The organism is Streptomyces sp. NBC_01428, from assembly GCF_036231965.1.
Classification (GTDB): domain Bacteria; phylum Actinomycetota; class Actinomycetes; order Streptomycetales; family Streptomycetaceae; genus Streptomyces.
Window position 1 is genome coordinate 4,116,449 of sequence record NZ_CP109499.1, and the last position, 113,960, is coordinate 4,230,408.

General features: G+C 70.5%; 109 protein-coding genes and 1 pseudogene (1 of these 110 cut by a window edge). 44 read left to right on the forward strand and 66 right to left on the reverse strand.

Going from position 1 to position 113,960, the window contains the following annotated elements; all coding sequences use genetic code 11:
* The 3 genes in view from OG406_RS17770 to OG406_RS17780 are tightly spaced (at most 14 nt apart) and all read right to left on the reverse strand, a layout consistent with a single transcriptional unit that may run on beyond the window.
* Positions 1-211 carry the start of an NADH-quinone oxidoreductase subunit C gene (locus OG406_RS17770; RefSeq protein WP_164369608.1) on the reverse strand. It extends 530 nt beyond the left edge of the window, so the window shows 211 of its 741 coding nt (coding positions 1-211); it begins with the start codon at positions 209-211; its stop codon lies off the left edge, out of view.
* The gene (locus tag OG406_RS17775) at positions 208-762 is read right to left on the reverse strand and encodes a NuoB/complex I 20 kDa subunit family protein (protein ID WP_053743379.1); all 555 of its coding nucleotides are present in this window, start codon (positions 760-762) and stop codon (positions 208-210) included. Before OG406_RS17775 ends, OG406_RS17770 begins: the two co-directional genes overlap by 4 nt.
* A gap of 14 nt (positions 763-776) precedes the next feature.
* Positions 777-1,136, reverse strand: a complete 360-nt coding sequence (locus OG406_RS17780) for an NADH-quinone oxidoreductase subunit A (protein ID WP_007383963.1) — start codon at positions 1,134-1,136, stop codon at positions 777-779.
* Positions 1,137-1,846: 710 nt separating this feature from the next.
* Between OG406_RS17780 and OG406_RS17785 the strand changes: the two genes are divergently transcribed.
* Positions 1,847-2,686: a C40 family peptidase gene (locus OG406_RS17785; protein WP_081218785.1), complete on the forward strand. Its 840-nt coding sequence runs from the start codon at positions 1,847-1,849 to the stop codon at positions 2,684-2,686.
* 188 nt (positions 2,687-2,874) lie between these two features.
* On the forward strand, positions 2,875-3,510 hold the full coding sequence (def, locus tag OG406_RS17790; RefSeq protein ID WP_266615684.1) for a peptide deformylase: 636 nt from the start codon (positions 2,875-2,877) through the stop codon (positions 3,508-3,510).
* A gap of 96 nt (positions 3,511-3,606) precedes the next feature.
* Here def and OG406_RS17795 read toward each other — a convergent pair whose 3' ends face one another.
* A complete protein-coding gene (locus tag OG406_RS17795; RefSeq protein WP_164369606.1) occupies positions 3,607-4,908 on the reverse strand; it encodes a geranylgeranyl reductase family protein in 1,302 nt (433 codons plus the stop codon).
* 97 nt (positions 4,909-5,005) lie between these two features.
* Between OG406_RS17795 and OG406_RS17800 the strand changes: the two genes are divergently transcribed.
* Both OG406_RS17800 and OG406_RS17805 read left to right on the forward strand, forming a co-directional pair.
* The gene (locus OG406_RS17800) at positions 5,006-5,512 is read left to right on the forward strand and encodes a GNAT family N-acetyltransferase (RefSeq protein WP_266615681.1); all 507 of its coding nucleotides are present in this window, start codon (positions 5,006-5,008) and stop codon (positions 5,510-5,512) included.
* 107 nt (positions 5,513-5,619) lie between these two features.
* Complete coding sequence (locus tag OG406_RS17805; protein ID WP_329186611.1) at positions 5,620-5,952, forward strand: PASTA domain-containing protein; 333 nt, start codon at positions 5,620-5,622, stop codon at positions 5,950-5,952.
* Positions 5,953-6,000: 48 nt separating this feature from the next.
* Here OG406_RS17805 and OG406_RS17810 read toward each other — a convergent pair whose 3' ends face one another.
* From OG406_RS17810 to OG406_RS17825, 4 genes are all read right to left on the reverse strand, one after another.
* Positions 6,001-6,696: a demethylmenaquinone methyltransferase gene (locus tag OG406_RS17810; RefSeq protein WP_164369603.1), complete on the reverse strand. Its 696-nt coding sequence runs from the start codon at positions 6,694-6,696 to the stop codon at positions 6,001-6,003.
* A gap of 149 nt (positions 6,697-6,845) precedes the next feature.
* On the reverse strand, positions 6,846-7,973 hold the full coding sequence (locus OG406_RS17815; RefSeq protein ID WP_329186613.1) for an acyltransferase family protein: 1,128 nt from the start codon (positions 7,971-7,973) through the stop codon (positions 6,846-6,848).
* A complete protein-coding gene (locus OG406_RS17820; RefSeq protein ID WP_329186615.1) occupies positions 7,970-10,279 on the reverse strand; it encodes a bifunctional polysaccharide deacetylase/glycosyltransferase family 2 protein in 2,310 nt (769 codons plus the stop codon). The genes OG406_RS17815 and OG406_RS17820 overlap by 4 nt, the downstream gene beginning before the upstream one ends.
* 19 nt (positions 10,280-10,298) lie before the next feature.
* On the reverse strand, positions 10,299-10,781 hold the full coding sequence (locus OG406_RS17825; protein ID WP_329186617.1) for a hypothetical protein: 483 nt from the start codon (positions 10,779-10,781) through the stop codon (positions 10,299-10,301).
* A 350-nt stretch (positions 10,782-11,131) separates the two neighbouring features.
* Between OG406_RS17825 and OG406_RS17830 the strand changes: the two genes are divergently transcribed.
* Positions 11,132-12,160, forward strand: a complete 1,029-nt coding sequence (locus tag OG406_RS17830) for a chitinase (RefSeq protein ID WP_329186618.1) — start codon at positions 11,132-11,134, stop codon at positions 12,158-12,160.
* A gap of 21 nt (positions 12,161-12,181) precedes the next feature.
* Here the strand turns inward: OG406_RS17830 and OG406_RS17835 are convergent, their stop codons facing one another.
* The 4 genes from OG406_RS17835 to OG406_RS17850 form a co-directional block, all read right to left on the reverse strand.
* The gene (locus tag OG406_RS17835; RefSeq protein WP_267051552.1) at positions 12,182-12,781 is read right to left on the reverse strand and encodes an imidazolonepropionase-like domain-containing protein; all 600 of its coding nucleotides are present in this window, start codon (positions 12,779-12,781) and stop codon (positions 12,182-12,184) included.
* A 7-nt stretch (positions 12,782-12,788) separates the two neighbouring features.
* Positions 12,789-13,997, reverse strand: a complete 1,209-nt coding sequence (mqnC, locus tag OG406_RS17840) for a cyclic dehypoxanthinyl futalosine synthase (RefSeq protein ID WP_081218775.1) — start codon at positions 13,995-13,997, stop codon at positions 12,789-12,791.
* A gap of 72 nt (positions 13,998-14,069) precedes the next feature.
* Positions 14,070-14,804, reverse strand: a complete 735-nt coding sequence (locus OG406_RS17845) for an A24 family peptidase (RefSeq protein ID WP_329186623.1) — start codon at positions 14,802-14,804, stop codon at positions 14,070-14,072.
* A gap of 297 nt (positions 14,805-15,101) precedes the next feature.
* Positions 15,102-18,098, reverse strand: coding sequence for a BTAD domain-containing putative transcriptional regulator (locus OG406_RS17850; RefSeq protein WP_329186624.1), 2,997 nt, complete (start codon positions 18,096-18,098; stop codon positions 15,102-15,104).
* A gap of 378 nt (positions 18,099-18,476) precedes the next feature.
* Between OG406_RS17850 and OG406_RS17855 the strand changes: the two genes are divergently transcribed.
* The 7 genes from OG406_RS17855 to OG406_RS17885 all read left to right on the forward strand — a co-directional run bounded on the left by OG406_RS17855 (position 18,477) and on the right by OG406_RS17885 (position 23,152).
* Positions 18,477-19,328, forward strand: coding sequence for a helix-turn-helix domain-containing protein (locus tag OG406_RS17855; RefSeq protein WP_329186626.1), 852 nt, complete (start codon positions 18,477-18,479; stop codon positions 19,326-19,328).
* Between the two features lie 7 nt (positions 19,329-19,335).
* Positions 19,336-19,539: a DUF397 domain-containing protein gene (locus tag OG406_RS17860; protein WP_164369593.1), complete on the forward strand. Its 204-nt coding sequence runs from the start codon at positions 19,336-19,338 to the stop codon at positions 19,537-19,539.
* Between the two features lie 105 nt (positions 19,540-19,644).
* Positions 19,645-21,234, forward strand: a complete 1,590-nt coding sequence (locus OG406_RS17865; protein ID WP_443067085.1) for a putative adhesin — start codon at positions 19,645-19,647, stop codon at positions 21,232-21,234.
* 14 nt (positions 21,235-21,248) lie between these two features.
* Positions 21,249-21,665 (forward strand): DUF4279 domain-containing protein, encoded by a 417-nt coding sequence (locus tag OG406_RS17870; protein WP_164369592.1) that lies wholly within the window; start codon positions 21,249-21,251, stop codon positions 21,663-21,665.
* Between the two features lie 8 nt (positions 21,666-21,673).
* Complete coding sequence (locus tag OG406_RS17875; protein ID WP_267051550.1) at positions 21,674-22,135, forward strand: DUF4279 domain-containing protein; 462 nt, start codon at positions 21,674-21,676, stop codon at positions 22,133-22,135.
* 13 nt (positions 22,136-22,148) lie between these two features.
* Positions 22,149-22,778: a hypothetical protein gene (locus tag OG406_RS17880; protein ID WP_329186628.1), complete on the forward strand. Its 630-nt coding sequence runs from the start codon at positions 22,149-22,151 to the stop codon at positions 22,776-22,778.
* Positions 22,779-22,810: 32 nt separating this feature from the next.
* Complete coding sequence (locus tag OG406_RS17885; protein WP_081218768.1) at positions 22,811-23,152, forward strand: hypothetical protein; 342 nt, start codon at positions 22,811-22,813, stop codon at positions 23,150-23,152.
* 157 nt (positions 23,153-23,309) lie between these two features.
* On the opposite strand, the gene OG406_RS17890 is transcribed toward OG406_RS17885, so the two are convergent.
* From OG406_RS17890 to OG406_RS17950, 13 genes are all read right to left on the reverse strand, one after another.
* The gene (locus tag OG406_RS17890; protein WP_266849451.1) at positions 23,310-23,771 is read right to left on the reverse strand and encodes a TadE/TadG family type IV pilus assembly protein; all 462 of its coding nucleotides are present in this window, start codon (positions 23,769-23,771) and stop codon (positions 23,310-23,312) included.
* Positions 23,772-23,845: 74 nt separating this feature from the next.
* On the reverse strand, positions 23,846-24,292 hold the full coding sequence (locus tag OG406_RS17895; RefSeq protein ID WP_329186630.1) for a TadE/TadG family type IV pilus assembly protein: 447 nt from the start codon (positions 24,290-24,292) through the stop codon (positions 23,846-23,848).
* Complete coding sequence (locus OG406_RS17900; RefSeq protein ID WP_203658796.1) at positions 24,289-24,669, reverse strand: TadE family protein; 381 nt, start codon at positions 24,667-24,669, stop codon at positions 24,289-24,291. The genes OG406_RS17895 and OG406_RS17900 overlap by 4 nt, the downstream gene beginning before the upstream one ends.
* A gap of 98 nt (positions 24,670-24,767) precedes the next feature.
* Entirely contained in the window at positions 24,768-25,019 is a 252-nt protein-coding gene (locus OG406_RS17905) for a hypothetical protein (RefSeq protein ID WP_081218765.1), read from the reverse strand.
* Between the two features lie 90 nt (positions 25,020-25,109).
* Positions 25,110-26,033, reverse strand: a complete 924-nt coding sequence (locus tag OG406_RS17910) for a type II secretion system F family protein (protein ID WP_267051548.1) — start codon at positions 26,031-26,033, stop codon at positions 25,110-25,112.
* The gene (locus OG406_RS17915; RefSeq protein WP_164369655.1) at positions 26,030-26,959 is read right to left on the reverse strand and encodes a type II secretion system F family protein; all 930 of its coding nucleotides are present in this window, start codon (positions 26,957-26,959) and stop codon (positions 26,030-26,032) included. The genes OG406_RS17910 and OG406_RS17915 overlap by 4 nt, the downstream gene beginning before the upstream one ends.
* A gap of 107 nt (positions 26,960-27,066) precedes the next feature.
* On the reverse strand, positions 27,067-28,377 hold the full coding sequence (locus OG406_RS17920) for a CpaF family protein (protein WP_164369586.1): 1,311 nt from the start codon (positions 28,375-28,377) through the stop codon (positions 27,067-27,069).
* Entirely contained in the window at positions 28,374-29,261 is an 888-nt protein-coding gene (locus OG406_RS17925; RefSeq protein WP_164369585.1) for a hypothetical protein, read from the reverse strand. Before OG406_RS17925 ends, OG406_RS17920 begins: the two co-directional genes overlap by 4 nt.
* Positions 29,262-29,281: 20 nt before the next feature.
* Positions 29,282-30,004, reverse strand: a complete 723-nt coding sequence (locus OG406_RS17930) for a hypothetical protein (RefSeq protein ID WP_164369584.1) — start codon at positions 30,002-30,004, stop codon at positions 29,282-29,284.
* A 416-nt stretch (positions 30,005-30,420) separates the two neighbouring features.
* The gene (locus OG406_RS17935; protein ID WP_329186632.1) at positions 30,421-30,807 is read right to left on the reverse strand and encodes a hypothetical protein; all 387 of its coding nucleotides are present in this window, start codon (positions 30,805-30,807) and stop codon (positions 30,421-30,423) included.
* Positions 30,800-31,540: a hypothetical protein gene (locus OG406_RS17940; RefSeq protein ID WP_329186633.1), complete on the reverse strand. Its 741-nt coding sequence runs from the start codon at positions 31,538-31,540 to the stop codon at positions 30,800-30,802. Before OG406_RS17940 ends, OG406_RS17935 begins: the two co-directional genes overlap by 8 nt.
* Positions 31,541-31,551: 11 nt before the next feature.
* A complete protein-coding gene (locus tag OG406_RS17945) occupies positions 31,552-36,162 on the reverse strand; it encodes a DUF6531 domain-containing protein (protein WP_329186635.1) in 4,611 nt (1,536 codons plus the stop codon).
* A gap of 158 nt (positions 36,163-36,320) precedes the next feature.
* The gene (locus OG406_RS17950; protein ID WP_164369654.1) at positions 36,321-36,968 is read right to left on the reverse strand and encodes a hypothetical protein; all 648 of its coding nucleotides are present in this window, start codon (positions 36,966-36,968) and stop codon (positions 36,321-36,323) included.
* Between the two features lie 465 nt (positions 36,969-37,433).
* Between OG406_RS17950 and OG406_RS17955 the strand changes: the two genes are divergently transcribed.
* The 6 genes from OG406_RS17955 (at position 37,434) to OG406_RS17980 (ending at position 42,660) form a co-directional block, all read left to right on the forward strand.
* Positions 37,434-38,090 carry a hypothetical protein gene (locus OG406_RS17955; RefSeq protein ID WP_329186637.1) on the forward strand — a complete coding sequence of 219 codons (657 nt, stop codon included), beginning with the start codon at positions 37,434-37,436 and terminating at the stop codon, positions 38,088-38,090.
* Positions 38,078-39,121, forward strand: a complete 1,044-nt coding sequence (locus tag OG406_RS17960) for a hypothetical protein (protein ID WP_329186639.1) — start codon at positions 38,078-38,080, stop codon at positions 39,119-39,121. Before OG406_RS17955 ends, OG406_RS17960 begins: the two co-directional genes overlap by 13 nt.
* A 354-nt stretch (positions 39,122-39,475) precedes the next feature.
* Positions 39,476-39,778: a hypothetical protein gene (locus tag OG406_RS17965; protein WP_081218755.1), complete on the forward strand. Its 303-nt coding sequence runs from the start codon at positions 39,476-39,478 to the stop codon at positions 39,776-39,778.
* 7 nt (positions 39,779-39,785) lie between these two features.
* The gene (locus OG406_RS17970) at positions 39,786-41,066 is read left to right on the forward strand and encodes an enoyl-CoA hydratase/isomerase family protein (RefSeq protein ID WP_329186641.1); all 1,281 of its coding nucleotides are present in this window, start codon (positions 39,786-39,788) and stop codon (positions 41,064-41,066) included.
* 12 nt (positions 41,067-41,078) lie between these two features.
* Positions 41,079-41,975 carry a hypothetical protein gene (locus OG406_RS17975; RefSeq protein WP_329186642.1) on the forward strand — a complete coding sequence of 299 codons (897 nt, stop codon included), beginning with the start codon at positions 41,079-41,081 and terminating at the stop codon, positions 41,973-41,975.
* Between the two features lie 22 nt (positions 41,976-41,997).
* Positions 41,998-42,660 (forward strand): hypothetical protein, encoded by a 663-nt coding sequence (locus OG406_RS17980; RefSeq protein WP_329186643.1) that lies wholly within the window; start codon positions 41,998-42,000, stop codon positions 42,658-42,660.
* A gap of 186 nt (positions 42,661-42,846) precedes the next feature.
* On the opposite strand, the gene OG406_RS17985 is transcribed toward OG406_RS17980, so the two are convergent.
* The 11 genes from OG406_RS17985 to OG406_RS18035 all read right to left on the reverse strand — a co-directional run bounded on the left by OG406_RS17985 (position 42,847) and on the right by OG406_RS18035 (position 50,884).
* The gene (locus OG406_RS17985; protein WP_329186645.1) at positions 42,847-43,446 is read right to left on the reverse strand and encodes a hypothetical protein; all 600 of its coding nucleotides are present in this window, start codon (positions 43,444-43,446) and stop codon (positions 42,847-42,849) included.
* The gene (locus OG406_RS17990; RefSeq protein ID WP_267051538.1) at positions 43,446-44,138 is read right to left on the reverse strand and encodes a hypothetical protein; all 693 of its coding nucleotides are present in this window, start codon (positions 44,136-44,138) and stop codon (positions 43,446-43,448) included. The genes OG406_RS17985 and OG406_RS17990 overlap by 1 nt, the downstream gene beginning before the upstream one ends.
* Before the next feature lie 73 nt (positions 44,139-44,211).
* The gene (locus tag OG406_RS17995; RefSeq protein ID WP_267051537.1) at positions 44,212-45,039 is read right to left on the reverse strand and encodes a hypothetical protein; all 828 of its coding nucleotides are present in this window, start codon (positions 45,037-45,039) and stop codon (positions 44,212-44,214) included.
* A gap of 78 nt (positions 45,040-45,117) precedes the next feature.
* On the reverse strand, positions 45,118-46,521 hold the full coding sequence (locus OG406_RS18000; RefSeq protein WP_329186646.1) for a hypothetical protein: 1,404 nt from the start codon (positions 46,519-46,521) through the stop codon (positions 45,118-45,120).
* Positions 46,518-46,838, reverse strand: a complete 321-nt coding sequence (locus tag OG406_RS18005) for a WXG100 family type VII secretion target (RefSeq protein WP_164369573.1) — start codon at positions 46,836-46,838, stop codon at positions 46,518-46,520. The genes OG406_RS18000 and OG406_RS18005 overlap by 4 nt, the downstream gene beginning before the upstream one ends.
* Positions 46,839-47,045: 207 nt before the next feature.
* On the reverse strand, positions 47,046-47,609 hold the full coding sequence (locus tag OG406_RS18010; protein WP_329186648.1) for a hypothetical protein: 564 nt from the start codon (positions 47,607-47,609) through the stop codon (positions 47,046-47,048).
* Positions 47,606-48,274: a hypothetical protein gene (locus tag OG406_RS18015; RefSeq protein WP_329186651.1), complete on the reverse strand. Its 669-nt coding sequence runs from the start codon at positions 48,272-48,274 to the stop codon at positions 47,606-47,608. Before OG406_RS18015 ends, OG406_RS18010 begins: the two co-directional genes overlap by 4 nt.
* Positions 48,271-48,852 (reverse strand): hypothetical protein, encoded by a 582-nt coding sequence (locus tag OG406_RS18020; RefSeq protein ID WP_164369571.1) that lies wholly within the window; start codon positions 48,850-48,852, stop codon positions 48,271-48,273. The genes OG406_RS18015 and OG406_RS18020 overlap by 4 nt, the downstream gene beginning before the upstream one ends.
* A gap of 27 nt (positions 48,853-48,879) precedes the next feature.
* Positions 48,880-50,145, reverse strand: a complete 1,266-nt coding sequence (locus OG406_RS18025; RefSeq protein WP_329186653.1) for a putative T7SS-secreted protein — start codon at positions 50,143-50,145, stop codon at positions 48,880-48,882.
* Positions 50,145-50,447 (reverse strand): hypothetical protein, encoded by a 303-nt coding sequence (locus OG406_RS18030; protein ID WP_164369569.1) that lies wholly within the window; start codon positions 50,445-50,447, stop codon positions 50,145-50,147. Before OG406_RS18030 ends, OG406_RS18025 begins: the two co-directional genes overlap by 1 nt.
* Before the next feature lie 131 nt (positions 50,448-50,578).
* On the reverse strand, positions 50,579-50,884 hold the full coding sequence (locus tag OG406_RS18035; RefSeq protein WP_164369568.1) for a WXG100 family type VII secretion target: 306 nt from the start codon (positions 50,882-50,884) through the stop codon (positions 50,579-50,581).
* A 311-nt stretch (positions 50,885-51,195) separates the two neighbouring features.
* Here OG406_RS18035 and OG406_RS18040 point away from each other — a divergent pair, with 311 nt between their 5' ends.
* A complete protein-coding gene (locus tag OG406_RS18040; RefSeq protein ID WP_329186655.1) occupies positions 51,196-55,827 on the forward strand; it encodes an FtsK/SpoIIIE domain-containing protein in 4,632 nt (1,543 codons plus the stop codon).
* A gap of 40 nt (positions 55,828-55,867) precedes the next feature.
* Entirely contained in the window at positions 55,868-56,470 is a 603-nt protein-coding gene (locus OG406_RS18045) for a hypothetical protein (RefSeq protein WP_266847528.1), read from the forward strand.
* A 43-nt stretch (positions 56,471-56,513) separates the two neighbouring features.
* Here OG406_RS18045 and OG406_RS18050 read toward each other — a convergent pair whose 3' ends face one another.
* Together OG406_RS18050 and OG406_RS18055 are read right to left on the reverse strand one after the other, a co-directional pair.
* Positions 56,514-58,382 (reverse strand): serine/threonine-protein kinase, encoded by a 1,869-nt coding sequence (locus OG406_RS18050; RefSeq protein ID WP_329190858.1) that lies wholly within the window; start codon positions 58,380-58,382, stop codon positions 56,514-56,516.
* A gap of 85 nt (positions 58,383-58,467) precedes the next feature.
* Positions 58,468-59,316, reverse strand: coding sequence for a menaquinone biosynthetic enzyme MqnA/MqnD family protein (locus OG406_RS18055; protein ID WP_081218739.1), 849 nt, complete (start codon positions 59,314-59,316; stop codon positions 58,468-58,470).
* Positions 59,317-59,660: 344 nt separating this feature from the next.
* Between OG406_RS18055 and OG406_RS18060 the strand changes: the two genes are divergently transcribed.
* Positions 59,661-59,864, forward strand: coding sequence for a cold-shock protein (locus OG406_RS18060; protein WP_067282429.1), 204 nt, complete (start codon positions 59,661-59,663; stop codon positions 59,862-59,864).
* A 101-nt stretch (positions 59,865-59,965) separates the two neighbouring features.
* Here the strand turns inward: OG406_RS18060 and OG406_RS18065 are convergent, their stop codons facing one another.
* Complete coding sequence (locus OG406_RS18065) at positions 59,966-60,403, reverse strand: ATP-binding protein (protein WP_267051531.1); 438 nt, start codon at positions 60,401-60,403, stop codon at positions 59,966-59,968.
* Positions 60,404-60,527: 124 nt separating this feature from the next.
* Between OG406_RS18065 and OG406_RS18070 the strand changes: the two genes are divergently transcribed.
* Together OG406_RS18070 and OG406_RS18075 are read left to right on the forward strand one after the other, a co-directional pair.
* Positions 60,528-61,376, forward strand: coding sequence for a helix-turn-helix domain-containing protein (locus tag OG406_RS18070; RefSeq protein ID WP_329190860.1), 849 nt, complete (start codon positions 60,528-60,530; stop codon positions 61,374-61,376).
* Entirely contained in the window at positions 61,373-61,627 is a 255-nt protein-coding gene (locus tag OG406_RS18075; RefSeq protein WP_329186661.1) for a DUF397 domain-containing protein, read from the forward strand. Before OG406_RS18070 ends, OG406_RS18075 begins: the two co-directional genes overlap by 4 nt.
* Positions 61,628-61,630: 3 nt before the next feature.
* On the opposite strand, the gene OG406_RS18080 is transcribed toward OG406_RS18075, so the two are convergent.
* Together OG406_RS18080 and OG406_RS18085 are read right to left on the reverse strand one after the other, a co-directional pair.
* Entirely contained in the window at positions 61,631-63,622 is a 1,992-nt protein-coding gene (locus OG406_RS18080) for an AMP-dependent synthetase/ligase (RefSeq protein WP_385390704.1), read from the reverse strand.
* Between the two features lie 279 nt (positions 63,623-63,901).
* Entirely contained in the window at positions 63,902-65,290 is a 1,389-nt protein-coding gene (locus OG406_RS18085; protein ID WP_329186663.1) for an acetyl-CoA C-acetyltransferase, read from the reverse strand.
* Between the two features lie 121 nt (positions 65,291-65,411).
* On the opposite strand from OG406_RS18085, the gene OG406_RS18090 reads away from it, so the two are divergent.
* The 3 genes from OG406_RS18090 to OG406_RS18100 all read left to right on the forward strand — a co-directional run bounded on the left by OG406_RS18090 (position 65,412) and on the right by OG406_RS18100 (position 68,303).
* Positions 65,412-66,737, forward strand: a complete 1,326-nt coding sequence (locus tag OG406_RS18090; protein ID WP_329190862.1) for a 3-oxoacyl-ACP reductase — start codon at positions 65,412-65,414, stop codon at positions 66,735-66,737.
* A gap of 149 nt (positions 66,738-66,886) precedes the next feature.
* The gene (locus OG406_RS18095) at positions 66,887-67,867 is read left to right on the forward strand and encodes a MaoC family dehydratase (RefSeq protein WP_267051527.1); all 981 of its coding nucleotides are present in this window, start codon (positions 66,887-66,889) and stop codon (positions 67,865-67,867) included.
* 94 nt (positions 67,868-67,961) lie between these two features.
* Positions 67,962-68,303, forward strand: coding sequence for a hypothetical protein (locus OG406_RS18100; RefSeq protein WP_329186665.1), 342 nt, complete (start codon positions 67,962-67,964; stop codon positions 68,301-68,303).
* Between the two features lie 37 nt (positions 68,304-68,340).
* Here OG406_RS18100 and OG406_RS18105 read toward each other — a convergent pair whose 3' ends face one another.
* The 8 genes from OG406_RS18105 to OG406_RS18140 all read right to left on the reverse strand — a co-directional run bounded on the left by OG406_RS18105 (position 68,341) and on the right by OG406_RS18140 (position 74,870).
* Positions 68,341-68,997: a TetR/AcrR family transcriptional regulator gene (locus tag OG406_RS18105; RefSeq protein ID WP_081218731.1), complete on the reverse strand. Its 657-nt coding sequence runs from the start codon at positions 68,995-68,997 to the stop codon at positions 68,341-68,343.
* A gap of 60 nt (positions 68,998-69,057) precedes the next feature.
* A complete protein-coding gene (locus OG406_RS18110; RefSeq protein ID WP_081218730.1) occupies positions 69,058-69,363 on the reverse strand; it encodes a DUF4229 domain-containing protein in 306 nt (101 codons plus the stop codon).
* A gap of 93 nt (positions 69,364-69,456) precedes the next feature.
* The gene (locus tag OG406_RS18115) at positions 69,457-69,990 is read right to left on the reverse strand and encodes a GNAT family N-acetyltransferase (RefSeq protein ID WP_329186667.1); all 534 of its coding nucleotides are present in this window, start codon (positions 69,988-69,990) and stop codon (positions 69,457-69,459) included.
* A gap of 1 nt (position 69,991) precedes the next feature.
* Positions 69,992-71,155 (reverse strand): aminofutalosine synthase MqnE, encoded by a 1,164-nt coding sequence (gene mqnE / locus OG406_RS18120; RefSeq protein WP_081218728.1) that lies wholly within the window; start codon positions 71,153-71,155, stop codon positions 69,992-69,994.
* Between the two features lie 94 nt (positions 71,156-71,249).
* A complete protein-coding gene (locus OG406_RS18125) occupies positions 71,250-71,705 on the reverse strand; it encodes an Lrp/AsnC family transcriptional regulator (RefSeq protein ID WP_081218727.1) in 456 nt (151 codons plus the stop codon).
* A gap of 93 nt (positions 71,706-71,798) precedes the next feature.
* Positions 71,799-72,488 carry a UbiX family flavin prenyltransferase gene (locus OG406_RS18130; RefSeq protein ID WP_081218726.1) on the reverse strand — a complete coding sequence of 230 codons (690 nt, stop codon included), beginning with the start codon at positions 72,486-72,488 and terminating at the stop codon, positions 71,799-71,801.
* 31 nt (positions 72,489-72,519) lie between these two features.
* Positions 72,520-73,422: a menaquinone biosynthesis prenyltransferase MqnP gene (gene mqnP / locus OG406_RS18135; RefSeq protein WP_081218725.1), complete on the reverse strand. Its 903-nt coding sequence runs from the start codon at positions 73,420-73,422 to the stop codon at positions 72,520-72,522.
* Positions 73,419-74,870, reverse strand: coding sequence for a menaquinone biosynthesis decarboxylase (locus OG406_RS18140; RefSeq protein WP_329186671.1), 1,452 nt, complete (start codon positions 74,868-74,870; stop codon positions 73,419-73,421). Before OG406_RS18140 ends, mqnP begins: the two co-directional genes overlap by 4 nt.
* Before the next feature lie 88 nt (positions 74,871-74,958).
* On the opposite strand from OG406_RS18140, the gene OG406_RS18145 reads away from it, so the two are divergent.
* Both OG406_RS18145 and OG406_RS18150 read left to right on the forward strand, forming a co-directional pair.
* On the forward strand, positions 74,959-75,402 hold the full coding sequence (locus tag OG406_RS18145) for a PLD nuclease N-terminal domain-containing protein (RefSeq protein WP_329186674.1): 444 nt from the start codon (positions 74,959-74,961) through the stop codon (positions 75,400-75,402).
* 10 nt (positions 75,403-75,412) lie between these two features.
* Positions 75,413-76,306 (forward strand): annotated as a pseudogene (locus OG406_RS18150) (LysR family transcriptional regulator); the annotation flags it as partial.
* Here OG406_RS18150 and OG406_RS18155 read toward each other — a convergent pair.
* Together OG406_RS18155 and OG406_RS18160 are read right to left on the reverse strand one after the other, a co-directional pair.
* A complete protein-coding gene (locus OG406_RS18155; protein ID WP_239154674.1) occupies positions 76,203-77,189 on the reverse strand; it encodes a DMT family transporter in 987 nt (328 codons plus the stop codon). The pseudogene OG406_RS18150 and the gene OG406_RS18155 overlap by 104 nt on opposite strands.
* A 94-nt stretch (positions 77,190-77,283) precedes the next feature.
* Entirely contained in the window at positions 77,284-77,628 is a 345-nt protein-coding gene (locus tag OG406_RS18160) for an ArsR/SmtB family transcription factor (RefSeq protein WP_266615591.1), read from the reverse strand.
* Between the two features lie 154 nt (positions 77,629-77,782).
* Between OG406_RS18160 and OG406_RS18165 the strand changes: the two genes are divergently transcribed.
* The 7 genes from OG406_RS18165 (at position 77,783) to OG406_RS18195 (ending at position 86,186) form a co-directional block, all read left to right on the forward strand.
* Positions 77,783-78,757, forward strand: coding sequence for a quinone oxidoreductase family protein (locus OG406_RS18165; protein ID WP_329186677.1), 975 nt, complete (start codon positions 77,783-77,785; stop codon positions 78,755-78,757).
* Between the two features lie 100 nt (positions 78,758-78,857).
* The gene (locus OG406_RS18170; protein ID WP_329186679.1) at positions 78,858-79,514 is read left to right on the forward strand and encodes a class I SAM-dependent methyltransferase; all 657 of its coding nucleotides are present in this window, start codon (positions 78,858-78,860) and stop codon (positions 79,512-79,514) included.
* Between the two features lie 212 nt (positions 79,515-79,726).
* Complete coding sequence (locus tag OG406_RS18175; protein ID WP_443067086.1) at positions 79,727-80,899, forward strand: abortive phage infection protein; 1,173 nt, start codon at positions 79,727-79,729, stop codon at positions 80,897-80,899.
* A gap of 57 nt (positions 80,900-80,956) precedes the next feature.
* Positions 80,957-81,415: a nucleoside deaminase gene (locus tag OG406_RS18180; RefSeq protein WP_266615585.1), complete on the forward strand. Its 459-nt coding sequence runs from the start codon at positions 80,957-80,959 to the stop codon at positions 81,413-81,415.
* A complete protein-coding gene (locus tag OG406_RS18185; protein WP_329186683.1) occupies positions 81,408-82,391 on the forward strand; it encodes an isopenicillin N synthase family dioxygenase in 984 nt (327 codons plus the stop codon). Before OG406_RS18180 ends, OG406_RS18185 begins: the two co-directional genes overlap by 8 nt.
* Before the next feature lie 130 nt (positions 82,392-82,521).
* On the forward strand, positions 82,522-84,642 hold the full coding sequence (locus tag OG406_RS18190) for a hypothetical protein (protein WP_329186684.1): 2,121 nt from the start codon (positions 82,522-82,524) through the stop codon (positions 84,640-84,642).
* On the forward strand, positions 84,642-86,186 hold the full coding sequence (locus tag OG406_RS18195; protein ID WP_164369549.1) for an ABC transporter substrate-binding protein: 1,545 nt from the start codon (positions 84,642-84,644) through the stop codon (positions 86,184-86,186). The genes OG406_RS18190 and OG406_RS18195 overlap by 1 nt, the downstream gene beginning before the upstream one ends.
* A 79-nt stretch (positions 86,187-86,265) precedes the next feature.
* On the opposite strand, the gene ccsB is transcribed toward OG406_RS18195, so the two are convergent.
* The 7 genes from ccsB to hemL form a co-directional block, all read right to left on the reverse strand.
* A complete protein-coding gene (ccsB, locus tag OG406_RS18200; RefSeq protein WP_267051516.1) occupies positions 86,266-87,384 on the reverse strand; it encodes a c-type cytochrome biogenesis protein CcsB in 1,119 nt (372 codons plus the stop codon).
* On the reverse strand, positions 87,381-89,213 hold the full coding sequence (gene resB, locus OG406_RS18205; protein ID WP_266847541.1) for a cytochrome c biogenesis protein ResB: 1,833 nt from the start codon (positions 89,211-89,213) through the stop codon (positions 87,381-87,383). The genes ccsB and resB overlap by 4 nt, the downstream gene beginning before the upstream one ends.
* A gap of 3 nt (positions 89,214-89,216) precedes the next feature.
* Positions 89,217-89,996 carry a cytochrome c biogenesis CcdA family protein gene (locus OG406_RS18210; RefSeq protein ID WP_385390698.1) on the reverse strand — a complete coding sequence of 260 codons (780 nt, stop codon included), beginning with the start codon at positions 89,994-89,996 and terminating at the stop codon, positions 89,217-89,219.
* 5 nt (positions 89,997-90,001) lie between these two features.
* Positions 90,002-90,625 carry a TlpA family protein disulfide reductase gene (locus OG406_RS18215; RefSeq protein WP_164369547.1) on the reverse strand — a complete coding sequence of 208 codons (624 nt, stop codon included), beginning with the start codon at positions 90,623-90,625 and terminating at the stop codon, positions 90,002-90,004.
* A gap of 66 nt (positions 90,626-90,691) precedes the next feature.
* On the reverse strand, positions 90,692-91,948 hold the full coding sequence (locus tag OG406_RS18220) for a hypothetical protein (protein ID WP_203658730.1): 1,257 nt from the start codon (positions 91,946-91,948) through the stop codon (positions 90,692-90,694).
* Between the two features lie 132 nt (positions 91,949-92,080).
* Positions 92,081-92,800 carry a histidine phosphatase family protein gene (locus tag OG406_RS18225; RefSeq protein ID WP_164369546.1) on the reverse strand — a complete coding sequence of 240 codons (720 nt, stop codon included), beginning with the start codon at positions 92,798-92,800 and terminating at the stop codon, positions 92,081-92,083.
* Positions 92,797-94,113 carry a glutamate-1-semialdehyde 2,1-aminomutase gene (gene hemL / locus OG406_RS18230; protein WP_267051514.1) on the reverse strand — a complete coding sequence of 439 codons (1,317 nt, stop codon included), beginning with the start codon at positions 94,111-94,113 and terminating at the stop codon, positions 92,797-92,799. Before hemL ends, OG406_RS18225 begins: the two co-directional genes overlap by 4 nt.
* Positions 94,114-94,497: 384 nt before the next feature.
* On the opposite strand from hemL, the gene OG406_RS18235 reads away from it, so the two are divergent.
* On the forward strand, positions 94,498-95,130 hold the full coding sequence (locus tag OG406_RS18235; protein WP_107482611.1) for a hypothetical protein: 633 nt from the start codon (positions 94,498-94,500) through the stop codon (positions 95,128-95,130).
* A gap of 89 nt (positions 95,131-95,219) precedes the next feature.
* Here the strand turns inward: OG406_RS18235 and OG406_RS18240 are convergent, their stop codons facing one another.
* A complete protein-coding gene (locus OG406_RS18240; RefSeq protein WP_326842626.1) occupies positions 95,220-95,966 on the reverse strand; it encodes an SDR family NAD(P)-dependent oxidoreductase in 747 nt (248 codons plus the stop codon).
* A gap of 267 nt (positions 95,967-96,233) precedes the next feature.
* Here OG406_RS18240 and OG406_RS18245 point away from each other — a divergent pair, with 267 nt between their 5' ends.
* The 3 genes from OG406_RS18245 (at position 96,234) to OG406_RS18255 (ending at position 98,999) form a co-directional block, all read left to right on the forward strand.
* Positions 96,234-96,803 carry a universal stress protein gene (locus tag OG406_RS18245; RefSeq protein WP_329190864.1) on the forward strand — a complete coding sequence of 190 codons (570 nt, stop codon included), beginning with the start codon at positions 96,234-96,236 and terminating at the stop codon, positions 96,801-96,803.
* A gap of 550 nt (positions 96,804-97,353) precedes the next feature.
* Positions 97,354-98,073 (forward strand): hypothetical protein, encoded by a 720-nt coding sequence (locus tag OG406_RS18250; protein ID WP_266615563.1) that lies wholly within the window; start codon positions 97,354-97,356, stop codon positions 98,071-98,073.
* Positions 98,074-98,333: 260 nt separating this feature from the next.
* On the forward strand, positions 98,334-98,999 hold the full coding sequence (locus OG406_RS18255; protein WP_329186692.1) for a class F sortase: 666 nt from the start codon (positions 98,334-98,336) through the stop codon (positions 98,997-98,999).
* Positions 99,000-99,041: 42 nt separating this feature from the next.
* On the opposite strand, the gene OG406_RS18260 is transcribed toward OG406_RS18255, so the two are convergent.
* The 5 genes from OG406_RS18260 to kdpF all read right to left on the reverse strand — a co-directional run bounded on the left by OG406_RS18260 (position 99,042) and on the right by kdpF (position 104,339).
* Positions 99,042-99,548 carry a GNAT family N-acetyltransferase gene (locus tag OG406_RS18260; protein WP_164369540.1) on the reverse strand — a complete coding sequence of 169 codons (507 nt, stop codon included), beginning with the start codon at positions 99,546-99,548 and terminating at the stop codon, positions 99,042-99,044.
* 204 nt (positions 99,549-99,752) lie between these two features.
* Positions 99,753-100,421, reverse strand: a complete 669-nt coding sequence (locus tag OG406_RS18265; protein ID WP_266847544.1) for a potassium-transporting ATPase subunit C — start codon at positions 100,419-100,421, stop codon at positions 99,753-99,755.
* 23 nt (positions 100,422-100,444) lie between these two features.
* Positions 100,445-102,580 (reverse strand): potassium-transporting ATPase subunit KdpB, encoded by a 2,136-nt coding sequence (gene kdpB / locus OG406_RS18270; RefSeq protein ID WP_327409221.1) that lies wholly within the window; start codon positions 102,578-102,580, stop codon positions 100,445-100,447.
* Positions 102,577-104,241, reverse strand: a complete 1,665-nt coding sequence (gene kdpA / locus OG406_RS18275) for a potassium-transporting ATPase subunit KdpA (protein WP_329186695.1) — start codon at positions 104,239-104,241, stop codon at positions 102,577-102,579. The genes kdpB and kdpA overlap by 4 nt, the downstream gene beginning before the upstream one ends.
* Before the next feature lie 8 nt (positions 104,242-104,249).
* Positions 104,250-104,339 carry a K(+)-transporting ATPase subunit F gene (gene kdpF / locus OG406_RS18280; RefSeq protein ID WP_055544543.1) on the reverse strand — a complete coding sequence of 30 codons (90 nt, stop codon included), beginning with the start codon at positions 104,337-104,339 and terminating at the stop codon, positions 104,250-104,252.
* Positions 104,340-104,686: 347 nt separating this feature from the next.
* Here kdpF and OG406_RS18285 point away from each other — a divergent pair, with 347 nt between their 5' ends.
* The 5 genes from OG406_RS18285 (at position 104,687) to OG406_RS18305 (ending at position 111,875) form a co-directional block, all read left to right on the forward strand.
* Positions 104,687-105,295, forward strand: a complete 609-nt coding sequence (locus OG406_RS18285; protein WP_267051508.1) for a hypothetical protein — start codon at positions 104,687-104,689, stop codon at positions 105,293-105,295.
* Between the two features lie 64 nt (positions 105,296-105,359).
* On the forward strand, positions 105,360-107,369 hold the full coding sequence (locus OG406_RS18290) for an APC family permease (protein WP_203658773.1): 2,010 nt from the start codon (positions 105,360-105,362) through the stop codon (positions 107,367-107,369).
* A 168-nt stretch (positions 107,370-107,537) separates the two neighbouring features.
* Positions 107,538-109,496 carry an amino acid transporter gene (locus OG406_RS18295; RefSeq protein WP_326842631.1) on the forward strand — a complete coding sequence of 653 codons (1,959 nt, stop codon included), beginning with the start codon at positions 107,538-107,540 and terminating at the stop codon, positions 109,494-109,496.
* Between the two features lie 102 nt (positions 109,497-109,598).
* A complete protein-coding gene (locus OG406_RS18300; RefSeq protein WP_329186697.1) occupies positions 109,599-110,321 on the forward strand; it encodes a response regulator transcription factor in 723 nt (240 codons plus the stop codon).
* 147 nt (positions 110,322-110,468) lie between these two features.
* Positions 110,469-111,875 carry a HAMP domain-containing sensor histidine kinase gene (locus OG406_RS18305; RefSeq protein WP_329190867.1) on the forward strand — a complete coding sequence of 469 codons (1,407 nt, stop codon included), beginning with the start codon at positions 110,469-110,471 and terminating at the stop codon, positions 111,873-111,875.
* Between the two features lie 306 nt (positions 111,876-112,181).
* On the opposite strand, the gene OG406_RS18310 is transcribed toward OG406_RS18305, so the two are convergent.
* Complete coding sequence (locus tag OG406_RS18310) at positions 112,182-112,847, reverse strand: CE1759 family FMN reductase (RefSeq protein ID WP_329186698.1); 666 nt, start codon at positions 112,845-112,847, stop codon at positions 112,182-112,184.
* Positions 112,844-113,935, reverse strand: a complete 1,092-nt coding sequence (locus OG406_RS18315) for an LLM class flavin-dependent oxidoreductase (RefSeq protein WP_081218696.1) — start codon at positions 113,933-113,935, stop codon at positions 112,844-112,846. The genes OG406_RS18310 and OG406_RS18315 overlap by 4 nt, the downstream gene beginning before the upstream one ends.
* Positions 113,936-113,960 lie beyond the last annotated feature (25 nt).

Genomic DNA, 113,960 nt, shown 5'->3' on the forward strand with positions numbered 1-113,960 from the left:
CGAACCAGCCGCCGTAGGGGCGGTTGGCCGAGCCGGGGAGCCGGATCGAGCGGACCAGGCCGCCGTAACCGGAGGTGTCGCCGCCGTTGTTGGCGCCGAACATGCCGCGCTGGACGCGGATCTCCTCGCCCTGGTCGCCTCGCTGGCCGGGAAGGTTGGAGGCGCTGAGGTCCTTTTCGGGGTTGACCCCGTTGCCGTTCGCGTCGCTCACCGCAGCAGGCCCTTCATCTCGATGGTGGGGAGCGCCTTGAGCGCCGCTTCCTCCGCCTCGCGGGCCGCCTCCTCGGCGTTGACGCCGAGCTTGGAGGTCTGGATCTTCTGGTGCAGCTTGAGAATCGCGTCGATCAGCATCTCGGGCCGCGGCGGGCATCCGGGCAAATAGATATCGACCGGGACGATGTGGTCGACGCCTTGCACAATGGCGTAGTTGTTGAACATTCCGCCCGACGAAGCACAAACCCCCATGGAAATGACCCACTTGGGGTTGGGCATCTGGTCATAGACCTGTCGCAGCACCGGCGCCATCTTCTGGCTGACCCGGCCGGCCACGATCATCAGGTCGGCCTGGCGGGGCGACCCGCGGAAGACCTCCATACCGAAGCGCGCCAGGTCGTATCGCCCGGCGCCGGTCGTCATCATCTCGATGGCACAGCAGGCGAGTCCGAACGTCGCGGGGAAGACGGACGCCTTGCGTACCCAGCCCGCGGCCTGCTCGACCGTGGTCAGCAGGAATCCGCTCGGCAGCTTTTCTTCGAGTCCCATGTCTTAAAGGCCCCTCAGTCCCATTCCAGGCCGCCGCGCCGCCATACGTACGCGTACGCCACGAAGACGGTGAGCACGAAGAGCAGCATCTCCACGAGCCCGAAAACACCCAGGGCGTCGAAGGTGACGGCCCAGGGGTAGAGGAAGACGATCTCGATGTCGAAGACGATGAAGAGCATCGCCGTCAGGTAGTACTTGATGGGAAAGCGCCCGCCGCCGGCCGGCGTGGGGGTCGGCTCGATGCCGCATTCGTAGGCCTCGAGCTTCGCGCGGTTGTACCGCTTCGGACCGATCAGCGTGGCCATGACCACGGAGAAGATCGCAAAGCCTGCCCCGAGGGCTCCCAGTACGAGGATCGGCGCATACGCGTTCACGCTCCTCGCTCCTCTCAGTCGGCACTGACTGGTGGCGGTTCCAGGGCTTGAGCCCCTGCCTCGTCAGTGCCGCGAACTCCACCCGTCCCGGCGAAGATCGCGGACATGTGAAGCAGGTCACAAGCCCAACTGCCTCGCATCTTATGCCCGGCGGTCTGTGATCTGCGACACGGGGTATTGCACAAGCTTTGTGATCTCCACCACCTGACGAACGATCATGAAGTCGGATGAGCGGTGATCTTCACACCCGAAGCGTCCGGTCGATCACCAGAGGTGACATTTCCGCTCGTCACCGCAGGTCCGGGGCGGCGTCTCCATATCAAGAGACTTCCTCTGCATGCAAATTGGTGCTGGACGGAGGGCCTTGATAGAGGACAGCGTTCACATTCGGGGGAGCCGGGGGGACGGGTGTGGACGCGTGCACGCGTTCACGAGCGGAGGGAAGCCCGCCGCACGCGCGGGACGCGACCGGCCCGGAGACCGTTCCGTGACCTGCGCCACATCTACCTGTGAGTCAGATAAACCGGGCTTGGCCATCGGCCTCAACCGGTGGTAGGCCGCGGGCAATTCGGACGTATTACTGAAAGGCCATGATCACGGGCTCGGTGGACGGTGTCCGCAATGCCCGTTACGGCGTCAATAAAGAGTGACGCGCGTTGAATTCGGCCGTCGATTGAACAACTGTGGCGCACCACACGTTTCTTGAAGGTATGGAGGAGCCCCTGGTACCGCTTGTACCCATGTCCCACACCGCTCACATACGAAGCCACCGGAAGCCCCGTCGCAACGCGTCGTCGCTCGCGATGCGCGCCGGAGTTGCCGGTGGCGTTCTCAGCACCCTGGCCGTGGCCGGGGCGGCTGGTTCGGCGAACGCTGCCGAGCCCGTCACGCAGACGCTCGAACTGCCGACCCTGACGGCCGACCTGGCCACGCAGGTCGCGCAGTCCGCGGACGCCACCCAGCAGACCGCGGCCAACTACGAGCTCCAGGCGGAGCGCGACGCGGCCGCCGCCAAGGCCGCCAAGCAGGCCAAGGCCGACCTGGCCGACGCCAAGAAGAAGGCGGAGGCCAAGAAGAAGGCCGAGGCCGCACGGAAGGCAGCGGCGGCCGAGGCCGTCTCGCGTTCCTCGGAGCGCACCGTTCTGTCCGCTTCCGCCGGTTCGTCCACCTCGACGAACGTCTCCGCCCCGGCCAGCGGCAGTGTCGCGACCGTCGTCGCTTTCCTGAAGGCTCAGGTCGGTGACGCGTACGTCATGGGCGGCACCGGACCCAACGCGTGGGACTGCTCGGGTCTGGTGCAGGCGGCGTTCAAGCAGGTCGGCGTCGACCTGCCGCGCGTCTCGGAATCCCAGTCGACGTCCGGTACGCCGGTTTCGCTGTCCGACGTCCAGGTCGGCGACATCCTGTACTGGGGCTCGGCCGGCTCGGCGTACCACGTCGGTGTGTACATCGGTGGCGGGCAGTACCTCGACGCGGCCAACCCCTCCAAGGGCGTCGTGATCCAGGACCTCTCGGGCTACCCGGCGACGGGCGCGGTGCGCGTGCTCTGACCCACGGGTGACCTTCGGCGGACCGCTTCCCTCACGGGAGGCGGTCCTTCGGGTTGTCCGGGGGCACTTCGGGCTCTTCACCCCGTTCGGGCACGGCGTCCTCCGTCGCTGCGGGAGAGTGGCTCCGGCGCCGGGGGGTCGGCGGACCGCCGTCGGCCGCGGTGTCCGCGCACCCGAAGGAGACAGCGATGCCCCGTGTGTTCGTCCAGGGAAGTCCCGTCGGCTCGTATCCCCCGCTCACGCCGGAGGCCCGCCGGGGCGCGGTCCGGCGGATCACCGAGGTCGGTGAGGAGGTCCTGCACCGGCCGTGCCGGGACGTGACCGAGTTCGGTCCCGATCTCGCCGCACTCATCGACGACATGTTCCTGACCATGTACGTCGCCGACGGCGCCGGTCTGGCCGCGAACCAGGTCGGTGTCGACCTGCGCCTCTTCGTCTACGACTGCCCGGACGACGCCGGGAACCGGCATGTCGGCCACATCGCCAACCCCGTCCTGGAGCGCCTCGCGCCCTCCGGCCGGCGGCTGCTGGACGAGGGTGAGGGGTGCCTGTCCGTCCCCGGGGCCGTCGTGGACGTGCCACGGCCCGACCGTGCCGTCGTACGCGGCGTCGACAAGGACGGGAACGCTCTGGTCATCGAGGGGACCGGGTACTTCGCGCGGTGCCTCGCACACGAGAGCGACCATGTCGACGGCCGCGTCTACCTGGACCGTCTCGCCCGGCGCGAGCGGAAGGACGCCCTGCGGCAGGTGGCCGAGCGGCGCGACGAGGTACTGGCACGCCGGGCCGCCAAGGAGTCCGAACTGACGGGCAGCCGGGGATGACCGGCGGTCGGGGCTGACGCGGCGAGCGGCGGCCCGTTCGATCGGGCCGCCGCTCGCGGTGTCCGTCCTGTGTGTCAGGTCGGTCGGGACGTCGGGTCAGGCCTTCGGGGCCACCTTCGAGAGGCCGTTGATGATGCGGTCCGCGGCGTCGCCGCCGGTGGGGTCGGTGAGGTTGGCGAGCATCTTCAGCGTGAACTTCATCAGCATCGGGTGGGTCAGGCCGCGCTGGGTGGCGATCTTCATGACCTTCGGGTTGCCGATGAGCTTCACGAAGGCGCGGCCGAGCGTGTAGTAGCCGCCGTAGGTGTCCTTGAGGACGCGCGGGTAGCGCTGGAGGGCGAGTTCGCGCTGGCCCGGGGTGGCGCGCGCGTGGGCCTGCACGATCACGTCCGCGGCGATCTGGCCGGACTCCATGGCGTAGGCGATGCCCTCGCCGTTGAAGGGGTTCACCAGGCCGCCGGCGTCGCCGACCAGCAACAGGCCCTTGGTGTAGTGCGGCTGGCGGTTGAAGGCCATCGGCAGGGCCGCGCCGCGGATCGGGCCGGTCATGTTCTCCGGGGTGTAGCCCCAGTCCTCCGGCATCGAGGCGCACCAGGCCTTCAGGACCTCGCGCCAGTCCAGCTCCTTGAAGGAGTCGGAGGTGTTGAGGACACCGAGACCCACGTTCGACGTGCCGTCGCCCATGCCGAAGATCCAGCCGTAGCCGGGCAGCAGCCGGTCCTCGGCACCCCGGCGGTCCCACAGCTCCAGCCAGGACTCCAGGTAGTCGTCCTCGTGACGCGGCGAGGTGAAGTACGTACGCACCGCGACGCCCATCGGGCGGTCCTCCCGGCGGTGCAGGCCCATCGCGAGGGACAGGCGGGTGGAGTTGCCGTCGGCGGCCACCACCAGCGGGGCGTGGAAGGTCACCTCCCGCTTCTCCTTGGAGTCCGCGTCGCCGAGCTTCGCGTGCACGCCGGTGATGCGGCCGGTGCGGTCGTCGACGATCGGAGCACCGACGTTGCAGCGCTCGTGGAGCCGGGCGCCCGCCTTCTGCGCCTGCCGTGCCAGCTGCTCGTCGAAGTCGTCCCGCTTCCGGACGAGTCCGTAGTCGGGGAAGGAGGCGAGATCCGGCCAGTCCAGCTGGAGCCGGACGCCGCCGCCGATGATGCGCAGCCCCTTGTTGCGGAGCCAGCCGGCCTCCTCGGAGATGTCGATGCCCATCGACACGAGCTGCTTGGTGGCGCGCGGGGTCAGTCCGTCGCCGCAGACCTTCTCGCGCGGGAAGGCGGTCTTCTCCAGGAGCAGGACGTCGAGCCCCGCCTTCGCCAGGTAGTAGGCGGTGGTGGAACCGGCTGGCCCGGCCCCGACGACGATGACGTCGGCGGTGTTTTCGGAGAGGGGTTGGGGCTCGGTCACGGCGGGGTCTCCCCAAGGCTCGAAATCAACGTGCCGACGGGCACTGGACATGGGCAGTCTATGCAGCGGTACCGATCACCACCCGAAGGGCTGCCCCGTGAACCGAGCTCTCCCCGACGTACGACTGCGGGTCCCCACCGACGAGGACGCCCACGCGTGGCACCAGGTCTTCTCCGACCCGGACGTCATGGAGTTCCACGGAGGCCGCCCGGCCGAGCTGTCCGTGTACGAGGAACTCACGGCCCGGCAGCGCCGGCACGACGCTGAGCACGGGTTCTGTCTGTGGACGATGGTCGACGCGGAGGGCGAGGTGCTGGGCTTCACCGGCGCCCAGCCGTGGCCGCACGCGTGGGGGCCGGCCGGGCAGATCGAGATCGGCTGGCGGCTCGGACGGGAGCACTGGGGCAAGGGGTACGTCACGGCGGCGGCGTTGACCACCCTGGAGCGGGTCCGCTCGGCGGGCGTCAAGGACGTGGTCGCGATGGTCAACGCGCGCAACGCCCGTTCCATCGCGGTGACGAGACGGCTCGGCATGGAGCTGGCGGAGCGGTTCACCGTCCCGGCCTCCAAGGCGGAGGGACACCGCTACCGGCTGGCGCTCTGAGGACGGCCCTTCCGGACGGCCGTCGAGAGGCCTTCCCGCGCTCTCCCGCTCCTTCCGGAACGGCACGGGCGGGGCATACCCTGCCGGTACCGCTGGGGGTGACGTCCGTGCACAGGACACCCGGAACACCCGAAGTGCGCGTGCCGCGGCTGGTGGGCCTGATGGCCGTGGACGCGCGGGAGACCGCCGAGGCGCGCGGTGTGCTGCTCGCCGCACCCGACCGGCCCGACTTCCCGTCGACCGTCGTCGACTACGTCGTACGGCAGTTTCCGCAGCCCGGCGCGGAGGTTCCGCGCGGGGCGGTCGTCACCGTGTGGTTCGACCTCGGGGACGCGGAGGGCGGCGCGGGGGTGCGCGAGCCGAGGCCTCCGAGGCCGCCGTCGGGCGGGACGCGGCGCGAACTCGACCGCCCCGGGGAGCCGTTCGAGGTCCTCGGCTAGCGGCACTGCGCCGACCGGGCCGCCCCCGGGAGGCGCCGCCCGGGTCGCTCAGGCCTGCTTGAAGCCGCGGTGGAGGGCCACGATGCCGCCGGAGAGGTTGCGCCACGCCGTCTTCGACCAGCCCGCCTTGCGCAGCCGCTCGGCCAGCTCCGGCTGGGTCGGCCAGGCGCGGATGGACTCGGCGAGATAGACGTACGCCTCGGGGTTCGAGGAGACGGCGCGGGCGACCGGGGGCAGCGCGCGCATGAGGTACTCGGTGTAGACCGTGCGGAACGGCGCCCAGGTGGGGTGCGAGAACTCGCAGATCACGACGCGTCCGCCCGGCTTGGTCACGCGGTACAGCTCGCTGAGGGCGGTGTCGGTGTCCTGGACGTTGCGCAGTCCGAAGGAGATCGTGACGGCGTCGAAGGTGTCGTCCTTGAACGGCAGCTTCGTGGCGTCACCGGCGGTCAGCGGCAGCCAGGGGTGGTTGCGCTTGCCCACCCGCAGCATGCCGAGCGAGAAGTCGCAGGGGACGACGTACGCGCCACTGCGGGCGAAGGGCAGGGACGAGGTCGCCGTGCCCGCCGCCAGGTCCAGGATCTTCTGCGCGGGGCGCGCGTCGACCGCCTTGGCGACCTCCTTGCGCCACACCCGGTCCTGGCCGAGCGACAGCAGGTCGTTCGTCAGGTCGTACCGTTCCGCCACGTCGTCGAACATCGAGGCGACTTCGTGCGGCTGCTTGTCCAGGGATGCGCGGGTCACCGTCCCATTGTGGCAGTACGGGCCGGACGACTCGGCGGCGCCCGGCCGTACGTCCCTCACCCGCACCCCTTCGGGAACGGCGCCCGCGCCACCGGGCCCCCGGCACGAGCGCCCTCGCCGCCGGCCCCGGAGCCCCGGGACGGACCCCGTCACGGCAGCAGCCGCGGCCTCTTCCTCGCCGCCACGTCCTCGACCCAGCCGAACAGGACGATCGCGAGCCAGATCAGGACCCAGCCGACGGCGAACAGGAACCACTGGCTCTCCAGCGGCAGCCACGCCTCGAAGGCGGGTACCTTCCAGAACTGGTCGATCAGGGGGACGGCCAGGATCAGGGCGATCTCGTGCCAGAGATAGATCGTCACCGCGCGCCCGTTGAAGATCGTCACCGCGCGGTCGAGCCGCCGGAACCGTGCCAGCCAAGCGAAGTCGACGCCGCGGGCGGCCTTGACGTACAGGAGCAGGGTCACGAAACCCGCCGACCAGAAGGCCTGGGCGAGGGGGATCTCGTCGAGGTCGTAGGTGCCGTACTCCGCCCGGTGCGCGAAGGCGAACCAGCCGCCGTACGCGAGGGCCGCCAGCGAGGCCACGACCACCGCGGCCGGCCGCAGCCGCCGGAGCACCCCGTCGCGGTGCGCGAAGCCGAGGAGCCAGCAGCAGAGGTACGTCGCCAGGTCCCACAGGGCGCTGCCGAACCGGTTGTCCGGCGCGTCCCGGAGGAAGTTCAGGACCAGGACCGGGGCGAGGGACAGGACGAGCACGGGGACCGGGGCGAGCCGGAAGATCCGCAGCAGCAGCGGGGAGAGCAGGACGAACCACAGGTATGTCCGCAGGTACCAGAGGATCTCCCAGGCCTGCTCGCCCCACGCGTTGCCCGGCGGATCACCGAACGGCACGATCCAGTAGACGATCTCCCAGCCCGGCATCCAGCCGTGGACCAGCATCGCCAGGACCACGAAGACGCCCCAGAACCAGAACGGGGGCAGCAGTCTGCGCAGCCGGCTCCTCACGACCTGGGGCGCGGGCCGCTCCAGCGACTTCGCCATGAGGGTGCCGGCCAGACCGAACATGACCCCCATGGAGGGGAAGACCAGACCCGCCCAGGCCCACCCGAACGTGTGGTAGGCCACGACGCGTACCAGGGCGACCGCGCGCAGGAAGTCGAAGTAGCGGTCCCGTGCGGCCGGCAGGCCCCGCTTCCGGCCGGCGCGATGTCCGCCTCTCGGCCGGGCCTCGGGGGCGGGTTCCGCGGTGGTCACCGCCTGCCGCCGCCGGCTCATCGGCCCGCTCCCGCCGGGGTGCCGACCTCGCCGGTGCGCTTGAGCTTCTGCCAGCGCAGCCGTCCGCCGGTCAGGGCGGTGACGCAGGAGTGGATCAGGACCAGGTACATCATCTGGCGGTAGGCGAGTTGCTGGAGCGGGAGCATCGCGAGGTAGCGGTACTTCTCCCGGTCGAGGCGGAACGCGTAGGCGGCGCAGACGAGTTGGACGGCGAGGACGGCCAGCCAGGCGAGGAGCGCGGCCCGGAAGTCCACGAAAATCATCGAGTAGCCGGTGAACACGTCGATGAGCGGCGCGAAGACCGGCGTGACGATCTGGAAGAGGACGACCAGAGGCATGCCGACGCGGCCGAAGCGCCCCGAAGGCCCCTTGTCCGTCAGGGACTTGCGGTGCTTCCACAGCGCCTGCATGGTGCCGTAGCTCCAGCGGTAGCGCTGCGACCACAGCTGCCTGAGCGAACCGGGCGCCTCCGTCCAGGCCCTGGCGTGCTCCTGGTAGACGACCCGCCAGCCCGCGCGGTGCAGGGCGATCGTGATGTCGGTGTCCTCGGCGAGGGTGTCCTCGCTCATCCCGCCGACGCCGAGGACCGCGTCGCGGCGGAACGCGCCGATCGCACCCGGGATGGTGGGCATGCACCGCAGCAGGTCGTACATCCTGCGGTCGAGGTTGAAGCCCATCACGTACTCGATGTGCTGCCAGGCGCCGATCAGGGTGGTGCGGTTGCCGACCTTGGCGTTGCCCGCGACGGCCCCGATCTCCGGGTCGGCGAAGGGCTGCACGAGCTGGTGCACGGCGTCGGGTTCGAAGACGGTGTCCCCGTCCATCATGACGACGATGTCGTGACGGGCGTTGCGGACGCCGTTGTTGAGCGCGGCCGGCTTGCCCGCGTTCTCCTGCCGGACGACCCGGACGTTGGGCATGCCGAGCGACTCGGCGATCTCGGACGTGTTGTCGTCGGAGCCGTCGTCGACCACGACGATCTCGATCGGATGGGTGCTCTTCGCCAGTGATCTCAGGGTGTTGGCGATGCACTCCTTCTCGTTGTACGCGGGCACGATCACGCTCACCGGCCGGGTGACCGCGGGCCCCCAGCTGAACCTGCCGCCGCCTCTGCCGCCCTTGCCGCGTCCGCGGTTGCGCTGCCGGTGGTGACGGCGGGCGAGGACCAGCATCATCCCGAAACGGCCCATGCCGGCGATGCCGACGACGAGGAGGAACCAGGACAGCGCGGGCACCACCCACTCGGCGACCGCGACGGCGTAGACCAGCGCCCTGCCCTCGTAGAGGGTCGCTCCGGCGGCCTGGTGCTGGGCGGCCTGTGCCGCGCCGGTGCCTCCGATCCCGGCACCGGCACTCGCACCCGCACCCGCACCCGCACCCGCACCCGCCGAGCCGGACTGCCGACCCACGCCGGACCGGTTCCCGTTCAGCATCGCCTGGGCTCCGCTGACGGTGGTGAAGGTGTAGCCCTTCGCCTTCATCTTCTTGATGTACGTGCCGAGCGCGCTGATCGTCTGCGACCGGTCGCCGCCCGCGTCGTGCATCAGGACGATGGCGCCCTTGTTCTTCTTCGGCGTCGCCCATCGGACGATCTTCGAGACGCCCGGCTTCTTCCAGTCGTCGCTGTCGGTGTCCACGAAGACGCTGGTGTAGCCGAGGTCGCCGATCTCCTGGTAGACGGGCCAGCTGTAGTTGTCGACGGCGTCGATCTCCGAGGAGTACGGGGCCCGGAACAGCGTGGTGGTGACACCGGCCGCGCCCGCGAGGGCCAACTGCGTCTGTTTCAGCTCCCGTTGCAGGCGGGCGGCGCTCTGATAGGAGAGGTCGACGTGGGTGAAGGTGTGGATGCCGACCTCGTTGCCCTGCTTCACCAGCGACTTCACCACGCCGGGGTAGCGGGAGATCATCGAGCCGACCATGAAGAAGGTGGCGTCGACGTCGTTCTCCTCCAGCACCTTCAGGACCTGGGGTGTCCAGGTCGCGGTCGGTCCGTCGTCGAAGGTGAGCGCGATCGTCCTGTCCGGCACGGACTGGGTCGTGGCGGTGCCGTGGTCGAAGGTGAGGAGGGGTCCGCCGTCGAGGATCCTGCTGGGGACCTTGTCGTAGGCGGCGCCGTCGCGGACCCGGGCGTCGTTGCCGATCTCGGAGCGCAGGTAGCCGTCGAGCAGCATCACGCTGGTGAGTGCCAGCAGGAGCAGCAGGGCGAGGATGACTCGTGGTTTCTGGAACGCCGCGGCCCGTCCGGCGGCCCGCTCCATCCTGGAGGGGGCGCGCCGACGGCCGCGGGCGGGCGTCGTCGTGGTCATGGAAGTGGGTGCGTGCCCGTCAGTTGGCGCCGGCGGCGGCGGACGCCCCGGCGGTCGAGGTGGGGGCGGACAGGGACGCGGACGCGGCGGAGGCGGTCGCGGAGGCGGCCGGGGGCGCGGCGTCGGTGACGGCTCCGGTCGGGGCCCCGCCGGGAAGGCCGGTCGGCGCGCCGCTGGGGAGCCCGGTCGGGGTGCCGGTGGGAGCCGCGCCGCCCCGGCCCGCTCCGGGTCCCCCGCCGCCCGGGGCGGAGCCGGCCCGGCCGGCGTCGAAGGGGAGCAGGGAGGACGGCGTCAGTGAGGTGCCCCAGCCCATGAAGGCCATGCCGAGCACGGCGGCGTAGCCGAGACACCCGGCGCCGATGACGAGGCCGACTCTGCGCAGCAGGCGGGCACGGCGTCCGGAGGTGTCGACGAACACGGGGCCGTCCACGGCCCCATTGCCGCGTGCGCGGCGCCGGCCGCGCCCCTGGGCACGGTTTTCGATGGCGGACTCGGATTGCATTTCCCCGACGTTAGGACGGCTCCTTGTGGCGGAAACTCTGCTTTCCGTGTGAACGGCCCATGAGAGACAGCCCAAGCTGTATTTTCTCTATGAGACCGAGGCGACATGACGGGAATCCCCCGTCATCAACGCAGCTCAGGAACGCCCGATGCAGGAGAAATGAACCTTTCGTACGCCCGATATAAACCCTTACGCCCTTTCCTCGATCGCCCTCGCCCACCCTCCCCCACGGCAATACCGATGAATGACGTTCATTCGGCAATACGGTCCGGGTGTGACACATTCCCTATCAGGAAACGACCATTTGTTTCCGTCTTGAGCCAGACATCACGAGAGCGGGTGCGTGCGCAATGAGGAATTTCCTGAGGCCGGCCGCGGGGCTCGTCTGCGCGGTCGCCCTGGCCTGCGCGGGGTGCTCCTCGGGTGACTCCGGCACCACGGACGCGGCACCCGCGCGGACTCCCGGGACCGGCTCGTCCGCCTCCGCGGCCTCTCCGGGGGCGAGCACGTCGTACGCGCCCTATGTGAGCGCCACGACGCCCGGGGCGACGGACGCGGCGGGCTCCCCGACGACGTACAACCTGGCCTTCGTGATCGCGGACGGCAGCGCCTGCACGCCGAAGTGGAACGGCACGTACGCCATCGGCGACGCGGCCGTGACCTCCCGGATCGCCGCGCTCAAGAAGTCCGGTGCGCGGGTGCGGGTCTCCTTCGGCGGCGCGTCCGGCAAGGAGCTGGCGTCGACGTGCGACAGCGCGCGCGAACTGGCGGACGCCTACGGCCAGGCGCTCGACCGGGCCGGGTCGTCCCAGGCCGACTTCGACGTGGAGGGCGCCCAACTGGCCGACTCCGCCTCGGTCGCCCTGCGCTCCGAGGCCATCGCGCTCCTCCAGAAGGAACGCGCCGGCCTGAAGGTCTCGTTCACCCTGCCCGTGATGCCCTCCGGCCTCGACGACGACGGCCTCGCGCTCCTGGAGTCCGCCAACGACCACGCCGTGAAGGTCTCCACCGTCAACATCATGACCATGAACTACGGGAGTTCGTACGCGGACGACATGGGCGACTACGCGATCACGTCGGCCGGGGCCGCGCACCGGCAGCTGGAGAAGGTCTTCGGGCTGTCGGCGGCGAGCGCCTGGCAGGGGCTCGCCCTCACGTCGATGATCGGCGTCAACGACGTCGACAACGAGACCTTCGGCCTCGAAGACGCCGCGCAGGTACGGGAGTTCGCCGAGAAGAAGAAGATCGCCTGGGTGTCGATGTGGTCGACGTTCCGCGACCAGCAGTGCGGGGACAGTGCCCACGCCGACGACGCGGCCACCGACTGCAGTGGCGTGCGGCAGAGTTCGGGGGCCTTCGCCGAGGCGTTCGCGGGCTGAGCCGGCGCCACACTGCCGTGATCAGCGGCTGCGGTACACCAGCCGTCCGCCGATCACGGTCGCCACGCAGGTCCCCGCACCACGGCTCACCAGGTCGGCACGGTCCGCGACATCGAACACGGCGAACCGGGCGGGACCGCCCGGCGTCGGTCCGGGCAGCAGGATCAGCGGGGTCGGGGACAGCGCCGCCGGGCCGGCGAGCCGGTCCGGGCGCCGACCGACCGCGAGGCCGGCCCGGCGCACCGCGTCGATGACAGGTCGCGACGTGAGCTCGCCGGCCACCGCCACCGTGCCGTGCGCCAGCAGCCGCTGGACCGCGCGCCGCGCGCTCGCGCCGACGCGCGAGGGATCGGCGCGGAAGATCCGCCGGGCCCGCTCCCCGCCGATGGGCTCGGTGCCGAAGCCCTCGGCCTCGCGCGGGTCCGGGTGGTACATCGCTTGCAGGATCTCCGGGCCGTACGGGTTCAGCAGTCCCGGCGTCAGGATGCCGGGCCAGCGCCGCACCCGGGCGCTCGGGTGGGCGGCGGCCAGTTCCTCGTACGGGCCGACCGCGGCGAGGGTCGCCCCGTCGACCAGGACGGCTGCCTCGGGCGACCGCTCGGCAGCGTGAAGGGTCAGCATCGGGGCGTCAGTTGGAGGCCAGCAGCTTCAACTCGGGGTGGGCCGTGCCACCGTCGATCGCCGTCGAGGAGATGTGGGACATCACGCGCTCGTCGACCGGGTCGTTCGCCGGGTCGTCGTGGACGACGATGTGCTCGTACGTCGTGGTCCGCTGCGCGGGGACGCGGCCCGCCTTGCGGATGAGGTCGATGATCTCCATGCGGTTGGAGCGGTGCTTGGCACCGGCGGAGGAGACGACGTTCTCCTCCAGCATGATCGAGCCGAGGTCGTCGGCGCCGTAGTGCAGGGAGAGCTGGCCGACCTCCTTGCCGGTGGTCAGCCAGGAACCCTGGATGTGCGCCACGTTGTCGAGGAACAGGCGGGCGATCGCGATCATCCGCAGGTACTCGAAGAGCGTCGCCTGCGTGCGGCCCTTCAGGTGGTTGTTCTCGGGCTGGTAGGTGTACGGGATGAAGGCGCGGAAGCCGCCCGTCCGGTCCTGTACGTCACGGATCATCCGCAGGTGCTCGATGCGCTCGGCGTTGGTCTCGCCGGTGCCCATCAGCATGGTGGACGTCGACTCGACGCCCAGCCCGTGCGAGATCTCCATGATCTCCAGCCAGCGCTCGCCGGACTCCTTGAGCGGGGCGATCGCCTTGCGCGGGCGGGCCGGGAGCAGCTCGGCGCCGGCGCCGGCGAACGAGTCGAGGCCGGCCGCGTGGATCCGCTGGATGGCCTCCTCGACGCTCACCTTGGAGATGCGGGCCATGTGCTCGACCTCGGACGCGCCGAGGGAGTGGATGACCAGCTCGGGGTACGCGGCCTTGATCGCGGCGAAGTGCTTCTCGTAGTACTCGACGCCGTAGTCCGGGTGGTGTCCGCCCTGGAACATGATCTGGGTGCCGCCCAGCTCGACGGTCTCCGCGCAGCGGCGCAGGATGTCGTCGAGGTCGCGCGTCCAGCCCTTGGCGGTGTCCTTGGGGGCCGCGTAGAACGCGCAGAACTTGCACGCCGTGACGCACACGTTCGTGTAGTTGATGTTGCGCTCGATGATGTACGTCGCGATGTGCTCCGTACCCGCGTACCTGCGGCGGCGCACGGCGTCCGCGGCCGCGCCGAGGGCGTGCAGCGGGGCGTCGCGGTAGAGGACGAGCGCCTCTTCCGGAGTGATCCGTCCACCCGCGGCGGCACGGTCGAGGACGGCTGTGACAGACGTGAGGTCGGCCTTCTCGGTCACCGGGAGCGTCCCTTTCGTAAGGGTTGTGGACAGACCAAGCCAGCCTACGCCAGCACACCCGGCCGCCCGACGTCAGGCCGCGTACGCCCCGATCAGGAGCCCCACGTAGGCGCCCGCGATCAGGAACGGGCCGAACGGGATCGACGTCTTGCGGCCGGCCCGCCGCGCGATCACCAGGCCCAGCCCGTACAGCCCGCCGAACAGGAACCCGGCGAAGGTCCCGAGGAACACCGTGCTCCAGCCGTACCAGCCGAGGACGGCGCCGAGGCCCAGGGCCAGTTTCACGTCGCCGAAGCCCATGCCGTTCGGGTTGACGAGGAAGAGGACGAAGTAGCCGCCGCCGAGCGCGAGCGCCCCGAACAGCGCCGTCGGCCACTCCCCCGCGTGCTCGGGCAGCGCCGCGGCCACCCCGAGCAGGGCGAGCGCCGCCGCCGCGAACGGCAGGGTCAGCGGGTCGGGCAGCCGCTGCACCCGGAAGTCGACCACGGCGAGCAGCACGCCGAGCGGCGCGAGCAGCAGCCAGACGGCCAGCTCGGGCCTGGTGCCGGTCGCGAGCGCGAGGCCGGCGCACAGGAGGGCGGTGGCGAGGGAGACGAGGAGGGTGGCGGGACCGTAGGGGGCGCCCTGCGAGCGGGCCGGCCCGAGCCAGCCACGTGCCGGGCCGGTGATCGTCCGGCCGTCGGGGCAGCTGTCCCGCCACGGTTCGCCCGGGTCGACCGCGAGGCGGTACGCGGGCCGCGGGACCAGCAGTCCGGCCGCCGCACCCCACAGAGCGGCGGCGACGGCCGCCCAGAGATCGAGATCCACGCGTTCCCCCAGGAAGAGTCGGTACGGCGGCGGACCCACCTGCCCACCTGCCACGCGGACCCGGTGACCGCCGTGCCGGGCCGGGCGGCCGCACGACCGGTGCCGGGTGGTCCGCCCGCGCCCGCCGACCGTACGACGGGGGCCGAGCCGCCCGTGCGACGGGCCCCCGGCTCCCTCGCCGGCCGTCCGAGACGGTACGTCGGTCGCGGGGCCCGGCGGTCTCCGGCGTGCCGCCCGGCCGGGTCCGGTGGCGATCCCGGCGAGGACCGCCCCGCGTGGCGCCGAGGCGGGACCGGATCACCCCACGGCTGCCCCGTCCGTGCGCCACGCGGGAAGCAGTTCGTCGAGGAGTGCCTCGGTGCGGGGCGGCAGGCCTCGCGCGCCGCTGCGGGTGACCAGGTCGGCGGCGAGCCGCTTCAGCCGGTCGGTGTCACCCGTGGCGTGGGTCGCGCGCAGCAGCTCGTTCCACAGGCGCTCGTCGCGCGGCGCCGAGTTCATCGAGGCGTTCAGCGCCTCGATCGCCTTCTCCGCACGGTCCTTCTCCAGGTGGAACGCGGACAGCGCCAGCCCGATGTCCGCGACGAGCAGCGGCAGTTGGGCGTCGATGATCTCGTGCGTGAGCCAGCCGTAGCGGCCCTGCGGACGGTCGGCGAGCAGCGGGCCGCGGACGAGGACGAGCGCGTCGGTGAGCAGCCGCCCGCGTACGACGCGGCTGTCGACCCCCTTGCCCTGCGTGGCCTCGTGGTAGAGGGAGCGCAGTACGTCGAGGTCGGAGACGACGGACTTGGCGAGCGTGAGCCGCCCGGCCTCGTCGGTGCCGAGGCGGGGTGTGCCGTCCGGGTCGGCGCCGAGCCAGCCGCGCAGCCGCTCGACGAGGGCGTCGCGCACGTCCTCGGTCACACCGCGCGGCCACAGCGCGGCGGACAGCACACGGGGGTGCACGCCTTCGCGGTGCAGCAGAAGCAGCGCGAGCGCCTCGTGCAGCAGGGGGCTGCGCTCGCCGTCGGGCGCCTCCAGGCCGATGATCTCGTACGAGCCGACGAGCCGCGCGTAGACGGCGGGCCGTCCCTGTTCGCTGATGTCGACGAGGAACGGCGGGGTGGTCGTCGGCCCGTCGGGGTCGCGCTCCGGGTCGGCCTCCACGAACAGGTCCACGACCGCCCGCTGCTGGGCGACCGGCAGGAGCTGCGCGTCGAGTTCCAGGCCGAGCAGCGGCGCGAGCAGTTTGCCCTCGCCGGTGATCTCCATCTCCCAGGCGGCGCCCGGCAGATCACCGCTCTCGGTGCCGACGAGATAGCCGATGCCCAACCGTCCCGCGTCGGCGGCCAGTTCGGCGAGCGTGACGGCGTCCTCGGCGGAGGGCTCGGTGGCGAGGAGCACGAGGTGCGGGGCCCAACGGGTGTGCTGGGCGGGCCCGGTGCGGCCGGTGAGGACGGAGTCGTGGCCGGCGGCGCCGAGGGCGCCGCGGCGCTGCCGGGTCTCCGCCTCCATGGTCTCGACGAGCGCCTCGACGTCGTCGAGGTGCCGCAGCCGGTTGGGCGCGAGCGGGGTGAGGTCCTCGCCGAAGCCGACGAGCGTGATCGTCATGCGGTCGGACCAGCCGTTGGTGGCCAACTCGGCCGCCACAGAGGCGAACACGCCCGCGCGGTCGGCCGCGCTGCCGCTCAGGGAGACGATGCCGGGCACGGCCTCCAGGTTGAGGAGCAGCCGCGAGTCGTCCATGGTGCCGAGGCTGACGAGGCCCGGGTACGGGGCGGCCGTGTCGACCTCCTCGTACTGCTCGGCGTCCGCGCGGGCCAGCATCCAGAACGTCTGGTCCTGCCCGAGCTGCCACGGCGTGGGCGGCTTGCCCGCGGGCTGGGCGAGCTGGAGGTGCAGGTCGCCGTTGCCGCCGAGCCAGGCCGCGTAGACGGTGGGCAGCGGGCGGGACTCGGCGGCGAGGGCCGTCGCGAGTCCGCGCAGCGAGAGGTCGAGGAGGCGAACGCCCTCGGGGTCGGCGCCGACGAGCAGCGCGTCCTGCGCGTCCGCGGCGGAACCGGTGGGGACCGGCGGCTCCATGCCGCGCCGCCCGCCGACCGCGCCGAGGGCGGACTGCCACAGGGCCTGGCGACGGCGCCGTCCGAGCGCGCCGAGCAGGCCGGCGGCGAGCAGCGGCGCGCCGACGAGTGCCTCCGGCAGGCCGAAGGTGAACCCGCTGTCCTCGGACCCCTGCGAGGCCTGCGCGGCTTCGGCGGCGGCCGGTTCGTGCCGCTCCCGGCCGCCGGCCTCCTGCTCGCCGGCGGGCCGCTGCCGCGGTACGTGGATGTGCGCGGTGTCGCGGTCGCCCTGCTCGTTCTGCCGGCCGGCGGCGCCGCCCCGCTGCTGGTCGCCCGTCTTGGCGTAGTCGTGGATCTGCTGCTGGACCTGCTGGGAGACCTCGGGCGCCGCGTCGGGCATCTCGACGAGCTCGCCGCCGTGGGCGTCGCCGGGCATCTCCAGGATCCAGCCGGGCCGGATCAGGCTGGCCTCGGACAGCTTCGAACCGTCCGGCTGCGTACGGTCCTTGTTGAGCTGGTAGATCTCCTTGTACCGGCGGCCGTCGCCGAGGTGGCGCTGCGCGACCTCCCAGAGGGAGTCGTGGTGCCGGCCCTCGGGAGGCTGGATCCGGTAGTACTTCGTGGCGCCGTGCTCGGTGGCACCGGCACCGTCGGCATGGGCCGCCGCGTCGGCCGCGTCGGCTGCCTGCTCGGCGAGGGCGGCGGCACTGGAGGCGGCCTGCTCCTGCTGCTGCGCGAACAGTCCCGGGGTCTGCTGCGCGGCGGCCACGGAACCGTGCTGGTTGCCCTCCAGGCTCTGGCCGAGCTGCGAGAGGCCGGGGGTGAAGCTGGCGGCGGCCGCGCCGACGAGGAGCAGGGCCGCGACGAGCTGGCGGGCCAGCAACTGGCTGGGGCCCGCGCCCGGCACCCGGCCCGGCATCCCGACGCCCGACAGCGCGGCCTTCACCTCGACGAGCACGCAGGCGGTGAACTGCGCCCACGCGAACCACACGATGACCGTCAGCGCGTTGATGAACGTACTGACGGAGATCTCACGCTGGAGCCAGTCCATCCGGGGCGCTCCGTGCGGCAGCGGCCACCCCACGCTGACGGCGAGCGCTCCGGGCACGCCGACCAGCAGCACCAGCAGGGCGACGAACGCCCCGAGCGCCTTCACGAAGTCCCCGAACGTCCTGCGACGCCGGGGCAGGGGCTGCGGCGTCCGATTCCTCGGACTCGGCGAGGTGCCCGTCGAGCTGGAAGTGGTGCGTCGCGCCATGGCGGGTGTCCCGGGGTCGTGTGAGGAGGCAGTGAGGTCGGGGGGTGGACCGAGCCTACTGAGATCTTAAGGAGGGTGTCGAAGGCCGCCCAGGGGGCCGCACAAAGGAACCGCCCGATACACCACGACCCGCCCGCTAAGCCCGAGTTGCACCCCTCACCTGCCCCCGCCCGGCACGGGACCTTCACACGCTCCCCACTGGCACGGATGGCGACCCGAGCCGGTGATCACTTCGGTGTGACGGGGCGGATCCGCCGGGCGGGCACAGCGGGTGGCTCGAAAGCCCTGTCGGCCCGACTCCCTCAGTCAGCATCTGCCGATCACGTAATCTGAGCGCCCGACCGGGCCCGCCTGCGCGCGCGTTGAGAGAGGCATTCCATGGCCTTGAGGCATCACGTGACCGCGCGGCAGACGCGTCTGGCGGTCGAGTTGCGGAGGTTGCGCGAGGCGGCGGGTCTCACCTCGCGGGAGGCGGCCATCCTGCTCGGGGCGAACCCCGCGCAGATCAGCCAGATCGAGGCGGGCCTCGCCGGGGTGAGCGAGAAGCGGCTCCGCCGGCTCACGGCCCAGTACGCGTGCACGGACGAGGCGTTCGCCGACGCCCTGGCCGCCCTGGCGACCGAGCGGATCCGGGGCTGGTGGGAGCAGTACCGCGGGCTGCTGCCCACGCCGTTCCTCGACCTCGCCGAACTGGAGCACCACGCCACCTTCCTCCGCGAGGTGCAGTTCCTGTATGTCCCCGGCCCGCTCCAGACGGAGGACTACGCGCGGGCGGTCTTCGCCTACCGGGTGCCGGAACTCTCGGACGAGGACGTCGAGTTGCGCGTCCGCCACCGTATGCACCGCCGGGTGATCCTCGAAGGGCCGGCCCCGACGCCCTACGACGGCGTGGTCCACGAGGCCGCGCTGCGCATCATGGTGGGCGACCGCGCCACCTCCCGGGCCCAGTTGACCCATCTCCTCGACCTGTCCGAAGCGCATCACGTCACCCTGAGCGTGATCCCCTTCGACCTGGAGGGCTTCGCCGGCGCCACCAGTGCCATGACGTACGCCGGGGGCCGCGTCCCGAAGCTCGACACCGTCGTGCGCGACGCACCCCAGGGCGCCGCCTTCATCGACTCGGAAGCCCAACTCGACGCCTATCGAACGCTCTTCCGTAAAGTGGAGGCTGTTTCGCTGGGCGCCAAGCGGTCCCGCGACTTCATCCACAGGTTGGCGAAGGAGCTGTGAGGCACCGATGAACACCCCCCACAACTGGCGCAAGTCGTCCTTCTCCGGCCCGGGCGACGGCGACTCCTGTGTCGAACTCGCCTCCACACCCAGCACCCTCCACCTCCGCGAGTCCGACGACCCCACCACGATCCTCACCACGACCCCGGCCCCCATCGGCCACCTCCTGGACGCGATACGCACCGGATCGGTGACGGCGCCGGGCGCGTAACAACCCCTCTACGAAGCCGCCGTCGGCGTTCCGGCGAAAACGATCAGCGCGATACGTTCCTGCGTACGTGCCGTTGCGGAAGTTGCAGATGCCACGGGGGAACACGTGACGAACAGGCCGGCGGACTGGCACATACTCGACCTGGACCGGGACCCGACACCGGGCGACCCGCAGCGGGTGCGCAGCCTCGCCGGCTCCCTGCACGACTTCGCCGACGACGTGGCGCACATCCTCCGGGACATCAAGGGCCTGGCGAACGAGGACGCGGTCCTGAAGTGGGCCGGGAAGACGGCGGACTCCTTCGCGTCGGAGTTCGAGGACGTCCCCGGCAAGCTGAAGAAGCTCAAGAAGTCCTACACGCTCGCGGGCGACGCGCTGACGTCGTACTGGCCCGACCTGGACGACGCACAGGAGAAGGCGGACAAGGCGCTGCGCGACGGCCGCAAGGCCCGGGACGAGCTCGCCACCGCCCGGCAGGCCCTGACCGGTGCCGACGACTGGGTACGGACGGCCACGGCGAAGGCCGACTCGTACGACCCGGACAAGAACCGGGGCAAGGACGTTCCGCCACCGGACGAGGCCGACGTCCGCCGTGCCACCCGCAACGCCCAGCACGCCAAGGAGCAGCAGACCGCGGCCCGGAAGGACGTCGACGACGCCCAGGGCCTGCTGGACGCGGCGAAGAAGCTCGCCGCCCACGCCAAGGGACTGCGCGAGGACGCCGCCCGGCGCACGGTGAAGAAGCTCCACGACGCCTCCGACGCCGGCATCCACAACCGGCACTGGTGGGAGGAGCCCCTCGACTGGGTCTCCGACCACTGGGACGAGATCGTCACGGTGTGCAAGTGGGTCGTGACGATCGTCGGCATCATCGTGATGATCGTGGGCGGCCCGCTCGGCTGGCTCGTCTTCGCGGCAGCGCTCATCGTCTTGGCCGACACGGTGAGAAAGATGCTCAACGGCCAGGCCGGCTGGGGCGATCTCATCTTCGCGGTCCTCGACTGCATCCCGGCGACCAAGGGTTTCACCAGCCTCGCCAAGATGGGAAAGCTCTGGAAGGCGGGTGGGTTGCGCGCACTGGGCGGCGGCGCGCTGAAGGGAATCGGGGGCGGCCTGAAAGGCCTGGCGAACAGCGCCCGAAATCTCGGCGGCTCCGCGCGCAATGTGTTCCGTGGATTCGATGGGTCCTGGCTCGGCAGGGTATCGGCGCGTGGATCCGGAAATCCTCTGCCGTCACCCGCGGAAATAAAGGACGCGCTTCGCAACCTCAATCCCCAGCTCTCCAAGAAGAGCTACACCTCCGAACAGGGCCACTACTACGCGACGCGTGTATTCCAGGGCGGCAGGACCGATGAGACGGTTCTCGCGGGCCACGGATTCCTCGAGGACGGCGCGGGCAGCTTCACCGTCCCGGAAGGGAGCAGCCTCTCCTTCTACGTGGATCACGGCGAGCGATTGCCGGGCCTGGACGGCCTGGCCGTGGAAGCAGGCGTATATCCCGGCAGCGCCCTCCACACGGCACATCCGGGCGACGTCATACCCAACTACACTCTCGCGGCGCCGGCACCGTCGATGGCAGGCAACTTCAGCGTCTTCGAGAATTCCACAACTGTCGCGGAACGGACGCGAATTGCCGACCTGCTGCAACCCGGTATGGGGAATGTACACTGGGCGGCATGTCGTGAAATCCTCTGAGAGAGAGACGCTCGATGGAGTACACCCACAGCGAAGGCCCTTGGGTCGAGACCGCCGTGAAGCTGGTCATTCGCAAATCGGACTTGGATGCCGATCTCGTCTCCAGGTCGATCCCCTTGGATCCGACGACTGTCCAACTTCCGGGAATCGACCCCCTGAATCCGGGTTCGATTCGGGACGGCCTGTGGATCGTCCAGGTTCACGGCAGAATGCCGGGCGGAGTCAGCGACCAGCTCGGCACCTTGTTGAGCAAGGTGGAACCCCACGCGCACGTACTCTCTCAACTGGCCTCTCAGGGGTACGAGATCCATATCGACATCTCTGGATTCGTCGGCCGTGGAGCCACTTTCACGTTGCCCGCCGATGTCGTCCGGAGATCCGCGGCTCTCGGCCTGCCCGTGACCATCTCGACCAGCGTCAGCGATCGGTGAGACCTCCCATGGAACTGTTCGCCACCTGGGGCGCACCCCAGGCCGCCCTGCTCATCACAGGTCGAGACCTGGTCCCCGGAGAGATCACGCAAGAGCTGGGCCTCACACCGGCCTTCTCCCGAGAAGCGACGGCCGGTGCCGCGTTCCGGCCCGGAGAGAGCTGTTGGGCCGTCCTGGTCACCGGTGAAGCCGATCAGGGCTTCGACACCCCCATCGAGAAACTCGTCGAGCTGATCTCACCTGCCCTCGAGGCGATTCGAGGAGTTCAGCGGCGCGGACACGACGTCCGGCTCGACCTCAGCGGTCATGTGCGGCGAGGGTCTCGGACCTACCTCTCCCCCCGTGCGTTGAGCAGTCTCGCCCAGCTCGAACTGCCGGTTTCCCTGACGACGGACGCCGATCCGCCCACACGTTCCGAGGACCTCCTGGACTGGCTGCCCGCCCCCGACGGCTCGCACCGAGCCACGTGAAAGGACTCATCGCATGACCGCCACAGCCGCCGCCCTGCCGGTCGGCGTCTCTCTGTCCGTTCCGGAGTCATGGTGGGAGTTCGACATCCGTCCCGAAGGCAGGGACGCCACCGTTCGGGCGCTCGTGGACGACCGGGTGCGTGAGCTCCCGGAGCTCGCTCCCTACCGGTCGGACCTGGCCACCATGCTCCGCAGGATGGCCAAGGACGCGCACGACTCCGGGGCCGTGTACATGGGCTGCATGGCCGAGAACCTCGACGGCGTCCCCCTCTCGGCGACGATCACCGTGTCCGTCGTGGGGGCCAAGGACAAGCAGGGTGCGGCGCTGTCCACCGACCCCCGGGCCATCGCGGACAGCCTCCGCACCATCACGCCTCGACGCGAAGGCGACGTCTGGCGCACGGTGACCACGGTCGAGATCCCCGAAATCGGCCTCGCGGCAAGGACGTTCGGCGTCGAGGACGTACCCGTCGCGCAGGGCGACACCCGTACCCTTCGTATGGTGCTGACCCAGACCTACATCCCCGTCCCGGGAACCACCGACCAGGTCGTTCTCGTCTCCGGTGCGAGCCCCGTGCTGGACCTGGCCGAGGCGTTCCACGACATTTTCGACGCGGTGACCAGCACCTTCCGCTTCGTCTGACCGAGACCTCAGGACCCAGGAGGGGGACCGACATGGGTGGTGGCGGCAAGAGTGACCTCGCGCTCCCGTTGAGCGAGCTGGAGGACTACGGCGGGCGGCTGCGGGACATCAAGAAGCGGCTGAACCACACCAAGAAGCTCTTCGAGAGCTACAAGGACGACCTCGGCGACGACACCGTCTACGACGCCCTGGACGACTTCGAGTCGGGCTGGGAGGACGGCCGAGAGGACATCGGCCAGGCCCTCGACGCCCTCGCCGAGATGTCCGACGCCGTGGTCCGCGAGTTCCGCAAACTCGACGACAAGCTGGCCAAGGACGTGAAGGACGGGGTGAAGACGGAGGACGGCGGGCAGAAGGGCGGGGGCGGCAAGTAGCCCGAGCCCAGGACAGTTTGGGCAATTGGGCGGTTTCGGCCGAGCGGCTGCGAACCGGCACGGCCACGCCGCCTCGGCCCGCGCCGTTGCCCGGCCGTCGGCCTCGACCGACGCCTCCGCCCGCGTCGTTCCCGGGCAGTCGGCCTCGACGGCCGGCTCAGCCCACCTCGTTCTCCGCCACCGCGCGCCCGTGCACCGTGACGTCGCCGCCGTAGAACAGGCCCGTGAACACCGGTGAATAGGTCAGCTGGACCTCGACCTCGACCTGGTCGGCGTCCGCGGCCACGCAGTGGGTGGACCCGATGTCCCGGCCGGACATGCCCATCTCCCGGGCGAACGCCTTCACGCGGGCGTCGCAGTTCTGCGAGTTGATCGGGGCGGGGCCGTTCTGGTTGTCGTAGAGGGACTCCAGGTCGATGTCCTGGGCGGCGTAGCGGGCGGCCTGCTCGGCGATGTCGGCGGCGCGTTCCCGCTTGGAGATGGACATGCCGCCGTCGATGACGAACGCGGACAGGGACAGGAAGAGCAGCGCGAAGATGATGACCGCGCCCGCCCCCGAGCCCCGGTCGTCCAGGCGGGCCGTGCGTGCCGCGAACCAGGAGCGGGCCCGCGTGCCCACCCGAGCGGCACGTACGGCATGGGCGTCATGCACGTCATCCGCGTCATGGACCTCATGCACAGCGGAGTTCAGCCTCATGCCGTCCTCCGGAACGGGTCGAGGGGCGAGCTGAAGCTGGACTTCAGGGTGGTCGGGACGTCGAGGCCGATCATCGCGAGACCCCGGACCTCGCAGCTCACCTCGACCGAGAAGAGCGTGTCCGGCTCGAACCCCGCGCTGGTCTGCATCACCGTGACCGGCCCCGAGCAGATGTCCCCGAGGTCCGCCTCGGCCGCCTTGCGCGCCTCGGCCATCGCGGTCCCGTGGTCCTTCTGGATCGAGCCGGCCCGCGCCGCGTCCCGGGCGGCGCCGTCCAACGCACCGCGCCCGTCGACCAGTTGGCCGAACGCCACCAGCACCAGGATGAACAGGATCATCACGGGAGCGAGGATCACCACCTCGATGGTGGACAGGCCCCGGTCGTCACGACGGCGGGTCGTCCGGGGGCGTGGAGCGGCCGGCGAGGGCTTCGGTACCGTCACGGGCCCTCATCCTCCACGAACCGTTCCACCGGGCCCGACGACTGCGCGTGCACCGTCAGGTCCAGGCCGGGGAAGACCGTGGGGATCTTCGCCGTGATCTCGACGCCCACGGTGTCCGGGTCGGGCTGCAGCAGTTTCACGTCCGGGGACAGCACCAGCTGCGGGCCGAGCTGCTGGATGTAGCTGTCCACGACGTCCCGCGCGTCACCGCGCCACGCCCCGGGCTGCGCGTCCGCCGTCGCGCGGGCCTTGCGGGCACCCGCCTGCGCCGCCGCCTGCGCCACGTGGTCGGCGAAGAAGTACAACGCGAACTGCACCGTCGCGAAGATCATGAAGAAGAGCACCGGAGTGAGCAGCACGAACTCGATCGCGGTCATGCCGGAGTCGCCGCGGGCGGAGGCTGCCTCCACCCTGCGGCGCACCCAGCGACGTACCCCTTGACGTGCGCGCACCCGAATCCCCGTCTACGTCGCGTTCAGCAGGTCTTGCCCGCGTCGGCACCCTTGATGCAGTCGCCGACCTTGTTGGCGCCGTCGCTCAGCGCGGCGTTGATGATCGCGGCGACGACGCCGACGATCGCGACGACGACGGCGGAGATGATGACCCACTCGACCGCGGACGCACCCCGGTCGAGTTCGCCGGAGCGGGCACGCTGCACCCGGCCCTGGAGGAAGGTGATCAGGAAGTCCACCCCCGGGATCCCGGTGTTGAAGTTCCGTCCGTTCATGGTGAGTTGTCCTCTCGGAGTTGTTTCGGTGGTCGGCTGGCGACGAGATGGGACGCTTTTCGGTACCGCGGACGTACGGACGCTCGACGGTCAGACCTGGAACACGCGCATCGCCGCCGGGAAGATCAGGAAGACCAGGAAGCCGGCACACAGCAGGAGTTGGGCCACGAGCATCGACTGGGACTTCTCGCCCGCGCTGCCCTCGATCTCGGACAGCTCGCGGTGCCGCATCGTCTCGGCGCGCGAGGCGAGCGACTCGCGCACCTTGGCGCCGTCGTCCGCGACCAGCGCCAGCGAGGCCGACAGGTCCTTCAGCTCCTCGACGCCGAGTTCCTCACCGAGCGAACCGAGCGCCTGCCACTGGCTGATGCCGGTGATCCGGGCGTCGGCGAGCGCGTTGCGGATGCGCTGCGTGGCCCAGCCGTCGGAGATCTCGGCCGCGGCCATCAGCGCCTCGGGCAGACCCCGGCCGCCCGCCAGGCTCATCGACACGAGGTCCAGGTACGCGCCGATCACGCGCCGCAGGTCACGCCGCCTGTCCACCGCGTCCCGCCGTACCTCCAGGTCGGGCAGGAAGAAGAAGACGACCGCGAAGAGCAGCGCGAGCCAGACCGGGATGATCGGGCTCCTGCCGAAGCCGAGCGTCCACACGACCGCGAACAGCAGCGGCCCGAAGAACACGCCGGCCGCGGCCAGCAGCACCTTCGTCGCGAGGAACCTCTCCCAACTCCGGTCCAGGACGGCCAGGTCGGCGCGCAGCGAACGCTGCTCCCAGCCCTGCTGGAGATAGAAGTCGGAGACGCGCGCGCCCACTTGGGCGCGCAGTCCGGCGAGCCGTCCGGTGTCCTGCTGCCCGTGGTGCGCGGACTCGTACGCCGCCCCGCGGGCCCGCATCGCGTCGATGCGGGCGACCTGGGCGACGGCGCTGCGCCGCGACGGCATGAGGGCGCGGACGAGGGCGTAGACGCCCAGGCCGAGCACGGCGCCGATCACGATCGGCATGGTCAGGTTCATCGGCGTACCGCCTCATCACCAGGAGCCGGCGTACGGGGGCGTACGAACCGCACGGACGCTTCGTCGCGCACCAGGAACCGTTCGGGCGTCTCGATGGTGGACAGCTTGCGCAGCCACCAGAAGCCGAGCGCGAACAGGCCGCAGACGCAGGCCAGGACGAGCTGGCCGACCGCGGTCCCGTACGGCTCGACGAAGTCACGGTTGAAGATCGACAGTCCGAGCACGAACGCGATGGACACCGCGACGACGATCTGGACGGAGCGCCGCGTCGAGGCGCGCTGGGCCATCACGCGCTGGCGCATGTCGACCTCCTCGCGGGCGGACTTGGCGAGGGCGCCGAGCACCTGCCGGAGCCCCGGGCCGCGCAGCTTCGCGTTGAGGATGAGGGCGGCGACGATGATGTCCGCGGACGCGTCGTCGATCTCGTCGGCGAGCTGCTGGAGCGCCTCGGGCAGCGGGGTGCGCGAGCGCAGCCGGTCGACCAGGGCGTCGAGGTGCGGGCGCAGGACGGGGGCGGAGGCGCGTGCCGAGGCGGGGATGGCCTGTTCCAGGCCGACCGCGCCCGCGATGGTGTCGCGCAGCGACTCGGTCCAGGAGGCGAGGGCCTCCACGCGGCGCATCGCGGACCGCTCCTCCGAGGCGCCTCCGAAGAGCTTGTCCCAGAAGAAGACGAGGATGCCGGCGGCGATTCCGGCGACGGCCCAGCGGGTGAGGAGGAGGACGACGAGCCCGGCGATCGCCGCGACGGAACCGCGCTGACCGACGAACCTGATCAGCTCGTTGGCCCGTTCGGTCGCCTTCTGCTTCTCGTGCTCCGGCTTGGCCGGCAGTCCGCGGACGGCGACGGCGAACAGCGCGAGGCCGCCGCCGACGGCCACTCCGCAGCCGAGCGCGTACAGCATGGTCGTGGAGAACAGACCGCCCATGGAACCGAGCGAGTCGAGCGCCGCGAGGGACGTCATGTCCTTGCTCCCGGTCGTCGTGACGGGTGGTGCGGCGGACGTTGCGATGGTGGTCGTGAGGGTCATCGTCGTCACCAGTTCCCGCTGCCGGGCAGCCGGTAGCCCTGCGCGATGAGCTCGTCGAGGCAGGCGATGGGCGCGTGCGGGACGATCCGGCCGTCGGGGGCCTCGGCGAACACCTCGCTGGACAGCACCCGCCCGTCGACGCCGTTGACCTCACGGACGGAGGTCACCATGCGCTGGAGCCGGCCGCCGGACTCGTACTCGTTGCGGCGCTGGATGAAGACGACGAAGTTCACCGCGCCCGCGATGAGCATCTGGCTCGCCTCGATGGGCAGGCGTTCGTTCGCCTGGAGCGCGTACGTGGAGATGCGGTTGAAGACCTCGCTGGAGCTGTTCGCGTGGATCGTGGACAGCGAGCCGTCGTTGCCCTGCGACATCGCGTTCAGCATCGTCACGATCTCGTCGCCGAGCACCTCACCGACGATGACGCGGGAGGGGTTCATACGGAGCGAACGGCGCACCAACTCGGCCATGGTGATGGCGCCTTGGCCCTCCGAGTTGGGCAGCCGTTCCTCGAAGGCCACCACGTTCGGGTGCAGGTCGGCGAAGGTGTCGAGGCCGAGTTCCAGGGCGCGTTCGACGGTGATGAGACGCTCGTACGGCGGGATCTCGTTGGCGAGGGCGCGCAGCAGCGTCGTCTTGCCCGCGTTGGTCGCGCCCGCGATCATGATGTTCTTGCGGGCGCGGACGGCGCAGGCGAGGAAGTGCGCGACCTCGGGGGCCAGCGTGCCGTTGCCGACCAGGTCGGACATGAAGACCTTGCCCATCCGGGCGCGACGGATCGACAGGGCGGGCCGGCGGGTGACGTCCATGACGGCGGAGAGCCGGGACCCGTCCGGGAGCCGCAGGTCGAGCTGCGGGTTGGCGGAGTCGAAGGGCCGGGACGACAGGCCCGAGTAGGCGCCGAGGATCTGGATCAGCTCGATCAGTTCCTCGTCGTTCTCCGCGACGGGATCGCCCGTGGCCTCCCGGCCGTCGGCGTAACCGATGAAGACCTGGTCGTGGCCGTTGATGTCGATGTTCTCGACGTCCGTGTCGTCGAGCAGCGGCTGCAGGCGCCCGACGCCGAACAGCGCGGCGTGCACGGCGGCCGCGTACTGCTCCTCGGTCTCGGCGTCGAGCGGGGTGCGGCCGAGGTTGATCTCGGTGCGGGCGTGGTCCTCGAGTATCTGGGCGATGACGGCGCGCGCGTAGTGCCGCTCGTCCTCGTTGGACATCGGGGTGACGCCGCGGACCTGGTCCTCGCGCCGCTGCTCGGCGATACGGTCACCGGCGTCCTGCCGGAACCGCTTGACGAGCTGGTGGTCGACCGCGGTCATCGTCCGGCTCCGGCGGCGGGCTGCCCGTGCGGCCCGGCGGATCCGTGCGGGCCCTGGGAGCCGTGGGGTCCTTCGGCGGGTACGGACCAGGCGGCGCCGTACTGCTGGTAGAGGTCCGCGGTGACCTTGCGGGCCGAGCGGATGAGCAGCGACTTGTCGAGGCGTCCGCGCCGTCGTCCGGCCAACTGCTCGGCTCCGGCGGGGTCGTCGGCGAGGGTGCCGACGACGCGCGCACCGGTCTGCGCCGCCACGAGCATGTCGTTCACCTGGTGGACGAGCTTGGCGGAGTCGCCCGGGTCGGCGATGAGGACGACACCGATGAGCGGGGTGGCCAGGCTCCCGGCGCCGCGCGGGCCGCCGTGCAGCTTGGCGGAGAGGGCGGCGGCGCGGTCGCGGACGCGGGCGATGGCCTCGGGCTCGGTACGGGAGAGCAGGAGCACCAGGGCGGCGTGCGGGAAGAGTTCGACGGCCGGGGTGTCTCCGCTGATCCGGCCGCAGTCGGCGATGACGTCGGCGGGCGCGTTCGGGGAGTCGGCGAGGTGGGCGAAGGCCCGTCCGAGAGTGGGCCACAGCCCGGCGAGTCCGGCCGCCTGCTCGGCCATGCCGAGGCCGACGAGGACTTCGAGTCCCCCGCTCAACGGCTGTACGTGGTCCCAGAGTTGGTCGGGCACGAGCCCGCGACGCGCGGTGGCCGCTATCGACAGCATGCCGGTGTTGGGGTTCAGCGGGCCGCCGTGGGCCGCCGCGCTGCGGTACACGAGGTCGCCGCCGGCCGGGTCGGTCTCGGCGAGCAGGACGCGGCGGGGCCAGACCGCGGAGAGGGCCACCGCGGCGGTGGTGACTCCGGGGGAACCCTTGTCTGCGGCGAGGGCGATGAGCGCCATGACTGTCTACTCACTCGCCTCTAGTTGCCGGGAACGAGGACGAGGGCGACCTTGCCGGCCGACGAGGCCTGGGCGACAGCCGCGGCGTCCCCGATGTCCACGAGGAGCGTGACCGGCAGGTTGGTGCTGCTTATCGTCGCGTCCGAACTCGTCTTCACGGAGAGGACCTTGGCCTTGTCGACGATCGGACCGTCGTCCGCGCCGGACGAGCTCGATCCGGAGGCGCCGGCCGAACTCCGGCTGCTGGAGGTGTCGTCACCGACCCGGTAGACGGCGACGGTGTCACCGGTCTTGATGTCCGTCGGGTACTGCCCCTCCTTGAGGGAGACACCCACGGAGGCCTTGCCGGCGGGAACGGTGGCTCCGTTGGAGAACATCTCACCGATGACGAGGGTCCCGGCGTAGATGGTGGACTTCGCCTTGAGCGCCTTGAGCGCGCCGAGCTGGTTCCACTTCACGTAGTTGATGCCGGCGTCGTCCGCGACCAGCACCGACTTCACGTGGTTGCCCACGGAGTCACCGGCCTGGATGTCGCTGGTCACCTTCACGACCTCGACGCGGTCACCGGCGCGCAGCACCAGCATGGTGGCGCCGAGGGCGCCGACGAGGATGAGGAGCACGGCGAGTGCGGCCAGCGCGGGTTTGCGCTCGCGAGGCGGCGTGGGAAGACGGTCGCCCATCACCGGGTGAGCCGACGAGGCGGAACGGTTGTTGCCCGCCCCCGTACGCTCTTGGATCTTCACGCAACCGCTCCCCGTACACCCAAGAAAATGTCTGCCAATTCACGTGCCAAACTGGACACTTCGCCCCCGTGCCCCTTTACGGGACGTACCGCCCGACCTGGCCTGATAGCCAACGCTGGAGCGAGTGTCAGGCCATGGCACCGTATCAGCCGCACATAAGCCCCTCAAGGCGCGTCAAGACACCCGGAGAACAGCCGACTCGACGTTACCGACGCGCAACCACAGCCCCGCGGTTCCCTGTTGACCCCGGCGATCGAACCCCCCTCCGACCTGTGCGCCAGCGAATCCACCCCACCCCCTCCCGGGCCCCCCTCGTCACGGACCGTGCACGAGGCCTGCACGAGGTGCTCACGGGGAGAGCGGGCGGGGGTGGGGGTTTCAGCCACATGGGGGACGGGTCACCAGGGCGCGAGCGGTCAGTCCCGGAGGTCACTCCACGGAGCTTCCCTGACCGTGTCCCAATGCACCCAGTTCAGAGCACCACGCCATCCACTGCGCCCGGCGGCCCAGCCGAGTAACACCGGCGCGACGAGCTCGTCACCGCCGTGTTCCGCCGGAAGGTGCACTTCAGCGCGGTAGTGCGCTTCGGGTCCACCCTCTCTGTGCTCGATCACCATCGTGAGGTCGTCGTTGAGGGCCAATTGAAGGTACGTCTGTCCGTCGTCGCACTCAGCGGGCCGCTCCATGATCAGAAACCGACACCTCAGATTCAGCCCGGCGTACAGACGCTGGATCCTGTTCTCGTCGGGGTCGTCCCAGGCCTCACCGGTCTCGACGGTGACCCGCAGCCGCACATCAGCCATTCAACGCCTCTGCCGCAAACTGCAGCAGCTCTTCGAGCCCAAGATGGCGCGCTCCCCCTTCACCCCCGAGAAGAAGCCAGCTCCCGTCCCACTCCACTCGGAAGTTCTGCCCGCGGAAATTCTCGAACTCGACGAAACTTCCGGGAGCACCGTCGAGCAATGTCAGCTCACGGTGGAGCGTCTTGGGCGCGACCAACACCCCATCCGGCCCATCCGTGCCACCTTTGGTCACCGTATTGTCGAAACGCACCCTGAGGAACGGTGCCGGCGAGCGCTCGAGGTTGGCCGGAGTGAGAAATCGGATGAAACTCTCGCGAGCGTCTTCCAGCGAGTACCTGTCAGGGTGGGCGAACTCGCATTCATATCCAGGAAATACGGCCCAGGTCACTTTCTGTAGTTCCGGCTTCTGCACTTCGTGGTACCGATGAACTCCTGGACCGGCGACCCCAAGCACATCGAACGCTCTACCCCGATGAGAGAAGCCGGGAATTGCAATCAGCGGAGCACCTGCTGCCACGATCTGAGGTCCCGACTCGCGAGCCGACACGAGGAGAGAACTCACCAAATCCTCATCGTACGAATCGCGCGCGTTCACCTGGAACAGGGTACGGCGATCCTGACTGAGCGCAGCTGCGAAATCGAGCCCCGGAACGGGTGACCAGTGCCAGGCCTCCGGCACCCCGGACAGCTCCTCGACACCCGGAAAATTTGAGACGATAGCGGCCGGATCCATCGATCCCTCCCTCAAGCACCCCTGCACGAATAATTCGGTCCGGTATCTTGCCGATACCGCGGCGCCCGCTGGCCGTCACGGCCATTATCTGCGCGCGTCATGGGCTCCATATCGGTTGTGTCATTGTACCAAGTCTCCCGATCGGCATAACTGCTGTTATAGCCGGTCTCGTTGTAGTGCTCCACAACTCGCGGGTTATGGTCGTACGTCAGGATCGTCGAATCTCCCGGAATCACTTCACCCGCATTGTTACGCCAGGTGAGCTGATCCCTCGGAACACGGTTGTTATTCCGGTCCACGGGCCAGCCCCCCGCCGCGCGGCCCTCGTCGGTGAATCGCGTGACCATGTCTTCGTGCGTGGAATCCCAATAATTATGGGGATATTCCGAGGACCGGTTATGGGTGGTCGCGGGCGCATTCGGATCCACGGCATAGCGGCCGGTTGCGGGGTTGCGAATGAGCCCCAAGGGGTCCGTGAAAAGGAACGGATGAGACACATACGCGTAGTTATTGGGGCTCGGAGCGAGTCCCAACGGATCCGGGCTCACGTATCGCGCGTTCTCGGGGTCGTAGTACCGCGCGTAGTTGTAGTGCCAGCCGGTCTCAGGGTCCGCGTACTGTCCTGGAAACCTCAGAGGGCACTCCAGCCCTGGCCAGAAATCCGAGTCGGCCTCTACGGAGGAATGCTTCGTCCGGCCCCATAGCGTGCTGCTCCGCTGCCACGCCACGTTCCCGTCCCTGTCGACCAGTTCGGTCGGTGTGCCCACCGTGTCGCTGACGACGGCGTGGAAGCGGACACTTGCTTCATGTCGCTGACGGGAGGGGCCCTCGGCGGGCCGACGCGACGGCCCGTGGTCGAGCTGCGTCAGCGGTCGATAGGTGCCCGAGAAGTAGTCCCACGACGTTGCGTGACCGGTTCCGTCTATCTGTTCCGCGACCCTGGTTCCGTCCCAGGTGAACTGGAGTTCCTCAACCACCGAACCGTCGGCCGCCAGACGTGCCTTACCCCTGCGCCGTCCCGTGGGGTCGTAGCGATAGCGCCACGTCGTGCCCTCGGGGGTGACGGTCGCGGTGAGTCTGTCCTCGGCGTCCCAGGCATACGTCGAGACGTGCCTCTGCCCGTTGAGCAACCGCTTCACTGTTCTTACGGGCCGCCCCTGTCGGTCGTACTCGTACGTCGTACGCCCGGACCTGATCAGCCGGTTGCCCGTGTACTGCCTCTCCGCCCGTGCCGGACTGTCCGTGGGTACGGATGACCTCTGAATGTTCCCGAGGTCGTCGTATGCGTACGTCTCCGTCCAGTCACGAGCACGGATGGCTGTGACTCGGCCATCGCGGTCCACGTCAAACGCGCTTCGGCCCGTAGTGCGATCGTCGATCCCCGATGGAAGACCGTCGGCGCGATAGCTGAAGGAACGGTGCTGAATCGTCGTCTCGGCTGAAGGTCCCCTGCCGACGATGGACTGACCTGTGAGACGCCCAACAGCGTTCCAGGTCTGCCTCAGGTCGGCTCCGGGCCCCAGCCCGCGTCCCAGTTCCCGACCGAGGGCGTCAAAGGTGAACTCCATCAGGTGACCGGCCGCGTTCAGTGATTCCGGCCTGCCAACCGCGTCGTAACTCCAGGTGGAGACGATCCCGCTCGGGGTGCGCCGCTCGATGCGACGGCCCATGGCATCGAACGTGTAGGACGTCACTGCGCCGTCTATCGACTCCCGCACCAGGCGCCCGCCGGCGTCGTAGGCCCGCTCCAGGAGACTGTCGGCACCGACGGCTTGGAGGAGACGTCCCATGGGGTCGTAGACGAACGTGTTGCCCCCGTCGGCGCTCCGTTCTTCGACCACCCGGCCGAGTTCGTTCCGCGACAGAACGACCCGCTCTCCGGCACCATTGGTACGCGAGGCCAACCGTCCCGCCACGTCGTACGTGTACGTCAGCGTGCGACCCTCGAAGTCCGTCTCGGTGGTGAGCCGGTTCGTCTCGTCATAGGCGTAGTCCCATGACAGGCCCTGGGGATTCGTCACCTTGATCAGATTCACCTGGGTGTCGTACGTGAACCGATACTCGGCACCCGTGGGATCGGTACGTACGACGGGCTGGTGGAATGGGCCCGTTCGCGTCGTGGACCGATTTCCAGCCGCGTCGACGTGGGCGACCAGGTTTCCTTCGCCGTCCCATTGCCAGCTCTCCTGGCTTCCATCCGCAGCTGTACGCCAGGCCGGGGCGCCCTCGACGGTCCATCCCATGAGCTCGACGTTGCCTGCGGCATCGACGGCGCGGACTATGCGACCGAACGCGTCCCGCTCCACGTGCGTCGTGTGTCCGAGTGCATCCGTCTCGGCGATCGACAGGCCCAGCGCGTCACACCTCGTGGTGCTGACGTGGCCCAGCGCATCGACCCATCCTGTCCGACGCCCCTGCCCGTCGTAGAGGTACCGCTGGGTGTTACCCGCCGGATCCGTGACACTGAGCCGATTACCTCGTACGTCGAAGACCTGACTCCACTCGGCACCGTCCGCCTCCACGACGCGAACCGGCAGGTTCAGCTCGTCGTACTCCATTGAGGTCTGCAGGCCGTCAGGCCGTGTGATGCCGGCGAGGTCTCCCCGCGCGTCATACACGAACGAGGTGCGGCGACCCAGCTCATCGGTTCGGGACAGTGGTCGGTTGTAACGGTCCCACTCGGTGCGCACGGTACGGCTGAGCGGATCAGTGACTTCCGTGCGCTGGAGGAGTTCGTTGTACCGGTGGAGAGTTGTGTGACCCAACGAGTTGGTGAATCGAGTCTCCCGAGCTTCCGTGTCGTACGCGATGGTGCAGTCGAGAAAACCACTCACGCCTTCGCCACGCGTGCATCGATCCTGCTCGTCGTATTCGTAGCGATACCAGGCCCCGGTCCGGTCGGTCCACGAGGTGATGCGTGCTCGGTCGTCGTAGGCGAGCCGGTAGGGCAGCCCGCTCGAATTGTGGATCTCGGTGAGGTTGCCGTCTGAATAGCCGAAGGCGAGAAGCGCCGTCCCTGTCTCTCCCCCTTCCGGATCCCTGAGGCGCAGGTTCACGACACGGCCTCCGGCTGTGTCGACATCCACGTGGTATCCACCGGAATGACGTACCGCGACAGGAGCGCCGTAGGGGTCGCGGTCGATGTCGATGCGGTGATCGTTGCGGTCCGACACGGCAGCCAACGGAAGAGTGAAGGCCTGCTCGGCGGAAATCGGCTGAGCCACGGGGGCGAAATGCCGGACGTGACCGGACTCCGGATCCGTCACACGCAGCGGTGCATCCGGCCCTCCATCCCAGTCCAGCGGCCAGCGTGGTCCCTCCAACGGCATCACCGACGATCCCGGCGAGGGGACCGGGTACACCAGAATCATTCCGTCCTCGGCGGCGAACAGCGCGCCCTCGCTGTCGAGTTCGAGTCGTTCGTCCAGCGTTGACGCCCACGAAGGTCCGAACCACTGCCCAGAGGTGTAGGTGGACACGTGTGTGCGACGGAGCGCCAGCGGGAGAAGGGCCGGTAGCTGGACATCGGTGTGCTCCATGAACATCTCGCCGGACACCATGTCGACGGGATCGCCACCCTCACAACGCCCCTTGGCCGGCTTGCTCCTTGCCACGGCGTCGTCGGCTTCTCTTCTCAGCCCCTTCCCGAAACCCTTCACCATGGCCTTGAGCCCGCCCTTGCCCAAGGTCTTCATGCCTTTGGCGAGTTTGCCCAGGGACGTGATGCCCTTGCCGCCGGGTATGCAGTCGAGGGCGGCGAAGGCGACGTCCAGTAGACCGGCTTGGCCCTTGCGATATTTGTTGAGGGTGTCCGCCAGGACGACCAGGGCGGCGATCAGCACGATCGCACCGAGGATCGGCCCTCCGATGATCATCGCGATGATGCCGAGCACGGCGACGACGACCTTGCACACCGCGACGATGGTGTCCCAGTTGTCGGAGAACCAGTCCCCGACCTCCTCCCACCACTTCCGGTTGTGAATCCCCGCATCCGACGCCTCGTCGATCTTCGACTTCGCGTCCCGCGCCGCCTCCTCCCGCATCGCGCGGGCATCCGCAGCCATCTTCTTCGCCGCATCCAGCGCATTGCTCGCCGTCGTCACATCCGACTGAGCACTCTCATGCGCCGACTTCGCATGCTGGGCATCCCGCGTCGCAGCGCGCACCTTCGCCTCGTCCGGCTTCTCAGCACCGCTCTTGCTACCGGTCGGATCGTCCTTGTACTTGTCCGCTTCCTTGCCGGCCCGCGCCACCCACGAATCAGCCGACGACAAACGCGACTTCGCCGACGTCAGATCGGACTGCGCATCCCGCCCCTTCGCCAACGCCTTGTCCGCCAGCGCCTGCGCCCGCTCCAACTTCGGCCAGTACGCAGCCAGGGCATCCCCCGCCATCTCGTACGACTTCTTCAACTTCTTCAACTGCTTCGGCACACCGGCGAACTCGTCCTGAAAAGCCTTCGCCGACTTCCCCGCCCACTGCAGAACCGTGTCCTCGGCCGCCATCCCCTTGATCAGACGCAGCGCATCACCCACGTCATCGGCGAAGTCATGCAGATTCCTGGAGAGATGCCGCACCCGATCCGGATCACCCGGCGTCGGATCCCTCTCCAGATCCAGCACATGCCAGTCACCCGGCCGATTCCCTGCCATGCCGCAACCCCCGTGACAGCAACACCACCAACGACACCAACAACACCCGTATGCATGAGCGAAGTTACTGGATGTGTGCGAGGCGAGGAAGGGACGTCGGGGCGGACCCGGGGGTGGCGGCCGGGGCGTTACGCCGCGAAGCGGAAGGTGGAGGTGATGGCGTCGAAGATGTCGAAGAAAGAGTCGGCGAGGTCGAGGACCTGGCTGCTCCCGGCGACGAGCGCGACCTTGCCCTCCTGGCCGGGCACGGGGATGAACGTCTGCATGAGGACGGCACGGATCGTGCGCTGAAGGCTGTCGTCCGGTACGGCGATGTCCTCGATCCCGTACGTCCGCGCGGCGGGACCGACGCCGGGTATCTCGACGGTCGTCACCTTGCGCCAGGCGTCCCCCTCCTTCTTGGCCTCCCGCACCGCGAGTTGGCCGGCGATGGCCTGCGGGTCGGTGGAGAGCGGCTCGCCGGTCTGCGAGCGCCCGCCGACGATCGACACCGTGACCGATCCGGTGATCGGGGTGTCACCACCGAACGACTCCGCCATGCAGCCGCAGTACAGGGCACCGGACTTCCAGGCGTCGGCGGCGGCCTTGCGCAGGAAGGCGGTGTAGGTGTCGCGGTACTGCGCCAACTCCGGCCGCTCGTCGATCCGTTCGCTGACCATCCGCCGTATGGAGTCGTCCCGCGACTCCGGCCGCACGTCGAACTCCCACCACGACTCCGGCACCTTGATCCGGAATCCGCCGCGCTCGATGGTGAGCGTCTCCATGTAGCGGGCCATGGCTGTGTCCCCCGGGGTCGTGGTCGATCGTTCGTCGTTCACCGTTCGCCGTGACCGGCGCCCGTTCGCCACTCTGTTCGGACCGGCGGCTTGGGTCAGGGTACGAGGTGGGGATCGGGCGGGGGTGGGAGGCGTACGAGTCGAGCCACCGGGGCGGGCCGCCTTGACGTAGCCGGTGCTCACTCCTGCGAAGGGGGCGACGCTCACGGGCGGGGCCCGGCACCCGGGCGGCGGCTCCGGACCCCGCCCGCCGGCCGTGTCGAGAGCGTGGCGGATCTGTGGAGGGATCACGCAGTTGACGCACGGTGGGCCGCTCGGAGCTGGGAAGACGCCCAGATGGCTGTCAATTGCCCCCGTTCATCCCCATCCCCGGGGAAGTACCTCCTGGCGAAACCAACAGCCCCACGGATACCGTCGTTGCCCTTGACTGACTTGGTTGAACTGATGTCTCACGGGGAGTCCACTGTGAAGCGCCGCTCTTTGCCCGTTGCTGCCGCGTTCGCCGCGACCGCGGCACTCCTGCTGACAGCCTGCGGCAGCGGGGACGACAGCTCGAAGGGGAATGACAAGATCGCGGGGGCGGATTCCGGTGCCACGGCATCCGCCGCTTCCCCTAGCGCGAGCAGCACAACCGGCGCCGATCGCCCCGAAATCACCTTGCCCAACGGGGTGAAGGACGAGTTCGAGAGCTGGAAGACGGGCGACGCGACGAAGGACGCAGTCCTCGCCGACGCCGGCCACGCCCAGACGGCTACGAACGACGCCATCATCAAGGGCACATCCGACACCCCTGGCATGACCTTCTACTACAAGGGCAAAGCCCTGACATCGTCTACCCAGTGGGTGCAGAAGTGGTTGGACGCAGGCATCACCTACACCGGAACCACGCGCTACTACCGGCCGAAGGTCGAAATCTTCGACAACAAGTCTGCGGGCGTTTCGTACTGCGCAGATGAAAGCAAGGCATACAACCAGGACCGAAAGACGAAGAAGGTCGACAGGTCCTCAGCCGGCAAGGACGGGTTCGTTCTGTACAACACGCGCCTGGAGAAGAACGGTGCGGGTGTCTGGCAGACCTCGGACGGTACCTCGGTGCGGGGGAGCAAGACATGCGTTCAGTGATCCGGACGCGCACGCTCACCGCCGGAGCGCTCACGATCGTCTGCCTGCTCTGTGCGCCAGATGTCGCCTTCGCCGCCAAGGGCCCTGGAGGCTCTCAGTTCGATGTGGAAGGCAACAACCAGAAGGACAGCGGTAAGACCCTGGAGTCTCGGATCGTCTTCAGCGGCTCAGTAGGCGATACAAAGGGCGCGCATTCCGGCGGTTTCGCCCCTGTGGGGAACTGGTCTCCGCCTGCCTGTTGGTACGAGCCCAAGTGGTCGCCGGCTGAGTTCGCCGAGCAGTTCCAGAAGGACTGGGACATCCCCAATGCCAGTGGCGTTGGTGAGGCGTACAACCTCGCCAAGGAGCATTACAAGAACGGCGAGCCCTACAAGGACTTCAACAAGTCCCAGACAGGTAAGGGCATGTGGTGGGACGCCGTCCGCGACAAGGACCGCGAGGAGTCTGGCGATCCCGCCGCCTTCGCCTGCGACACGGCCACCTTCTGGGTGGAGAACGGCCGCACGCCGAACGTGAAGAATGCTGTGACGCCGGAGATCCTTGCCCAACTCGCCTACAGCAGGATCAAGGTTCCCGACACCAAAGTCACCCTCGCCCCCAAGAACGTCACCAAGGTCAACCTCCCCACTTGGGCCTGGCTCGACAAGGCGACGTTCAAGGAGGTCTCCGTCACCGCGGCTCTCGACGTCGCCGGGCTCAACATCTCCGCGACGACCACCGCGAAGCCCGCCTCGCTGAAACTGGAGCCGGGTACGGCCGACGCCGAGACCTTCCCCGCTTCGGGCGAGTGCCAGTTGAACGACGACGACTCGATCGGTGCGCCGTTCGCCAAGGGCAAGGCCCACGAGACACCGCCCTGCGGCATCAAGTACCTGCGCTCGTCGGGCAACGGGACGTACCAGCTCAGGGCGACCATCACCTGGGACGTGAACTGGACCGGCAGCGGCGGCGCGGGCGGAGACCTGCCCGACGGCACCTTCGGGACGACCCAGGACGTGACCGTCCAGGAGATCCAGTCCGTCAACCGTTGATGGAGTGCGGGGGCCTGCTCCGAGCCGACCACATGGAGCGGGCCCCTACCTGCGACGACGGGGCGTTTCGCCCAGAGGCCGCGGACTCGCATCACGTCGGAGACGACATCCCACTTCGCGATCCGGAATCACGGAAAGATCACCACATCACCAAGTCGATGCAAACTCAGGCCCATGCGCATCCCAAACAACATCGCACCCTGTCCCACGCTGTTTGCGTGCAGACGCCAGTAAGTAGGATCGCCGCGGTGATCGTCACATCCGAAGGTGCCGGGCTCCATCGACACCTCCGCCGCGAGATCTGTGCGGACCTGTCCAGGCGATCCCTTCACGGACGCAACGGGGGCGACCATCGTGAGTGACCTGCGGCTCGAAGGAACGATCTTCGAGGATCTGCGGAAGACCTTCTCCACCGTCACCGACCGCGTGGACGCCGCACGCCGCACCCTTCGCGGTACCGACGGCTCGGTCGTCGGTGACAGCGGTCTCGTGGACGACGTGCACGACTTCGCGGACGACTGGGGTTACGGGATCAAGCAGCTCGGGAAGCACACGCAGGGCGCGATCAAGATGATCGACAAGATCGGGAAGTCCTTCGAGAAGCTGGACCTGGATCTCGCGGAATCCCTCAAGGCCCCGAAGAAGAAGGGGAACTGAGGCGGCGATGGGACGACCTTCCTTCCCCCACATAGGCTGGGACCCGACCCCCGGCGATGTGCAGCAGACCCGGGAACTCGCCAAGAAACTCGGCGGACTGGCGGGCGAGTTGGGGACCGCCCTGCGGGAGCTGCAGCAGATCGAGCTCGGTGCCTGGAAGGGCAAGACCGCGATCGCGTTCAGCGAGCACATATCCACCGATGTGACGCCGCTGATCAAGCAGAGCCACGACTCCTTCGACAAGGCATCACGTGCCCTGCATCGCTGGTCGGGGCAGCTGAGTGACTTCCAGGACGAGGCCGACCAGCTGGAGAAGGAAGCGGGAGACAAGCTCGACGCCAAGGCCGATGCCCAGCAGAAGGCCGACCAGAAGGGCGACGGCAAGGGCAGCGAAGCACTCGGCAAGGCCTCGGGCCAGGTCGACGCCGTCATCGCCAAGGTCCACGACCTCGAAGACCGCTACAAGAAGGCCGCGGGGCTCATCAGCAAGGACCTCGACAAGGCCGCGGACATCGCCCCGGACGAGCCGGGGTTCTGGGACAGGCTCGGGGACGGCATCGCGGACGCCTGGAACGGAACAGCCGACTGGGTCGCGGACCACGCCGACCTGATCAAGCAGATCGGCGACGTTCTCAGCGACATCACCACCGTTCTGGGTGTCCTCGCCATCATCACGCTGCCTTTCGAGCCTCTCGGAGCCATCTTCGGCGCTGCGGCCCTTCTGACCAGCGGACTGGCCCTCCTGGCGCACGGAGTGGCCATGGCAGGCGGCGCGGACGTCAGCTGGCTGACGATGGGAACCGACGCCATCGGACTGCTCCCCGGGATCGGGATGTTCGGAAAGGGAGCGAAGGTGGCCACGAAGGGCCTGGCCGCGGAACGTATCGCCGAATTCGGCAAGGGCTTCACCGTGTCGCCCATCGCATCCTCGTTCAACTTCATGGCCACCGGGAAAATGGCGACCGTCGTCGAGGGCGGCGTAGGAGTGTTGGGGAGGAAAATCGTTCTGGGGGGCGCCGCCAAGAACATCGCCCTGCTCAGCAGCGAGAGCGGGACTATGAACCGCCTGGCAGGCCTCGCCGAGGCCGGTTACCACCAGGGGCAGTGGCTGGGCACCAAGGGGGCCGCTCTCCTCGGAGAGAAGTTCACGGTCGACCCTCTGAGCAAACTCGGCAGAGGCATCGATGTCGCCGGCAAGGTGCTACCCAAGGGCATCAGTATCGGACTGCACAGCGGCGAATCCGCCGATCCCGGTAACCGTCTCCATCAATCCGCCACCGCACACTAAGGCTCGAGACCGATGACGATCTGGCAACCGGACGCGAACGAGACACTGATCGCGCGAGTCGCGGTGGGCTTCGCCACGGGCGCTGCCAACGCCGTCGCAGACATGCGCTGGTTCCGGGACACCGAGCGGAACGACATTCAAAACGATCTGCCTGGCTGGCCCGAGGGGCCACACTTCACCGTCCGCGGCAAGAAGGAACGCCGGTTGCGCACGGGTGCGAAGTTCGGAGCAGGCGCGCTGCTCGTCGCAACACTCGGCGTCCTGGAATCCCTGGCCGGCTCGGGCAGCACAGGGAACGCAGCAACCCTCGGAACCCCGGAGGAGCCGGAGAACGAGGTTGAGGACTTCCCCGTCATGTGGGCACCTCTGGACGGCCTCGCCCGTACTCTCCCCTGGCAACTCGACCCCGCTCGCCGGCCCAGGACAGAACACACGCACCTGGCCGTCACGGACCGACGCGTCCTGGTTCTGGGGCTGCAAAACGAAGCGGACAAGCCCCGCGACAAGGTCCTCTGGGAGACTCAGCGATCTAACATCCGAGCAGTCGCTCGGAAGAAGTTCAGTCTGTACGACACGGACTTCACCATCACGTTCGCCGACGGATCCTGGTGCCGACTGGCCGGGTGGAACAGCAACTGCCGCGACGACGCCACCCTCGCCTTGGAGAATCCACTTCCCTTGATGGATCGGAACGACCTCACCCCGGGCCAGCAACACGCCGTCCAAAAACTTCTCGCAGGCAAGGACCCTGGCGGAACGCTGCTGATCTACCGGCGACCGAGCGGCAACGTGTACGTCAACTACCAGCACGACGATCGGGTGGATCCCACCTATGGCATCGGCAGCGAAGCATTCAAGTTGATGGACCCGGACGGGGAGAACGCCCGATTCCACAAGGGCGACATCTGACCGGAAGGGAATCCGATCTCCTATGTCCACACCTGCGATACCTGTTCTGTCCGAGCTCGACGACATACCGCCGCTCTCGTTCACCACACCCGAAGGCTTCTTCAGCCTGCCTCTGGCGGCGACGCCCGACGACCGTGCCGCCCTCTCCGAGTCGTTCGTACGAGAGCTCTACTCCCGCGGCGATGAGGCACTGTGGACGCCCGCGGCGCCGTACTACGCGGCGCTCGCGGAGCAGTTGGCGCACACCGGCGTCTCGTACTCGGCGATGGGCCTCTTCTCCACCGACGACGGTGGTGTGGTCCAGTGCGCTCTGACGGTGGCCGCCGTGGAGACGGAGCAGAACGATCCCGAGATCGCCGCCCACGGCATCCTCACGGCGCTCAGCAGTGATCCACACCGCGATGCCCGGTGGCTCGACCTCCCCTGCGGTCCTGCGGTCTCGTGCGTGACCATGCGAGAGGTGACGCTGGCGCCGGAGGTCACCGCCAGTGGTGCCGAGGTGCAACTCCTCACCGGGCAGATCCAGGTGCAGGTGCCGTTCCCCACGGGTCCCTACACCGCGGTGTTCACCCTGGACACCGCGTCCACCGAGTACTGGGGCGAGTTCTGCGACCTGTTGATCGCTGTTCTCCGGACGTTGTCGTTCCGCGACACTGCCCCCGACACCTCTGACGCGGCATCGTGACATGCGGTGGTGACGCGACGCCCCAGCGGAAACTTCACGATCGAAGTGCCGTACGAACCACTTCCCGATCCACGCAGCGGGAGTGATCCCCGGCTCAAGATCATGGGGCCCAACGGCGAGCACGTGAATTTCAAGCCGGGCGATTTCTGAGTCAGCGCGAGCCGGCCCACTCCATCGCGACCGAACTCACCGAGCCGACGTCACCATGACCGTCTCCGCCAGGCCGTCCGTCAGCGCGCACAGCGCGTCCGTGTGGGCCAGGGCGCGCCAGGACGTGAGGAGGACGAGGCCCCACTTCTCGTCCGGGCAGATGCCGTAGGCGCAGGTTTCCAGTACGGTGCCCGTTCCGTCGCGGTCGGGTTCCTGGACGTAGGCGTGCCGGACGCGTACGGCGGGCCCGATGGGCAGGGTGCGGTGCTCGGCCTCGGGCGGGCGGAACGAGATGCTGGTCGGTGTGGCCAGGTAGCGGTGCAGCAGGTCGACCGTCACCGCGGGGTACGTCTCGTCGGCGACCAGGGCCGAGAGCTCGACGCGGGCCAACTCCCCCAGCCGGGGCTCGGGGACGTACGAGAGCGCGACGATCGGGGCGCGGGTGCGGGCGTCGGCCGCCGCCTCGCCCAGTTCGACGGCGAGCGCCTCGGTCAACCGTGCGTCGGCTTCGTGGCCGGCCCGGAGACGGGCCGCCTCCTGAGCCCAGGAGTCCAGATCGACCGCACCGCGCACGGGCAGGGTCACGGCGCCGTCCGGTGCCTTCATGTGGACGGTGGAATCGGCGTACTCGGGCATCAGGCCATCCACTGGAGGGTGCGGGCGATCGAGTCGAAGAGCGTCACCAGCGCGTCCGCCAGCGGCTCCATGGGGGTGGAGAAGGAGAGCAGCAGGCGCTGGTCGCTGTGCGGTACGGCGAGGTGGACGTCGAGGTGCGTGACGGTGAGCCTGTTGCCGTCCGGGTCGTCCGGCGAGGGCGTGCGGCGGTAGAGGTGGCGTACGGCGGGGCCCGCCGGGAGGTCGACGGTGCTGACGTCGGCGCCGTCGGCGGCGAGTGAGAGAGCGGTGTCGGAGAGGTCCCCGGCCTCGGTGCCGGGTGGGGGCCGCAGGAGGGTCACGACGAGACCGGCGGACACCGGGACCTGGCCGATCACCTGGTCGACGAGGTACATCTCGACCCCGCCGTTCGCGTGGGCCGCTTCGGCCTGTGCCCGGATCCGTTCCGCGAGCGCGGCCTTCAGCTGGGGCGTGGCCCGGGTCCTGCGCAAGCCGCGGTTGACGAGCTTGTCGATCCGGTGCGGCCAGCGCTCCGGGTCCAGGACGACACGTTCCCAGCCCTCGGGGACGGCGAGGCGGTAGTCGGAGGGGGGTGCCGAGTGCGTCTCCGCGTCGGTGCCGGATGCGCGTGTCGGCTCTTCGGCAACGGTCGTACCGCTCCGGTCAGTGGCCGTCCTGCCCCCGGCCCGGTCTGCGACCGTGCTCCGCCTCACGTCGGCAGCCGTGCCCTGTCTCGCGTCGCCCGTCATCCCGTTGGATCGCTCTCTTCGCTCGGTTCGCCCGCTGTCACCCACTCGTTCCGCCTGTCCGCCCCGCTCGCGGGCGCCCGGTGCGCGGCCCTCGCCGCCCCAGGACCACGGCACCCACGGGGGCAAGGATCAGCGCGGCGGCGGCGCCCAGGGCGGCGAAGGCGCCCGCCGTGCCGCCGATGTCGGACCTCGTCCCCAGGAAGGGCCGGTAGTGCCCGGCCGGATCGACGACGGCCGTGTCGTCGAGCCCGGCACGGTCGGCGCACTTCTCCCTGTTGTCGAGGACCCGGTGCACGGAGCCGTCGCCGAGCCGGACCCGGCAGTACGTCTCGCGGGTCCCGTGCGTCCACTGGTGGAGCGGTGCGGCGATCGTCACCGTCTGCTCGACTCCCCGGACCTTCAGGTACCACTGCTGGGTGTTGAAGGAGACGGTGAGCACGAGAGCCGCGTACGCCGCGACAGTGATCCAGCGCAGCGCCAGGCCCCCGTACGACGCGCGGGTCCGCAACGCCGTGAAGAGAACACCCAGGCCACAGACCACGCCCACGAGCACTGCGGTCTCGTGGATCAGGAGGGTGCCCAGCACGGTCAGGGCCACACCCGCGACGGCCGCCGCGAACAGCAGCGCCCAGGGTCGTACGGCAGCACGCTCCGGTGGGCCCTCGTCGTCGCCGGGATGCCGTGTTTCCTGGTGGGCGGTGAACTCGGAGAGGACGCCCCGCACGCGGACCATTCCACCGTCCTGCGCGGCCATGCGGCGCAGTTCGGGCAGTCCCATGCCGATCTGTTCCAGCGTTCGCCGTCCGTCCTCCGGCAGGCCCGCGAAGAGTGCGTCGAGGGACTCGGCACCGTCTTCTCCTGTCACGAACCGGCTCCCTGTTCCGTGGCCCGCCGCGGCGGTTCCGTGCGGGGGGCGCCGCGTCGCCGGCGTCGTCCGTTCGCGTCAGCCACCGGCATTCCAGGTCCAGTTGTAGAAGGGGATTCCGCCGGCTCCGATCCCCGGGATCTCCTTGAGTCCGCTCAGGAGGTTCGGGCCGGTGGCCTTCGTCTCCCCCTCGCCGACGGGCGCCAGGTTGGACCAGCCGAGGGCGAGCGGCAGCGTCTGGCTGCCGATGTAGAGGGCCTTGCCGGCTTGCGCCATGCTCTTGAACGAGGACGCCGAGATCTGCGCCAGCTTCGGTGCGGCGGCGGTCACCAGACTCTCCTCACCGGGGAGTCGGCCCGCCGCGACGCGGATGTCGTCGACGTACGCCTTGACGTTCAGGGACTCCTTGACCACCGACTTCATGCGGGGCAGCAGTTCTGCCGGCCCCTCCGCCAGTGCCTTGCCGATCTGGCCGGGCTTGACCCCGTTGAGCGCTTCCGCGAGGCCGCGGGCGGCCGCCGGGTTCAGGCCCACATCCTTCGCCAGTTGTACGTCCTTCAGGGCAGAGGCCCCGCGGGCGGCGACGGCGGCTTCCTTGGCCGTCGTGCCGAGGATGCGGCCGGCGCCGAAGGACAGGACGCCGACGGCGTCGATGGCGACGTCGAGCCATGTGCCCTTGCCGTCGAGGGCGGAGATCGTGTCGCAGACCAGGGCCACGACCGAGGCGATCAGGGCGAGGGCGGCGAGCACCTCGCCGAGTACCGGTACCCAGCTCAGGACGAGGGCCAGTACGCCGAGGACGGCCGCCGCGACTCCGGCCCAGTGGCCGATGTCCGCGACCCAGTCCTTCCAGTTGTCCCACCAGTGGTGCTGGGGGTCCTTGAGCCCGTCGTGTTCGACCGCGTCGTGGATGGCCGACGTGGCGTACCCGGCCTGGGTGTCCCGGTACGACAGGGCCCGCCGGAGGGCCGTCTTGGCGTTCTCCAGGTCGCCGTCGGCGCACTCCTTCCGCTTGTCCAGCTTCTTCTTGTCCGGGTGGTCGTCGGGCCCGGGATGCTGGTCGATCTGCTTCTGGCAATGGCTGCGGTCGGCGTCGGCGGCCTTGGCCTTCCTCAGGGCGTCCCGCACGAGGTTCTGCGCGTGGTCGAGTGCGGTGGCCCAGTCGCTGTGCTGGTGCTCGTCGGAGGGAGCGGAGCCCACGCGAGAGCCCAGGGCGTCCGCCGCGGCCGCGTACCGGTGGTGCGACGCGGTCAGCAGCCCGACGGTGTCCTCGGTCTTCTGCTGGAACGCGCGGCCCGCGTCGGAGTCCCACCCGTTCCCGTCGACCAGGTTGTGCAGTTTGGTCGCCTGGTCCTCGATGAGGGCGGCGGTGTCGGCGATGCGTTTGCCGAGCCGGGCGACCTCGTAGGGGTCGCCCGGGGTGAACTCCCGGTCGTCGTAACGGGCGGTCTGCCAGTCGACGCCCGTGAAGTCGTCGCTCATGTGCCGCTGCCGCCCTTGCTCGACGGGGACTTCAGCAGCGCGTCGGCCAGATGCTGGTCGAGGCCGTCGTATGCCTTGGCCGCCTCGCCGGCGGTCCTGCCGAGGAACTCCAGCCCGTCACACAGCTGCTTGCGCTTCTTCTTCCAGTCGTCCGCGAAAGCGTCGAGCGCGTCGGCCACGTCACCCGAACCCATCTCCGCGTCGTAGGAGTCGACCAGGTCCTTGGCCTGCTCGAAGTGCGACTTCAGCTTCGCCACGGAGCGGCTGATGTCCCGCAGCTCCGACGTGGACACCGCGATGTGATCCGCCACTGCCACCCCCGTGTACCTTCCGGCGGCCCCCGCGGCTGCCTCGTCCGGCACACCCACCTCACGGCGGCCGTCCCCCACCCTGTTGCACGCGTTTTCGAGCCAGCAACCAATGACGAGCAAAGGGGGCGTACAGAGACCGTCAGTACGAGCCTCTCCGGACGTCCCGGAAGCAAAGTCCACCCGGCCGAGTCGAGGAGCCGAGAGGTACCCGGCTCACATGATCCAGCGCAGGGACTCCACGATCGAGGTGCACAGGCGTCCCATCGCGCCGTCCACTCCGGTGAGGGGGACGACGAAGCCGAGGACCAGGTAGCCGACGGACCCTGGCATATGGATGTACCAGTCCACGGTCGTCCCCGTACGAATCCGGACCGCTTCGCCGGCGGGCAGAACGACGGCGGACACCTCGGCGCCGGTCCCCTTCCTGCGCTCCCGCTCGCCGAAGGAAGCGAAGAGCTGGTCGGGGGAGGGAGCACCGGGCGTGGGGATCAGACTCACCACGAGCGACGCGGGCAGGATGCTGCCGTCCCGCAGTTCCGGCCGCAGAAAGAACTCCAACGCGCCCTTGGCCACGGCGGCTTCAGCCGTGTTGCGCAGGGTCGTCCAGGCTTCCTGTGTGACCTCCGCCGGGACACTCCTGCCCTCGGCCTGACGGTCCACGAACGTCTTCAGCTCTCGGCGCCACCGGTCATGGCCCAGGTCGATCCTGAACCATTCCCGCGGGACCAGCAGTCGATAGTCCTTGGGCGGTGCCGAGACGTCCGGTCCGGTCGTCATGCCGGCATCACCAGCGGCTCGCCCTCCACGTCGAACAGGCGCACGCTCTTCGCCACCCCGGCGAACATGGACGAGAACACGTCCCATCCCTCAGGTGTGGGCGTGCTCATCTCCAGCACCACGACGGTCCCGTTGGTCAACGGCACCTGGACCTGGATGAAGGACGTCCGAAGAGCCTCGTCCTTGCCCGACACCGTAAGACTGCCGTCCAGACTGCCTTGGCGCTCCCCGATGCAGCAGACGGCGGGACCGCACGGCAGATCGATCTCGCTGACCTGTCCGATGCCGAGGTGTCGCAGGGACGAGCCCAGGAACCCCACGGGACGGGGGCCGGCCTCGGCATCGAGGTCGATCATGCTCACGGTCACCGTGGCCGTGCAACGCGTGCCCTCGACCTCGGTGAGGACGAACCCCGAGTAGTGCACTCCCGCTTCGACGAACGAGTCGTAGTGGGCGGCCAGCATGACGGCCCACTCCAGTTGCACGGCGAAGTCGGCCTCCGGCATCACGGTCCGAGCGAGTTCCACCAGGCGGTCGGCGGTCTCGTCCAGATCCTCCGCGTCCATCGGGATCTCGAAGAAGCCGTCGGGCATGATCCAGCGGATGTCCATGCCGTTCCGGTCCGCCGATTCCCGCATACCGCCTTCGGCCGATATGACGGTCACGCCTCACTTCTCCCGTCCCGGTCGCGTTCCTCCACGCCATGCCGGTACGTGGCCGCGAAGGGGTACGGGCCGTAGTGCGGATAGCCCGAGGGAATGTCGGCCCCTCCGTCGCGGGCCACGTGCGCGACCTCGCGATACCTCTTCGCTCTGGCCCGGACGTTCTGCCGGGCGGGATCACCCCAGTGTCGTACCGCGGCTCGGATCCAGAAGCCCAGCAGAAGCAGAACGGCGATGCCCGCGGCGGCGAGGTAGACGAGCCGCGCCCGGTCCGACTCCCAGTACTGCGCCACGCCGCCCCAGTAGACCGCCCCGCCGAACCCGATGAGCGCGAGCGGCACCCCGGTCCTGAAGCCCGCGGTGAACATCTCCTGTTCGTCCTCGTGCCGAAGGCGCAGCATGCGGAGCACCGCGCCGTCGTCCAGATAGTCGAAGGAGACGTCCCGTCCCGACTGCTCCGCCAGTCTTCGCGCCTCGGGGACAGCGGCGATCACCTCACCGGGAACGAGCCGGACGGGATCCGTCCCCCGGCGGCCGATGAACTCCCACTCCCCGAGCTCGACTTCGTCTTCGTCACGCATGTGCCGTTCTCCTTCGTTCCGTCACGGCTACGCGGCGAGCGCGGCGTGGAACGGCTTCGGCGAGGGCCCCGGTGAAGGGCTCGGTGTGGGGTGTGGCGTCGGTGCGGGCTTCCTGGCGGGCGGCTGATAGCCGGTCGTCCCGCCGTTCTCGCCGCTGAACATGCGGTGCAGGGCACTCGCCAGACCGGTCCCCTTGATGGCGGCCGTGATCTCCTTGCCGCCCAGAGGTACGAACTTCTCCGGAAGGCCGGAAGCCCCCAGCTTCTGCCCCAACTTGAGACCGTTGGCCAGCACCTTGTTGGTCAACGTGACGCTCAGGCCATTGAGGAAGTTGTGACCGATGCCGGCCACGGCCGCGGTTCCCCTGAACGACCCGAGGGCGCGAAGCTTCGCCACACCCTTGAGGCCGCTCAAGGCTCGGAAGCCTTTCAGTGCTCCCAGGCCGGGGAGGATGCCCAGCGCGTCGGTGCCCAGCTTCAGCCAGCTCACCTTCCCGCCGCGCACCGACATGTCGTACGCATGGCCTGCCAGGGCGGCCGCGCTGGAGAGGACGGCAAGCGTCGCGAAGATGGGGACGAGGAACTGCAGAGGCGGGACGAAGGCGCACACGACGGCCAGCACCGAGAGGATCGCCGACAGGTTGGAGAACGTGTCCGCCCAGTCGGCGAGCCAGTTCATGAATCCGCCAGGGTCTCTGACGGCGTCGTGATGGACGACGTCGCGTATGTGCCGGGCCGCGCGGTCCCCCGCGTCGTCGAAGATGTCCCGGGCGTCCTTGACGTCCCCCCGTGCCTGGCCGATCCGGTGCAGCGCCTCGTTCTGCTTCTTCTTCCAGCGTTCGTACTCGGGTCTGTCCGCCTCGGGAATGTCGGTGACGAGGTGCTTGTCGGTGAATTTCTTCACCTCCCGCTCCGCGAGATCGTGATCGCTCTTGGCCTCCTGGTAGTCCGCCAGCGCCCTGTCGGCCTTCTGCTGAGCACGGTGCAGCTCTCCGGCGAACTCCTTCGACTCCCCGTCCGCGACCGTCACCCCCAGCGCCTTCGCCGCCTCGTCGTACCGCTCGAACGCCTTCTTCAGCCGGTCGCCCGCGCCGTCCGCCACCTCATTGAAAGCGCGTCCCGCGTCGCTGTCCCAGCCGTCCACGGACGACAACGCCGCGATGACCCTGGCCTGTTCGTCGATCATCTCGGCCATGGTGCGCAACCTGCGTCCGAGTGCGGCGACTTCATGAGGATCACCGGGGGTCGGATCGTCGTCCCACAAAGGCGGCCAGTCGCCGGATCGCCTGCTCACTACTTGCCCTTCCCCTTGGCACCTGAAATGGCCTTGGCCAGTTCATGGTCGATCTCCTCGTACTTCTGAGCAGCGACCGACGTGGCTTCGGCGAGCTTCTTTATTTCCTTCATGAGCGCCTTGCGCGTCTTCTTCCAGGTGTCGCCGAAGTCGCCGAAGGCATCCTTCAGGCCACCGTGCCCGAGAGCATCGTCGTAGCCGTCAGCGGGATTGCCGTGGTGCTCGAACTCACGGTGGATCTTGCCCAAGGACCGGGAACAGTCCTTGATCAGATCCAGGTCGTACGCGGTTTTGTCACCCATTGAAGAATTCCCCCAGGACAGGTGTGGAGTTCACCGTGCTCGTCTCGTGACTCCGACATCTGACACGGCAGTGCGATGGGGCACGGCATGTGCCCCATCGCACTCAAGCTGTGCGTGTACGCCGGGCTTCGTCAGCCCTTGACACCCTTGGCCAGCTGATCATCAAGGTCCTCGTACGCCTTCGCGGCGTCCTCGAGGAACTTGGCCATGCCCTTGAGGCCCTCAAGGGTCTCCTTCATGCCCTTGGTGAACTCCTTGAAGGAGTCGTCGAAGGCCTGGGAGCCCTTGGACGTGGTGTAGCCGTCCGCGACGAGGCCGTCGATGTAGCTGTCGAGGCCGTGGAGCTTGTCCTCCATCTTCTCCTTCTCGTGGCCCAGTCGCTTAGCAGCGCCCCGCATCTTCTCGTAAGTGATGTCTGCGTCTTTGCCGCCGGCCATGTGGCGTCCTCCATACTCAACTCGCCGCAGGGCCAACCCCCGTGGCTCCTGGTGCGGATGATGCGATCGTCCGCATTGAGCATGCAGCTTACTTATGGCGCTTGCAGGAGCACACCCCGGTTCTGTCACGAGCCCGCACCAGAGGGAGCGTCGGAGGCGGGGCCGGGAACCGCTTCGGGGCACCGTACGTGAGCGGCCTTCGTCGTTCCCTCACACCGCCCGTTGCCTGCGGGAAGGGGTGAGCGGATATCGTCGGGGGCACTGTGGCCCGCGTTCCGGAAGCGGCCTCGGGTGTCTGGGGGAGGACGAGCGTGCGGCTCACTCTGACCGTCGTCGATCCGCTCGGCGGGGCCACCGCCGACGTCGTACTTGATGCGGATCCGGAGTCCTCGGTGGGGGACATCGCCAAGGAACTGGCCGAACACGTCGGGTACGGCGGTGGCGCGCAGATCATCCCGCTCGGCCACCACCAGGGAGCCGCGGGCGGCGGTGCGCCGGTCGCGTACGTCGACGGGTATCCCGTCGATCCCGGCGCGACCATCGGCACCTCGCCGCTCCGCGAGGGTGCCGTCGTCAGCCTGCACGATCCCGCCGGCTGTCTGCCCGGCGAGCCGACCGGACTCGTCGAGCTGCGGGTGGCCGGCGGTCCCGCGGCGGGGGCCGTGCACCGGCTCGGTATCGGCCGCTACGACATCGGCAGCGGCCCCGCCTCGTACATCCGCATCGACGATCCCGAACTGGCCCCCCGTGCGCTGACGTTGTCAGTTGCAACCGACGGAACCTGCCGTCTCGACGTCCACGGCGAGAAGGCGGGTGCGGGCGAGAAGCCGAGCGCGGACGGGGCCGCGGACGGGGCGGACCGGAAGGACGGCGTACGGCTCGACGGGGAGCTGTTCGCCTCCCTCGACGACGACGCCTGGCCGCTCGGAGCCCAGGTCGCCGTCGGCAACACCCTGCTTCAGCTCGACCGTTACGCGCCGCCGAACGCCGCTCTCAAGTGGTCCGAGGACGGTGCGGGGCTGGACTACAACCGGCCGCCGCGCCTGCATCCGCCGGAGCGGGAGACGAAGTTCCGGCTGCCCAGTCCCGTACGGGACTACGAGGCACGGCCGTTGCCCTGGCTGATGGCGCTCACGCCGCTGGTCAGTGCCGTCGTCATGGTGATGGTCTTCGGACGCTGGTACTACATGATCATGGCTCTGCTGAGCCCGCTCATCATGCTCGGCAACTACTTCATGGACAAGAAGCAGGGGCGCAAGTCCCATGCGAAGCAGGTCAAGGAGTACAAGGAACACAAGGAGCGGATCGAGAACGACGCCCAGGAGGCCCTGGTCGCCGAACGGCTCGACCGGCGTCAGGCGATACCGGACCCGGCGACCGTGCTGTCGCTGGGCACCGGACCGCGCACCCGGCTGTGGGAGCGGCGCCGCACCGACGCCGACCACCTGCTGCTGCGCGTCGGCACGGGACAGATGCCGTCCGAGGTCGTGCTCGACGACCCGGAGCGGGACGAGCACAAGCGCCAGGTGACCTGGACCATCGAAGACGCGCCGGTCTCCCTGCCGCTCGCCGAGCGCGGCGTCGTCGGCATCGCCGGACCCGGTGACTCGGCGCAGGCGCTGGGCCGTTGGGCCGTCGCCCAGGCCGCGGTGCTGCACAGCCCGCTGGACGTGCAGTTCTACGTCCTGACGGAGAACAGCGGCCGGGACAGCTGGGACTGGGTGCGCTGGCTGCCGCACAGCAGGCCGGCCGGAGCGCAGGACGCCAACGTGCTGATCGGCACGGACGCCGAGACCGTCGGCGCGCGGATCGGCGAGCTGACCCAGCTCCTCGACGCCCGCCAGAAGGCCGCCCGCGCGAACGGCAACAAGGCGTCGTTCAGCGACCCCGACATCGTCGTCGTCTGGGACGGTTCACGCCGGCTGCGGTCCATGCCCGGTGTGGTGCGGCTGCTGCGCGAGGGCCCGGCCATGTCGATGTACGCGCTCTGCCTGGACGCCGAGGAGCGGTTCCTGCCCGGCGAGTGCCAGGCCATCGTGATCGCGGAGCCGAAGCCCGAGGAGCACGCGTCGGCACGGCAGCCGGCCCGCACCGCGCCCACGGCACCGGCGGCGCCCGGCGGCTTCCCGTCCTTCCACGCCTGGCACGCGGCCGAGCCCGACGACTCCGCCGCCGGCGCCGGCAAGCCCCTCGAACTGCGGCTGCGCGTGCAGCAGACGGGCATCGCGCGGGTCAAGGACGTACGGCCGGACTTCGTGTCGTCGGCCTGGTGCGGACGGCTCGCACGCGCCCTGTCCCCGCTCCGCGACATCAGCGGCGAGACCGAGGACTCGGCCCTGCCCGGTGCCAGCCGGCTGCTCGACGTGCTCCAGCTGGAACCTCCGACCAGCGACGCGATCACCGCGCGCTGGCGGATGGGCGGCCAGTCGACGACGGCCGTGATCGGTGAGTCGTACGACGGTCCGTTCGGCATCGACATGCGGCGGGACGGGCCGCACGGTCTGATCGCCGGTACGACGGGCTCCGGCAAGTCGGAGCTGCTCCAGACGATCGTGGCGTCGCTGGCGGTGGCCAACACCCCGGAGAACATGACGTTCGTCCTCGTCGACTACAAGGGCGGCTCGGCGTTCAAGGACTGCGTCAAACTGCCGCACACCGTCGGCATGGTGACCGACCTCGACGCCCACCTCGTGGAGCGCGCCCTGGAGTCGCTCGGCGCGGAGCTGAAGCGGCGCGAGCACATCCTCGCCGCGGCCGACGCCAAGGACATCGAGGACTACCAGGATCTCGTCCGCCGCGACCCCTCGCACGCCTCCGTGCCCCGACTCCTCATCGTCATCGACGAGTTCGCGTCCATGGTGCGGGACCTGCCCGACTTCGTGACGGGTCTGGTCAACATCGCCCAGCGGGGCCGTTCCCTCGGCATCCACCTGCTGCTGGCCACCCAGCGGCCGAGCGGCGTGGTCTCGCCGGAGATCCGGGCCAACACCAACCTGCGGATAGCGCTGCGCGTGACCGACGGCGGGGAGTCCAGCGACGTCATCGACTCCCCCGAGGCCGGGCACATCTCCAAGAGCACACCGGGCCGGGCGTACGTACGGCTCGGGCACGCCTCGCTGGTGCCGTTCCAGTCGGGCCGCGTCGGTGGCCGGCGGCCGGGTGCCGCCGATCCGGCGGCGCTCGCGCCCTGGGCCGGGCCGCTGGACTGGGCGGACCTCGGGCGGGCCGCGCTGGTCAAGCCGAAGGCCGAGCAGCGCGAGGAGGAGGAGATCACCGACCTGAAGGTGCTGGTCGACGCGGTCCGCGACGCCAACCGGGTACTCGGCATCCCGCAGCAGCACAGCCCCTGGCTGCCGGCGCTGTCCGAGACGCTGCTCCTCGACGAGGTCCCGGTGCCCGCGTTCGCGGGCGGCCCCGGCAAGCTGGCCCCCGCCGCGTACGGCGTGGAGGACCTGCCCGCGGACCAGGCCCGCCGGCCGGTGGTCGTGGACTTCGCGTCCTTCGGGCACCTGCTCATCGGTGGTGCCCCGCGCAGCGGCCGTTCGCAGATCCTGCGCACGATCGCGGGGTCCCTGGCCCGCACCCACTCGGCGGCCGACGTCCACCTGTACGGCATCGACTGCGGCAACGGCGCGCTCAACGCGCTGACCCGGCTGCCGCACTGCGGTGCCGTCGTGGGCCGCAACCAGACCGAGCGCGTGGTCCGTCTCATCGCCCGCCTCAAGGGTGAACTGACGCGCAGGCAGGACCTGTTGGCGGACGCGGGGTTCGCCGACATCGGCGAGCAGCGGGCGGCGGTGCCGGAGGGCGAGCGGCTGCCGCACATCGTGGTGCTGCTGGACCGCTGGGAGGGCTGGCTGCCGACCCTCGGCGAGTACGACCACGGTGACCTCACCGACCAGTTGACCGCGATGATGCGCGAGGGCGCGAGCGTCGGCCTGCACATGGTGATGACGGGTGACCGGCAGATCCTGTCCACCCGGATCGGATCGCTCACCGAGGACAAGTACGGCCTGCGGCTCGCGGACCGCTCCGACTTCTCGCTGATCGGCATCAACGCCCGGAAGATCCCCGAGGAGATCCCGCCGGGCCGCGGCTACCGCAACGAGCACGGCACGGAGACGCAGTTCGCGCTGCTCACCGAGGACGCGACGGGCCAGGGGCAGGCCGCAGCGCTGTCCGCGATCGGTGAGGCCGCCGCCGCGCGGGACGCGGAACTGCCGCGCGACCGGCGTCCGTTCCGCGTCGACGTGCTGCCGACGCGGATCACCTTCGCCGACGCCTGGGAGATGCGCGACCCGGACGCCTCCCGTTCCAGGCTGTGGGGGCTGGCGGGCATCGGCGGCGACGACATCATGGGCTTCGGCCCGGACCTGTCCCAGGGCGTGCCGACGTTCGTGATCGCGGGCCCCGCCAAGTCGGGCCGCAGTACGACGCTGATGAACATGGCCCGCTCGTACCTGGCCCAGGGCGTCCGCCTGGTCGTCGCCGCGCCCCGCCCCTCCCCGCTCCGTGAACTGGACGGCGAGGAAGGCGTCTTGAAGGTCTTCGACGAGGACGACATCGAGGGCGACGACCTGCGCGAGGCCATCGACTCGGCGTCCCGCGAGGAGCCGATCGTGGTCCTGGTCGACGACGGCGAGGTCCTGGAGGACTGCGACGCCGAGACGGTCTTCAAGCGGATCGTGCAGCGCGGCGCCGAACGCGGCCTCGGCCTGGTCATCGCCGGTGACGAGGAGGACGTGTGCAGCGGCTTCTCCGGCTGGCAGGTCGAGATGAAGAAGGGCCGCCGCGGCATCCTGCTGTCGCCGCAGGACTCGTCCGCGGGAGAGCTGATCGGCATCCGCACGAACCGCAGCATGGTCGGCGGCCCGGTCGCGCCCGGCAAGGGCCTGCTGCACCTCGGCGACGGCGAACCCCTGACGGTGACCACGCCGATGTGACCCCGGGGATGTCGCAGGGGCATGGACACGAGGAGGTCCGGTGGGCGGGTCGGCGAGGCCGAAGCGGCGCAGGGCGGCCGGGGCAGCGCTGCGCTACGAGCATGTGCGGCAGCGGCCGTCGGCGTGGTCGCAGGCGAGGGAGAAGGCGTCCCGTGGGGAGTGTCTCGCCGGCTGCCTCGTGCTGCTGGTCGTCACGGCGGCGCTGATCGGGCTCGCACTCACGGTCATGACCTGGGGACCTCGGCTCTGGGGCCGGGTCGCCCCCTCCGTACCCGGCGGCGGCTACGGCTTCGCGGCCGTCGTCGGCACGCTCCTGCCGATCGGGATCGCCGTCCTCGGAATGACGCTGTCACGGATGAGGTGGCGTACGAGAGCACTCCGTTCGCTGGGCTGGCTGGTGGCCTCCCTGCCGGGCGCCGCCGCCTGCCTCGTATGGACGGTGGTGGTGCTGGCGAGCTTCCGCCCCAAGCACCGGAGGGACTGGGACGGCTCCTGCTACGAGCGCGGCGAGGCGTGCTGGGTGCACGTCGAGTACCCCTGGGTCTGGGCCGTCGGGGTGCTGTCGACGGTGCTGGTGTCCGCGGCCGTGATCATCGTGGCCTTCCGGGTCATGGACACCCGCGAGAAGCCCGCGGCCGCCTGATCCGGGACATGCGCGCACACGCCCTGCACGGGCCCGACGCGCCCTATCCGACCTTCGTCATCTTGGCCACCGGGTCGCCCGCGTCGGCGTTGTCCGTCTCGTAGGTGAGGGTGCCGGGGCCCGGGGTGAGGCGGACCTCGTGGCGGCCGGTGGTGCAGACGTCGCGGTTGGACGGGTCGGCGACGCTCGTGGCGACGAGCTGCTTCGCGGTGACCTTCTTCAGGATGAGGGTGTCGTCGCAGATGCCGCCGATCTGGTCGGTCTGCCGGAAGGTGCCCAGCTCCTGCCCCACGGCGGCCTGGTGGACGGTCACGCGGAAGGTGCCCATCGGCAGGGTGCCCTCCAGCGCGAGCGCGTCGCCCTCCCAGGTGCCGAGATAACGGGCGGGGATCGCGGACGCCTGCCCGGTCGCGCCGGGTGTGCTCCGCGTGGGAGCGGGCTCGGCGGCGGTCGCCCCGGACGACGGGCCCGGGGTGGCGGAGGGGCTCCGGCTCTCCCGCGCTGTCGGGGCGGGGCCCGACGCGCTGTCCTGGTTGTCCGAGCCCCCGCCCGGCAGGAGGTCGAAGAGGAACGCCGAGCCGACGGTCACGGCCGCCAGCGCTCCGGCGACGGCGAGCGCGACCGTGCAGCTCATCCGCCGGCCCCGGCCGTCCGTCCCGGGCGCGCTGGTCGCGGCGACACTGACCGAGACCTTGCCCGGCCGGTCCCGCACCGGCCCGGTGTCCGGCGCCCCGTCGCGGTGCACGGCGTCCTGGGGCCCGGCGCCTCCCGTCTCGCGCTGCCCGGGAAGGTACGGGGGCATCGTGGGCGGCGGTCCGAAGCCGGGCGGCGGCGGACCGAACCCGGGCGTCGGCGAAGACGCCCCGAATCCGGATCCGGGCGGCCCGAACCCGTTCCCGGCACCCGTCCCGGCGCCGGTCCCCGCACCCGTCCCTCCGGTGCTCCCGGGACCGCCGGTGCCCACCGCCGGACTGCTGAACCCCACCAGCCCGGACGGCGCGGCCTCCTCCGCCCCGGTCGCCTCAAGGTTCAGCAGCTGTACGGCACTTCGGCTCACCTGCTCCACCAGGGCGCCCGGCAGCCAGCCGGCCGTCACGAGCCGGGCCGCTCCCTGCGGCGCCAGGCGGACGGCCACCTCGGCCGGAGTGGGCCGGTCCGTCGGCGACTTGGCCAGACAGGCCGCCACCAGGTCACGCAACTCGCCGTCCAGGGCGTCGAGTCGGGGCTCCTCGTGGACCACCATGTAGAGGAGGGAGGCGGACGAGTCCCCGGGGAACGGGGGCCGGCCGGTGGCCGCGTACGCGAGGACGGCACCGAGGGAGAAGAGGTCGGCGGCGCCCGTGACGCCCTTGCCGAGGATCTGCTCGGGGGACATGTAGCCGGGCGAGCCGACCGAGACGCCGGTCGAGGTGAGGGAGGCGGTGCCGTCGGTGGCCCGGGCGATCCCGAAGTCGATCAGCAGGGGGCCGTCGAGGGTCAGCAGCACGTTGGACGGTTTGACGTCACGGTGGACGAGGCCCAGGGAGTGGACCGCCGTGAGGGCCTCGGCCAGCCCGGCGCCGAGCGCGCGCACGGAGTGGACCGGGAGCGGACCGCCGTCCGCGACGGCCGCCGTCAGGGAGGGGCCGGCCGCGTAGCCGGTGGCGACCCAGGGCACGGGCGCCTCGGGGTCCGCGTCGAGGACGGGGGCCGTCCAGGCACCGCCGACCCGTCGCGCCGCCTCGACCTCGCGCCGGAAGCGGGCCCGGAACTCCTCGTCGAGCGCGAAGTGCGGATGCACGATCTTGACCGCGACCGTCCGTCCGCCCGCGCTGCGGCCCAGATACACGCGGCCCATGCCGCCGGAGCCCAGCCGGCCGAGCAGCCGGTAGGGCCCCACGACAGTGGGTTCGTCGACGCCGAGTGGCTGCATGGCACCCACGGATCACCCCTCCCCCGTACACACTGCCCAGCAGCGTAGTGCCGTGCGCCTCCGGAGCCCCCCGACTGTGGGTGTCTCAGGGCTGGAGAAGCCGTACGTCCACGTCCGCCGGGAATCCGGTGGTCGGGCCGACGCGACGCGCGAACTCCTGGACGGCCGCCAGCTGAGGACCGCCGAAGCGGAAGTCGAGCGTCGTGAAGTACTGCTCCAGGACCGCCTCGTCGAAGGCCTCCCAGCGGGCCGCCTGCTCGGCGACCTTGGAGACCTCGTCCAGCGACAGGTCACGGGAGGCGAGGAAGGCCTCGTGCACCTTGCGGGTGACGAGCGGCTCGCGCTCCAGGTAGTCGCGCCGGGCCGCCCAGACGGCGAAGACGAACGGGAGGCCCGTCCACTCCTTCCACAGCGTGCCGAGGTCGTGCACCTGGAGCCCGTACTTCGGCCCGTCGAGCAGGTTGGCCCGCAGCGCCGCGTCGCCGATGAGGACGGCGGCGTCGGCCTCCTGCATCATCAGGCTCAGGTCGGGCGGGCAGGTGTAGTACGACGGCTGGACGCCGACCTTCTCGGCGAGCAGCAGCTGCGCGAGCCGGACGGACGTGCGGGACGTCGAGCCGAGGGCGACGCGGGCGCCGTCCAGCTGGTCCAGCGGGACCTGCGAGACGATCACGCAGGACATCACGGGGCCGTCGCAGCCGACCGCGATGTCCGGGAAGGCGACCAGCTCGTCGGCGTGCTTGAGGAACTCGACGAGCGTGATGGGCCCGATGTCGAGATCACCCCGCACCAGCTGCTCGCTGAGCTTCTCCGGGGTGTCCTTGGTGAGCTCGAAGTCGAGGAGCGTGCCCGTTCTCGCGAGCCCCCAGTACAGGGGCAGGCAGTTCAGGAACTGGATGTGGCCGACGCGCGGCCGGGTGCGAGAATTGTCCACATCGCGAGGCTAGCCCCCATGGGATAGGGCGCGGGCTTCAGGGTGGCCCACGGGTGGCGGAAACCCTCCGGTCCCCCGGTGTCAACCCTTGTGACACCGCGAAGTCAACGCACGTCAGACCGCTCGTCCGTCCGGGCGAAAGTTCTCGGTGGCGTGATCTTTCCCCCTATTGCTTTCGGCTGCCTGCGTGCTAGGCTCGCCCGCAAGTTGCAGTTTGGTTTCCCTTGCAGTACAGAGCCTGCGGAGCATGTGACCGCGGGCTCTCGTCGTTTTCAGACGTATGCAGTTGTTTACACAATCGCAGGTTCTGGAGCAGGGCAACCCTTTGGGCCCAAGGAGGGCTTATGGCTACCGGAACCGTGAAGTGGTTCAACGCCGAAAAGGGCTTTGGTTTCATCGCCCAGGAAGGCGGCGGCCCGGACGTCTTCGTCCACTACTCCGCGATCAACGCGAGCGGATTCCGCTCTCTCGAAGAGAACCAGGCGGTTTCCTTCGACGTCACGCAGGGTCCGAAGGGCCCGCAGGCGGAGAACGTCACCCCGATGTAAGTATGCGGCTCTCTGAGCCGATGCTTTGATCCGGACCTGATAGCAGTACCCAAGGAGCCCCGCGCCAGCCGGTCGCGGGGCTCCTGCCTGTGGCCCGCCGGTCAGCCGGCACCCTTCAGCTCGGCCCAGACCGTCTTCCCGACCTGCCGGTCCTCGACGCCCCACGCCGTACTGAGCGCGGCGACGATCCGCAGGCCCCGGCCGCTCTCCGCATCCCCTCCGGCACCCGGCGTCACCGGACGCCGGTCCCCCCGCGCGTCCGCCACCTCCACCCGCACCGTGCCGTCGCCGGCGAGCCTCAGCCGCAGCTCGACATCGCGGCCCGGCACGTGGCCGTGCGTGACCGCGTTCGCCGCCAGCTCGGCGACGACCTGGGCCACCAGATCACTGAGGCCGCTGCCGTGCGGGACGCCCCAGTCGTGCAGCTGCTGGACCGCCAGCCTGCGGGCCAGCCGTGCGCCCCGGCGCGTGGAGCTGAGCCGCTGGGCGAACTCCGTCGCCTGCGCGGCGACTCCCTGGGTGGAGATATGTGCGTTCACGTGACAGAGCGTGGCCGGTCGTCTCTACGCTGACCAGGTGCGACCGCCCGACGCCGTGGAGCCGTACGACCGCGGTCGCGCCCTGTACGAGTCGTCGACCGTGACCACGAAGGCGGTGCCGCGCATGACCGACGCGGAGACCCCGGCCCAGGCCGATGGAACGACCGAGCTGTTCACCGCGATCGGGAGGCAGTTGAAGATCCTCAGGGAGCGCGCCGGGCTGACCCAGAAGGAACTGGGCACGGCCCTCGGCTACGGACCCGACCTCATCTCCGCCATGGAACGCGGCGTCCGGATCACCCGCCCCGAGTTCCTGGAACGGGCGGACGAGGTCCTGGCGGCGGGCGGCCTCCTCCGCGCGGCCGCCGACCCCGTCACCAAGGCCATGCGCAAGGCCCGTACCCGGCACCCCGAGTGGTACCGGAGCTATGCCGCACTGGAGGGCGAGGCTGTCTCCCTCTACGACTACAGCACGATGGGCGTGCTGGGCCTGTTGCAGACGGAGGAGTACGCGCGGGCCGTCTTCACGCAACGGCACCCTCCCCTCGACGAGGGAACCATCGAGCAACGCGTGGCCGACCGCCTCTCCCGACAACAGGTCTTCGAACGCTGGCCGCCTCCTGAGTGCAGCTTCGTCATGGAGGAGGCCGTTCTGCAACGGCCGATCGGCGGCACCGACGTACACGCAGAGCAGTTGAGGAAGCTGCTCCGCATCGGGGCCCTGCGCAATGTTCAACTCCAGGTGATGCTCACTGGTCGCCATGAACACCCCAGCCTGGACAGCTCGTTCACCTTGCTCGCGCCCCGGGGGCGGGAGCAAGTCGCCTATATGGAAACCCACGCATACCCACGGCTGGTCACCGACCGGGAAGAGGTGCGCATCCTCGCCTCTCGCTATGGAATCATCCGGGCGCAGGCGCTGACTCCCGATGCGTCGCTGGCCCTGATCGAGAAGATGCTGGGAGAACGATGAACATAGAGCAGCTCCGCTGGTTCAAATCGACCTACAGCAGCGGCGAGGGCGGCCAATGCCTGGAGGTCGCCTTCACCTGGCGCAAGTCGAGTCACAGCGGCGGTGAGGGCGGCGAATGTGTCGAGGTCGCCGCCTCCCACCGTGCCGTCCGCGTCCGGGACTCCAAGAACCCCGCCGGGCCGCAGCTCGCGCTGTCCCCCGGCAGCTGGTCCGCCTTCCTCGCGGGCGGGGTCCTCGGGGACCGGAGTTAGCCGCTACCCGGCGTAGATCGCCTCGATCTCCCGGGCGAAGTCCCCCGCGATCGCCGCGCGCCGCAGCTTCATCGAGGGGGTGAGGTGACCCGCCGCCTCGGTGAAGTCGCGGGGCAGGACGGTGAAGCGGCGGATGGACTCCGGGCGGGAGACGAGCTTGTTCGCCTCGTCGACCGCCCGCTGGAGGATCGCGAGCAACTCCGGGTCGTCCATGATCAGTTCGGGTGGCACCCCGTGCTTGCCGTTCATCTGGCGCCAGTGCGTGATGCCCTCGGGGTCGAGTGTGATGAGGGCGGAGACGAACGGGCGGCGGTCGCCGACCACCATGCACTGGGCGATCAGGGGGTGGGAGCGGAGCCAGTCCTCCAGCGGCGCCGGGGCGACGTTCTTGCCGCCCGCGGTGATCAGGATCTCCTTCTTGCGCCCGGTGATGGTGAGGTAACCGCCGTCGTCCAGTTCACCGATGTCCCCGGTCGCGAACCAGCCGTCCGGGGCCGCGTCGACGACACCGCCCGCGTTCGGGTCCCAGTAGCCGCGGAAGACCTGTTCGCCGCTCAGCAGGACCTCGCCGTCGGCCGCTATCCGCACCCGGGTACCGGGCAGCGGCCAACCGACCGTGCCCAGACGGGGTTTGACCGGGGGCGTGACGGTCGCGGCGGCGGTCGTCTCCGTCAGGCCGTACCCCTCGAAGATCTCGATGCCGGCGCCCGCGTAGAAGGCGGCGAGGCGGCGGCCGAGCGGGGAACCGCCGCAGATGGCGTAACGGACCCGGCCGCCCAGCGCGTTGCGGATCCGGCGGTAGACAAGGGGGTCGTAGAGGGCGCGGGCGGTGCGCAGTCCCCGGCTCGGTCCGGGTCCGGTGCCGTGCTGCTTGGCCTCGACGGCCTCGCCGTACTTCTGGGCGATGCGGGCCGCGCGGTCGAACGACGAGCCGCGGCCCATCCGCTCGGCCGTCGCGCGGCCGGTGTTGTAGACCTTCTCCAGGACGTACGGGATGGCCAGCAGGAACGTCGGCTTGAACGAGGCCAGGTCGGCGAGGAGTTCCTCGGTCTGGAGGCTCGGGGCGTGGCCGAGTTTCACCCGGGCGCGCATACAGGCGACGGCGACCATGCGGCCGAAGACGTGCGAGAGCGGGAGGAAGAGGAGGGTGGAGGCGGGGTCCTGGGTGCGGGACTTGAAGATCGGGTAGAGCAGTTCCACCGCGTTGTCGACCTCGGCGAAGAAGTTGCCGTGGGTCAGGGCGCAGCCCTTGGGCCGGCCGGTGGTGCCCGAGGTGTAGATCAGGGTGGCGAGCGTGTCGGGGCCCAGCACGCCGCGCCGGACGGCGACTTCCTGGTCGGTGACGTTGCGCCCGAGCTCCGCGAGGCGCTCCACGTGTCCCTTCTCGAAGACCCACATGTGCCGCAGGTCCGGGATGTGCTCGCGCTCGGGGCCGAGGGTCGCGGCCTGGGCCACGGACTCCACGGCGATGGCGACGGCTCCGGAGTCCTGGAGGATCCAGCGGGTCTGGAAGACCGACGAGGTGGGGTAGATGGGCACGGTGACGAGCCCGGCGGCCCAGGCGGCGAAGTCGAGGAGCGTCCACTCGTACGTCGTGCGCGCCATGATGGCGATCCGGTCGCCCGGCATGAGCCCTTCGGCGATCAGTCCCTTGGCGACGGCCAGCACCTGGTCGGCGTACTCGGCGGCGGTCACGTCGGTCCAGCGGTCGCCGTCGGGTGTCTTCCGGCTGAGGACCGGCTCGTGCGGTGCGGCCGCCGCGTTGTCGAAGGGGATGTCGGCGAGGGAGCCGTGCGTCACCTGCCCCACGAGCGGCGGTACCGCGACCTCGCGCACGACTCCGTCGAACCGCCTGATCTCGGGTTCCCGCAGAGGTGGGGCGGCGTCGTGGGCGTACGTGCTGGACACAAGGCGGCTCCTTGTCGGCCGGGTGGCCGGGGCGGGTGCAAGGCGGGTGCGGGTGGGCTCGGAGGAGCGCGGGGCACGCCACCTCATACGGGCCTGGGGAGTGGGGGGTTCAGGGTCGGCAACCCGGTGAGACCGGGGATGCTACGGCGCCCGCGTGTGGGGTTTGTGGCGCTTTGGGGCGGGCGGGGTGCGAGTTACCGGGGGTAGCCGTGTGGGCGTGCATCGGTGTGCGGGCCACGTTTCGCGGGGGAGAGAGAGGCTCGTCGGTGGACGCCCCCTCGGGAGGGTGGGTGGACCAGGTTCCCCGGGACGCGGCCGACGGCGGGCGTCCCGTGCGCGCCGGCCGGCCGGGCCCCGGGACCGGCCTCAGCCGCGCTCCAGGATCGCCGTCACCCCCTGCCCTCCGGCGGCGCAGACGGAGATCAGCCCGCGGCCGGGCGTGTTCCGCTCCGCGAGGAGCGTCGCCAGGGTCGCCACGATGCGGGCGCCGGTGGCGGCGAAGGGGTGGCCGGTGGCCAGCGAGGAGCCCGCCACGTTCAGGCGGGAGCGGTCCACCGTGCCGAGGCCGCGCTTCTCCCAGGCGGCGAGGGTGGCGAGCACCTGGGAGGCGAACGCCTCGTGTATCTCGACGAAGTCGAAGTCGGACAGGGCGAGTCCGGTCAGCTCCAGCATGCGCGGGACGGCGTACGCGGGTGCCATCAGGAGCCCGTCCTCGCCGCCCGCCACGTCCCCCTCGACGAAGTCGACGGCGGCGGTCTCGTACGCGGTCAGGTGGGCGAGGACGGGCAGCCCGCGCGCCGTCGCCCACGCGTCGCTCGCGAGCAGCACCACGGCGGCGCCGTCGGTGAGCGGCGTCGAGTTGCCCGCGGTCATCGTCGACTCGGGGGCGTCGAGGCCGAACACCGGCTTGAGCGTGGCGAGTTTCCCGACCGTCGAACCGGGCCGGAGGTTCTGGTCCCGGTCGAGACCGCGGAAGGGGACGACGAGATCGTCCAGCAGACCCCGGTCGTACGCCGCGGCGAGCCGCTGGTGACTGGTGGCGGCCAACTCGTCCTGCTCCTCGCGCCGCACACCCCAGGCGCGGGCGGTGACGGCGGCGTGCTCGCCCATCGACAGGCCCGTGCGCGGTTCGGCGTTGCGCGGGATGTCCGGCACGAGGTGGGCGGGGCGGACGCGGGCGAGGGCCTTGAGGCGGGCGCCGGGCGACTTCGCGCGGCGGACTTCGAGGAGGATGCGGCGCAGGGTGTCGTTCACGCCGAGGGGGGCGTCGCTGGCCGTGTCCGCGCCGCCCGCGACGGCCGACTCGGTCTGGCCGAGGGTGATCTTGTTGGCGGCGGCGATGACGGCCTGGAGGCCGGTGCCGCAGGCCTGCTGGATGTCGTACGCGGGGGTGCGGGCGTCGAGCTTCGAGCCGAGGACCGTCTCGCGGGCGAGGTTGAAGTCGCGGCTGTGCTTGAGGACGGCGCCGGCCACCAACTCCCCGACCGCGCCCGGCTCGTCGAGCCCGTACCGCTCGGCCAGGCCGTCGACGGCGGCGGTCAGCATCTCCTGGTTGGAGGCGGTGGCGTAGGGGCCGTCGGACCGCGCGAAGGGGATCCGGGTCCCGCCGACGACGGCGACCGGGCGCGTCCGCGCGAGGCCGGGCCCCCGCGGCGCGGCGGACGCGGCCGTGTCAGCGCCGGACGCGGCGGTCGCCGCGCTCGCCGCGGTCGAGGCAGATGCCGTCTCGGCTCGCGTGTCGTCCCGCTCGCTCATCCCTGGACCGCCTTCCGGAGAACGTGCTGTCTCATCTCGACCTGTCCCCTCGCCCTGACATACCCTTACCCCAGGTAACCTTACTCTGGAGTAAATTAACGTCCGTATGGGGAGTTGGACAATGGCCGACCGCTATCTGAGCTTCACCGGCACCGCGCCGGGCCGCTTCCTGACCCGTCGCCTCGGGCTGCCCCAGCCGACGGCTCTGCACCGCTGGTCGGCCGAACACCCCTCCTTCACCGGCGAGTTGCTCCACCTCAGCGCGGGCAAGTCTCCGCTGGACGGGCGGGACGGACTCGCCGCCGTCCTGGCCAGGACCGGGCTCGCGGTGCGCGCGCGGAGCGAACGGCCCGTCGCCGTCGTCCTCGACGCGACCGGTGTCACCGACATCGACACCCTCGCCGAGGTGCACGCCGCCCTGCACCCCGTCGTCCGGTCGGTCGCCCGCAGCGGCCGGGTCATCGTGCTCGGCGCCCCCCTCGACACCGCCGACCACCATCAGGCTGCGGTCCAGCAGGCCCTGGAGGGCTTCGTACGCTCGCTCGGCAAGGAGATCGGGCGCGGCATCACGGTGACCCTGCTGCGGCTGACCGACGCGAACGCCGCCGAGTCGACGCTGCGGTTCCTCCTCTCCCCCAAGTCCGCCTACGTGAGCGGCCAGGTGATCGGGATCGGCGGCGGGGCGGAGGTGACCGCGCCCGCGGACTGGGCCCTCCCCCTCGCCGGGCGCACCGCGCTCGTCACCGGCGCGGCACGCGGCATCGGCGAGGCGGTGGCGGCCACGCTGGCGCGGGACGGGGCCCGGGTGGTGTGCCTGGACGTGCCGGGTGCGGCGGTCGAACTCGAATCCGTCGCCGGGCGACTGGGCGGAACCGCCCTCGCCCTCGACATCACCGCCCCCGACGCGGGAGCGCGGATCCTCGCCGCCCTGCCCTCCGAGGGGCTGGACGTCCTCGTCCACAACGCGGGGATCACCCGCGACCGCCGCCTGGTCAACATGGCCGCGGAGCGCTGGAGTCCGGTGCTCGACGTGAACCTCGCGAGCGTGCTGCGCACCACGGACGCGCTGCTCTCGGCGGGCGGCCTGCGGACCGGCGGCCGGATCGTCGCGACGGCCTCCATCGCCGGGCTCGCGGGGAACGCGGGCCAGACGAACTACGCCGCGAGCAAGGCCGGCGTCGCCGGACTCGTCCGCGCGCTGGCCCCGACCGCCGCGGCGGAACACGGGGTCACCGTGAACGCCGTGGCGCCGGGCTTCATCGAGACGAAGATGACGGCCGCCGTCCCGCTGTTCATCCGTGAGGCGGGCCGCCGGATGAACTCCCTCGGCCAGGGCGGTCTGCCCGTCGACGTCGCCGAGACCACCGCCTGGCTCGCGCACCCCGCGTCCGGCGGCGTCAACGGCCAGGTCGTCCGGGTCTGCGGCCAGAGCCTGCTGGGGGCCTAGGCGTGTCCGCAAAGTCTCGCCTGCCCGGCCTTCGGGCGGACGACGTGACTTTGCGGACACCCCCTGGGACACGACCTGGGCCGTGTCCCGGAGCACCCCTCCCCCTCCGTCCACCGGCAGCCGCACCTCCCACCACCCCGGAGACTCCGATGCGTACGCAGCCCTCCACCCGTCCCGAGCCCGCGACCCGGACCCTCGCCGCGCCGCCCTCCCTCGGCCCGCTGCTGGCGCGCGGAGCCCTGCTCTCCCCGTTCAAGCGCCCCCGCCCGGACGCTCCCGTCCCGGCCACCCGGCTCGTCCTGCCGGGCGTGCGGGTCGACCTCGCCCGCCTCGCCGCCTACGAGCGGGTGTGCGGGTTCGCGACCGGGCCGGACGTCCTGCCGGTCACCTATCCCCATGTGCTGGCCTTCCCGCTGGCCATGCGGATCATGGCGGGGCGGGACTTCCCGCTGCCGCTGCTCGGCCTGGTGCACACGTCGATCGGGATCACCCAGTACGAGGAACCGACCGCGACCGCGGCGTACGACCTCGCGGTGCGTGTCGAGGGCCTGGCACCGCACCGCCGGGGCACCGAGGCGACCGTACTGACCGAGGCGCGGGCCGACGGCCGGCTCGTGTGGGAGTCCAGGAGCACGTATCTGGCGCGGCACCGGGCGCACGGGGAGACGCCGGGGGACACGGCCCGGGAGCCGGCGCCCGACGGGTCGGGACCGCCCTCGCGGGAGGAGCCGGGAACAGTGCCGGACAAGGAGCCCCCGTCCCCGCCCGCGTCGGCCGAGTGGCGGCTCGCGCAGGACGTCGGCCGCCGCTACGGCGCGGTCTCCGGCGACCGCAACCCGATCCATCTGCACCCGCTGACGGCCCGCCTGTTCGGCTTCCCGCGCGCCATCGCGCACGGCATGTGGACCGTCGCCCGCTGCCTCGCCGCGTACGGCCCGCAGAGCGCCGTGGAGATACGGGCGGACTTCCGGGCGCCGGTCCTGCTCCCGGGCACGGTGACGTACGCCGCCCGGGGCCCCGCCTTCGAACTCCGCACCGGCGACCGCGTCCACCTCACCGGCGACGTACGTCCGCTGCCGCCGGGGACGAGGGCGAGCGGTGAGCCGGACACCGCGGCGCCGACCGGGTGACCGGGGAGGCGGCACGGCCGTGCGAGGCCCCGGTTCGCCCGCCCGGCGGGCAGACTGCCCGGGCCCGCCGCCCCCGCGACCTCCGGAGTCCGTCATGCCCCGGCCCACCGACGGACCGGCCGAAGCGGCCGCCCACCTGGCCGTCTGCGACCACACCCACCTCTTCCCGGGCGCCCGCTGCCGCGTCCGGGGCCTCCCGGACCCCGGCGCCTTCGCCGCCGGCCCGGCGCCGGTCGAACTGGCGCTGCGCTTCTCCGACGACGTGGTCACGGAGGCCGAGGTGCGCACCACGGACCCGGCGGGCCCCGTACTCGCCGTCCCGGAGTACACCACCGGCGCCGGCACGACCGTCGCCGCCCGCACCTGGCTGATCCGGGAGTTCACCAGGACCGGCGACGAGGTCGAGCTGATCATCGGCGGCCACGCCTCGGCGTGAGCGTCACCCCGGGCGGGCGAGACCGTGCGGACAGGACCTAGGACTGCCCGGACGCCTGCGGCGGGATCCACGGCCGGTCGCGCATGAGGTCGCCGAGGCCCGCCCAGGCGAAGTTCATCAGCGTGGTGGCGGCCTGCCGGGCGGAGACGCCCGGCGTGACGTTGGCCCAGGCGGCGAGCGACTCGGCGGCGCCGACCAGGGCCTCGGCCAGTCCGGCGACCTCCCGTTCGGGCAGCGAGGGGTCGCGGTGCGCCTCACGGGCGGCGTCGACGATCAACTCCGTGACGAACAGGACGAGTTCCTCGCGCATCGCGGACACCTCGGCCGCGAAGGGTTCACCGTGCGTACGGGCCTGGAGATGCAGGACCGCCCATCCGTCGGGATGTTCGGCGGTGTGCGTGAAGAACGCCCCGAGGCCTTCCCAGAGTTGGCGGTCGGCGGGCAGTCCCTGGCGGACACCGGCACGGACGGCGGCGGTCAGCGCCTTGGCCTCACGCCGGATGCACGCGGTGAACAGGTCTTCCTTGGAGTTCAGGTACAGGTACACCAACGGCTTGGACACGCCCGCGAGTTCGGCGATCTCGTCCATCGACGCGGCCCGGTAGCCGCGCTGCCCGAAGGTCCGTACGGCGGCGTCCAGCATCTGCTGTTCGCGTACCGCGCGCGGCATCCGCTTGCTCTTCACAGCACCCATGCGGGCAAGCGTACGATCCGCCGCGCCCCCGGCCGGGCACGCGGCGCTGTCGGGCGGGGGTCAGGAGGTCTGGCTGCGGGCGCCGGGAGAGGCCTCGTCGAGGGCCTCGTCCTCCTGGCTGCGGTTGCGGTCCAGGTTGGCCCTGGCGCGGTCCACGCGCGCGACGACCTGCGCCGAGGCACGGTCGCGCTCGCCGCGCAGGACGACGAAACTGATCGGCGCGGAGATCACCAGGGCGAGCAGGACGACCCACATGTAGTTGGAGTCGCCGAGGCCGCGGGGGGCGATGCCCGAGTAGACGAGGCCCCAGACGACCACGAGGCAGCCCACGAAGATACCGAGGCGCATCAGTGTGTAGCGGAACATCTCAATCCACTCTTCCCGTTCCGAACGTTCCCAAAGACCACCGTCCAGTGAAGCACGCCAGGAGGTCGATCTTGCAGGGGGGTCGATCGGCCCTCAGCCGCGCAGACCGAGGGACAGCAGCATGGTGATGTCGTCGCGGTCCTCGCCGGGCGCGACCCGGATCGCGCCGGGCACCCGGCCGACCTCCTTGTAGCCGCAGGACGCGTAGAAGCGCTCCAGGCCCTCGCCGCCCCGGCAGGTCAGCCGGATCGCCTCGACGCCGTCGAGCGAGCCCGCCGCCTCCTCGGCCGCGGCGAGCAGGTCCCGGCCGTACCCCCGGCCCTGGTGGCGGGGGTGCACCATCACGGTGTAGAGCCACACCCAGTGCCGCATCAGCCGGTGGGTGTTGTGCGTGAGGAAGGCGGTCGCGGCGACCTCGCCGTCCTCGTCCCGGCCGACCAGCAGTCGGGTGCGGCCCTCGGCCATGGCGACGAAGTGCTTCACGAGTTCCGGCCGCACGTCCGCGGCGGTCACCGACGGTACGAAGCCGACGGAGCCGCCCGCGTTCGAGACGTCCGCCCAGAGGGCGACCACCCCGTCCCGCAGGACAGGGGTGACCGCCGGGTCCAGCTCGAAGCGCAGCGCCACGTCAGACCCGCATGGCCTGCGGCGACTCGCGGCGCTCCGGGTCCGGGCCGTCGTACTCGCGGATGATCTCGTAGCGCGTGTTCCGCTCGACCGGGCGGAACCCGGCGTCGCGGATCAGGTCGAGGATGTCCTCGCGGGTCAGCTTGTTGGGCGTCCCGAAGTTGTCCGCGTCGTGCGTGATCTTGTACTCGACGACCGAGCCGTCCATGTCGTCCGCGCCGTGCTGGAGGGCGAGCTGGGCGGTCTGCACACCGTGCATGACCCAGAACACCTTGACGTGCGGGACGTTGTCGAACAGGAGCCGGGAGACCGCGAAGGTCTTCAGCGCCTCGGCGCCGGTCGCCATCTGGGTGCGGGCCTGGAGGCGGTTGCGGACCTTGCCGTCCTTCATGTCCACGAAGTCGTGCTGGTAGCGCAGCGGGATGAAGACCTGGAAGCCGCCGGTCTCGTCCTGCAGCTCACGCAGCCGCAGCACGTGGTCCACGCGGTGCCGGGGCTCCTCGATGTGCCCGTACAGCATCGTGCACGGGGTCTTGAGACCCTTCTCGTGCGCGAGGCGGTGGATGCGCGACCAGTCCTCCCAGTGGGTGCGGTGGTCGACGATGTGCTGGCGGACCTCCCAGTCGAAGATCTCCGCGCCGCCGCCGGTCAGCGACTCCAGGCCGGCGTCGATCAGCTCGTCGAGGATCTCCGAGGCGGACAGCCCCGAGATCGTCTCGAAGTGGTGGATCTCCGTGGCCGTGAAGGCCTTCAGGGAGACCTCCGGGAGGGCCTTCTTCAGCTCGCTCAGGGAGCGCGGGTAGTACCGCCACGGGAGATTCGGGTGCAGGCCGTTGACGATGTGCAGCTCGGTGAGGTTCTCGCCCCGCATCGCCGTGGCGAGCCGGACGGCCTCCTCGATGCGCATCGTGTACGCGTCCTTCTCGCCCGGCTTGCGCTGGAACGAGCAGTACGCGCAGGACGCGGTGCACACGTTCGTCATGTTCAGGTGACGGTTGACGTTGAAGTGGACGACGTCGCCGTTCTTCCGGGTACGCACCTCGTGCGCGAGGCCGCCGAGCCACGCCAGGTCGTCCGACTCGTAGAGCGCGATGCCGTCCTCACGGGTCAGCCGCTCACCGGCCCGGACCTTGTCCTCCAGCTCGCGCTTGAGCCCGACATCCATGCGTTTACCTCTCCCTGTGACGAATCCTGCCAACCGTACTCCCCCGCCTCCGGGCGGGATCGCCCCCACCAGGGGCTGCGCGGGGCGACCCGCGTCACTCCTCCTCGGGGAGTTCCCCGACGCGGTTCTCCCACTTCGTCGACAGGACGATCGTCGTACGGGTGCGGGAGACGCCCTTGGTGCCCGACAGGCGCCGGATGGTCTTCTCCAGGCCGTCGACGTCGCTGGAGCGCACCTTGAGCATGAACGAGTCGTCGCCCGCGATGAACCAGCAGTCCTCGATCTCGCCGAGGTCGCGCAGCCGGTGGGCCACGTCCTCGTGGTCGGCCGCGTCGGAGAGCGAGATGCCGATCAGGGCGGTCACGCCGAGACCGAGCGAGGCCGAGTCGACCGTCGCGCGGTACCCGGTGATGACACCGGCCGCCTCCAGCCGGTTGATGCGGTCGGTGACGCTGGGTCCCGACAGGCCCACGAGACGCCCCAGCTCCGCGTACGAGGCCCGGCCGTTCTCCCTCAGGGCCTGGATGAGCTGCCTGTCCACCGCGTCCATGCGATCGAAGCCTTCCACTGAAAAGGTCTGAAGAAATCCGAAGAGTTCCGAAGAGTCCGAAAAGCCTGAAGAGTTGCTGAGGGGTGCGGACCCTCAGGTGGTGTCGCCCCGGGAGCCGCCCCCGAGTTCGCCCTTCCACCGGCGGTACAGGTCGTGATCGACGCCCGCCGCGTCGAGGACCCGCCCGGCGACGAAGTCCACCAGGTCCTGGATGTGCGTGGCGCCCGCGTAGAACGCCGGTGAGGCCGGCACCACCGTCGCGCCCGCGTCGTCGAGGGCCACCAGGTGCCGCAGGGTCTGTCCGTTCAGCGGGGTCTCCCGCACGGCGACGACCAGTCTGCGCCGCTCCTTGAGCGTGACGCTCGCGGCCCGCTGGAGCAGGTCCTTGGAGAGGCCGAGCGCGACCCCGGCCACACAGGCCGTGGACGCCGGCACGATCAGCATGCCCTGGACCGGGTACGAGCCCGACGAGGGCCCGGCCGCGAGGTCGCCGGCGCTCCAGTGCCGTACCGCGTCGAGGTGCTCCTCGAAGCCGGTGAAGGTGCCGGGCTTGCCGTCCGCGCCCCGCGCCAGCCACGCGCGCAGGTCGTCCCGCCAGTGGGCGTCGCGGAACGGGAGGCCGGTCTCGTCGAGCAGCGTGAGCCGCGAGGCCCTGCTGACGACCAGGTCGACGCTCTCCCCCGCTTCCAGCAGCGAACGCAGCACCGCCGCCGCGTACGGCGTGCCGGACGCGCCGGACACCCCCACGATCCAAGGCCGGCGCTGCGTCTGTCCTGGCTTCATGATGTCGAGCCTATCCGGCCACTGCCCGGATTCAGACCGTGAGCCCGCGCACCAGCAGATCCAGCAGGGCACACACGAACAGGGCGATGCCGATGAATCCGTTGACCTGGAAGAAGGCACGGTTCAGGCGCGACAGGTCGTGCGGCTTCACGATGGAGTGCTCGTAGAGGAAGGCGGCCGCGACGATCACGAGGCCCAGCCAGAAGAACGCGCCCGCCCCGGTGGCCAGCGCGTACCAGACGAACAGGCCCGTGGTCACCGCGTGGCAGACGCGCGCGCCGCGGATCGCGGCCGGGATGCCGAACCGCGCCGGCACCGACATCACGCCGATCTCCCGGTCGGTCTCGACGTCCTGGCACGCGTAGATCAGGTCGAAGCCGCCGATCCACACGCCGACCGCGAGGCCGAGGATCACGGCGTCCCAGGACCAGGTGCCGGTGATGGCGATCCAGGCGCCGATCGGGCCCATGGCCTGGGCGAGACCGAGGATGGCCTGCGGGAAGTTCGTGAACCGCTTGCCGTACGGATAGACGACCATCGGGATGACCGCGATCGGCGCGAGCGCCAGGCACAGCGGGTTGAGCAGCGCCGCGGCACCGAGGAAGAAGACGAGTGCGACGAAGGCGCCCGTCCAGGCGTGCTTCACGCTCATCGCGCCGGTGACCAGCTCGCGGTGGGCCGTGCGCGGGTTGCGGGCGTCGATCTCGCGGTCGATGATCCGGTTCGCGGCCATCGCGAACGTGCGCAGCCCCACCATCGCCACGGTGACCAGGAGCAGCCGCCCCCAGTGGATGTTCCCGTCCCACTCGTACATCGCGGTGAGCGCCGCGATGTACGCGAAGGGCAGCGCGAACACCGAGTGCTCGATCATGACGAGCCGCAGGAAGGCCTTGGTGCGGCCCGGCTGCGGAAGCGCCGCGGAAGCTGAACTCACAGCCCGTACTCCTTCCAGCGGCGGTCGACCTTCGCCGCCGTCTCCGGGTCGGACAGCACCATCTCGGGCCAGCCGCCGTCCCGGGTGTAGCCCTCCTCGGGCCACTTCTTCGTCGCGTCGATGCCCGCCTTGCCGCCCCAGAACTGCTGGTAGGAGGCGTGGTCGAGATGATCGACCGGGCCCTCCACGACGGTGAGGTCGCGGCCGTAGTCCGTGTTGCCGAGCGCGCGCCAGGCGACCTCGTGCAGGTCGTGGACGTCGCAGTCCGCGTCGACGACCACGATGAGCTTCGTCAGGGACATCATGTGGGCACCCCAGACGGCGTGCATGACCTTCTGGGCGTGCTTCGGGTACTTCTTGTCGATCGAGACGATCGCACAGTTGTGGAAGCCGCCCGCCTCCGGCAGGTGGTAGTCCACGATGTCCGGCACGATGATCTTCAGCAGGGGCAGGAAGAACCGCTCCGTCGCCCGGCCGAGGGGCCCGTCCTCCGTCGGGGGCCGGCCCACCACGATCGACTGGAGCAGCGGCCGCTTGCGCATCGTCACGCAGTCGATGGTCAGCGCCGGGAACGGCTCCTGCGGGGTGTAGAACCCGGTGTGGTCGCCGAAGGGGCCCTCGGGCAGCATCTCGCCCGGCTCCAGCCAGCCCTCCAGGACGACCTCGGCGTTCGCCGGCACCTGGAGGGGCACGGTCTTGCAGTCGACCATCTCGATCCGCTTGCCCTGGACGAACCCGGCGAAGAGGTACTCGTCGATGTCCCCGGGGAGCGGCGCCGTGGACGCGTACGTGACGGCCGGCGGGCAGCCGAAGGCGATCGCGACGGGCAGCTTCTCGCCGCGCTTGGCCGCCACCTGGTAGTGGTTCCGGCTGTCCTTGTGGATCTGCCAGTGCATGCCGATGGTGCGCTTGTCGTGGCGCTGGAGCCGGTACAGACCGAGGTTGCGGATACCGGACTCGGGGTCCTTGGTGTGGGTGAGGCCCAGGTTGAAGAAGGAGCCGCCGTCGTCGGGCCAGGTGAACAGGGCGGGCAGCGCGTCGAGGTCGACGTCGTCACCGCGCAGCACCACCTCCTGCACCGGCGCGTCCTTGACCTTCTTCGGCGGCACGTGCGCCATGGCGCCGAGCTTCCCGAAGGCCTCGCGCACCCCGACGAAGCCCTGCGGCAGCTCCGGCCGGAGCAGTCCGCCGATCTTGTCGGAGATGTCGGCGTACGACTTCAGACCGAGGGACTTCAGCAGGCGGCGGTCGGTACCGAAGACGTTCATCGCGAGCGGCATCGCCGAGCCGCGTACGTTCTCGAAGAGGAGCGCGGGACCGCCCGCCTTCTGCACCCGGTCGACGATCTCCCCGACCTCCAGGTACGGATCCACCTCGGCCTTGATGCGCTTGAGGTCTCCCTCGCGCTCCAGGGCCCTGAGCAGGGAGCGAAGATCGTCGTAAGCCATGTGTCCAAGTATCGGCCACCCGCTAACCTGTGCCCGTCACCGGGGCCCCGTGCCGCCCCGCCACCGCACACTGGGGGACCGTTCGGCCATGCTCAGGTATCTGCCGTTTCTGCTGGTGCTGGCGCTGTGGATCTACGCCTTCATCGACTGCCTGAACACGCCGGAGGAGGAGGTCAAGGGCCTGCCCAAGGTGGTGTGGGTGATCATCATCCTGCTCTTCGGCGAGGTGCTGGTCGGTCCGGTCGCCTGGCTGGTCGCGGGCCGCAACCGGCGGGGTCCCGCCGGCGGCGTCGGCTCCTCCGAGGGGTCCCGCGGGCAGCGCGCGCGGTTCGTCGCCCCCGACGACAACCCCGAGTTCCTCAACTCCCTCAAGGCGGAGAACCGCAAGGACGAGAGCGGCAGGGACGCGGGCCGCAAGGACACGGGCCACAGGGACGAGACCCTGCTGCAGGACTGGGAGGCCGACCTGCGGCGCCGCGAGGAGGAGCTGAAGCGGCGCGAGGAGCAGAGCAGGACCGACGAGGAGTCGTGAGAATCGGACCATGGAACTGCGCCTGCTGGTGACCTTCGAGAAGGTCGCGACCGTACTGAGCTTCACCCGGGCCGCGGCCGAGCTGGCGTACGCGCAGTCGAGCGTGACCAGTCAGATCCGCGCCCTGGAGTCCTCGCTCGGCACGGAGCTGTTCGACCGGCTGGGCAGCAGGATCCGGCTCACCGAGGCGGGCGAGCGGCTGCTGCCCTACGCCCGGCGGATCATCGAGCTGACCGAGGAGGCGCGGGCCGCGGTCGTCGGCGCCGAGGAACCCTCCGGCACCCTGACCGTCGGCACGATGGAGTCGCTCACCTCCTACCGGCTGCTGCCGCTCCTCGAACTCTTCCACCACCGCCACCCCAAGGTCCGGCTCTCGCTGCGGACGACCATCGGCGACGAGACCCGTCAGGCGCTGCGCCAGGGCACGTACGACGTCGGCTTCCTCATGGAGGAGGAGACCGAGCACGCGGGGCTGGAGACCGCGGTCCTCGCCGTCGAGCCGCTGGCGCTCGTCGCGGCGACCGGCCATCCGCTCGCCGGCACGGCACCCGGCACGGCCGGACTCGCGGGCCAGTCGCTGCTGGCCACCGAACCGGGCTGCGCCTACCGGGACTTGTTCGAGCGGGAACTCAACTCGACTGTTCCGAGCGGGACTTCCGTCGCCTTCACGGAGTTCGGCACGATCGAGGCGACCAAGCAGGCCGCGGCGGCCGGCCTCGGGATCGCGTTGCTGCCCGAGGTGACGGTCGCCGCGGAACTGGAGCGGGGCACGCTCGTACGGCTCGGCTGGGAGCCGCCGTTCACGCTTCGCACGCAGCTGGCGTGGCGGGCCGGGAAGCGGCTTCCGGCGCACGCGCGGCTGTTCGTGGAGCGGGCGCGGCAGCTGGTGTCCGAGGAGTCCGGCCCGCCCGGGGAAGCGTGACCTTCAGGCTGGCCGTCACGATCAGCGGGACGCCGAGCGCCTGGACGAGCCCGATGTGGTGGCCGTAGACCGCCCAGTCCATGACCATGGCGACGGCCGGGTAGGTGAAGGCGAGGACGGCGATCTTCGCGGTCGGGAGCTTGGCGTACGCGGCGTACATGAGGACGTACATCAGCCCGGTGTGGATCACCCCGAGGCCGACCAGCCAGGCCCAGTCCGCGCCGGTCCCGCGCATGGCGCCGAAGTCGGCGAACGGCAGCAGCAGCGGGATGCCGACGAGGACCTGCACGAGGGCGATCAGGTGCGGCCGTACGCCGGTGATGCGCTTGGTGACCAGGGTGGACAGCCCGTACAGGAGCGCCGCGAGGAGGGCCTGGCCGACGCCGGTGAGGTAGGCGCCGCCCTGGGTGAGGTCGGCCGGGGAGACACCCGAGACGAGGACCAGACCGGCGAAGGCGAGGACGATCCAGCCGGCCTTCGCGGCGGTGACCCGTTCCCTGAACAGCAGGGCGCCGAGCAGCACCACGTAGAACGGCTGCGTGTGGTAGACGACGGTGGCGACGGAGATCGAGGTGTTCTCGTACGACTGGAAGAGCAGGACCCAGTTGAGGACGATGAACACCCCGCCGAGCGCGGCGAGTCCGAGGGTGCGCGGGGTGAAGCCGTGGCCGCGGAAGTAGCCGCGGGCCAGGGCGTAGCCGCCGAGGGCGAGGGCTCCGAACACGACGCGGAAGAAGACGACGTTCAGGGGCGAGGCGCCGGACTCGACGACGAAGACGCCGAGGGTGCCGGAGAGCATCATCGCGGCGGTGAGCTGGGCCGCGCCCTTGTTCTCGGTCGCGCCGGCGGAGGTGGCTGAGGTCATGCCCCGACGGTAGGAGCGGAGGCCCGGCGGCGGCCACGCCCTGCTGGGGCGTCCTGCCGATGGGCCCATCGGCAGGACCGATGCGGTTCCCCGGCTAGGGCCTGTCCGGGGTCCGCTCCTCGCGCAGGGCGAGGGCGAGGAGGCCCGGGAAGCGGGCCTCGAACTCCTCCCGGCGGAGCCGGTTGACCCGCTTGGGGCCCTCGTCGCGCTGCTCGACGAGGCCCGCGCCGCGCAGGACGGCGAAGTGGTGGCTGAGGGCGGCCTTGCCGACGGGCACGTCGAAGCTGCCGCAACTGCGGCTCCACTCCGCCGAGTCGGCGAGTTCACGGACCAGCAGGATCCGTACGGGGTCGGCGAGCGCGGCGAACGCGCTCTGTGCGGAGACCTCGTCGGGGTGGGTGTGCTCGGGCGCCGCCCGATGACTCGTCCGCTCCGCCACGCCGGTCTCCCTCGCCGTTTCCCTGATCCCCTTGCCGAGTGTTCGATGAAAACCATACACTCAGGAGTGTTCGCTTTTCATTGAACAGTCCGTGCGGCGATCGGGTCCGCGCGGGCCGTCGGCCGTCCGGCCGAGCATCAGCCAGGAGTGAGCCATGCGTGCGGTCGAGTTCCAGGAGTACGGCGGTCCCGAGGTGCTGCGGGTGGTGGACACGGCGGTCCCCGAGCCGGGCCCCGGGCAGGTGAGCATCGACGTGGCCTGGACGGGCGTCAACTTCGCCGACCTGAAGGCCAGGTCGGAGGGATACCGGGTGCCGCGCCTGCCGTTCGTTCCCGGGCTGGAGGTCTCGGGCCGGGTCCGGGCGGTCGGCCCGGGCGTCACGGGACTGCGGGCCGGTCAGGAGGTCGCGGCGCTCACGGAGGGCGGGGCGTACGCGGAGGTCGCCGTGGCCGACGCGGTCACCGTCTTCCCCCTGCCCTCCGGGGTCGGCCTGCGCACCGGCGCCACCCTCCCGACGGTGCTGCCCACCGCGTACGCCCTGCTGCACACGGTGGGCCGCCTCCAGCCCGGCGAGACGCTCCTCGTCCAGGGTGCGGCCGGCGGTGTCGGCACGGTGCTGGGCCAGCTCGCCCGGGCGGCGGGGGCGGGCGCGGTGTACGGCGTGGTGTCGGCGGCGCCGAAGGCGGAGTTCGCGCTCGGGTACGGCTACGACGAGGTGTTCGTCGGCACCTTCGCCGACGAGGTCCGGGCGGCGACCGCGGGGCGCGGGGTCGACCTGGTCCTGGACCCGGTCGGCGGCGAGTCCCTGCGCCTCGGCCTCGGCTCCCTCACCCCCTTCGGCCGGCTGGTCTCGTTCGGCAACGCGAGTTCGGCGGAGCCCTGGACGGTGGGTCAGCCGGAGCTCTACCCGACCGGCCTGTCGGTCGCCGGCTTCTCCATCCTCGGGCTGGCCCGCACGGCACCGGATGCCCTGCGCGTCATCGCCGAGCGGGCGTTCGAGACGGTGGCGGACGGGACCGTGACCCTGCCGGTGACGGCGGAGTTCGACCTGGAGAAGGCCGGGGACGCGCATGCGCTGATGGGGGCGCGGACCAGCACGGGCAAGCTGCTGCTGAGGGTGGCGGACTGACGGAGGGAGACATACGCCGGGAGCGCCCGAGCACGAACATGCCCCGGGTGTGCGCCTGTTGGAGCGGCGTTGTCAGTGGGGCCGTCTACTCTTCCGCGCCATGACCACACGCCTGGATGCCACCCGAGCCTCGTACGACACCGTCGCCGCCGACTACGCCAAGCTGTTCAGCGGGGAGGTCGCCCAGCCCCTGGAGATCGCGATGCTCGCCGAGTTCGCCAAGCGGGTGCGGGCCGGCGGGGGCGGCCCGGTCGGGGACCTCGGCTGCGGTCCGGGCCGGATGACCATCCACCTGGAGGGGCTCGGGCTCGACGCGTTCGGGATCGACCTGTCGCCCGGGATGATCGAGGTCGCCCGCGCCGCGTACCCGCACCTGCGGTTCTCGGTGGGCACGATGGCGGACCTCGACCTCGCCGACGGATCGCTCGCCGGAGCGCTCGTCTGGTCGTCCACCGTGCACATCCCCGTGGAGGAACTGGCGCCGCTGTTCGCGGAGTTCCGCCGCGTGCTCGCGCCCGGCGGGCACCTGCTCATCGGCTTCAAGGCGGGCGCCGAACAGATCCTCCTGGAACACGCGTACGGCCACGACGTGGACCTCGACGTGTACAGCTTCCGGCCCGACCGTGTCGCCGAACTCCTCGCGGAGGCCGGCCTGCCGGAGGCGGTCCGGCTGGTCCGCGAGGCCGAGATGACGGAGTACGGCCTGGAGAGGACCGCGCAGGGCTTCCTCCTCGCCCGGAGGCCGGAGGACTCCTGACGCGCCCCGGACCCGCGGCGGTCGTCCGCCGAGCCGCCCTCGGCCGCGGGCCGTCCCTCCAAGGGCCCACCCGTCCCCTCCGCTCTCATCCCTTCGGCGCGCCCCCGTAGACCATCGGCGGACGCGGGCCGGGCCCTTCGTTTTCCAGACTGGTCCCGGACGAAGCAGATGGGCGCGGAGCCGGGAGGCGCGGGATGCAGGAGACGCCGGGGATGAGCCGGGCACGGTTTCTGGGGATGGCCGCGGCCGTCGGGGGCGCGGCCGCCGTGCTGCCCGTCGGAGCGGCGGCACGGGCGGGGGCGACACCCGCGGGCCGGCCACCGCTGACGGCACGGGAGCGGGCGGGCACGACGGCGCCGACGGCGAGCGCCCGGCGCGGGCTCACCCACCGGGGCGTGGTGTACGAGATCGGGGACGGGGAGAGTCCCGCGACGGGCTGGAACGTCCGGGCCATGCGCGCGGACCTGCGCGCCGTCGCCCACGACCTGCACGCCGACGCGGTCAAGGTGACCGGCGACGGCGTCGGACGGCTCACCGCGACGGCGGCCGAGGCGGCGGAGCGCGGACTGCACGTCTGGCTCGAACCGACGCTCGGCGACGTGCCCGAGCGGGACATCCTCGACCATCTCGCGGAGACGGGCCGCTCCGCCGAGCGACTGCGCCGGCAGGGCGCCGGGGTGCACCTCAGCGTCGGCTGCGAGTTCGTGCTGTACGTCCCCGGCATCGTGCCCGGCGCGAACATCCAGGAGCGGGTGGAGAACCTGCTCAAGGGGAACTTCGATCCCGTCGTCATGGCGCGGCGGCTGCACCGGTTCACCGCGAAGGCGGCGAAGACGGGCCGGTCCGTGTTCCGCGGGCCGCTGACGTACGCCGCCGCCCAGGACGAGGACGTCGACTGGGGCCTCTTCGACCTCGTGGGCATCGACTACTACTCGTTCTTCCGGCGCCCGTCGGACTACCTCCGCGACCTCGCGCAGTACAAACGCTTCGGGAAGCCCGTCGCCGTCATGGAGTTCGGCTGCTGCACCTTCGAGGGAGCGCCGGAGCAGGGCGGAATGGGCTGGGACGTCGTCGACTACACGAAGGACCCGCCGGAGATCAAGGCCGGGCTGGTCCGCAGCGAGCGCACGCAGGCCGCGTATCTCACGGACGTGCTGGCCGCGTTCGAGGCGGCGGGCCTGTACGCGGCGATGGCGTACACCTTCGTCACCCGCGACGCCCCGCACCGCCGCCACGACCCGCGCCACGACCTCGACATGGCGAGCTACAGCATCACGAAGACCATCGAGAAGCGTCCCGGCGATCCGGCCGCCGGGGTCCACTGGGAGCCGAAGGAGGCCTTCCACGCGCTGGCCCGCCAGTACGGCCGCCACCGCCGCGCCTGACCGCGCCACGGCCCGGGGCACGTTGCCCTCGGGGGACGCCCACCGCAGAGTGGGGTCATGGAGCGCATCGATCAGGCACAGGCGCGGGCATGGCTCGCGACCGCCGTGGCGGAGGCCCGCGCCGGGCTTGCCGAGGGCGGCATCCCCATCGGAGCCGCGCTGTACGGAGCGGACGGCACCCTGCTCGGCCGGGGCCACAACCGCCGCGTCCAGGACGACGACCCCTCGACGCACGCCGAGACGGCCGCGTTCCGCGCGGCCGGACGGCAGCGGTCGTACCGCGGCACGACGATGGTGACCACCCTCTCGCCCTGCTGGTACTGCAGCGGCCTGGTCCGGCAGTTCGGCATCTCCCGGGTGGTCGTCGGCGAGGCCGCCACCTTCCACGGCGGCCACGACTGGCTCGCCGAGCACGGTGTGCAGATCGTGCTGCTCGACGACCCCGAGTGCACGGGCCTGATGCGCGACTTCATCGACGGCAACCCCGACCTGTGGAACGAGGACATCGGTGACTGACCCCGAGGCCCCCGCGGCGCCGCGCGTCCCGACCGTCGACCTGCGCCCCTGGCTTACGGGGGACGCGGAGACCCGCGACGCGATCGCCCGGACCGTCGACGAGGCGCTCCGGACGGCCGGCTTCCTGCTCGTCACCGGCCACGGCGTGGACCCCGCGCTGCGCGTCCGGATCAGGGAGGCGGCCCGCGCCTTCTTCGCGCTGCCCGCCGCGACGAAGCAGCGGTACGCCACCGAGGTGGGCGGGCGCGGCTGGCTCGGTCCCGGTGCCGAGGCCAACGGCTACGCGGAGGGCACCGAGACCCCGCCGGACCTGAAGGAGTCGCTGACGTTCGCGACGCACGAGCCGTTCGCCGACCCGGAGACGAACGCCGAGTGGTACGCGCCGAACGTCTGGCCCGCCCAGGCCCCCGGGCTGCGGGCCCTGTGCGAGGAGTACCTGGCACGGATGGCCGAGCTGGAGAACCATCTGCTGGTGCTGCTCGGTGAGGCGCTCGGCCTCGAACCGGACTTCTTCACCCGGCACATGGACCACCCCACGTACGGCTTCAACATCAACTGGTATCCGGGGACGGACGTCGTCGGCGCGCCGGAGCCGGGCCAGTTCCGGATCGGCCCGCACACCGACTTCGGCACGGTCACCCTCCTCGACCGGCAGGCGGGCAAGGGCGGGCTCCAGGTGTTCACGGACGAGGGCGGCTGGGAGGACGCGCCCTTCGACCCGGCCGCGTTCACCGTCAACATCGGCGACCTGATGGCCCGTTGGACGGGCGACCGGTGGCGTTCGGGGCGGCACCGCGTCCTGCCGCCGCCCTCCGACGCGCCCGCCGAGGAGCTGATCTCGCTCGTCTACTTCGGCGAATGCACGCCGGGGACGCTGGTCGAGTCGGTGCCCGCCCCGGTGGGCCGGATCGCGTACGAACCCGTCGACTCGCACGTCTACCTGCGGGAGAAGCTTAAATCGATCACCGTCGGTTGACAGTCCGAACGTTTTCGTAACCGAACAGTCACCAAGTGCCCTATCCCGAATCAACTCCCCCTTTTTACACTGTTGTTGATACACCTCACAGCAGCACATCGGACCGGACCGCGGACCAGGGGGAGATGCGGTGCACTCAGGGCTGCACGGCAGAGGGGCGCTGTTCGACACCGATCCGCCCGGACTCGCGTCACGGCTGGTCGGACTGCGTCCGTACCAGTTGCGCGCCACACCGTACGAACACGCGGATGAACCACCCTTCGTGGTGCTCACCGGCGGCCGGGGGCTCGGCAAGACCGCCGTGCTCCGGGAACTGCGCGAGGCCTACCGGTGGCACACACCGGTCGCCCTGGTCGACGGCGAGGACCGGCAGTTCGCCGCGCCGCCCGCCGAACGCCCCGCGGAGTCCTGGTCCCCGGTCGGCCAGGCGCTCACCACGACCGCGGAGCAGCTCGCCGAACCGGTGAAGGGCGCCGGGAGGATCGCGTTCCCGCGCCTCTCCTCGGGCCTCCTCGCCGTGGCGGCGGGCGGCTGGAGCAACCGGGACGTGCCCCGCATCCGGCAGGAGGCGGAACGGATCCTGCTGCTGAACGAGACCGACTCGTGGCTGTCGGGGTTCGCCGGACGCTGGGTGAGCAAGGTCGTCTCCAAGCTCGTCGCGTCGATGAGCGGGACGGGCCCCGTGGTGGAACCCATCATCGAGGCCACCCTGGAGGCCTTCGCGGAGGGCGTCGCACCCGCCCACCGCCGGCTGCGCAAGGCCGCCACCTGGTACCGGGACTACCCGAACGCGGGCGGCAGCCCCAAGCTCGCGCTGATCCTGCTCTCCCGGCACTTCCGGGCGGGCGGCGACTCGCGCCGGCACGCCGAACGCCATCTGGTCCGGGCCCTGCTCGCCGACCTCGACGACGCGTACGCGGGCGTCGTGCAGCGTTCCCACCGGCGGGGCCGCCCGGTCCTGCTCATCGACAACGTCCAGGAGCCCGCCGGGCTCGGCCTCCTCGAACCGGTGCTGCGCGACCGCGCCGACGGCATCGCGGACCGGGCCGTGATCTTCGCCGCGCTCCGGGGCCACGCACACCCGGCCCTGCGCAACGCGGGCCGGCTCACCCTGACCGACACCGCGCGCGAGACCGACTGGCGGCCCGGCACCTCGCCGTCCTCGCGGGCCCTGCTCGTCGCACTGCCGCCCCTGACCCCCGACGACACCCTGCACATCATGGACACCGCGACCGGCGGCACCGGAACCACCGGCGGCCCGGACGGCCTGCCCGCCCAACTCCCGCACGCCACCCACCGGCTGACCTGCGGCAGCCCGCTCGGCATCACCCTGCTGGCGGCCTCGGCCCGGCAGAACCTGCCCGTCGGCGCGGACTCGCTCGGCGCGCTCCTGACCGCCGACGTCGCCCTGCACGAGGACCACGCCGGCCGCCCCGCCCATCAGGAGCTCCTCGCCCGGCTGGTGCCCGGCGGCCGCCTCGACGAACTGACCGTGCTGGCCGCCGCCCACGACCGCGCGTCGGCCTGCTCGCTCGCGGAGTCCCGGCTCCCCGAGGACTTCGGCGCCTCCGGCGTCCTCGACCTGGAGGAACGGCTCGCCTCCGAGGGCTGGGCGACGGCCGACGGCCAGTTCGTCGGCGACCCGTTCCTGCGCGCGCTGCTCCTGCTGCGGCTGCACCACGCGGACCCCGACCACGAACGGTGGCGGGCGGTGCACCGCGCCCTCGTCGACCACTACTCCGACCACCCCGGCGAGTCGGCACCCCCGGACAGCGCCCGCTACCGGCTGCACCACGAACTCGCCCTCGGAAAAGTGGACTTCGCGGTGGCGCATCTGCGCGACACCTTCCCGCGCACCGACACCCGGGGCTGGCTGTCCACGCTGGTCTTCATCGCCTCCGCGCCCTACTACCACGCACACGACCCGGACGGCCGGGACTTCGACGGCCACGACCACCGGGCCGCCGTGGCCCTCGGCCGCACGGACGCCGCACACCGGCCGCCGGAGGGCGTCGACGCCGTCCTGCACCTGCGCGTACGGCGGTTGCTGCACGCCGTGTGGCAGCTGACCGACCCGCTGGTCCTGCCGGACCCGCGCGTCACCGAACGGCTGCGGTTCGAACTGGAACAGCTGTCGAACCTGCGGCCCGCGGGCAACGCCCTGCTGTGGCGCGCCTCGCGGGACTGGCCCGCCGACGCCCTCGCCGGCCGGCCCCTGCGCATCCCGGGCGACGAGGACGGAGGCCGCTGATGGCCCGACTGTGGGTGTGGCTGCGCGAGGACGTCTGGGAGATCCGCTTCCGCCGGTACGTGGCGCTGACGCTCGCCGCCGTCCTGGTGGGCCTCGGCGTCTGGGGCGGCCTGACCGCCACCAAGGAGAACCGGTCCTGCGCACCCGGGGTCGTCCAGCCCCCGGACCGCGACGAGTGCGTGGGCGTCTCCTCGACGACGTACGCCTTCGGACGCGCCCGGTTCGCCGACACGGTGCGCGCGATCAACCGGGAGAACCACCGCCTGGCGCCCGGCAGTTACGTCACGGTCGCCCTGCTCGAACCCTTCACCGCCACCGACGCGGACAACCTGAACGACGTACAGCACGAACTCCAGGGCGCCTACCTCGCGCAGTACCAGGCCAACCACGACACGACCGGGCTGAAGCCGAAGATACGGCTCGTCCTCGCCAACCCCGGTGCCACCGGCGCCTCCTGGCGGCACACGGTCGACCAGCTGGAGCGCATGACGAGGAGCGCGGACCGGCTGCGCGCGGTGACCGGGGTCGGGCTCAGCACCGAGAACAACAAGCGGGCGGTGGCCGAGCTGACCCGGCGCGGCATACCGGTGATAGGGAGTTCGATCACCGCCGACGACCTGGCCAACGGACAGAACGGCAAGGACCCCTTCCCGGGCCTCGCCCGCGTGTCCCCCACCAACACCGACGAGGCCCGCGCCCTCGCCTCCTTCGCCAAGGTGTCCGCCGCCAACGCCTTCCTCGTCTACGACCGGACCGGCGACCCCTACACGCGCACGCTCCAGGGCTCGTTCGAGAAGATGCTCAAGGGCGCGCGCTACGAGGCCCAGCCGTTCACCCCGCCCGCCGACCGCAGCAAGGAGGGCAGCACCGCCAACGTCTTCGCGCAGATCGCCACCATCCTGTGCAACACCCCGAAGGCGACGGACACGGTCCTGTTCGCCGGCCGGCACACCCAGCTGCGCCAGTTCATCAACGCGCTGGGCGCCCGGGGCTGCTCCGACCGCCGCTTCACCGTCCTCACCGGTGACGAGGGCTCGTACCTCGCGGGCGACAAGGACCTCGACCCGGCCGCGCTCAAGGACCCGCTGCTGTCGGTGCGCTACACGGCACTCGCCCATCCCGACGCCTGGCTGAAGGACCACGCCCGCACCGGCGGCGGCAAGGCCGACGCCGTCGTCCTCCAGCGGCTGCTGGACAGCGCCGAGCGGGGGCCGGTCGGACCGCTCGGCCAGGTCGCCCTCGACGACGGCCAGTTGATCATCGCGTACGACGCCATGCGGCTCGCGGTGCGCGGCATCCGGGGGGCCTCGCCGACCGGACGCGTCCCGGCGCTCGCCGACGTCGGTCTGCAGTGGCCGCAGGTCAAGGGCCGCCAGCTCCGGGTGAACGGGGCGAGCGGCTGGATCTGCCTGGACGCGCACGGCAACCCGTACGACAAGGCGGTCCCGATCGTGGAGCTGACCCCCGACAGCCACGCCCGCTTCGTGCGCCTCGCCTGGCCGGAGGGAAAACCCCCGGCGGCGGAGTGCCTCCCGCCCTCGTAGTCCCGTCTGCCGTCCGTACGACGAAGGCCGGCCCCGGTGACACAGGTCACCGGGGCCGGCCTCTTCGCGTCCGGGCGGGTCAGACGCCCGCGTAGGAGTGTTTGCCGGTGACGAAGATGTTCACGCCGTAGTAGTTGAACAGCCAGCAGCCGAAGGCGATCAGGGCGATGTAGGCGGCCTTGCGGCCCTTCCACCCGGCCGTGGCCCGCGCGTGCAGGTAGCAGGCGTACGCGACCCACGTGATGAACGCCCAGGTCTCCTTGGGGTCCCAGCCCCAGTAGCGGCCCCAGGCGTCGCCCGCCCAGATCGCGCCCGCGATGATCGTGAACGTCCACAGCGGGAAGACGGCCGCGTTCACCCGGTAGGAGAACTTGTCGAGCGAGGACGAGGCGGGCAGCCGCTCCATGACGGAGGTGGCGAACCGGCCCGGCTGCCCGCCGTTCGCGAGCTTGTTCTCGTAGCTGTCCTTGAACAGGTAGAGCAGCGTGCCGACGGCGCCCACGTAGAAGACGGCGCCGCACAGGATCGCGGTCGACACGTGGATGTACAGCCAGTACGAGTGCAGCGCCGGGACCAGCTGGTCGCTCGCGGTGTACAGGACGGTGACGGCGAGCCCGAGGTCGAGCAGGACCGTGGTGACCAGCGGAAGGCCGAGCCAGCGCACGTTCTTCTTCAGCGCGAGCAGCACCAGGAACACCGCGACGGCCACGGTGGAGAAGGTGATGTTGAACTCGTACATGTTGCCCCACGGCGCCCGCCGCACCGACATGGCGCGGGCGACCACGCCGGCCGCCTCGACGGCCCACGCGAGGACGGTGAGGGACACGGCGATCCGGCCGTACAGGTCGCCCTGTTCGTCGCCGCCGTGCGCGCCGGGCCCGTCGGGCACGTCCCGCGCACCGGTCGCGGACCGGGTGACGACCTTGGGCCGCGCCAGGACGGCGGTGCCGCCCGCCGTCTGCACGGTGACCTCGGGTGCGGCGGCCGCCTTCTCGCCTCCCGCGGTGAGGGCGTTCGCGGTACGCGCGACCTTGCTGCGGCTACCGAAGAGCCACTCGGCGATGTACGCGAAGAACGCCAGCGTGTAGACGGCCATCGCGGAGTAGATCAGCGTGTTGCTGACGTTGGCGAGGTGTTCGTTGGTCGCGGTGGCCAGATCGGTCACGGCGCCCAGGTCGTGGGCGGTGGCGAGCGTCACTGCTTCTCAGCCCCTTCGGCGGCGGGTACGGGGGTTTCGGCGTCGGCGGGTGCCGCGTCATCGTCGGGCTTGGTGGGCGCAGAAGCGTGGACGAGCGCGGCCAGGTCGCCGAGCTCCTCGGGAAGCTTCGCGGACTCGCTGCGGCCGAGCCCGGCCATCTCGACGACGGTGACACCGTCGGCGCCCGTGGTGGCCCGGACCCACACGCGGCGGCGCTGGATGAACAGCGAACCGGCGAGGCCGAAGATCGCGGCGAACGCCCCGGCCAGCGCCCAGTCACTGCCGGGCTGCTGGGTGACCTGGAAGTTCGCCCACTCCTTGATGTCCTTGTCGAAGGTGATCGAGCCGGCGCCGTTCGGCAGCGTCATCGTCTCGCCGGGCCGCAGCCGCTTCTTGAGGATGTCGCCCTTGGCGTCCTTGAACTGCTTCATGTTGGCCGTGTCGAGCTGGTACACGTTCTGCGGCAGGCCCGCGTCGACGCCGAGGCTGCCGTGGTAGCCGCTCAGCGCGAGCACCGGGTAGTCGAGCGACGGGAACTGGGAGAACATGTCGCCCTTGCCCGCGCCGGCGAAGGTCGGCACGAAGAACGCCGAGAAGCCGAGCTGCTCGCCCGCGCCCCGTGCGTTCTTGTAACCGTCCATCACCTTGATGGCGCCCTGCGAGGTGACGTTCGAGTCGAGCGGCAGCAGGGGCACGGCGTCGTGGAAGACGACCTTGCCCTTGCCGTCCCGGACCGTCACCGTGGGCGCGTAGCCGTGGGCCGTGAGATAGACCTTCGAGTCGCCGATCACGAGCGGCTCGTTGACCTTGACGACGGTCTTCTTCTCCTTGCCGTAGGCACCGACGCTGTAGTCGACGGCCGCCTGGTACGTGCGGGGGGTGCCCTTGTTGGGGCCGGTCCGCTCGTAGGTGCCGGTGAACTTCTTCAGGTCGAAGCTGAACGGGGTCAGGTCGTCGGTGCTGAAGAGGTTGCCGGACTTGAAGTCGTCGTAGGACAGGAGCGTGTTGGAGAAGCCGTCGCCCTCGACGATCAGCTTGTTGCCCTCGGACTTGAAGAGCTGGCCCCAGGCGAAGGCGACGAGCATCACGATCAGCGCGATGTGGAAGAGCAGGTTGCCGGTCTCGCGCAGGTAGCCCTTCTCCGCGGCGACGGCGTCCTTCTCGACGTGTGCGCGGAACCGCTTCTGCTTGAGCACCCGGAGCGCGGCCTCGCGGACCTGCTCGGGCTCGGCGTCGGTGCGCCAGGTCGCGTAGGCGGGCAGCCGGTTCAGCCGCTTGGGGGCGCCCGGCGGACGCCCGCGCAGCTGCCCGACGAACTGCCAGGTGCGGGGCACGATGCAGCCGATGAGCGAGACGAACAGCAGGATGTAGATCGCGGAGAACCACACCGAGCTGTACACGTGGAACAGGCCGAGCCGCTCGTAGACCGGGCCGAGCAGGCTGTGCGCGTCCTTGAAGTCCTGGACCTTGGCCGCGTCGGTGCCGGACTGCGGGATCAGCGAGCCGGGGATCGCGCCGAGCGACAGCAGGAAGAGCAGGATCAGCGCGACCCGCATCGACGTGAGCTGCCGCCAGAACCAGCGGACCCAGCCGGTCACCTCACGGCCGGTCCAGGCGATCCAGCCGGCCGCGCCGGGCTTGCGTCTGCCGCCGAAGGAGCCGGGCATCGCCGTCTCGACGGGAGCGGTGGACAGCTGGGAACCGGCCTCGCCGAGTTCGCCGTCGGCGCTCACCCCGATGTGCCGCTTGGGGCTCACCGGGTCCGGCGCGCCGTCGTCCTCCGGCGTCGCGGCGGAGTCGCGGGTGTTGCCGGTGTCGGTCGTGCTCATGGATCAGATCCCTACCGTGAAGCCGCTGGACCACGTCTGCATCTGCTGCACCAGGCTGTCCCAGGCTCCTGTGAGCAGGAGCACGCCGGTCACGATCATCATCGTGCCGCCGATCCGCATGACCCAGACGTAGTGGCGCTTGACCCAGCCGAACGCGCCGAGCGCCTTGCGGAAGGCGACGGCGGCGAGCACGAAGGGCACGCCGAGACCGAGGCAGTACGCGACGGTCAGTATGGCCCCTCGTCCGGCGCTCGCCTCGTTCGAGGAGAGCGCCAGCACGGAGGCGAGGGTCGGGCCGATGCAGGGCGTCCAGCCGATGCCGAACAGCGCGCCCAGTATCGGGGCCCCGACCAGGCCCGTCACCGGCCGCTTGTGGAAGCGGAACTCCCGCTGCGTCAGCCAGGGCATCATCCCCATGAAGAAGACGCCCATGAGGATCATGAGGACGCCGAGCACCTTGGACAGCGTGTCCTGGTACGCGAACAGCGTCGACCCGAAGTAGCCGAACAGGGCCCCGCCGGAGACGAACACGGCGGTGAAGCCGAGCACGAACAGACTCGCGCCGCCGGCCATCCGTCCGCGTCTGCTGTCCGCCAGGTCGGTGCCGCTGACCCCGGTGACGTACGAGAGATAGCCGGGGACGAGCGGCAGGACGCACGGGGAGAAGAAGGAGACGAGCCCGCCGAGGACCGCGATGGGCAGGGCGAGCAGCAGGGCCCCGCTGGAGACCGTGGTGCTCAGGTCGCCCGAGGCGAGATACGTGGACGAGTGGAGGAGGGACACGCCGGTCACTTCTCCGCGAGGACGGGGTCGAGCATCTCGCGCAGCTTGTCCTCGCTGAGCGCCTGGAGCGTGCGGGCCGCGATCTTCCCGTCCCGGTCGATGACGAGCGTCGACGGGATCGTCTGCGGGTTGAGCGTGCCCTTCTTGAAGCGGAGCATCAGCTTGCCCGTCGGGTCGAACAGGCTGGGGTAGGTGACGCCCTTGTCCTTCTCGAAGGACCGCGCCAGCGACACGTTCGCGTCACGGGTGTTGATGCCCACGAACTGCACGCCCTGGCCGGCGGTCTCCTTGGCGACCTTCACGAAGTTGGGTGCCTCGGCCCGGCACGGCGGGCACCAGGAGCCCCACACGTTCAGGACGACGACCTTGCCCTTGTAGTCCGCGACGTCGAGCTGCTTGCCGTCGACGGTCTTGCCGGAGAGGTCGGGGATGGCCACGCGGTCGGCCTTGGCCACCGTCGAGATGCCGTCCTTGCCGGCGACGAAGCCGCTGCCGCCGGCACCGCCCTTGGTGCCGCCCGACCCGCACGCGGTCAGGACGAGCGCGGCGACGGCGGCCCCGGCGGTCAGCAGGGCGGCGCGGCGACGGGTGCGGATCGGGCGCTGGTCTGCGCGGCAGGCGGCACTCATGTGAAAAGTTTCGCATGCCCGTTTCGGGGATCTTCCGCACCCCCCTTGCGGGCGGAAACCCGCATATCAGGCGGCCTGCCCCCGAAGGTACGACTTCCAGCCGCCCGCGGGCTGTTCGGCGACGTCCATCGACTGGAGCTTCGCCAGCACCTCGGGCCGCTGCACGTCCAGCCAGTCCACGAACTGCCGGAAGGAGACGAGCCGCACGTCCGCGCCCTTGCTCTTCTCGTGGGCGATGTACTTGAAGGCCTTCTCGACGGCGTCCATGTAGATGCCGCCGTTCCAGTCCTCGAAGTGGTTGCCGACGAAGAAGGGTGCCCGGTTCGTCTCGTATGCCCGCTTGAATCCGGAGATGTACGAGTTGGTCGCCTGGGTGCGCCAGGCCGGGTAGTTGTACGAGGGCGCCCGGGTGGTGGCGATCGACTGGTTGGCGAGGATGTTGTAGTCCATGGAGAGGACCTCGAAGCGGTGCCCGGGGAAGGGGATCGCCTGGAGCGGCAGGTCCCACAGCCCCTCCTTCTTCTGCGGCCAGCGCTGCACACCGCCGGGCGAGGAGGCGTCGTAACGCCAGCCCAGCTCGCGGGCGGCGGGCAGCAGGTTGTCCTGGCCGAGCAGACACGGGGTGCGGGCGCCGATCAGCTCCTTCTCGTAGTCGAAGGGCAGCGCGGGCAGATCGGTCCAGCCCGTGTTGGTGCGCCACTCGGTGACGAACGACTTCGCCTGCGCGATCTCGCTGCGCCACTGCTGGGGCGTCCAGTTGCCGACCGAGCCGGAGCCGGAGCAGAAGTGGCCGTTGAAGTGGGTGCCGATCTCGTGCCCGTCGAGCCAGGCCTGGCGCACCAGCTTCAGCGTGGACCGGACGTGGTCGTCGTTGAGGTAGCCGATGTCGGAGGCGCCCCGCGGGTTGTTGGGCGGGTCGTAGAGGCGCTTCTTCGACTCGGGTAGCAGATACAGCCCGGAGAGGAAGAACGTCATGTGCGCCTCGTTCTCCTTGGCGAGCTGCAGGAAGCGCTCGAAGAGACCGGTGCCGACCTCGCCGGCGCCGTCCCAGGAGAAGACCACGAACTGCGGCGGGGTCTCGCCGGGTTCCAGCGGCACGGGCTGCCCGGGCTGGTGCGGCTGCTTGCCCGTGTAGGCGGTGGAGCCGTCACCGATGGGACGCACGGTCCGCTTCGGGGTGCCCGGCCTGCCGCTGCCCGCCGTGGGGGAACCACCGGCGTGACCCACGGCGTCCTTCTGCGCGGTGCCGCACGCGGCAAGTCCCATCGCGGCCGCGGCACCTGCCCCGAGACCGATCATTCCCCTCCGGCTGACGTCCCGCATACGGTCCTCGTTTCATCGCACCCTCTCAGCTGGCTCTCAGCTGGCACCCCATGAGAGGGCACGATGAAGACGCGGGTTCCGTATAACTCGCGCAGATTTATATGATTTTACGAATATGCGCTCATTTGGCCGTCAGGCCCCGAATGCCTTGTCCTTGCCCTTCACCGGCTTGGCGCCCGCGAGGAGATGGGCCGGCACCAGGTCGCGCGCGGGCTCGCTGTAGCCCACGGACACGATCTTGTCGCCGCGGTAGGTGAAGGTCGTCAGGGAGGCGAGCGTGCACTGCCGCTTGCGCGGGTCGTGCCACAGCCGCCGCTTCTCCACATAGCTGCGCACGATCCAGATCGGCAACTGATGACTCACCAGCACCGCCTCGTGGCCGCGCGCGGCGTCCTTGGCCGCGTCCAGCGCGCCCATCATCCGCACGACCTGGTCGACGTAGGGCTCGCCCCAGGACGGCTTGAACGGGTTGACGAGGTGCTTCCAGTTCTCCGGCCGGCGCAGCGCGCCGTCCCCGACCCCGAAGGTCTTGCCCTGGAAGACGTTCTCCGCCTCGATGAGCCGCCCGTCGGTCGCCAGGTCGAGACCGTGCGACTTCGCGATCGGCGTGGCCGTCTCCTGGGCCCGCTCCAGCGGCGAGGCGACGACGTGGGTGATGTCACGCGGCGCGAGGTGCTCGGCCACCCGGTCAGCCATCTGCCGGCCCAGCTCGGAGAGGTGGTAGCCGGCCAGCCGCCCGTAGAGCACCCCGTCCGGGTTGGCGACCTCGCCGTGCCGCATCAGGTGGACGACGGTGATGTCGTCCTCGCCCGTGCCGCCGGCGGCGCCGTTCGTGCCGATGGACTCGCTCATGCCGTGGCCTCCGCCGCTGCCCGTGCCGCCGCCGGAAGGGCGTCGGCGATCCGCTGAACCGCCTGGTCGTCATGGGCCGTCGACACGAACCACGACTCGAACGAGGACGGCGGCAGGTACACACCCTGCGCCAGCATCGAGTGGAAGAACGCGGTGTAGCGGAACGACTCCTGCGCCTTCGCACCCTCGTAGTCGCGCACCTCGCGTCCCGTGAAGAACACGGAGAACATGTTCGAGGCGCTCTGCAGCCGGTGGGTCACACCCTCCTTGGTGAGCGCCTCGGTCACCAGCGTCCGGATCCGCTCGGACACCGCGTCGACCTTGTCGTACGCCGCGTCGTCGAGCAGCCGCAGCTGCGCGAGACCCGCGGCGGTGGCGACGGGGTTACCGGAGAGCGTGCCCGCCTGGTACACCGGCCCGGCCGGCGCGAGGTGCGCCATGACGTCCTCGCGGCCGCCGAACGCCGCGGCCGGGAAGCCGCCGCCCATCACCTTGCCGAAGGTCATCAGGTCGGGGCGCACACCGTCGATCCCGAACCAGCCGGCCCTGCTCGTGCGGAAGCCGGTCATCACCTCGTCGGAGACGAACAGGGCGCCGTTCTTCGCGCAGGCGTCCTTCAGTCCCTGGTTGAACCCGGGCGCGGGCGGCACGACGCCCATGTTGCCGGGCGAGGCCTCGGTGATCACGCAGGCGATCTCACCGGGGTGCGCGTGGAACGCGGCGTGCACGGCTTCGAGGTCGTTGTAGGGCAGGACGATGGTGTCGCCGGCCTGCGCGCCGGTGACACCGGGGGTGTCCGGCAGGGCGAAGGTGGCGAGGCCGCTGCCCGCCGCGGCGAGCAGCGAGTCGACGTGGCCGTGGTAGCAGCCGGCGAACTTGATCACCTTCGCCCGCCGGGTGAACCCACGCGCGAGCCGGATGGCCGACATCGTCGCCTCGGTGCCGCTGGAGACGAGCCGGACCTGGTCGACGGGCTCGATGCGGGCGACGATCTCCTCGGCGAGGGCGACCTCTCCCTCACCGGGCGTGCCGAAGGACGTACCGCGGGAGACGGCCTCCTGGACGGCGGCGATGACCTCGGGGTGGGAGTGCCCGAGGATCATGGGACCCCAGGAGCAGACGAGGTCGACGTACTCACGGCCGTCGGCGTCGGTGAGGTACGGACCGGTGCCGGACACCATGAACCGGGGCGTACCGCCCACGGCTCGGAAGGCGCGCACCGGCGAGTTCACGCCACCAGGGGTGACGGCGGCCGCACGGTCGAACAGCGACTGCGAGGCTGGGGCTTCGTAGGGATAAGGCAGTTCGGTCATGACCTGCGACGTCTCCGACTCCGGGGGGCTAGTGACTACCTCAGGGTAGGCCAGGGACTCCGGGGACCCGGGAGGGGAAGAACCGGGAACCGTGAACGGACGGGCGCGGCCCGACGTACGGCTCCAGAGAGGAATGATCCCGGCCATCGCGGAGGGCCGGAGAGGAGCCCGGTACGACAACCGGCCTCCTTCGCCCGGCCATCTGCGAAACTGGGGCTACGGACGGACAGCTCACATGAACCATGGTGTTCAGGGGCCGCGAAGATCCCGCGGACAGGTGTTTCAGCGTACGTTTCGGCGTGCGGCCGTGGGGGAGGTCACTGTCACGATGATCGGGTTGCGTGGCGGGGGTCGCGCGCCTTAGAAAAGCAGTCGGGTGGAGATATGCATCGCGGTGGCGGACTGGGCGAGGGGACCGATGACCTCGGTCCTCGGCGTGCCCGGCGGGGAAGGCACCGACGCGAGGCGGAGGAAGCGGCCGGCACACGGGCAGGACAGGCACAGGGACCGCAGGGCGATCCCGAGCGCGGTGACGGCTCGGTGGAGCGGCTGCGGGCGGGAAGCGGGAATGGTGGCCGGGTGGGGGTGACGTACAAATACTTCGGCGCTCCGGACGGCGCGACGGCGGCCCGGGTCCCGATCTCGATGCGCCCCGAGGAGCTCGGCGGCGACGAGCTCGGGATGAACGGCATGTTCACCAAGATCAAGCCGGAGACGATGGCCGCGATGGTCCTCACCGGCATAGAGGGCGTCCCCCTGCACAAGGTCCCCCCGCTGGAACTGGTCGTCCTCCACCCCGACTACGCCGTGGTCAAGCTCCCCATGACGGTCGTCGACCCGCTCCGCGGCATCGGCGAGGAGGCGGTCGGCGCGGCCGCCTTCATCTGGTCCACGGTCCCGGACCGCGGCGGCCCCCGCGACGCGTTCAACGTGTACCAGCTGCTCCACGAATGGCAGGACTTCTCCCACCGCCTCCACGAGGCGGGCCACCAGCCGTACTGTCTGGTGTGGCCCTGAGCTGAGGCGTATCGGATGCACGGGGCGGGGTCCAGGACCCCGCCTTTCGCGTACCCCGGTCGTATCGGGGTGAACCTCTCCGCGCCGCCCTACAGCCCGCCCGCCACCCTCAGCACCGCGCCCGTCGTGTACGACGCGTCGGGGGACAGGAGCCAGGACACCGCGCCGGAGATCTCGTCCGGGCGGCCCGCCCGGCCCAGGGGGACGGCCGCGGCGACGCGGGCCGGGCGGTCGGGGTCCTCGTGGAAGTCGGTCCAGACCGTGCCGGGGGCGACGCAGTTCACCCGGATGCCGTCGGCCGCGACCTCCTTGGACAGGCCGATCGTGAGTGCGTCGACGGCGGCCTTCGCGGCGGCGTAGTGGACGTACTGGCCCGGGCTGCCCAGCGTCGCCGCGGCGGAGGAGATGTTGACGATCGCTCCCCCGCCCGCCGCGGTCATCTCCCGTACCGCGCGGCGCGCGCACAGCAGATAGCCGAGGACGTTGACCTCCAGGGCCTGCCGCATGCCGGCCGGGTCGGCGTCGGCGAGGCGGCCGTTGGGGCCGCTGATCCCGGCGTTGTTCACCAGCCCGGTGACCGGACCGAGTTCGGCCGCCGCCGCGTCGAAGAGCCGGTCGACCGCGCCGGCGTCGGACGTGTCGACCGCCACGGTCAGACACCGGCGGCCCGCGGCACGGACCTCCTCGGCGACCGTCTCGGCCGCCGCGGCGTCGGACCGGTAGCCGATCACGACGTCGTGCCCGTCCTCGGCCAGCCGCCGGCACACGGCGGCGCCGATCCCCCGGCTGCCGCCCGTCACCACGGTGGTCCTGTTCCCGTCCCGCACGCTCGCCATCGCCCGTCCTCGCTTCCCGCCGCTTCCCGCCGTTCAGCCGGCCAGTGTGCCAGCCGCGGGAAGGACGGCGGTCGGGCCGGTGTCAAAGGCGCGTCAGGGCGGCCGTCCGGCGGGTCAGGGAGGCGTCAACACACCGGACACCCGGCCCGCCCGCGCCTTCCATGGGAGACCGGCCGAATCCTGGGCAACGGATACCTGGGCGTTCGTACGGCGGACGGTCGCCGGTGAGGGACGGGGAGGAACACGGTGCGCGCTACGGGTGCGGGTGTGGGCGGGGCGAGCGGTGCGGGCGGCGACGGCGGCCGCCCCGATGCCGGGCGGCGACGCGTCGTCGTCGGGGTGAGCGGGTCGCCGGGGAGCCTGGCCGCGCTGCACCGGGCCGCGTACGAGGCCCGCCGCAGCGGCGCCGATCTGCTGGCCGTGCTCGCCTGGGAGCCGCCCGGCGGCACCTACGCGTACCGGCGTGCCGTCTGCCCCCTGCCGCTGGAGGACCTCCGTCAGGACGCCGGCCGGCGGCTCCTCGACGCGCTCGGCTCGGCCTTCGGACCCGACGGGCCCGAGGTGCCGTTCCAGGCGGTGGTCGTCCAGGGCGTGACCGGGCCCGCGCTCGTGGAGAGCGCCGGTGAGGACGATCTCCTGGTGGTCGGGACCGGGGGGCGCGGCCCGCTGCGCCGCGCGCTGCTTCCCTCCGTCGCCCGGTACTGCGTCGCCCACGCCGACTGCCCCGTCCTCGCCGTACCGCCCTCTCCCCTGGTGAGCGACCTCGCGGCGGTCCAGCGCAGGATCGGTCTCCATTTGCCCGTCGACGCAAGGGAATTGACGGCCGACAGCCGCTGAACGCCCCTCGGCCCGAGGAGCACCGACCGCCCTCACCCGGACGCCGGAGGAGCTGGTTGTTCGCGTACACGAGGGGCGGCGCCGCAACCGCCCCCGCGGACATGAACCGCCGGGACGTCGGGATCTGACGGCCCGTACCCACCCGCCCCGGGCGCCCCGATCCGACGCCCGTGTCCGCCCCGGACGAGAGGAGCTGACGAGGGGAGCTGACGCCCCGTGGCCGATCCCGGCGTCGCGGTCGGGCGCCGCAGCGGTCGGCGCCACGCCCGGGACGGTGAGCAGACGTGTCGCCGCCGATCGGGTCAAGCACAGAGCGCCTCGCGGGCTCCGCGACACGCCGGGGGCTCGCGTCGAACGAGCAGGTCAGAAAGGTGCGGCCGTTCTCAGGTGGGCGAACGGGACGGCCGATGGGGGTGGCCGCGGGAGTGGGCCGAGCGTGCGTCCCAAGTGGTGGGCCGGGTCGATCGGAATGACGGTGGATCACGTCGGGCCGGGTTCACGTGTGCTGACAAGAGGTCAGCTGCCCGGTCCTGACGGAAGGACTCCGACAATGCGATCTGCCCGCATGCTCCTCGCTGCCGCGACGGCCACCGCCGCTCTCGCGATCGCCGCCCCCGGCGCCTACGCCGTCACGGCCGGCGACTGGGACCACGACTCCTCGTCCTCCTCGACCAAGGAGCACGACGACTCCTCCTCTTCCTACAGCAAGGAGCACGACAAGGACGCCGACCACGACAAGGGCTCGTGGCACGAGAAGCCGAATGGCGGCATGCACACCGGCGGCGGCGCGCTGACGACCGTCACCGGCGACGACTGGTCCAAGGGCGACAAGGACAAGGAGTCGGGCGACTGGTCCAAGGGCGACAAGGAGTCCTCGGACTCGGAGCACGACAAGGGCTCGTGGGAGAAGGGCAAGGACGAGGAGGAGAAGCCCCAGGGCGGCATGCACACCGGCGGCGGCGCGCTGACGGCCGTCAAGACGGACGACTCGTCCAAGGGCGACAAGAAGTACGACCCGGAGACCTACAAGGACAAGGAGTCCTCGGGCTCCGACCAGGAGAAGTCCTGGGACTCCGAGCAGGACAAGGGCGACAAGGGCTCGTGGGAGAAGGGCAAGGACGAGGAGGAGAAGCCGCACGGCGGCATGCACACCGGTGGCGGCGGGCTCGCCACGCCGGGTGTCACGGCCGGCGGTGTCGCGGTCCTCGGTCTCGCGGCCGCGGGCGTCTACGTGGTGCGCCGTAGGAACGCCGAGGGCGGTGTGGCCTGACCATGCCTGACGACATAGTGGCCCGGGCCGCCACCCCACGTACTCCGTGGCGGCCCGGCCGGCTTCCCGTCAGCCCCCCCCTTGCTGCCTACGCATGGCTCCGGGCCGCACGGGGCGCGCCCGACACGGCGCGCCCCCGCCGCTCCTCCCGCCGAGTCCGCTCCACCGCTTCTCCCGCAGTCACCGCGCTCGCCGTACGCCCGGGGGTGCCTGACTGCCCCTTGTTCGTTCCGCTGCCCGACCCGATGAGGTGGTGCCCGATGGCAGCCCGGTCGTCCTTTCCCGCCGAGACCCGCAATCCCCGGCGGCGTCTGACCTGGATCGTGTGGTGCGCGGGCATCGCGATCGTCATGGTCACGAGCATGTTCCGCGGTCACGACGACGCGAACGGCACCCACGGTGCGTCCCGCGCGGCGGCGGCCCCCGCCGCGTCCTCCTCCGCGTCCTCGGCGGCCCACCCGTCCGGCACGTACCTGCCCCGCGCGGAACCGACGCGGCTGCTCATCCCGAAGATCGAGGTGGACGCGCCGTTCACCGAGCTCACCATCGACGACTCGGGCCGGCTCGAACCGCCGCCCGCGGACGACGTGAACCTGGTCGGCTGGTACGCCAAGGGTGTCTCGCCCGGTGAGCGCGGTGCGGCGATCATCGCCGGGCACGTCGACACGAAGACCTCCGCCGCCGTGTTCGCCGGTCTGAGCGACCTGAAGAAGGGCGACAAGTTCAGCGTCAAGCGGTCCGACGGCCGGACGGCGACGTTCGCCGTGGACAGCTCGGACACCTTCGAGAAGGACGACTTCCCCGACGAGCGGGTGTACGCCGACACTCCCGACGCCCAGGTCCGCCTGATCACCTGCGCCGGGAACTACGACCGCTCCGCCAAGGACTACACCGAGAACCTGGTGGTCTTCGCCCACCTCGTGTGACGGACGGGCGACCGGACGCCGGCTCTCGTCCGGGACTCCCGTTCACGCGTCCCCGACACCGATCCAGAAGCGGTCCTCGCCGCGGATCCGGCCGTCGGGGACGCCACCGTTGGCGCGGATCACCCGGCGGGAGGCCTCGTTGTCCTGGTCGCAGGTCAGCAGGACCCGGTCCAGGCCGAGACGGCGGCATTCGGTGAGGCCCGCGGCGAGCATCCGGGTGGCGTGGCCGCGACGGCGCCAGGGGGTGACGACGTGGTAGCCGACATGGCCGCCGACCTCGGCCAGTTCCGGGGTCAGTTCGTGCCGGACGACGAGGCTGCCGAGGTAGTGCGCGCCGGAGACGTACCAGAAGACGGTGGAGGGGACGCCCCAGCGGGTCCGGGTGCCGCGCCGCTCCTCCGCGTAGGCCGCGAAGTCCGCCGCGGCCAGGTCGATCGAGTCGGTGCTCCTGTTCTCCGCCGCGCAGTCGGCGCGTTCACCGGCGAGGTAGGAGTCCCGCACGGCGGGCGTGGGCGCCACGAGGCGGGGTGGCGTGGTGAGTTCGGTCATGGGGGTGAGTCTTCAACGAGGTCCGGCACGGCGCCTCCCCTTTTTATCCGGACCTCCGGACTCCGGACCTCCGAACCCACCGGACCTCCGGACCCTCCGGACGCTCCGGACCTCAGGGCGGCGGGAGCCGGCGGTCGCGGGAGGTGTCCCGGATCGCCGGCTCCCGCCGGTGCGTGAAGCCTGCCTGCGCGCGGCTCGCGGCGCTCAGCCCTTCGCCATGAGGTCCTTCAGCGCGATGTTGAGTTCGAGCACGTTGACGCGGGGCTCGCCGACGAAGCCGAGGGTGCGGCCGTCGGTGTGTTCGCCGACCAGCTTCTCCACCTGGGCGACCGGAAGCCCGTTCTTCTCCGCGACGCGGTGGACCTGGAGGTCCGCGTAGTCGGGGGAGATGTCCGGGTCGAGGCCGGAGCCGGAGGACGTGACCGCCTCGGCGGGGACGTCGGAGGGCCTGACCTTGTAGTCGGCGGTCGAGTTGTCCTTGACGACGGCGGCCTTGGCGTCCTTGACCCACTTGATCAGGTCGGCGTTGTCACCGGAGCGGTTGGTCGCCCCGGACAGGATCAGCTTGTACCGGGTGTTGACGCTGTTGGTGCCGAGGCCGTTCTGCGGGCGGCCCTGGAACCACTTCAGGTCGGGCTCCGGGGTCTCCTGGCCCTTCTTCAGCGGGAGGTTGTAGGCCTGGCCGATCAGGGACGAGCCGACGACCTTGCCGTTCGCCGTGATCTCCGAGCCGTTCGCCCGGCCGGGGAACAGGCCCTGGGCCACCCCGGTGACGGCGAGCGGGTAGATCACCCCCGTCACCACGGTGAGCACCAGGAGCGCCCGCAGTCCGGCCCCCAGCAACCGGGCCGTGTTCGTAACCGAGTTGTTCATGGGATCAGCACGCTTTCAGAGAGTTACAGCCCGGGGATGAGGGAGATGAGCAGGTCGATGAGCTTGATGCCGACGAAGGGCGCGACCAGTCCGCCGAGGCCGTAGATCCCGAGGTTGCGCCGCAGCAGCTTGTCGGCGCTGACCGGCCGGTACCGCACTCCCCGCAGGGCGAGCGGGACCAGCGCGATGATGATCAGCGCGTTGAAGATCACCGCGGACAGGATCGCGGTGTCGGGCGAGGACAGGTGCATGATGTTGAGCTTGTCCAGGCCCGGGTAGACCGCGGCGAACAGCGCCGGGATGATCGCGAAGTACTTGGCGACGTCGTTGGCGATCGAGAAGGTCGTCAACGCGCCTCGGGTGATCAACAGTTGCTTGCCGATCTCGACGATCTCGATGAGCTTGGTCGGGTTCGAGTCGAGGTCGACCATGTTGCCGGCCTCCTTCGCGGCCGACGTGCCCGTGTTCATCGCGACGCCGACGTCCGCCTGCGCGAGGGCGGGCGCGTCGTTGGTGCCGTCGCCGGTCATCGCGACGAGCTTGCCGCCCGCCTGCTCCCGCTTGATCAGCGCCATCTTGTCCTCGGGCGTCGCCTCCGCGAGGAAGTCGTCGACGCCCGCCTCGTCGGCGATGGCCTTTGCCGTCAACGGGTTGTCACCCGTGATCATGACGGTCCTGATGCCCATGCGGCGCAGTTCGTCGAACCGCTCGCGCATGCCGTCCTTGACGACGTCCTTGAGGTGGATGACGCCCAGGACACGGGCGCCGCGCGCGTCCTCGACCGCCACGAGCAGCGGAGTGCCGCCCGCCCCGGCGATCCGGTCGGTGAGCGTGGCGGCGTCCTCGGACACCCTGCCGCCCCTCTCCTCGACCCAGGCCACGACCGAACCCGCCGCGCCCTTACGGATCTTGCGCCCGTCGACGTCCACGCCCGACATCCGGGTCTGGGCGGTGAAGGCGATCCACTCGGCGCCCGACAGCTCGCCCTGGTGCCGCTCGCGCAGCCCGTACTTCTCCTTCGCCAGGACGACGATCGAGCGGCCCTCGGGCGTCTCGTCGGCCAGCGAGGAGAGCTGGGCGGCGTCGGCGACCTCCGCCTCGGTCGTGCCCGCCACCGGCAGGAACTCGGCGGCCTGCCGGTTGCCGAGGGTGATGGTGCCGGTCTTGTCGAGGAGCAGCGTCGACACGTCCCCGGCGGCCTCGACCGCCCGGCCGGACATGGCGAGGACGTTGCGCTGCACCAGCCGGTCCATGCCCGCGATACCGATCGCGGAGAGCAGCGCGCCGATGGTGGTGGGGATCAGGCAGACCAGGAGGGCCACCAGGACGATCATCGTGAGGTGGGTGCCCGCGTAGTCCGCGAAGGGCGGCAGGGTCGCCACCGCGAGCAGGAACACGATGGTGAGGGACGCGAGGAGGATGTTCAGCGCGATCTCGTTGGGCGTCTTCTGCCGTGCGGCGCCCTCGACGAGGGCGATCATCCGGTCGATGAAGGTCTCGCCGGGCTTCGTCGTGATCTTGATGACGACGCGGTCGGAGAGGACCTTCGTGCCGCCGGTGACGGCCGAGCGGTCGCCGCCCGACTCCCGGATGACCGGGGCGGATTCGCCGGTGATGGCGGACTCGTCGACGGACGCCACGCCCTCGACGACGTCACCGTCGCCGGGGATGATGTCGCCCGCCTCGCAGACCACGAGGTCACCGATGCGCAGCTCGGTGCCGGGCACCCGCTCCTCGGTGCGGCCGTCGGCGGAGAGCCGGCGGGCGACGGTGTCGGTCTTGGCCCTGCGCAGGGTGTCGGCCTGCGCCTTGCCGCGCCCCTCGGCCACCGCCTCCGCGAGGTTGGCGAAGACGACGGTGAGCCACAGCCAGGCGCTGATCGCCCAGCCGAACCAGTCGCCCGGGTCCTTGAAGGAGAACACCGTGGTCAGTACGGAGCCGATGAGGACCACGAACATCACGGGCGACTTGACCATGATCCGCGGGTCCAGCTTGCGGAAGGCGTCGGGCAGCGACCGCAGCAGTTGCTTCGGGTCGAACAGCCCCGCGCCGACCTTTCCCTCGTCCTGGTGGTGACCGGTCGGCAGGTCGCTGTGCGGCGCCCGGGCCGGAGTGGCTGTGGACATCGCGTCCTCTTGGTTCTCGGTACGAGTGGTCATGACGCCAGCCCCTCGGCCAGCGGGCCCAGGGCGAGGGCCGGGAAGTAGGTCAGACCGGTGATGATCAGGATCGCGCCCACCAACAGCCCGGTGAACAGGGGCTTTTCGGTGCGCAGGGTGCCCGCGGTCGCCGGGACCGGTTTCTGTTCGGCGAGCGATCCGGCGAGGGCGAGGACGAACACCATGGGCAGGAAGCGGCCGAGCAGCATCGCGAGTCCGATGGTGCTGTTGAACCACTGCGTGTCGGCGTTCAGACCGGCGAACGCCGAACCGTTGTTGTTGGCGCCCGACGTGTAGGCGTACAGGATCTCGGAGAATCCGTGCGCCCCGCTGTTGGTCATCGAGTTGCCCGGGGTGGGCAGGGCCATCGCGGCGGCGGTGAAGACCAGCACGAGTGCCGGGGTGACGAGGATGTAGATCGCCGCGAACTTGATCTCGCGGGTGCCGATCTTCTTGCCCAGGTACTCGGGGGTGCGGCCGACCATCAGGCCGGCGATGAACACCGCGATGATCGCCATGACGAGCATGCCGTAGAGACCGGATCCGGTACCGCCGGGGGCGATCTCGCCGAGCTGCATGCCCAGCATGGTGATACCGCCGCCGAGGCCGGTGAAGGAGGAGTGGAAGGAGTCCACCGCGCCGGTCGACGTCAGGGTGGTGGCCACCGCGAAGATCGACGAGCCGCCGACCCCGAAGCGGGTCTCCTTGCCCTCCATCGCCCCGCCGGCGATGTCGAACGCCGGGCCGTGGTGGGCGAATTCGGTCCACATCATCAGCGCGGTGAAGCCGATCCAGATGGTCACCATCGTGGCGAGGATCGCGTAGCCCTGGCGCAGTGAGCCGACCATGCGGCCGAAGGTGCGGGTCAGGGCGAACGGGATGAGGAGGATCAGGAAGATCTCGAAGAGGTTGGTGAACGGGGTGGGGTTCTCGAAGGGGTGGGCGCTGTTGGCGTTGAAGTAGCCGCCGCCGTTGGTGCCCAGCTCCTTGATGGCCTCCTGGGAGGCGACCGCCCCGCCGTTCCACTGCTGCGAGCCGCCGAAGAACTGGCCGACCGCGTGGATGCCGGAGAAGTTCTGGAGGGCGCCGCACGCGACGAGGACGATCGCGGCGATCACCGAGATCGGCAGCAGGATGCGGACGGTGCCGCGCACCAGGTCGGACCAGAAGTTGCCCAGTTCACCGGTGCGGGACCGGGCGAAGCCGCGCACGAGGGCGACGGCGACGGCGATGCCGACCGAGGCGGACAGGAAGTTCTGCACCGCGAGGCCGCCGGTCTGCACGACGTGGCCCATGGCCTGTTCGCCGTAGTAGGACTGCCAGTTGGTGTTCGACACGAAGGACGCGGCGGTGTTGAACGCCTGGTCCGGGTCGATCGCGGCGAAGCCGAGCGAGCCGGGCAGGTGGCCCTGGAGCCGCTGGAGCAGGTAGAGGAAGAGGACGCTGACCGCCGAGAAGGCGAGGACACCGCGCAGGTAGGCGGGCCAGCGCATCTGGGCGTCCGGGTTGGCGCCGATGCCCTTGTAGATCCACTTCTCGACGCGCAGGTGCTTGTCGGAGGAGTAGACCCGGGCCATGTGGTCGCCGAGGGGACGGTAGGCGAGGGCCAGCGCCGCTATGAGGGCGAGCAGCTGGAGGACGCCGGCGAGGACGGGGCTCATGACAGTGCTCAGAACCTCTCCGGGAAGACGAGGGCGAGGACGAGATAGCCCAGCAGGGCGACGGCCACGATCAGGCCGACGATGTTCTCGGCGGTCACAGCTTCGTCACCCCCTTGGCGACGAGGGCCACCAGCGCGAACACCGCGATCGTGGTGACGACGAAGGCCACGTCGGCCATCGTGAGCTCCTAGATGAGGTTCGGAACGAACTGACGACTAGAGGAAACCGCCCCGACGACCCGTTTCGGCCACCGTTGACGCCTCCCATACGGGGCACGGCGTCCCCTTGACGGGTCTCTTACGGGGCGGCCCGCAACCCGCGCCGGGCCGCTCCGCGCCGGCCGGCGGCGAGCGCCCCGGCCCTGTCGCGTCCTTGACGCCGCGGCACGTCAGAGACCCGTCAAGGCATGCCGGATCCGGCCGCGCGGATGCCTACCGTCGAGGACATGGAACGCCGCGACGATCCGCGTGAAGCGCTCGGACTGCCCCCGCACCGGGCCCCCGGCCCGGCCCCGCACACCTCCGCGGAGCCCTCCTCAGAGCCCTCCCCCTCCCCCGAGGTGGCGCACGACCTCCACTGGGCCCGGGACCTGCGCAGCGCGGTCCGCTGCTCGGCCCTCCTCCTCGCCCTCCTGCTGCTGATCGACCACGCGGCCGGCACCCTCACCGGCCCGCGCGTCCTGCTGTGGACGGGACTCGCCGCGCTGCTCCTCCTCGTCCTGTACCCGGCCCGCGTCGCCGTCGGCGAGGGCTGGCTGAGCACCTGCGGACTCCTCGGCACCCGGCGGGTCCGCACCGACCACCTGGTGTCGGTGCGCTGCCTGGACGGGGTCGGGCAGCGGCTCGTCCTGCGCGACACCTCCGGCGCACGCGTCGAGATCGACCCGCGGCTGCTGGTCGCCAACCCGGCGCTGTGGCACCGCCTCGACGACGACGCCCGCACCTCCGCGCTGCGCGGCTCCCTCGTCTGCGGGGCGACCGCGTTGCGCCGCGTGAGCGAGCGCGTCGACGACGAGGCCGCACGGGCGGTGTTCAAGGTGTCCGGGCTGGACTGAGTGTCGGGAGCACCCGCACCCCCCTGTCCCGGCTTACCCTCCGCCCGTGCTGAACGTGACGGGGATGCTCAAACGGCTCGTGATCGGCAGGGCGATGCGCAGCGACGAGCTGCACGGGACCCTGCTGCCCAAACGGCTCGCCCTGCCCATCTTCGCCTCCGACCCCCTGTCGTCCGTGGCCTACGCGACGCAGGAGATCCTGCTCGTCCTCACCCTCGGCGGCCTGACGTACCTGCACTTCACGCCCTGGATCGCGGGCGCCGTGGTCGTGCTCCTGACGGTCGTGGTGCTGTCGTACCGGCAGGTGGTGCACGCCTACCCGAGCGGTGGCGGCTCCTTCGAGGTGGCGTCCACGAACCTCGGCCCCTCGGCCGGTCTGGTCGTCGCCGCGTCCCTGCTGGTCGACTACGTGATGACGGTCGCCGTGTCCGTCGCCTCAGGCGTGGACAACATCATCTCGGCGATCCCCGCGCTCGCCCATCAGCGCGTCCTGATGGCCCTCGTCTTCGTCGCCGTCCTCGCCGCCATCAACCTGCGCGGGATGCGCGAGTCGGGCCGGGCCTTCGCCGCACCGACGTACCTGTTCATCGGCGGCGTCCTGATCATGGTGATCACCGGGCTGATCCGGTACGCCCTCGGGGACGCGCCGGTCGCCGAGAGCGCCGCCTACGGAGTCCGGGCCGCCCCCTCCGACGCCCATCTGACCGGCCTCGCCCTGGTGATGCTGGTGCTGCGCGCGTTCTCCTCCGGCTGTACGGCGCTGACCGGCGTGGAGGCGATCTCCAACGGGGTGCCGGCGTTCCGCAAGCCCAAGTCGCGCAACGCCGCCTCGACGCTCGCGGCGATGGGCGGCCTCGCGATCCTCATGTTCGTCGGGGTCACCACGCTGGCGCTGGTCGCCAAGGTGCACATCACGGACGACTCCTGCCGGCTCACCGGCCTGAGCGACTGCGCCGGCTACACGCAGCGGACGGTCATCGCGCAGATCGCGGCGGCGGTGTTCGGCGGGGAGAGCAGCTTCGGCTTCTACTTCATCCAGGCCGTGACGGCCCTCGTCCTGATCCTCGCCGCGAACACCGCCTTCAACGGCTTCCCGCTGCTGTCCTCGATCCTCGCCCAGCACCGCTACCTGCCCCACCAGCTGCACAACCGGGGCGACCGACTGGCCTTCTCCAACGGCATCCTGGCCCTCGCGATCGTCGCCGGCCTGCTGCTGTGGGGCTACCGGGCGAACGTCACCAGCCTCATCCACCTGTACATCCTCGGCGTGTTCACCTCCTTCACCCTGTCCCAGCTCGGCATGGTCCGGCACTGGAACCGCGCGCTGCGAGGAGAACCCGACCCGGCCGCCCGACGCCGTCAGCACACGGCCCGCGTCATCAACGCGGTGGGCGCGGTGTTCACCGGGATCGTCCTGCTCATCGTCCTGGTCACCAAGTTCACCCAGGGCGCGTGGCTGGCCGTCCTCGCCGCAACCGTGCTGTGGGTACTGATGCGCGCGATCCGACGCCACTACGACGCCACGGCGGCCGAGCTGGCGGTGACCGACCCGCACGCCGAACTCGTACCGCCCGGCCGGGTCCTCGCGATCGTCCTCGTCTCCAAGGTCCACAAACCGACCCTGCGGGCCCTCGCCTACGCCCGCGCCATCCACCCCGACCGGCTGGAGGCCCTGACCGTCTCGGTCGACGCGGAGGACACGGACGAACTGCGCCGGCGCTGGGAGGAACTCGCCATCGACGTGCCGCTGAAGGTCGTCGACTCCCCGTACCGCGAGATCACCCGCCCGGTCGTCGGATACGTGCGCTCGGTGCGCCGCGACAGCCCGCGTGACGTCGTCGCCGTCTTCATCCCCGAGTACGTCGTCGGCCACTGGTGGGAGAACGCCCTGCACAACCAGTCCGCCCTGTGGCTCAAGAGCCGGCTGCTGTTCACCCCGGGCGTGATGGTGACGAGCGTGCCCTGGCAGCTCACCTCCTCCGCCCACGCGAACCGGCCGACGGGCCGTGCGCCGGGCGCGGTCCGCCGGGGCGAGCCGGTCCCGCCGCAACCCACCCGGCAGGGACGCCCGTAACCGCCCCCGCGGCGTCCCCGTGATGCGCGACCAGCGGGTCTTAACGCAAGCTTGACGCGGAGGCCCCCGGCAGGCGTGGGCCCATGGATCACTCTCTGCATACGCTGATGACGCCGTCTCCTCGATGGCCGGAAACGATCGCCGAGCCGTACGTCAGGAGAGCCACCGATGGCCAGCCCCGAGCACGCCCCGCCGAGCCGGCTGCGCGCCTGGATGCTGGAAGGCCTGTCCGACATGGGCAAGGGCAAGGGCCGACAGTTGCCCCGGCCCGCCGCCCCGGCGCCCGTCCACAAGGGCCAGCGCTGGTGGCGCGTCATGTGCCTGACCGGCGTCGACTACTTCTCCACCCTCGGCTACCAGCCCGGCATCGCCGCCCTCGCCGCCGGCCTGCTCTCCCCCGTCGCCACCGTCGTGCTCGTCGTCGTCACCCTCGCGGGCGCACTGCCGGTCTACCGCCGCGTCGCCGAGGAGAGCCCGCACGGCGAAGGCTCGATCGCGATGCTCGAACGGCTCCTGTCGTTCTGGCAGGGCAAACTCTTCGTCCTCACCCTGCTCGGCTTCGCGGCCACCGACTTCCTCATCACCATCACCCTCTCGGCGGCCGACGCCTCCACCCACCTCGTGGAGAACCCTCACCTGAACAGCGTCCTGCACGACAAGCAGATGGTGATCACCCTCGGCCTCGTCGCCCTGCTCGGCGCCGTCTTCCTCAAGGGCTTCCTGGAGGCCATCGGCGTCGCCGTGGTCCTGGTCGGCATCTACCTCGGCCTCAACGTCGTGGTCGCGGTGACCGGCCTGTGGCAGGTCGCCACCCACGGACACGTCGTCACCGACTGGTCCACCGCCCTGACCGCCGAGCACGGCAACGTCCTCGCGATGGTCGGCGTCGCCCTGCTCGTCTTCCCGAAACTCGCCCTCGGCCTCTCCGGCTTCGAGACCGGCGTCGCCGTCATGCCCCACGTCGAGGGCGACACCGCCGACACCGAGGAGAACCCGGCGGGCCGTATCCGCGGCACGAAGAAACTGCTCACCACCTCCGCCGCGATCATGAGCGTCTTCCTCATCGTGACCAGCTTCATCACCACGGTGCTGATCCCGGAGAAGGAGTTCGAGTCGGGCGGCCAGGCCAACGGCCGCGCCCTCGCCTACCTGGCCCACGAGTACCTCGGCAACGCCTTCGGCACCGTCTACGACGCCTCCACCATCGCCATCCTGTGGTTCGCCGGAGCCTCCGCCATGGCCGGCCTCCTCAACCTCATGCCGCGCTACCTCCCCCGCTACGGCATGGCCCCGCACTGGGCGCGCGCCGTCCGCCCCATGGTGATCGTCTTCATCCTGATCGCGTTCCTCGTCACCTGGATCTTCGACGCGGACGTCGACGCCCAGGGCGGCGCCTACGCCACCGGCGTCCTCGTCCTGATCAGCTCCGCGGCCATCGCCGTCACCATCGCCGCCCGCAAGGCCCGCCAGAAACACTGGACCATCGCCTTCGCCGTCATCTCGGCGGTCTTCCTCTACACGACCGTCGTCAACGTCATCGAACGCCCCGACGGCGTCAAGATCGGCGCCTGCTTCATCGCCGGCATCATCCTCGTCTCCTTCCTCTCCCGCCTCGCCCGCGCCTTCGAGCTGCGCGTCACCAGCGTGACCGTGGACCCGATGGCCGAACGGTTCATCCGCGACATCGCGAGCCGGCGCATCCGGTTCATCGCCAACGAACCCGACAACCGCGACCTCACCGAGTACCGCGAGAAGATCGAGCAGATCCGCGCCGACCACGACCTCCCCGCCCAGGAGGACTTCGTCTTCCTGGAGGTCACCGTCCTCGACCCCTCCGAGTTCGAGTCGGTCATGAACGTACGCGGCGAGGTGCTGCACGGCCGCTACCGCATCCTCACCCTGGAGTCCTCCTCCATCCCCAACGCGCTCGCCGCCCTGCTCCTGCACGTCCGCGACACCACCGGCTGCATCCCGCACGTCTACTTCGAATGGACCGAGGGCAACCCGTTCACCAACTTCCTGCGCTTCTTCCTCTTCGGCCAGGGCGAGGTCGCCCCCGTCACCCGCGAGGTGCTCCGCGAGGCCGAACCCGACCGCACCCGCCGCCCCCGCGTCCACGTCGGCTGACCTGCCCGACGGAGTGCCCGACGGAGTGAGAGGCCGGTAAGAAGCCCGCCCCGGGACCCGCCCGCCGGGCCGCACCCGTCCGATGCTTGGCAGACTGGCCGGGTGCCCCAGAATGTGCTGCTCGCCGAGGACGACCGCGCCATCCGTCACGCCCTGGAAAGGGCGCTGACCCTGGAGGGCTACCAGGTGACGGCCGTCGCCGACGGGGTGGAGGCACTGGCCCAGGCCCACCGCACCCCACCGGACGTCCTCGTCCTCGACGTGATGATGCCCGGCATCGACGGCCTCCAGGTCTGCCGCGTCCTGCGCGCCGAGGGCGACCGCACCCCGATCCTGATGCTCACCGCACTCGTCGAGACCGCCGACCGCATCGCCGGCCTCGACGCGGGCGCCGACGACTACGTGGTCAAACCGTTCGACGTCGAGGAGGTCTTCGCCCGGCTGCGCGCACTGCTGCGCCGCACCGGCAACGGCTCCCTCGACGAGAGCGCGCCCACCGCGCCGCGCGAGCAGCGCGCCGCCACCGCACAGATCTCCGTGGCCGGGCTGCGCATGGACGTCCAGGCCCGCCGGGTCTGGCGCGGACAGCGCGAGCTGGAGCTGACCCGGACCGAGTTCGAACTCCTCGAACTCCTCGTCCGCAACGCCGGCATCGTCCTCGACCACTCCACGATCTACGACCGCATCTGGGGCTACGACTTCGGCCCGGGCTCCAAGAACCTCGCCGTCTACGTCGGCTACCTCCGCCGCAAGCTCGACGAGCCGGGAAGCCCGTCCCTGATCCACACCGTCCGGGGCGTCGGCTACGTCCTGCGGGAGGACTGAGTGCCACCCGGTCCGGCGGACCCCGGGCCCGGCCGGGCGGCCCACCCCGGGGACGAAGGACCGTCCGCGCCCGGAACGACCCCGCAGCGCCGCACCGCCGGGCCGGGACCCTCCTGGGCGTCCCGGTTCCCCGGCACGTCCGGACGGCTGCGGCGGCTGTCCTCCCTGCGCGCCGTGTTCACCGTCTCCTTCGCGGCCGTCGCCGCCGCCGTCACCGTCCTCGTCGGCTTCCTCAGCTACGACGCCGCCGCCCGGCTGGTGCGCGTCGACCAGCAGACCGTCTTCGCCGAGGTCGTCCAGGACCTGCGCGACCAGGTACGCGAGCACCCCCTGCAACCGCAGGACTTCGCCGTCTCCGACCCCGACCACGACGGCCCGCTCAACGACATCATCCGGCCCAGCCGCACCGACGTGCAGGTGCTCGGGGAGGGGGGCACGGTCGTCGACCGCGGCACCCCGCCCCTGCCCGTGGACCGCCACGACCGCAACGTCTCCGACGACGCCGTCGCCGGAAAGGTCGAGGAGCACAAGGACGTCGACGTCGCCGGCGACCGCTACCGGCTCGCGACCGTCTCCCTCGGCGGCGGCCGCGGCGCGGTCCAGGTCGCCCAGCAGTTCAGCGACACGGAGGACCTGCTGCGGGAACTCCAGCAGCGGACCGTGCTGCTCGTCGGGGCCGTCGTCATCGCCGCCGGGCTCTTCGGCTGGTGGCTGGCGCGGCGCATCACCCGGCGGCTGGTACGGCTCGCCGGGGCCGCCGAGGACGTGGCGCGCACCGGGCATCTCGGCATCCAGGTGCCGGTCACCGGCTACGACGAGGTGGGCCGGCTCGGGCGCTCCTTCGACCGGATGCTCGGCCGCCTGGCCCAGTCCGAGGAGGACCAGCGCCGGCTGGTCCAGGACGCGGGCCACGAGCTGCGTACGCCGCTGACCTCGCTGCGGACGAACATCTCCATGCTCCGCCGGATCGACGAACTCCCGCCGGACGCCCGGGAGGAACTCGTCGCCGATCTCGCCCTGGAGTCCCGCGAGCTGACCGACCTCGTCAACGAACTGGTCGCCCTCGCCGCCGGCCAGTCCGACACCGAGCCCGTGCGACGCCTCGACCTCGCCGAACTCGCCGAGGACGCCGTGATCGTCGCGCGCCGGCGCACCGGCCGGGAGATCACCCTCGACGTCACCGGCGACACCACGGTCGACGGCCGCCCCACCGCCCTCCAGCGCGCGGTCTCCAATCTCGTGGAGAACGCGGCCAAGTTCGACCGCGGCGGCACGGCACCGATCGAGGTGGTGCTGACCGGCCGCCCCGGCGAAACCGGTGGCCGCCCCGGCCCGGTGCGCGTCGAGGTCCTGGACCGCGGTCCCGGCATCGGCGAGGACGACCTCGTCCGCGTCTTCGACCGCTTCTACCGCACCGCCGACGCCCGCAGCCTCCCCGGCTCGGGCCTCGGCCTCTCCATCGTCCGCGAGATCGCCACAGCCCACGGAGGCACCCCGTTCGCCCACGCCCGCCCCGGAGGCGGCACGGTGATCGGCTTCACGACGGACACGTGAGGCGAGGGCGGCGCGCGTTTTCGGGTGTGGTGCGGTTCGGTGGGTGGGTCGGGGCCGTGCCGGTACATCCGCCCGTCGCCGTTGAATCAGACGGAGGTCGAGAAGCGGGAGCTGCTCGATCCGGGCGTAAGCGACGGGCATCTGATGTACCGGCACGGCCCCTCACGCCGGATGCCGACTGCGGGCAGCGACTGGCCGGGGCGCGTCCCTTTCGTCGAATTTCAGCCCCTCCGGCGTTTGAGGAGCGGGGTCTGGGGCGGAGCCCCAGGTATGGGACGGGTAGGGGCGGAGGGGGCGAGGAAACGCCTACGGCCGCAGCGCCGCGAGCTGCTCGGCGAACGGGACCACCTGGAACCCGTCCTCGCGGGCAGCGACGTTCCCCTGAGCAGGGAGGGACGAGCCGGCCGGGACAGTGGTCCCAGCCAGGGCCTGGACGGTGGGCGCCGACCGACCCGCAAGGGCGGACATCAGCACCGCCAACTCCCCCGAAGCCCGCTCGATCCGCTCGGCCAACCCCTCGGCCCCCCAGTCCTCCGAAGCCGCGTACACCCCGGTGGGCACGACAACGGCCCGCAGATAGGCGAACAGCGGCCGCAGCGCGTGTTCGAGGACCAGCGAGTGCCGCCCGGTCCCCCCGGTCGCCGCGATCAACACGGGCTTGCCCACGAGGGCGTCCTTGTCGAGCACGTCGAAGAAGGACTTGAACAGCCCGCTGTACGAGGCGGAGAACACCGGGGTGACGACGATCAGCCCGTCCGCCGAGGTCACGTCGTCGATCGCGGCGGACAGGCCCCGCCCGGGAAACCCGTTGGTGAAGTCGTGCGCGATCTCGACGGCGAGATCCCGCAGTTCGACCACGCGGACGTCAACGGCCCCGGAGGCCCGGCCGGCGGCCGCGGCCGCCAGCCGGTCGGCCAGCAGCCGCGTGGACGACGGAACACTCAGTCCCGCCGAGACGACGACGAGCTTCATGCGACGGTCACCTCTTCCTGGGCGGCGGCCACCCGGGCCGCATGGGTCGGCGCGTCCGGCACGTCGGCCGGCCGCCCCTTGGCGAACTCCTCGCGCAGCACCGGCACGACCTGCTCACCGAGGAGGTCGAGCTGCTCCAGCACGGTCTTGAGGGGCAGCCCGGCGTGGTCCATCAGGAACAGCTGGCGCTGGTAGTCACCGGCGTAGTCGCGGAACGCCAGCGTCTTCTCGATCACCTGCTGCGGCGAGCCGACGGTCAGCGGGGTCTGCTCGGTGAAGTCCTCCAGCGACGGCCCGTGCCCGTACACCGGCGCGTTGTCGAAGTACGGCCGGAACTCCCGTACCGCGTCCTGCGAGTTGGGCCGCATGAAGACCTGGCCGCCGAGGCCGACGATCGCCTGCTCGGCGGTGCCGTGCCCGTAGTGCGCGTACCGCTCGCGGTAGAGCTCGACCATCTTCTTGGTGTGGTCGGCGGGCCAGAAGATGTTGTTGTGGAAGAAGCCGTCGCCGTAGTAGGCGGCCTGCTCGGCGATCTCCGGCGAGCGGATGGAGCCGTGCCAGACGAACGGCGCGACGCCGTCCAGCGGTCGCGGTGTCGAGGTGAAGGACTGGAGCGGCGTGCGGAACTTGCCCTCCCACGTCACGACGTCCTCGCGCCACAGGCGGTGCAGCAGCGCGTAGTTCTCGACCGCGAGGTTGATGCCCTGCCGGATGTCCTGACCGAACCAGGGATAGACGGGACCGGTGTTGCCCCGGCCCATCATGAGGTCGACGCGTCCGTCCGCGAGGTGCTGGAGCATCGCGAAGTCCTCGGCGATCTTCACCGGGTCGTTGGTGGTGATCAGCGTCGTGGACGTGGACAGGACGAGCTTCTCGGTGCGCGCGGCGATGTAGCCGAGCAGGGTGGTCGGGGACGACGGGACGAACGGCGGGTTGTGGTGCTCGCCGGTCGCGAAGACGTCGAGGCCGACCTCCTCCGCCTTCTGCGCGATGGCGACCATGGCCTTGATGCGCTCGTGCTCGCTCGGCTCCCGGCCCGTGGTCGGGTCCGGAGTCACATCGCCGACGCTGAAGATCCCGAACTGCATGGTCGCTCACCCTCCAAGTTGTTGA

Coding starts and splice junctions, on each gene's coding strand:
- OG406_RS17775 (WP_053743379.1), bottom strand. CDS start 762: ATGGGACTCGAAGAAAAGCTGCCGAGCGGATTCCTGCTGACCACGGTC.
- OG406_RS17785 (WP_081218785.1), top strand. CDS start 1,847: ATGGAGGAGCCCCTGGTACCGCTTGTACCCATGTCCCACACCGCTCAC.
- def (WP_266615684.1), top strand. CDS start 2,875: ATGCCCCGTGTGTTCGTCCAGGGAAGTCCCGTCGGCTCGTATCCCCCG.
- OG406_RS17815 (WP_329186613.1), bottom strand. CDS start 7,973: ATGAGCCGGCGGCGGCAGGCGGTGACCACCGCGGAACCCGCCCCCGAG.
- OG406_RS17820 (WP_329186615.1), bottom strand. CDS start 10,279: ATGACCACGACGACGCCCGCCCGCGGCCGTCGGCGCGCCCCCTCCAGG.
- OG406_RS17825 (WP_329186617.1), bottom strand. CDS start 10,781: ATGCAATCCGAGTCCGCCATCGAAAACCGTGCCCAGGGGCGCGGCCGG.
- OG406_RS17830 (WP_329186618.1), top strand. CDS start 11,132: ATGAGGAATTTCCTGAGGCCGGCCGCGGGGCTCGTCTGCGCGGTCGCC.
- OG406_RS17835 (WP_267051552.1), bottom strand. CDS start 12,781: ATGCTGACCCTTCACGCTGCCGAGCGGTCGCCCGAGGCAGCCGTCCTG.
- OG406_RS17850 (WP_329186624.1), bottom strand. CDS start 18,098: ATGGCGCGACGCACCACTTCCAGCTCGACGGGCACCTCGCCGAGTCCG.
- OG406_RS17855 (WP_329186626.1), top strand. CDS start 18,477: ATGGCCTTGAGGCATCACGTGACCGCGCGGCAGACGCGTCTGGCGGTC.
- OG406_RS17860 (WP_164369593.1), top strand. CDS start 19,336: ATGAACACCCCCCACAACTGGCGCAAGTCGTCCTTCTCCGGCCCGGGC.
- OG406_RS17870 (WP_164369592.1), top strand. CDS start 21,249: ATGGAGTACACCCACAGCGAAGGCCCTTGGGTCGAGACCGCCGTGAAG.
- OG406_RS17875 (WP_267051550.1), top strand. CDS start 21,674: ATGGAACTGTTCGCCACCTGGGGCGCACCCCAGGCCGCCCTGCTCATC.
- OG406_RS17880 (WP_329186628.1), top strand. CDS start 22,149: ATGACCGCCACAGCCGCCGCCCTGCCGGTCGGCGTCTCTCTGTCCGTT.
- OG406_RS17885 (WP_081218768.1), top strand. CDS start 22,811: ATGGGTGGTGGCGGCAAGAGTGACCTCGCGCTCCCGTTGAGCGAGCTG.
- OG406_RS17900 (WP_203658796.1), bottom strand. CDS start 24,669: ATGACCGCGATCGAGTTCGTGCTGCTCACTCCGGTGCTCTTCTTCATG.
- OG406_RS17905 (WP_081218765.1), bottom strand. CDS start 25,019: ATGAACGGACGGAACTTCAACACCGGGATCCCGGGGGTGGACTTCCTG.
- OG406_RS17910 (WP_267051548.1), bottom strand. CDS start 26,033: ATGAACCTGACCATGCCGATCGTGATCGGCGCCGTGCTCGGCCTGGGC.
- OG406_RS17915 (WP_164369655.1), bottom strand. CDS start 26,959: ATGGGCGGTCTGTTCTCCACGACCATGCTGTACGCGCTCGGCTGCGGA.
- OG406_RS17920 (WP_164369586.1), bottom strand. CDS start 28,377: ATGACCGCGGTCGACCACCAGCTCGTCAAGCGGTTCCGGCAGGACGCC.
- OG406_RS17925 (WP_164369585.1), bottom strand. CDS start 29,261: ATGGCGCTCATCGCCCTCGCCGCAGACAAGGGTTCCCCCGGAGTCACC.
- OG406_RS17935 (WP_329186632.1), bottom strand. CDS start 30,807: ATGGCTGATGTGCGGCTGCGGGTCACCGTCGAGACCGGTGAGGCCTGG.
- OG406_RS17940 (WP_329186633.1), bottom strand. CDS start 31,540: ATGGATCCGGCCGCTATCGTCTCAAATTTTCCGGGTGTCGAGGAGCTG.
- OG406_RS17950 (WP_164369654.1), bottom strand. CDS start 36,968: ATGGCCCGCTACATGGAGACGCTCACCATCGAGCGCGGCGGATTCCGG.
- OG406_RS17960 (WP_329186639.1), top strand. CDS start 38,078: ATGCGTTCAGTGATCCGGACGCGCACGCTCACCGCCGGAGCGCTCACG.
- OG406_RS17970 (WP_329186641.1), top strand. CDS start 39,786: ATGGGACGACCTTCCTTCCCCCACATAGGCTGGGACCCGACCCCCGGC.
- OG406_RS17975 (WP_329186642.1), top strand. CDS start 41,079: ATGACGATCTGGCAACCGGACGCGAACGAGACACTGATCGCGCGAGTC.
- OG406_RS17980 (WP_329186643.1), top strand. CDS start 41,998: ATGTCCACACCTGCGATACCTGTTCTGTCCGAGCTCGACGACATACCG.
- OG406_RS17985 (WP_329186645.1), bottom strand. CDS start 43,446: ATGCCCGAGTACGCCGATTCCACCGTCCACATGAAGGCACCGGACGGC.
- OG406_RS18000 (WP_329186646.1), bottom strand. CDS start 46,521: ATGAGCGACGACTTCACGGGCGTCGACTGGCAGACCGCCCGTTACGAC.
- OG406_RS18010 (WP_329186648.1), bottom strand. CDS start 47,609: ATGACGACCGGACCGGACGTCTCGGCACCGCCCAAGGACTATCGACTG.
- OG406_RS18020 (WP_164369571.1), bottom strand. CDS start 48,852: ATGCGTGACGAAGACGAAGTCGAGCTCGGGGAGTGGGAGTTCATCGGC.
- OG406_RS18030 (WP_164369569.1), bottom strand. CDS start 50,447: ATGGGTGACAAAACCGCGTACGACCTGGATCTGATCAAGGACTGTTCC.
- OG406_RS18035 (WP_164369568.1), bottom strand. CDS start 50,884: ATGGCCGGCGGCAAAGACGCAGACATCACTTACGAGAAGATGCGGGGC.
- OG406_RS18050 (WP_329190858.1), bottom strand. CDS start 58,382: ATGCAGCCACTCGGCGTCGACGAACCCACTGTCGTGGGGCCCTACCGG.
- OG406_RS18060 (WP_067282429.1), top strand. CDS start 59,661: ATGGCTACCGGAACCGTGAAGTGGTTCAACGCCGAAAAGGGCTTTGGT.
- OG406_RS18070 (WP_329190860.1), top strand. CDS start 60,528: ATGACCGACGCGGAGACCCCGGCCCAGGCCGATGGAACGACCGAGCTG.
- OG406_RS18075 (WP_329186661.1), top strand. CDS start 61,373: ATGAACATAGAGCAGCTCCGCTGGTTCAAATCGACCTACAGCAGCGGC.
- OG406_RS18080 (WP_385390704.1), bottom strand. CDS start 63,622: ATGAGGTGGCGTGCCCCGCGCTCCTCCGAGCCCACCCGCACCCGCCTT.
- OG406_RS18085 (WP_329186663.1), bottom strand. CDS start 65,290: ATGAGCGAGCGGGACGACACGCGAGCCGAGACGGCATCTGCCTCGACC.
- OG406_RS18090 (WP_329190862.1), top strand. CDS start 65,412: ATGGCCGACCGCTATCTGAGCTTCACCGGCACCGCGCCGGGCCGCTTC.
- OG406_RS18095 (WP_267051527.1), top strand. CDS start 66,887: ATGCGTACGCAGCCCTCCACCCGTCCCGAGCCCGCGACCCGGACCCTC.
- OG406_RS18100 (WP_329186665.1), top strand. CDS start 67,962: ATGCCCCGGCCCACCGACGGACCGGCCGAAGCGGCCGCCCACCTGGCC.
- OG406_RS18105 (WP_081218731.1), bottom strand. CDS start 68,997: ATGGGTGCTGTGAAGAGCAAGCGGATGCCGCGCGCGGTACGCGAACAG.
- OG406_RS18110 (WP_081218730.1), bottom strand. CDS start 69,363: ATGTTCCGCTACACACTGATGCGCCTCGGTATCTTCGTGGGCTGCCTC.
- mqnE (WP_081218728.1), bottom strand. CDS start 71,155: ATGGATGTCGGGCTCAAGCGCGAGCTGGAGGACAAGGTCCGGGCCGGT.
- OG406_RS18125 (WP_081218727.1), bottom strand. CDS start 71,705: ATGGACGCGGTGGACAGGCAGCTCATCCAGGCCCTGAGGGAGAACGGC.
- OG406_RS18130 (WP_081218726.1), bottom strand. CDS start 72,488: ATGAAGCCAGGACAGACGCAGCGCCGGCCTTGGATCGTGGGGGTGTCC.
- OG406_RS18140 (WP_329186671.1), bottom strand. CDS start 74,870: ATGGCTTACGACGATCTTCGCTCCCTGCTCAGGGCCCTGGAGCGCGAG.
- OG406_RS18145 (WP_329186674.1), top strand. CDS start 74,959: ATGCTCAGGTATCTGCCGTTTCTGCTGGTGCTGGCGCTGTGGATCTAC.
- OG406_RS18155 (WP_239154674.1), bottom strand. CDS start 77,189: ATGACCTCAGCCACCTCCGCCGGCGCGACCGAGAACAAGGGCGCGGCC.
- OG406_RS18165 (WP_329186677.1), top strand. CDS start 77,783: ATGCGTGCGGTCGAGTTCCAGGAGTACGGCGGTCCCGAGGTGCTGCGG.
- OG406_RS18170 (WP_329186679.1), top strand. CDS start 78,858: ATGACCACACGCCTGGATGCCACCCGAGCCTCGTACGACACCGTCGCC.
- OG406_RS18175 (WP_443067086.1), top strand. CDS start 79,727: ATGAGCCGGGCACGGTTTCTGGGGATGGCCGCGGCCGTCGGGGGCGCG.
- OG406_RS18180 (WP_266615585.1), top strand. CDS start 80,957: ATGGAGCGCATCGATCAGGCACAGGCGCGGGCATGGCTCGCGACCGCC.
- OG406_RS18195 (WP_164369549.1), top strand. CDS start 84,642: ATGGCCCGACTGTGGGTGTGGCTGCGCGAGGACGTCTGGGAGATCCGC.
- resB (WP_266847541.1), bottom strand. CDS start 89,213: ATGAGCACGACCGACACCGGCAACACCCGCGACTCCGCCGCGACGCCG.
- OG406_RS18215 (WP_164369547.1), bottom strand. CDS start 90,625: ATGAGTGCCGCCTGCCGCGCAGACCAGCGCCCGATCCGCACCCGTCGC.
- OG406_RS18220 (WP_203658730.1), bottom strand. CDS start 91,948: ATGCGGGACGTCAGCCGGAGGGGAATGATCGGTCTCGGGGCAGGTGCC.
- OG406_RS18225 (WP_164369546.1), bottom strand. CDS start 92,800: ATGAGCGAGTCCATCGGCACGAACGGCGCCGCCGGCGGCACGGGCGAG.
- hemL (WP_267051514.1), bottom strand. CDS start 94,113: ATGACCGAACTGCCTTATCCCTACGAAGCCCCAGCCTCGCAGTCGCTG.
- OG406_RS18235 (WP_107482611.1), top strand. CDS start 94,498: ATGCATCGCGGTGGCGGACTGGGCGAGGGGACCGATGACCTCGGTCCT.
- OG406_RS18240 (WP_326842626.1), bottom strand. CDS start 95,966: ATGGCGAGCGTGCGGGACGGGAACAGGACCACCGTGGTGACGGGCGGC.
- OG406_RS18250 (WP_266615563.1), top strand. CDS start 97,354: ATGCGATCTGCCCGCATGCTCCTCGCTGCCGCGACGGCCACCGCCGCT.
- OG406_RS18255 (WP_329186692.1), top strand. CDS start 98,334: ATGGCAGCCCGGTCGTCCTTTCCCGCCGAGACCCGCAATCCCCGGCGG.
- OG406_RS18260 (WP_164369540.1), bottom strand. CDS start 99,548: ATGACCGAACTCACCACGCCACCCCGCCTCGTGGCGCCCACGCCCGCC.
- OG406_RS18265 (WP_266847544.1), bottom strand. CDS start 100,421: ATGAACAACTCGGTTACGAACACGGCCCGGTTGCTGGGGGCCGGACTG.
- kdpB (WP_327409221.1), bottom strand. CDS start 102,580: ATGACCACTCGTACCGAGAACCAAGAGGACGCGATGTCCACAGCCACT.
- kdpA (WP_329186695.1), bottom strand. CDS start 104,241: ATGAGCCCCGTCCTCGCCGGCGTCCTCCAGCTGCTCGCCCTCATAGCG.
- OG406_RS18285 (WP_267051508.1), top strand. CDS start 104,687: ATGGAACGCCGCGACGATCCGCGTGAAGCGCTCGGACTGCCCCCGCAC.
- OG406_RS18290 (WP_203658773.1), top strand. CDS start 105,360: ATGCTCAAACGGCTCGTGATCGGCAGGGCGATGCGCAGCGACGAGCTG.
- OG406_RS18295 (WP_326842631.1), top strand. CDS start 107,538: ATGGCCAGCCCCGAGCACGCCCCGCCGAGCCGGCTGCGCGCCTGGATG.
- OG406_RS18310 (WP_329186698.1), bottom strand. CDS start 112,847: ATGAAGCTCGTCGTCGTCTCGGCGGGACTGAGTGTTCCGTCGTCCACG.
- OG406_RS18315 (WP_081218696.1), bottom strand. CDS start 113,935: ATGCAGTTCGGGATCTTCAGCGTCGGCGATGTGACTCCGGACCCGACC.